The 111,978-nt window shown below is 64.6% G+C and carries 115 protein-coding genes and 3 tRNA genes (2 of these 118 only partly in view); 45 read left to right on the top strand and 73 right to left on the bottom strand.

Going from position 1 to position 111,978, the window contains the following annotated elements; all coding sequences use genetic code 11:
* The 18 genes from rpsE to rpsJ form a co-directional block, all read right to left on the bottom strand.
* On the bottom strand, positions 1–410 hold the 5' portion of the coding sequence (gene rpsE / locus IEX33_RS02595) for a 30S ribosomal protein S5 (RefSeq protein WP_066277854.1). It extends 313 nt beyond the left edge of the window; only the first 410 of its 723 coding nucleotides appear in the window; the start codon lies at positions 408–410; its stop codon lies beyond the left edge, outside the window.
* A complete protein-coding gene (rplR, locus tag IEX33_RS02590; protein ID WP_188727435.1) occupies positions 407–790 on the bottom strand; it encodes a 50S ribosomal protein L18 in 384 nt (127 codons plus the stop codon). The genes rpsE and rplR overlap by 4 nt, the downstream gene beginning before the upstream one ends.
* Positions 791–792: 2 nt before the next feature.
* Positions 793–1,329: a 50S ribosomal protein L6 gene (gene rplF / locus IEX33_RS02585; RefSeq protein ID WP_104184331.1), complete on the bottom strand. Its 537-nt coding sequence runs from the start codon at positions 1,327–1,329 to the stop codon at positions 793–795.
* Between the two features lie 18 nt (positions 1,330–1,347).
* Positions 1,348–1,746 (bottom strand): 30S ribosomal protein S8, encoded by a 399-nt coding sequence (gene rpsH / locus IEX33_RS02580; RefSeq protein WP_041652213.1) that lies wholly within the window; start codon positions 1,744–1,746, stop codon positions 1,348–1,350.
* Between the two features lie 94 nt (positions 1,747–1,840).
* Positions 1,841–2,422, bottom strand: a complete 582-nt coding sequence (gene rplE / locus IEX33_RS02575) for a 50S ribosomal protein L5 (RefSeq protein ID WP_102975105.1) — start codon at positions 2,420–2,422, stop codon at positions 1,841–1,843.
* Positions 2,422–2,784 (bottom strand): 50S ribosomal protein L24, encoded by a 363-nt coding sequence (gene rplX, locus IEX33_RS02570; RefSeq protein WP_102975106.1) that lies wholly within the window; start codon positions 2,782–2,784, stop codon positions 2,422–2,424. Before rplX ends, rplE begins: the two co-directional genes overlap by 1 nt.
* A 3-nt stretch (positions 2,785–2,787) precedes the next feature.
* Positions 2,788–3,156, bottom strand: a complete 369-nt coding sequence (rplN, locus tag IEX33_RS02565; protein ID WP_009358299.1) for a 50S ribosomal protein L14 — start codon at positions 3,154–3,156, stop codon at positions 2,788–2,790.
* Positions 3,157–3,822: 666 nt separating this feature from the next.
* Positions 3,823–4,128, bottom strand: a complete 306-nt coding sequence (gene rpsQ, locus IEX33_RS02560) for a 30S ribosomal protein S17 (RefSeq protein ID WP_013601827.1) — start codon at positions 4,126–4,128, stop codon at positions 3,823–3,825.
* Positions 4,125–4,469, bottom strand: coding sequence for a 50S ribosomal protein L29 (rpmC, locus tag IEX33_RS19465; protein WP_066277868.1), 345 nt, complete (start codon positions 4,467–4,469; stop codon positions 4,125–4,127). The genes rpsQ and rpmC overlap by 4 nt, the downstream gene beginning before the upstream one ends.
* Before the next feature lie 2 nt (positions 4,470–4,471).
* Positions 4,472–4,888, bottom strand: a complete 417-nt coding sequence (gene rplP, locus IEX33_RS02550; protein ID WP_013601829.1) for a 50S ribosomal protein L16 — start codon at positions 4,886–4,888, stop codon at positions 4,472–4,474.
* Positions 4,889–5,725, bottom strand: coding sequence for a 30S ribosomal protein S3 (rpsC, locus tag IEX33_RS02545; protein ID WP_104184333.1), 837 nt, complete (start codon positions 5,723–5,725; stop codon positions 4,889–4,891).
* On the bottom strand, positions 5,726–6,091 hold the full coding sequence (gene rplV / locus IEX33_RS02540) for a 50S ribosomal protein L22 (RefSeq protein ID WP_009358304.1): 366 nt from the start codon (positions 6,089–6,091) through the stop codon (positions 5,726–5,728). It abuts the gene before it with no gap.
* Positions 6,092–6,129: 38 nt separating this feature from the next.
* A complete protein-coding gene (gene rpsS, locus IEX33_RS02535; RefSeq protein WP_003803803.1) occupies positions 6,130–6,411 on the bottom strand; it encodes a 30S ribosomal protein S19 in 282 nt (93 codons plus the stop codon).
* A gap of 12 nt (positions 6,412–6,423) precedes the next feature.
* Positions 6,424–7,263, bottom strand: a complete 840-nt coding sequence (gene rplB / locus IEX33_RS02530; protein WP_066277871.1) for a 50S ribosomal protein L2 — start codon at positions 7,261–7,263, stop codon at positions 6,424–6,426.
* 29 nt (positions 7,264–7,292) lie between these two features.
* Positions 7,293–7,598 carry a 50S ribosomal protein L23 gene (rplW, locus tag IEX33_RS02525; RefSeq protein ID WP_102975110.1) on the bottom strand — a complete coding sequence of 102 codons (306 nt, stop codon included), beginning with the start codon at positions 7,596–7,598 and terminating at the stop codon, positions 7,293–7,295.
* Positions 7,595–8,218: a 50S ribosomal protein L4 gene (gene rplD, locus IEX33_RS02520; protein ID WP_066277873.1), complete on the bottom strand. Its 624-nt coding sequence runs from the start codon at positions 8,216–8,218 to the stop codon at positions 7,595–7,597. The genes rplW and rplD overlap by 4 nt, the downstream gene beginning before the upstream one ends.
* Positions 8,219–8,222: 4 nt before the next feature.
* Positions 8,223–8,873, bottom strand: a complete 651-nt coding sequence (rplC, locus tag IEX33_RS02515) for a 50S ribosomal protein L3 (protein ID WP_013601833.1) — start codon at positions 8,871–8,873, stop codon at positions 8,223–8,225.
* 17 nt (positions 8,874–8,890) lie between these two features.
* Positions 8,891–9,199, bottom strand: a complete 309-nt coding sequence (gene rpsJ / locus IEX33_RS02510; protein WP_003803825.1) for a 30S ribosomal protein S10 — start codon at positions 9,197–9,199, stop codon at positions 8,891–8,893.
* 410 nt (positions 9,200–9,609) lie between these two features.
* Between rpsJ and IEX33_RS02505 the strand changes: the two genes are divergently transcribed.
* Entirely contained in the window at positions 9,610–11,046 is a 1,437-nt protein-coding gene (locus IEX33_RS02505; RefSeq protein WP_188727433.1) for a GH1 family beta-glucosidase, read from the top strand.
* A 30-nt stretch (positions 11,047–11,076) separates the two neighbouring features.
* On the opposite strand, the gene IEX33_RS19425 is transcribed toward IEX33_RS02505, so the two are convergent.
* From IEX33_RS19425 to IEX33_RS02470, 8 genes are all read right to left on the bottom strand, one after another.
* Entirely contained in the window at positions 11,077–11,202 is a 126-nt protein-coding gene (locus tag IEX33_RS19425; protein WP_268238402.1) for a hypothetical protein, read from the bottom strand.
* Between the two features lie 101 nt (positions 11,203–11,303).
* On the bottom strand, positions 11,304–12,494 hold the full coding sequence (gene tuf / locus IEX33_RS02500) for an elongation factor Tu (protein ID WP_056334246.1): 1,191 nt from the start codon (positions 12,492–12,494) through the stop codon (positions 11,304–11,306).
* Between the two features lie 260 nt (positions 12,495–12,754).
* Positions 12,755–14,869: an elongation factor G gene (gene fusA / locus IEX33_RS02495; protein ID WP_104184337.1), complete on the bottom strand. Its 2,115-nt coding sequence runs from the start codon at positions 14,867–14,869 to the stop codon at positions 12,755–12,757.
* Between the two features lie 68 nt (positions 14,870–14,937).
* Positions 14,938–15,408 (bottom strand): 30S ribosomal protein S7, encoded by a 471-nt coding sequence (gene rpsG, locus IEX33_RS02490; protein ID WP_026531948.1) that lies wholly within the window; start codon positions 15,406–15,408, stop codon positions 14,938–14,940.
* Position 15,409: 1 nt separating this feature from the next.
* Positions 15,410–15,784, bottom strand: coding sequence for a 30S ribosomal protein S12 (gene rpsL, locus IEX33_RS02485; RefSeq protein WP_018773658.1), 375 nt, complete (start codon positions 15,782–15,784; stop codon positions 15,410–15,412).
* 385 nt (positions 15,785–16,169) lie between these two features.
* A complete protein-coding gene (locus IEX33_RS02480) occupies positions 16,170–20,069 on the bottom strand; it encodes a DNA-directed RNA polymerase subunit beta' (protein ID WP_104184338.1) in 3,900 nt (1,299 codons plus the stop codon).
* A gap of 117 nt (positions 20,070–20,186) precedes the next feature.
* Positions 20,187–23,696, bottom strand: coding sequence for a DNA-directed RNA polymerase subunit beta (rpoB, locus tag IEX33_RS02475; RefSeq protein WP_079596667.1), 3,510 nt, complete (start codon positions 23,694–23,696; stop codon positions 20,187–20,189).
* A 293-nt stretch (positions 23,697–23,989) separates the two neighbouring features.
* Entirely contained in the window at positions 23,990–24,463 is a 474-nt protein-coding gene (locus tag IEX33_RS02470; RefSeq protein ID WP_188727432.1) for a hypothetical protein, read from the bottom strand.
* A gap of 265 nt (positions 24,464–24,728) precedes the next feature.
* Here IEX33_RS02470 and IEX33_RS02465 point away from each other — a divergent pair, with 265 nt between their 5' ends.
* Both IEX33_RS02465 and IEX33_RS02460 read left to right on the top strand, forming a co-directional pair.
* The gene (locus IEX33_RS02465; RefSeq protein WP_188727431.1) at positions 24,729–25,928 is read left to right on the top strand and encodes an acetyl-CoA C-acetyltransferase; all 1,200 of its coding nucleotides are present in this window, start codon (positions 24,729–24,731) and stop codon (positions 25,926–25,928) included.
* On the top strand, positions 25,928–26,425 hold the full coding sequence (locus tag IEX33_RS02460) for an aminoacyl-tRNA deacylase (protein ID WP_188727429.1): 498 nt from the start codon (positions 25,928–25,930) through the stop codon (positions 26,423–26,425). The genes IEX33_RS02465 and IEX33_RS02460 overlap by 1 nt, the downstream gene beginning before the upstream one ends.
* Positions 26,426–26,501: 76 nt before the next feature.
* Here the strand turns inward: IEX33_RS02460 and rplL are convergent, their stop codons facing one another.
* From rplL to IEX33_RS02415, 9 genes are all read right to left on the bottom strand, one after another.
* Positions 26,502–26,876 carry a 50S ribosomal protein L7/L12 gene (gene rplL, locus IEX33_RS02455; protein WP_066277893.1) on the bottom strand — a complete coding sequence of 125 codons (375 nt, stop codon included), beginning with the start codon at positions 26,874–26,876 and terminating at the stop codon, positions 26,502–26,504.
* Between the two features lie 77 nt (positions 26,877–26,953).
* Positions 26,954–27,538: a 50S ribosomal protein L10 gene (gene rplJ, locus IEX33_RS02450; protein ID WP_104184342.1), complete on the bottom strand. Its 585-nt coding sequence runs from the start codon at positions 27,536–27,538 to the stop codon at positions 26,954–26,956.
* 296 nt (positions 27,539–27,834) lie between these two features.
* Positions 27,835–28,953 carry a GNAT family N-acetyltransferase gene (locus IEX33_RS02445; protein WP_104184343.1) on the bottom strand — a complete coding sequence of 373 codons (1,119 nt, stop codon included), beginning with the start codon at positions 28,951–28,953 and terminating at the stop codon, positions 27,835–27,837.
* A 7-nt stretch (positions 28,954–28,960) separates the two neighbouring features.
* Entirely contained in the window at positions 28,961–30,094 is a 1,134-nt protein-coding gene (locus tag IEX33_RS02440; protein ID WP_308421945.1) for a GNAT family N-acetyltransferase, read from the bottom strand.
* A gap of 128 nt (positions 30,095–30,222) precedes the next feature.
* Positions 30,223–30,930, bottom strand: a complete 708-nt coding sequence (rplA, locus tag IEX33_RS02435; protein ID WP_066277900.1) for a 50S ribosomal protein L1 — start codon at positions 30,928–30,930, stop codon at positions 30,223–30,225.
* A 185-nt stretch (positions 30,931–31,115) separates the two neighbouring features.
* Positions 31,116–31,547: a 50S ribosomal protein L11 gene (gene rplK, locus IEX33_RS02430; protein ID WP_003803853.1), complete on the bottom strand. Its 432-nt coding sequence runs from the start codon at positions 31,545–31,547 to the stop codon at positions 31,116–31,118.
* A 128-nt stretch (positions 31,548–31,675) separates the two neighbouring features.
* Positions 31,676–32,479, bottom strand: coding sequence for a transcription termination/antitermination protein NusG (nusG, locus tag IEX33_RS02425; protein ID WP_104184344.1), 804 nt, complete (start codon positions 32,477–32,479; stop codon positions 31,676–31,678).
* A gap of 113 nt (positions 32,480–32,592) precedes the next feature.
* On the bottom strand, positions 32,593–32,877 hold the full coding sequence (secE, locus tag IEX33_RS02420; protein WP_104184345.1) for a preprotein translocase subunit SecE: 285 nt from the start codon (positions 32,875–32,877) through the stop codon (positions 32,593–32,595).
* Between the two features lie 81 nt (positions 32,878–32,958).
* Positions 32,959–33,031, bottom strand: a tRNA-Trp gene (locus tag IEX33_RS02415).
* 277 nt (positions 33,032–33,308) lie between these two features.
* Here IEX33_RS02415 and IEX33_RS02410 point away from each other — a divergent pair.
* Positions 33,309–34,526 carry a pyridoxal phosphate-dependent aminotransferase gene (locus tag IEX33_RS02410; RefSeq protein WP_188727427.1) on the top strand — a complete coding sequence of 406 codons (1,218 nt, stop codon included), beginning with the start codon at positions 33,309–33,311 and terminating at the stop codon, positions 34,524–34,526.
* 180 nt (positions 34,527–34,706) lie between these two features.
* Here IEX33_RS02410 and IEX33_RS02405 read toward each other — a convergent pair whose 3' ends face one another.
* Together IEX33_RS02405 and IEX33_RS02400 are read right to left on the bottom strand one after the other, a co-directional pair.
* Positions 34,707–35,390 carry a LuxR C-terminal-related transcriptional regulator gene (locus tag IEX33_RS02405; RefSeq protein ID WP_181037973.1) on the bottom strand — a complete coding sequence of 228 codons (684 nt, stop codon included), beginning with the start codon at positions 35,388–35,390 and terminating at the stop codon, positions 34,707–34,709.
* Positions 35,387–36,808, bottom strand: a complete 1,422-nt coding sequence (locus IEX33_RS02400) for an ATP-binding protein (RefSeq protein WP_188727424.1) — start codon at positions 36,806–36,808, stop codon at positions 35,387–35,389. Before IEX33_RS02400 ends, IEX33_RS02405 begins: the two co-directional genes overlap by 4 nt.
* A gap of 124 nt (positions 36,809–36,932) precedes the next feature.
* Between IEX33_RS02400 and IEX33_RS02395 the strand changes: the two genes are divergently transcribed.
* The 5 genes from IEX33_RS02395 (at position 36,933) to IEX33_RS02375 (ending at position 41,075) form a co-directional block, all read left to right on the top strand.
* Positions 36,933–38,561 carry a PspC domain-containing protein gene (locus IEX33_RS02395; RefSeq protein WP_188727422.1) on the top strand — a complete coding sequence of 543 codons (1,629 nt, stop codon included), beginning with the start codon at positions 36,933–36,935 and terminating at the stop codon, positions 38,559–38,561.
* A gap of 1 nt (position 38,562) precedes the next feature.
* The gene (locus tag IEX33_RS02390) at positions 38,563–38,847 is read left to right on the top strand and encodes a hypothetical protein (protein ID WP_229675198.1); all 285 of its coding nucleotides are present in this window, start codon (positions 38,563–38,565) and stop codon (positions 38,845–38,847) included.
* 3 nt (positions 38,848–38,850) lie between these two features.
* Positions 38,851–39,108, top strand: a complete 258-nt coding sequence (locus tag IEX33_RS02385; RefSeq protein WP_104184349.1) for a PspC domain-containing protein — start codon at positions 38,851–38,853, stop codon at positions 39,106–39,108.
* Between the two features lie 146 nt (positions 39,109–39,254).
* Complete coding sequence (locus tag IEX33_RS02380) at positions 39,255–40,280, top strand: ATP-dependent 6-phosphofructokinase (RefSeq protein ID WP_104184350.1); 1,026 nt, start codon at positions 39,255–39,257, stop codon at positions 40,278–40,280.
* Positions 40,281–40,358: 78 nt separating this feature from the next.
* The gene (locus tag IEX33_RS02375) at positions 40,359–41,075 is read left to right on the top strand and encodes a GNAT family N-acetyltransferase (protein WP_188727420.1); all 717 of its coding nucleotides are present in this window, start codon (positions 40,359–40,361) and stop codon (positions 41,073–41,075) included.
* Here the strand turns inward: IEX33_RS02375 and IEX33_RS02370 are convergent.
* From IEX33_RS02370 to IEX33_RS02350, 5 genes are all read right to left on the bottom strand, one after another.
* On the bottom strand, positions 41,037–42,548 hold the full coding sequence (locus IEX33_RS02370) for a DHA2 family efflux MFS transporter permease subunit (RefSeq protein WP_188727418.1): 1,512 nt from the start codon (positions 42,546–42,548) through the stop codon (positions 41,037–41,039). The two genes, IEX33_RS02375 and IEX33_RS02370, sit on opposite strands and share 39 nt — an antisense overlap.
* Positions 42,549–42,607: 59 nt before the next feature.
* Entirely contained in the window at positions 42,608–43,012 is a 405-nt protein-coding gene (locus IEX33_RS02365) for an ankyrin repeat domain-containing protein (RefSeq protein WP_188727417.1), read from the bottom strand.
* Positions 43,009–44,094: a CAF17-like 4Fe-4S cluster assembly/insertion protein YgfZ gene (ygfZ, locus tag IEX33_RS02360; RefSeq protein WP_188727415.1), complete on the bottom strand. Its 1,086-nt coding sequence runs from the start codon at positions 44,092–44,094 to the stop codon at positions 43,009–43,011. The genes IEX33_RS02365 and ygfZ overlap by 4 nt, the downstream gene beginning before the upstream one ends.
* Positions 44,095–44,193: 99 nt before the next feature.
* The gene (locus tag IEX33_RS02355; RefSeq protein WP_104998656.1) at positions 44,194–44,802 is read right to left on the bottom strand and encodes a nitrobindin family protein; all 609 of its coding nucleotides are present in this window, start codon (positions 44,800–44,802) and stop codon (positions 44,194–44,196) included.
* Between the two features lie 173 nt (positions 44,803–44,975).
* Complete coding sequence (locus IEX33_RS02350) at positions 44,976–45,743, bottom strand: permease (RefSeq protein WP_188727414.1); 768 nt, start codon at positions 45,741–45,743, stop codon at positions 44,976–44,978.
* Between the two features lie 338 nt (positions 45,744–46,081).
* On the opposite strand from IEX33_RS02350, the gene IEX33_RS02345 reads away from it, so the two are divergent.
* From IEX33_RS02345 to asd, 13 genes are all read left to right on the top strand, one after another.
* The gene (locus tag IEX33_RS02345) at positions 46,082–46,780 is read left to right on the top strand and encodes a winged helix-turn-helix transcriptional regulator (protein ID WP_066277942.1); all 699 of its coding nucleotides are present in this window, start codon (positions 46,082–46,084) and stop codon (positions 46,778–46,780) included.
* 33 nt (positions 46,781–46,813) lie between these two features.
* The gene (mshD, locus tag IEX33_RS02340; RefSeq protein WP_188727412.1) at positions 46,814–47,785 is read left to right on the top strand and encodes a mycothiol synthase; all 972 of its coding nucleotides are present in this window, start codon (positions 46,814–46,816) and stop codon (positions 47,783–47,785) included.
* Between the two features lie 131 nt (positions 47,786–47,916).
* On the top strand, positions 47,917–50,166 hold the full coding sequence (locus IEX33_RS02335; protein WP_188727410.1) for an RNA degradosome polyphosphate kinase: 2,250 nt from the start codon (positions 47,917–47,919) through the stop codon (positions 50,164–50,166).
* Positions 50,167–50,177: 11 nt separating this feature from the next.
* The gene (locus IEX33_RS02330; RefSeq protein ID WP_188727409.1) at positions 50,178–51,146 is read left to right on the top strand and encodes an NUDIX hydrolase; all 969 of its coding nucleotides are present in this window, start codon (positions 50,178–50,180) and stop codon (positions 51,144–51,146) included.
* A gap of 81 nt (positions 51,147–51,227) precedes the next feature.
* Entirely contained in the window at positions 51,228–52,859 is a 1,632-nt protein-coding gene (locus tag IEX33_RS02325) for a hypothetical protein (RefSeq protein ID WP_229675197.1), read from the top strand.
* Positions 52,856–53,254, top strand: coding sequence for a GntR family transcriptional regulator (locus IEX33_RS02320; RefSeq protein ID WP_188727407.1), 399 nt, complete (start codon positions 52,856–52,858; stop codon positions 53,252–53,254). Before IEX33_RS02325 ends, IEX33_RS02320 begins: the two co-directional genes overlap by 4 nt.
* A gap of 44 nt (positions 53,255–53,298) precedes the next feature.
* On the top strand, positions 53,299–54,102 hold the full coding sequence (locus IEX33_RS02315) for a thymidylate synthase (protein ID WP_188727404.1): 804 nt from the start codon (positions 53,299–53,301) through the stop codon (positions 54,100–54,102).
* Positions 54,099–54,683, top strand: a complete 585-nt coding sequence (locus tag IEX33_RS02310; RefSeq protein ID WP_104184360.1) for a dihydrofolate reductase — start codon at positions 54,099–54,101, stop codon at positions 54,681–54,683. The genes IEX33_RS02315 and IEX33_RS02310 overlap by 4 nt, the downstream gene beginning before the upstream one ends.
* Positions 54,684–54,685: 2 nt before the next feature.
* Positions 54,686–54,904, top strand: coding sequence for an NF038396 family protein (locus tag IEX33_RS02305; RefSeq protein WP_104184361.1), 219 nt, complete (start codon positions 54,686–54,688; stop codon positions 54,902–54,904).
* A 102-nt stretch (positions 54,905–55,006) separates the two neighbouring features.
* Positions 55,007–55,996: a WXG100 family type VII secretion target gene (locus IEX33_RS02300; protein WP_229675196.1), complete on the top strand. Its 990-nt coding sequence runs from the start codon at positions 55,007–55,009 to the stop codon at positions 55,994–55,996.
* 23 nt (positions 55,997–56,019) lie between these two features.
* Positions 56,020–56,661 (top strand): hypothetical protein, encoded by a 642-nt coding sequence (locus IEX33_RS02295; protein ID WP_188727402.1) that lies wholly within the window; start codon positions 56,020–56,022, stop codon positions 56,659–56,661.
* Between the two features lies 1 nt (position 56,662).
* Positions 56,663–57,079: a hypothetical protein gene (locus IEX33_RS02290; RefSeq protein ID WP_188727400.1), complete on the top strand. Its 417-nt coding sequence runs from the start codon at positions 56,663–56,665 to the stop codon at positions 57,077–57,079.
* Positions 57,080–57,174: 95 nt separating this feature from the next.
* A complete protein-coding gene (gene asd, locus IEX33_RS02285) occupies positions 57,175–58,317 on the top strand; it encodes an aspartate-semialdehyde dehydrogenase (RefSeq protein WP_174176795.1) in 1,143 nt (380 codons plus the stop codon).
* An 87-nt stretch (positions 58,318–58,404) separates the two neighbouring features.
* Here asd and IEX33_RS02280 read toward each other — a convergent pair whose 3' ends face one another.
* Entirely contained in the window at positions 58,405–59,367 is a 963-nt protein-coding gene (locus IEX33_RS02280) for a hypothetical protein (protein ID WP_188727397.1), read from the bottom strand.
* 189 nt (positions 59,368–59,556) lie between these two features.
* Here IEX33_RS02280 and IEX33_RS02275 point away from each other — a divergent pair, with 189 nt between their 5' ends.
* Both IEX33_RS02275 and IEX33_RS02270 read left to right on the top strand, forming a co-directional pair.
* The gene (locus IEX33_RS02275) at positions 59,557–60,000 is read left to right on the top strand and encodes a hypothetical protein (protein ID WP_188727395.1); all 444 of its coding nucleotides are present in this window, start codon (positions 59,557–59,559) and stop codon (positions 59,998–60,000) included.
* The gene (locus IEX33_RS02270) at positions 59,964–61,013 is read left to right on the top strand and encodes an IS3 family transposase (RefSeq protein ID WP_188727393.1); all 1,050 of its coding nucleotides are present in this window, start codon (positions 59,964–59,966) and stop codon (positions 61,011–61,013) included. Before IEX33_RS02275 ends, IEX33_RS02270 begins: the two co-directional genes overlap by 37 nt.
* Before the next feature lie 73 nt (positions 61,014–61,086).
* Here the strand turns inward: IEX33_RS02270 and IEX33_RS02265 are convergent, their stop codons facing one another.
* Entirely contained in the window at positions 61,087–62,196 is a 1,110-nt protein-coding gene (locus tag IEX33_RS02265; protein WP_188727391.1) for a winged helix DNA-binding domain-containing protein, read from the bottom strand.
* 107 nt (positions 62,197–62,303) lie between these two features.
* Between IEX33_RS02265 and IEX33_RS02260 the strand changes: the two genes are divergently transcribed.
* Entirely contained in the window at positions 62,304–62,750 is a 447-nt protein-coding gene (locus tag IEX33_RS02260) for a hypothetical protein (protein WP_229675195.1), read from the top strand.
* Here IEX33_RS02260 and IEX33_RS02255 read toward each other — a convergent pair.
* From IEX33_RS02255 to IEX33_RS02245, 3 genes are read right to left on the bottom strand one after another with little or no spacing between them, the layout of a single operon-like run.
* Positions 62,731–63,798, bottom strand: a complete 1,068-nt coding sequence (locus IEX33_RS02255) for a UDP-N-acetylmuramate dehydrogenase (RefSeq protein WP_188727388.1) — start codon at positions 63,796–63,798, stop codon at positions 62,731–62,733. The genes IEX33_RS02260 and IEX33_RS02255 overlap by 20 nt on opposite strands.
* A 39-nt stretch (positions 63,799–63,837) precedes the next feature.
* Positions 63,838–64,275 (bottom strand): MaoC family dehydratase, encoded by a 438-nt coding sequence (locus IEX33_RS02250; protein WP_188727387.1) that lies wholly within the window; start codon positions 64,273–64,275, stop codon positions 63,838–63,840.
* A gap of 2 nt (positions 64,276–64,277) precedes the next feature.
* The gene (locus IEX33_RS02245) at positions 64,278–64,739 is read right to left on the bottom strand and encodes an FAS1-like dehydratase domain-containing protein (protein ID WP_188727385.1); all 462 of its coding nucleotides are present in this window, start codon (positions 64,737–64,739) and stop codon (positions 64,278–64,280) included.
* A gap of 138 nt (positions 64,740–64,877) precedes the next feature.
* On the opposite strand from IEX33_RS02245, the gene IEX33_RS02240 reads away from it, so the two are divergent.
* Together IEX33_RS02240 and IEX33_RS02235 are read left to right on the top strand one after the other, a co-directional pair.
* On the top strand, positions 64,878–65,258 hold the full coding sequence (locus IEX33_RS02240; RefSeq protein ID WP_188727383.1) for an ArsR/SmtB family transcription factor: 381 nt from the start codon (positions 64,878–64,880) through the stop codon (positions 65,256–65,258).
* Positions 65,255–66,928: a SulP family inorganic anion transporter gene (locus IEX33_RS02235; protein WP_188727381.1), complete on the top strand. Its 1,674-nt coding sequence runs from the start codon at positions 65,255–65,257 to the stop codon at positions 66,926–66,928. Before IEX33_RS02240 ends, IEX33_RS02235 begins: the two co-directional genes overlap by 4 nt.
* Here the strand turns inward: IEX33_RS02235 and IEX33_RS02230 are convergent.
* The 9 genes from IEX33_RS02230 to IEX33_RS02190 form a co-directional block, all read right to left on the bottom strand.
* The gene (locus IEX33_RS02230) at positions 66,916–67,140 is read right to left on the bottom strand and encodes a DUF3188 domain-containing protein (protein WP_188727380.1); all 225 of its coding nucleotides are present in this window, start codon (positions 67,138–67,140) and stop codon (positions 66,916–66,918) included. The two genes, IEX33_RS02235 and IEX33_RS02230, sit on opposite strands and share 13 nt — an antisense overlap.
* 47 nt (positions 67,141–67,187) lie before the next feature.
* Positions 67,188–68,132, bottom strand: a complete 945-nt coding sequence (locus tag IEX33_RS02225) for a DUF2797 domain-containing protein (protein WP_188727378.1) — start codon at positions 68,130–68,132, stop codon at positions 67,188–67,190.
* A gap of 28 nt (positions 68,133–68,160) precedes the next feature.
* On the bottom strand, positions 68,161–69,024 hold the full coding sequence (locus IEX33_RS02220) for an HpcH/HpaI aldolase/citrate lyase family protein (RefSeq protein WP_066278004.1): 864 nt from the start codon (positions 69,022–69,024) through the stop codon (positions 68,161–68,163).
* A gap of 167 nt (positions 69,025–69,191) precedes the next feature.
* Positions 69,192–70,133, bottom strand: a complete 942-nt coding sequence (locus IEX33_RS02215; RefSeq protein WP_188727376.1) for an aldo/keto reductase — start codon at positions 70,131–70,133, stop codon at positions 69,192–69,194.
* A 34-nt stretch (positions 70,134–70,167) separates the two neighbouring features.
* A complete protein-coding gene (locus IEX33_RS02210; RefSeq protein ID WP_188727374.1) occupies positions 70,168–71,880 on the bottom strand; it encodes a glycoside hydrolase family 13 protein in 1,713 nt (570 codons plus the stop codon).
* Between the two features lie 101 nt (positions 71,881–71,981).
* Complete coding sequence (locus IEX33_RS02205; RefSeq protein WP_188727372.1) at positions 71,982–73,661, bottom strand: glycoside hydrolase family 13 protein; 1,680 nt, start codon at positions 73,659–73,661, stop codon at positions 71,982–71,984.
* Positions 73,662–73,711: 50 nt separating this feature from the next.
* Positions 73,712–74,623: a carbohydrate ABC transporter permease gene (locus IEX33_RS02200; protein WP_188727370.1), complete on the bottom strand. Its 912-nt coding sequence runs from the start codon at positions 74,621–74,623 to the stop codon at positions 73,712–73,714.
* Positions 74,623–75,534 (bottom strand): carbohydrate ABC transporter permease, encoded by a 912-nt coding sequence (locus IEX33_RS02195; RefSeq protein WP_188727368.1) that lies wholly within the window; start codon positions 75,532–75,534, stop codon positions 74,623–74,625. Before IEX33_RS02195 ends, IEX33_RS02200 begins: the two co-directional genes overlap by 1 nt.
* 23 nt (positions 75,535–75,557) lie before the next feature.
* The gene (locus IEX33_RS02190; RefSeq protein WP_188727366.1) at positions 75,558–76,829 is read right to left on the bottom strand and encodes an ABC transporter substrate-binding protein; all 1,272 of its coding nucleotides are present in this window, start codon (positions 76,827–76,829) and stop codon (positions 75,558–75,560) included.
* A gap of 221 nt (positions 76,830–77,050) precedes the next feature.
* Here IEX33_RS02190 and IEX33_RS02185 point away from each other — a divergent pair, with 221 nt between their 5' ends.
* Positions 77,051–78,277: an ROK family protein gene (locus IEX33_RS02185; RefSeq protein ID WP_188727364.1), complete on the top strand. Its 1,227-nt coding sequence runs from the start codon at positions 77,051–77,053 to the stop codon at positions 78,275–78,277.
* A gap of 12 nt (positions 78,278–78,289) precedes the next feature.
* On the opposite strand, the gene IEX33_RS02180 is transcribed toward IEX33_RS02185, so the two are convergent.
* The 5 genes from IEX33_RS02180 to IEX33_RS02160 all read right to left on the bottom strand — a co-directional run bounded on the left by IEX33_RS02180 (position 78,290) and on the right by IEX33_RS02160 (position 83,372).
* Positions 78,290–78,946, bottom strand: coding sequence for an SDR family oxidoreductase (locus IEX33_RS02180; protein ID WP_188727363.1), 657 nt, complete (start codon positions 78,944–78,946; stop codon positions 78,290–78,292).
* 63 nt (positions 78,947–79,009) lie between these two features.
* Positions 79,010–79,567, bottom strand: a complete 558-nt coding sequence (locus IEX33_RS02175) for a dihydrofolate reductase family protein (protein WP_188727361.1) — start codon at positions 79,565–79,567, stop codon at positions 79,010–79,012.
* Positions 79,568–79,629: 62 nt separating this feature from the next.
* The gene (yidC, locus tag IEX33_RS02170) at positions 79,630–80,436 is read right to left on the bottom strand and encodes a membrane protein insertase YidC (protein WP_188727359.1); all 807 of its coding nucleotides are present in this window, start codon (positions 80,434–80,436) and stop codon (positions 79,630–79,632) included.
* A 128-nt stretch (positions 80,437–80,564) separates the two neighbouring features.
* Positions 80,565–81,887 carry a YjiH family protein gene (locus tag IEX33_RS02165; protein WP_377089754.1) on the bottom strand — a complete coding sequence of 441 codons (1,323 nt, stop codon included), beginning with the start codon at positions 81,885–81,887 and terminating at the stop codon, positions 80,565–80,567.
* Between the two features lie 324 nt (positions 81,888–82,211).
* Positions 82,212–83,372, bottom strand: coding sequence for a tyrosine-type recombinase/integrase (locus tag IEX33_RS02160; protein WP_188727357.1), 1,161 nt, complete (start codon positions 83,370–83,372; stop codon positions 82,212–82,214).
* A 340-nt stretch (positions 83,373–83,712) separates the two neighbouring features.
* Here IEX33_RS02160 and IEX33_RS02155 point away from each other — a divergent pair, with 340 nt between their 5' ends.
* The 4 genes from IEX33_RS02155 to IEX33_RS02140 all read left to right on the top strand — a co-directional run bounded on the left by IEX33_RS02155 (position 83,713) and on the right by IEX33_RS02140 (position 86,609).
* Positions 83,713–83,871, top strand: a complete 159-nt coding sequence (locus IEX33_RS02155; protein ID WP_188727356.1) for a helix-turn-helix transcriptional regulator — start codon at positions 83,713–83,715, stop codon at positions 83,869–83,871.
* Between the two features lie 1,358 nt (positions 83,872–85,229).
* Positions 85,230–85,430: a hypothetical protein gene (locus IEX33_RS02150; RefSeq protein ID WP_188727354.1), complete on the top strand. Its 201-nt coding sequence runs from the start codon at positions 85,230–85,232 to the stop codon at positions 85,428–85,430.
* Positions 85,423–85,878, top strand: coding sequence for a hypothetical protein (locus IEX33_RS02145; RefSeq protein ID WP_188727352.1), 456 nt, complete (start codon positions 85,423–85,425; stop codon positions 85,876–85,878). Before IEX33_RS02150 ends, IEX33_RS02145 begins: the two co-directional genes overlap by 8 nt.
* Positions 85,879–86,018: 140 nt before the next feature.
* Entirely contained in the window at positions 86,019–86,609 is a 591-nt protein-coding gene (locus tag IEX33_RS02140; RefSeq protein ID WP_188727350.1) for a hypothetical protein, read from the top strand.
* Positions 86,610–86,720: 111 nt separating this feature from the next.
* Here IEX33_RS02140 and IEX33_RS02135 read toward each other — a convergent pair whose 3' ends face one another.
* A complete protein-coding gene (locus tag IEX33_RS02135; RefSeq protein ID WP_188727348.1) occupies positions 86,721–86,903 on the bottom strand; it encodes a hypothetical protein in 183 nt (60 codons plus the stop codon).
* 182 nt (positions 86,904–87,085) lie between these two features.
* Between IEX33_RS02135 and IEX33_RS02130 the strand changes: the two genes are divergently transcribed.
* Positions 87,086–87,685, top strand: a complete 600-nt coding sequence (locus tag IEX33_RS02130) for a recombinase family protein (protein ID WP_229675194.1) — start codon at positions 87,086–87,088, stop codon at positions 87,683–87,685.
* 62 nt (positions 87,686–87,747) lie between these two features.
* On the opposite strand, the gene IEX33_RS02125 is transcribed toward IEX33_RS02130, so the two are convergent.
* The 5 genes from IEX33_RS02125 to IEX33_RS02105 form a co-directional block, all read right to left on the bottom strand.
* Positions 87,748–88,707, bottom strand: coding sequence for a hypothetical protein (locus IEX33_RS02125; RefSeq protein ID WP_188727346.1), 960 nt, complete (start codon positions 88,705–88,707; stop codon positions 87,748–87,750).
* A gap of 192 nt (positions 88,708–88,899) precedes the next feature.
* Positions 88,900–88,973: transfer RNA gene (locus IEX33_RS02120), tRNA-Met, on the bottom strand.
* Between the two features lie 61 nt (positions 88,974–89,034).
* Positions 89,035–89,106, bottom strand: a tRNA-Thr gene (locus tag IEX33_RS02115).
* Positions 89,107–89,421: 315 nt separating this feature from the next.
* A complete protein-coding gene (locus IEX33_RS02110; protein ID WP_188727344.1) occupies positions 89,422–91,557 on the bottom strand; it encodes a DEAD/DEAH box helicase in 2,136 nt (711 codons plus the stop codon).
* Positions 91,558–91,961: 404 nt separating this feature from the next.
* Complete coding sequence (locus IEX33_RS02105) at positions 91,962–92,618, bottom strand: MOSC domain-containing protein (protein ID WP_188727343.1); 657 nt, start codon at positions 92,616–92,618, stop codon at positions 91,962–91,964.
* A gap of 181 nt (positions 92,619–92,799) precedes the next feature.
* Here IEX33_RS02105 and IEX33_RS02100 point away from each other — a divergent pair, with 181 nt between their 5' ends.
* The 4 genes from IEX33_RS02100 to IEX33_RS02085 are packed head-to-tail and all read left to right on the top strand — an operon-like array spanning position 92,800 to position 97,301.
* A complete protein-coding gene (locus IEX33_RS02100) occupies positions 92,800–93,396 on the top strand; it encodes a Tat pathway signal protein (RefSeq protein WP_188727341.1) in 597 nt (198 codons plus the stop codon).
* Positions 93,397–93,398: 2 nt separating this feature from the next.
* Positions 93,399–94,610, top strand: coding sequence for a glutathionylspermidine synthase family protein (locus tag IEX33_RS02095; RefSeq protein WP_188727339.1), 1,212 nt, complete (start codon positions 93,399–93,401; stop codon positions 94,608–94,610).
* Between the two features lie 13 nt (positions 94,611–94,623).
* Positions 94,624–96,129, top strand: coding sequence for an APC family permease (locus IEX33_RS02090; protein WP_188727337.1), 1,506 nt, complete (start codon positions 94,624–94,626; stop codon positions 96,127–96,129).
* On the top strand, positions 96,126–97,301 hold the full coding sequence (locus IEX33_RS02085; RefSeq protein WP_188727335.1) for an acyl-CoA dehydrogenase family protein: 1,176 nt from the start codon (positions 96,126–96,128) through the stop codon (positions 97,299–97,301). The genes IEX33_RS02090 and IEX33_RS02085 overlap by 4 nt, the downstream gene beginning before the upstream one ends.
* An 80-nt stretch (positions 97,302–97,381) precedes the next feature.
* On the opposite strand, the gene IEX33_RS02080 is transcribed toward IEX33_RS02085, so the two are convergent.
* Together IEX33_RS02080 and IEX33_RS02075 are read right to left on the bottom strand one after the other, a co-directional pair.
* Entirely contained in the window at positions 97,382–98,149 is a 768-nt protein-coding gene (locus tag IEX33_RS02080) for an SDR family oxidoreductase (RefSeq protein ID WP_188727333.1), read from the bottom strand.
* Positions 98,150–98,153: 4 nt separating this feature from the next.
* On the bottom strand, positions 98,154–98,816 hold the full coding sequence (locus IEX33_RS02075) for a TetR/AcrR family transcriptional regulator (protein WP_188727331.1): 663 nt from the start codon (positions 98,814–98,816) through the stop codon (positions 98,154–98,156).
* Between the two features lie 146 nt (positions 98,817–98,962).
* Between IEX33_RS02075 and IEX33_RS02070 the strand changes: the two genes are divergently transcribed.
* Genes IEX33_RS02070 through IEX33_RS02060 form a run of 3 tightly spaced genes read left to right on the top strand, consistent with a single transcriptional unit; the run spans position 98,963 to position 102,179 of the window.
* Positions 98,963–100,303, top strand: coding sequence for an ABC transporter substrate-binding protein (locus tag IEX33_RS02070; RefSeq protein WP_188727328.1), 1,341 nt, complete (start codon positions 98,963–98,965; stop codon positions 100,301–100,303).
* Positions 100,300–101,265: a carbohydrate ABC transporter permease gene (locus IEX33_RS02065; RefSeq protein WP_188727327.1), complete on the top strand. Its 966-nt coding sequence runs from the start codon at positions 100,300–100,302 to the stop codon at positions 101,263–101,265. The genes IEX33_RS02070 and IEX33_RS02065 overlap by 4 nt, the downstream gene beginning before the upstream one ends.
* Entirely contained in the window at positions 101,262–102,179 is a 918-nt protein-coding gene (locus tag IEX33_RS02060; RefSeq protein ID WP_188727325.1) for a carbohydrate ABC transporter permease, read from the top strand. Before IEX33_RS02065 ends, IEX33_RS02060 begins: the two co-directional genes overlap by 4 nt.
* A gap of 86 nt (positions 102,180–102,265) precedes the next feature.
* On the opposite strand, the gene IEX33_RS02055 is transcribed toward IEX33_RS02060, so the two are convergent.
* Positions 102,266–103,429: a cystathionine gamma-synthase gene (locus IEX33_RS02055; protein ID WP_188727323.1), complete on the bottom strand. Its 1,164-nt coding sequence runs from the start codon at positions 103,427–103,429 to the stop codon at positions 102,266–102,268.
* A gap of 42 nt (positions 103,430–103,471) precedes the next feature.
* Complete coding sequence (locus IEX33_RS02050) at positions 103,472–104,857, bottom strand: cystathionine beta-synthase (protein WP_188727321.1); 1,386 nt, start codon at positions 104,855–104,857, stop codon at positions 103,472–103,474.
* 146 nt (positions 104,858–105,003) lie between these two features.
* Here IEX33_RS02050 and IEX33_RS02045 point away from each other — a divergent pair, with 146 nt between their 5' ends.
* A complete protein-coding gene (locus tag IEX33_RS02045; protein ID WP_188728161.1) occupies positions 105,004–106,170 on the top strand; it encodes an ArsB/NhaD family transporter in 1,167 nt (388 codons plus the stop codon).
* A 2-nt stretch (positions 106,171–106,172) separates the two neighbouring features.
* Here IEX33_RS02045 and IEX33_RS02040 read toward each other — a convergent pair whose 3' ends face one another.
* Positions 106,173–106,580, bottom strand: coding sequence for a VOC family protein (locus IEX33_RS02040; protein ID WP_188728160.1), 408 nt, complete (start codon positions 106,578–106,580; stop codon positions 106,173–106,175).
* Positions 106,581–106,820: 240 nt separating this feature from the next.
* Here IEX33_RS02040 and IEX33_RS02035 point away from each other — a divergent pair, with 240 nt between their 5' ends.
* From IEX33_RS02035 to IEX33_RS02025, 3 genes are all read left to right on the top strand, one after another.
* Entirely contained in the window at positions 106,821–107,804 is a 984-nt protein-coding gene (locus tag IEX33_RS02035; RefSeq protein ID WP_188727319.1) for a DNA-3-methyladenine glycosylase family protein, read from the top strand.
* Positions 107,805–107,934: 130 nt separating this feature from the next.
* The gene (locus IEX33_RS02030) at positions 107,935–108,903 is read left to right on the top strand and encodes an ATP-binding cassette domain-containing protein (protein WP_188727318.1); all 969 of its coding nucleotides are present in this window, start codon (positions 107,935–107,937) and stop codon (positions 108,901–108,903) included.
* On the top strand, positions 108,903–109,712 hold the full coding sequence (locus IEX33_RS02025) for an ABC transporter permease (protein WP_188727316.1): 810 nt from the start codon (positions 108,903–108,905) through the stop codon (positions 109,710–109,712). The genes IEX33_RS02030 and IEX33_RS02025 overlap by 1 nt, the downstream gene beginning before the upstream one ends.
* Here IEX33_RS02025 and IEX33_RS02020 read toward each other — a convergent pair.
* Positions 109,705–111,396, bottom strand: coding sequence for a helix-turn-helix transcriptional regulator (locus IEX33_RS02020; RefSeq protein WP_188727314.1), 1,692 nt, complete (start codon positions 111,394–111,396; stop codon positions 109,705–109,707). The two genes, IEX33_RS02025 and IEX33_RS02020, sit on opposite strands and share 8 nt — an antisense overlap.
* A 194-nt stretch (positions 111,397–111,590) precedes the next feature.
* On the opposite strand from IEX33_RS02020, the gene IEX33_RS02015 reads away from it, so the two are divergent.
* On the top strand, positions 111,591–111,978 hold the 5' portion of the coding sequence (locus tag IEX33_RS02015) for an ester cyclase (RefSeq protein ID WP_188727311.1). Its footprint extends 35 nt past the window's final position; 388 of the gene's 423 nt are visible here — the first part of the coding sequence; it begins with the start codon at positions 111,591–111,593; the stop codon falls past the right edge of the window.

Raw genomic sequence — 111,978 nt, 5'->3', positions numbered from 1 at the left:
ACGCGGGGAACGCGGAAGAAGGACTTCTTAGCTTCTTCAACGCCCTTCGCGATTGCGGCAGGAACTTCCTTAGCCTTGCCGTAGCCAACGCCGACCATACCGTTACCGTCACCGACGACGACCAGGGCGGTGAAGCTGAAGCGACGACCACCCTTGACCACCTTGGAAACGCGGTTGATGGTGACGACGCGCTCTACGAACTGGCTCTTCTCGGCTTCACGGCCGCCGTCGCGGCCGCCACGGCCACCACGGTCGCCGCGGCCCTGGCCACGGTCGCCACGCTCGCCGCGACGAGCGCCGCCACGGCGGTCGTCGGCAGCTGCGGGGGCAGTGGTCTCAGCGGCAGCTGTGGCTTCAGTAGCCTTCTGATCTGCAGACACAGTGTCCTTTTCCTTGTTTGCTTCCGTCACAGTGACAGCCCACCTTCACGTGCACCGTCAGCGACGGCGGCGATCCGGCCGTGGTACTTGTTACCACCGCGGTCGAAGACAACAGCTTCGATACCGGCAGCCTTGGCACGCTCGGCAACCAGTTCGCCAACGCGCTTGGCCTTGGCGGTCTTGTCGCCGTCGAATACACGAAGGTCGGCTTCCAGAGTGGAGGCGCTCGCTACGGTCAGGCCCTTGGTGTCATCGACAACCTGGACGAATACGTGGCGTGCTGAACGGTTGACGACCAGACGCGGACGTACAGCCGTACCGGAGATGCGCTTACGGATACGAAGCTGGCGGCGGCTGCGCGAAGCAGACTTGCTCTTGTTCGTACGCTTCTTGTTAATTGAGATGGCCATGGTTACTTACCAGCCTTTCCGACCTTGCGGCGGATGACTTCGCCGGCGTAACGGATGCCCTTGCCCTTATAGGGGTCCGGCTTCCGCAGCTTGCGAATGTTGGCAGCAACCTCGCCGACCTGCTGCTTGTTGATACCTGAAACAGAGAGCTTGGTCGGGGTCTCAACTGCAAAGGTGATGCCGTCCGGGGCGGTGACGCTGACCGGGTGGCTGTAACCAAGAGCGAACTCCAGGTCGGATCCCTTCGCCTGAACGCGGTAACCGGTACCAACGATTTCAAGCTTCTTCTCGTAGCCCTTGGTAACGCCCTCGATCATGTTGGAGATCAGGGTGCGGGTCAGGCCGTGGAGTGAACGGGAGGCGCGCTCGTCGTTCGGGCGGGCGACAGTCAGGGTGTCTGCATCCAGGGTTACCTCGATCGGGCTGGCCACAGTGTGGTTCAGCTCGCCCTTGGTGCCCTTGACGCTGACGACAGAGCCGTCAACCTTGACCTCAACGCCGGCAGGAACGGTGATGGGGAGACGTCCAATACGTGACATTATTCTCTTCCTTTCCCGTTACCAGACGTACGCGAGGACTTCGCCGCCCACGCCCTTCTTGCCGGCCTGCTTGTCAGTCAGGAGGCCGGAAGAGGTGGACAGGATTGCGACACCCAGGCCACCGAGCACGTGCGGCAGGTTGGTGGACTTTGCGTAAACACGCAGGCCCGGCTTGGAAATACGGCGAACACCAGCGATTGAACGCTCGCGGTTCGGTCCGAACTTGAGCTCGATGGTCAGCTTCTTGCCAACCTCAGCGTCCTCTTCCTTCCAGCCGGCAATGAAGCCTTCAGCCTTGAGGATGTCGGCAACGCGTGCCTTGAGCTTGCTGTACGGCATGGTCACGGTGTCGTGGTATGCCGAGTTTGCATTGCGCAGACGCGTAAGCATGTCTGCGACAGGATCTGTCATTGTCATGGTGGGCTCGTGCCCTTCCTCGTAACGGTTTCCGCGGTGCTGCTTTCCTGACCGGAGTCAGAAGCCATGCCGCCGGACCTTTTACGTAGTTAGATTAGTCTTCGGCCTTGAACGGGAAACCAAGCGCCTTGAGCAGCGCACGGCCTTCGTCATCGGTCTTGGCAGTGGTAACAACCGTGATGTCCATACCGCGGACGCGGTCGATCTTGTCCTGGTCGATTTCGTGGAACATAACCTGCTCGGTCAGACCGAAGGTGTAGTTGCCGTTGCCATCGAACTGCTTGCCGGAGAGTCCGCGGAAGTCGCGGATACGGGGCAGTGCCAGGGTGACAAGACGATCCAGGAATTCCCACATGCGGTCGCCACGCAGGGTAGCGTGTGCACCGATGGGCATGCCTTCGCGCAGCTTGAACTGTGCGATCGACTTGCGGGCCTTGGTTACCTGCGGCTTCTGGCCGGTGATCTGGGTGAGGTCGCGGACAGCGCCGTCGATCAGCTTGGAGTCCTTGGCGGCATCTCCAACACCCATGTTCACAACGACCTTCACGAGGCGGGGAACCTGGTTGACGTTCTGGTACTTGAATTCCTCAATGAGCGTGCTCTTGATGGATTCTGCGTACTTGGTCTTCAGACGAGGAACGATCTTCGTTGCCGGAGTCTCGAGAGTCTCAGTCATTAGATGTCCTTCCCTGAGCTCTTGGCCACGCGGATGCGGACTTCGCGCTGCTTGCCGTTACGCTCAACGGTTTCAGTGCGGAAGCCGACGCGGGTGGGCTTCTTGGTGGACGGGTCAACCAGAGCCACGTTGGAGATGTGGATCGGGGCTTCAACAACCTCGATGCCACCGGTCTTGGTGCCGCGCTGCGACTGACCGACCTTGGTGTGCTTAGTTACGCGGTTGACGCCTTCAACCAACACGCGGTTGGTGTCGGTGAACACGCGCAGGACCTTGCCCTGCTTGCCGCGGTCGCCGCCGCGCTCAGCCTTGGCACCAGTGATGACCTGAACGAGGTCACCCTTCTTGATCTTAGAAGCCATGGACTAGAGCACCTCCGGAGCCAGAGAAACGATCTTCATGAACTTCTTGTCACGGAGTTCACGACCAACCGGTCCGAAGATACGGGTACCGCGGGGGTCACCGTCGCCCTTCAGGATCACAGCTGCGTTCTCGTCAAACTTGATGTAGGAACCATCCGCACGGCGGCGTTCCTTCTTGGTACGGACGATGACTGCCTTGACAACATCGCCCTTCTTTACGTTGCCGCCCGGGATTGCATCCTTGACGGTGGCGACAATGACGTCACCGATGCCTGCGTAGCGACGGCCAGATCCACCGAGAACGCGAATGGTAAGGATTTCCTTAGCACCCGTGTTGTCGGCGACCTTGAGTCGCGACTCCTGCTGAATCACTATTTACTCCTTGCGTCGCGCCGGTTCTCAGACCGAAAATCTTCCTACGGAATGAGCCTTGCGGAACGGTTGATCGGGGTGTCTCTTGACCTGCCTGGATTTTGCCAGACCAGGCCTAAACTCCCGTGCCAGAAGCAGTTGCTCCCATCCGGTCCAGGACTGCTCCTGGGCGCAAGGGGGCACTATGCCGTGGCACGCTTGTTTACGAGGTTGATGACGGCGCACGAAAGGCGCCATACAAACTCAATATCCTAGCACAGTTCGGCCCAGTCCCCATATCACCGGCAGCGCTCCCCCGCAACACCGCCAGGCCTCTCCCACTCCCTGCACCTTTTGGGCAAACCATCTCTCACTCCCGTTTGCCGCTCGTCGTGAAGGTGAGAGAGCGTACGGGAAAAGCCGACGTTAGGTGAGAGAGCGTCCTGAAAAAGCCGACGTTAGGTGAGAGAGCGTCTGGGGGCGGACGACGGCGTCACGCACGGCAGCCTGTCGGCGCCCCAAGGGTGCCTCCCCCGCAAAGAAGCGGCGCCGCCGTCGTGCCTTCTGCACAAGCCTTTCCGGCGTGACGGACCCAGGACGGCACCCCCACGGCGCACTCCCCCGGTTAACGCGGAAACCCCCGCTCCCATTGGGAGCGGGGGTTTCCGGTTACCGAAGCAGCAGGTGCTACTTGGCCTTCTCGAGGATTTCCACGAGCCGCCAGTTCTTGGTGGCGGACAGCGGACGGGTCTCGGCGATGACAACCAGGTCGCCGATGCCGGCGGTGTTGTTCTCATCGTGTGCCTTGACCTTGGAGGTACGGCGGATGACCTTGCCGTACAGGGCGTGCTTCACGCGGTCCTCAACCTGAACAACGATGGTCTTTTCCATCTTGTCAGAGACCACGTAGCCGCGACGCGTCTTGCGGTAACCGCGCTGCTCAGCCGTGGCTGCGGTAGCAGTTTCCGTCACGTTCTCGTCCTTTTCACTCACTTGGCATCCTCCTCGGTCTCAACCGTTTCAGCCTTGGGGGCCTCAGCCTTAGGGGCCTTCTTGGTTGCTGCCTTCTTGGACTTCTTTTCTTCCTTGGCTTCCACAACCGGTGCGGCAACCTCGGCACGAATGCCCAGCTCGCGCTCACGGAGAACGGTGTAGATGCGGGCGATGTCCTTCTTTACCGCGCGCAGACGACCGTGGTTCTCCAGCTGTCCGGTGGCGGACTGGAAACGCAGGTTGAACAGCTCTTCCTTGGCCTTGCGGAGTTCTTCAACGAGACGCTCGTTGTCGAAACCGTCCAGCTGTGCGGGGGCCAGATCCTTGGATCCTACTGCCATTTCTATTCACCACCTTCGCGACGCAGAATGCGTGCCTTCAACGGGAGCTTGTGGATTGCCAGGCGCAGTGCCTCGCGGGCTACCGATTCCTCGACACCGGAGATCTCGAAGAGAACCCGGCCCGGCTTGACGTTTGCGACCCACCATTCCGGTGAACCCTTACCGGAACCCATGCGGGTTTCGGCAGGCTTCTTGGTCAGGGGACGGTCCGGGTAGATGTTGATCCAGACCTTACCGCCACGCTTGATGTGGCGGGTCATCGCGATACGGGCAGACTCGATCTGACGGTTGGTGACGTATGCCGGGCTCAGGGCCTGGATGCCGTACTCACCGAAGGAGACCTTGGTGCCGCCCGTAGCAGCGCCGGAACGACCCGGGTGGTGCTGCTTACGGTGCTTGACTCGACGTGGGATAAGCATTTAAGCCTGTCCTCCTTCTACAGCTGCAGCAGGTGCAGCCTCAGCTGCCGGTGCTTCGGCAGCAGGAGCTGCGTCAGCGGCCGGGCGGTCGTTGCGACGGCGGCGGTCACCACGGTCAGCGCCACCCGGGCGGCCCGGACGGTCGCTGGGACCGCGGCCACGGGACGGGGCGGAAGCGGCCTGCTGGGCCAGTTCCTTGGCGGTGACGTCACCCTTGTAGATCCAGACCTTCACGCCGATGCGGCCGAAGGTGGTCTTGGCTTCGTAGAAGCCGTAGTCGATGTTCGCACGGAGGGTGTGCAGGGGCACACGGCCTTCGCGGTAGAACTCCGAGCGGGACATTTCAGCGCCGCCCAGTCGACCCGAGCAGGCGATACGGATGCCCTTGGCACCTGCACGCTGCGCGGACTGCATGGCCTTCTTCATGGCGCGGCGGAATGCCACACGTGAAGTCAGCTGCTCAGCAACGCCCTGGGCAACAAGCTGTGCTTCCATCTCGGGGTTCTTGACCTCGAGGATGTTCAGCTGGACCTGCTTGCCGGTGAGCTTTTCGAGCTCGCCGCGGATGCGGTCTGCTTCTGCTCCGCGGCGGCCGATGACGATGCCGGGGCGGGCCGTGTGGATGTCCACGCGGACGCGGTCACGGGTGCGCTCGATCTCAACCTTGGCGATACCGGCGCGCTCCATGCCCGTGGACATGAGCTGGCGGATGCGGATGTCTTCGCGAACGAAGTCCTTGTACCGCTGGCCTGCCTTGGTGCTGTCAGCGAACCAGTGCGATACGTGATCGGTGGTGATGCCGAGTCGGAACCCGTGCGGGTTTACTTTCTGTCCCACTTAGCGAGCCTCCTCTTTCTCCGGGGTAGCGACTACCACGGTGATGTGGCTGGTGCGCTTCTTGATCTGAAATGCGCGACCCTGGGCACGCGGCTGGAACCGCTTCATGGTCGGGCCTTCATCAACAAACGCTTCGCTGATGATGAGGTCACCTTCGTCAAACGCAACGCCGTCGCGGTCCGCGAGGACCCGGGCGTTGGAGATTGCCGACTGTACTACCTTGAATACCGGCTCTGAAGCTGCCTGGGGGGCAAACTTCAGAATTGCCAGAGCCTCATTCGCTTGCAATCCACGAACAAGGTTGACGACGCGCCGGGCCTTCATAGGCGTTACGCGGATGTGGCGCGCAATTGCCTTGGCTTCCATTGCTTTCCTTCTCTCGTCTTTGACGTAAGTGCAGGCGCCTAGCGGCGCTTGCCCTTACGGTCGTCCTTGACATGGCCGCGGAATGTCCGCGTGGGAGCGAATTCGCCGAGCTTGTGCCCGACCATCGACTCAGTGACAAACACCGGGATGTGCTTGCGTCCGTCGTGTACGGCGATCGTGTGTCCGAGCATGTCGGGGATGATCATCGAACGGCGGGACCAGGTCTTGATGACGTTCTTGGTGCCCTTTTCGTTTTCCCTGGCTACCTTCACAAAGAGGTGCTGGTCGACGAAAGGACCTTTTTTCAGGCTGCGTGGCATGTGTCCAGGCTCCTATCGCTTGTTCTTGCCAGTACGACGGCGACGAACAATAAGCTTGTCGCTCTCTTTGTTGGGGCGGCGGGTGCGGCCTTCCCGCTGACCGTTGGGGTTGACGGGGTTACGTCCACCGGACGTCTTACCCTCACCACCACCGTGCGGGTGGTCAACCGGGTTCATGGCGACACCACGGACGGTCGGGCGGACGCCCTTCCAGCGCATGCGGCCGGCCTTGCCCCAGTTGATGTTCGACTGCTCGGCGTTGCCGACCTCGCCGACGGTTGCGCGGCAGCGCACGTCAACGTTGCGGATTTCGCCGGAAGGCAGACGCAGCTGGGCGAAACGGCCTTCCTTTGCAACGAGCTGGATCGATGCGCCGGCGGAGCGGCCCATCTTGGCGCCGCCACCCGGACGCAGTTCAACTGCGTGGATAACGGTACCCACGGGGATGTTGCGCAGGGGCAGGTTGTTGCCAGGCTTGATGTCAGCGTTGGCGCCGGCCTCTACGAAGTCACCCTGGGACAGCTTGTTCGGGGCGATGATGTAACGCTTGGTGCCATCAACGTAGTGCAGGAGGGCGATGCGAGCCGTACGGTTCGGATCGTACTCAATTTCAGCAACGCGGGCGTCAACGCCGTCCTTGTCGTGGCGACGGAAGTCGATCAGACGGTACTGGCGCTTGTGTCCGCCACCCTTGTGACGGGTGGTGATCTTACCGGTGTTGTTACGGCCGCCCTTTTTGGGCAGCGGACGTACCAACGACTTTTCCGGCGTCGACCGCGTGATTTCGGTGAAGTCCGCTACGCTCGAGCCACGACGGCCCGGGGTAGTCGGCTTGTATTTACGGATTCCCATAATTTATTTCCTCGTTAAAGTGGTCTCCGCTACGAGAGCGGACCGCCGAAGATGTCGATGGTGCCTTCTTTGAGGGTGACAATCGCACGCTTGGTGTTCTTGCGGGTACCCCATCCGAATTTGGTGCGCTTGCGCTTACCGGCACGGTTGATGGTGTTGATCGAGTCGACCTTGACGGAGAAGATTTTCTCCACGGCCAGCTTGATCTCGGTCTTGTTCGAACGGGGGTCCACCAGGAAGGTGTACTTGCCCTCGTCGATCAGGCCGTAGCTCTTTTCCGACACGACGGGTGCAAGCACAACGTCGCGGGGATCCTTGATGGTGGCTGCACTCACTTGGCATCCTCCTCGTTCTTTGCCACTGCCTTGCCGGCAACGAATGCGTCGTAGGCAGCCTTGGTGAAGACAACGTCATCGGAGACGAGAACGTCGTAGGTGTTCAGCTGGTCTGCGTACAGAACGTGAACACCGGCGAGGTTGCGCACGGACAGTGCGGCAACATCGTTGGCGCGCTCGATGACGACCAGCAGGTTCTTGCGGTCGGAAACACCGCGCAGCGCTGCCAGTGCGGCCTTGGCGGAGGGCTTGGTGCCTTCAACCAGTTCGGCGACAACGTGGATGCGTCCGTTGCGTGCCCGGTCAGACAGTGCGCCGCGCAATGCAGCAGCAATCATCTTCTTGGGGGTGCGCTGGCTGTAGTCACGCGGGGTGGGACCGTGGACAACGCCACCACCGGTCATGTGAGGAGCACGGATGGAACCCTGACGGGCGCGGCCGGTGCCCTTCTGCTTGAACGGCTTGCGTCCTGCACCGGAAACTTCAGCGCGGGTCTTGGTCTTGTGGGTACCCTGGCGAGCAGCAGCGAGCTGGGCAACGACAACCTGGTGCAGCAGCGGCACGTTGGTCTGAACGTCGAAGATCTCTGCAGGCAGGTCAACCTGGACAGTGTTAGCCATTGAACTAGGCTCCCTTCACGGCGGTGCGTACGAGAACGACCTGGCCGCGGGCGCCGGGGACGGCACCCTTGATAAGGAGCAGCGACTTCTCGACGTCAACCGCGTGGACCGTGAGGTTCAGCGTGGTGTGACGAACGGCGCCCATGCGGCCGGCCATTTTCATGCCCTTGAAGACGCGGCTCGGGGTGGATGCGCCACCGATTGAACCGGGCTTACGGTGGTTCTTGTGGGCACCGTGGGAAGCTCCAACGCCGTGGAAGCCGTGACGCTTCATAACACCGGCGAAGCCCTTACCCTTGGTGGTGCCGATGACGTCGATCTTCTGGCCGGCTTCGAAGACCTCTACGGAGAGCTCCTGGCCCAGCTCGTACTCAGCAGCATCTGCGGTACGGAGTTCGACGACGTGGCGGCGAGGCGTGACGCCTGCCTTTTCAAAGTGACCAGCCAGCGGCTTGGTGACCTTGCGGGGATCGATCTGGCCGTAGCCGATCTGAACGGCGACGTAGCCATCAGCTTCTGCGTTGCGCAGCTGGGTGATGACGTTCGAATCTGCCTGGACCACAGTGACGGGGATGAGCTTGTTGTTCTCGTCCCAGACCTGGGTCATGCCGAGCTTCGTGCCCAGCAGGCCCTTTACGTTACGGGTTGCGGTCATAGTTTCTCAGCACCTCCCTACAGCTTGATTTCGATGTTCACGTCAGCCGGCAGGTCGAGACGCATAAGCGAGTCAACAGCCTTCGGCGTGGGATCGATGATGTCGATAAGACGCTTGTGCGTGCGCATTTCAAAGTGCTCGCGGCTGTCCTTGTACTTGTGCGGAGAGCGGATCACGCAGTACACGTTCTTCTCCGTAGGCAGCGGCACGGGGCCCACTACCGTTGCGCCTGCGCGCGTGACCGTCTCAACGATCTTCCGTGCTGAAACGTCAATGACCTCGTGGTCGTATGACTTCAGCCGGATGCGGATTTTTTGTCCCGCCATGTCGCCTGACTCTCTTTCAGTCTGTGCTTCCCCTGGTTAGGGCTGCCCTGTTCATTTCTCGTTGTATGGCTGCCGAAGCATTTGAAGTCGTAACTACCACCCGCCGCACAAACTGAATCCGGATGAATCCGGGTTCCTCACCTTGCCGGCGCAACCGACCCCCGCGGTCGGGCGTGTCGCGCTTTTCACGCATACAAATCCGCTATCCATGGGGAGTGGGTTATGTTTGGTCTTCCACTTGGACCCTGACACCCGGCATTATCCGGATCGGGACACGAAGAAGCGCTTGAACAACTCATCTAGTATGCCGGAATTTATGGCCAGAAGCGAATCGGTCCCTTCTGAAACGTCCTGCCCATTGTCCTGCCAGCACCATTGCCCACGGTCATTTCCGAATGGATGATAGGGGAATGACTCTGGAAAGCACCGAATCGGCGACCGAACTGGCGAACCGCATGCCGCCGTCGTTCACCCTGGGGGTTGCGGCAGCGGCCTTCCAGATTGAAGGAGCACTGACCGACGGCGGCCGCGGCCCCTCTGGCTGGGACGCCTTCGCCGAGAAGCCCGGGACCATCATGGACGGGCACTCCCCCGCCGTGGCGTGCGACCACTACAACAGGTTGCCGGAGGACGTTGCGCTGCTCCAGGACCTCGGCGTGGACTCCTACCGCTTTTCGCTGTCCTGGCCGCGGATCCAGCCCGACGGGCGGGGGGCCTTCAACAAGGAGGGCCTGGACTTCTATGACAGGCTGCTCGATCAGCTCCTCGCGGCCGGGGTCTCCCCCATGGCCACTCTTTACCATTGGGACACGCCGCTGCCGCTGGAACACCGGGGCGGCTGGCTGAACCGGGAGACGGCCGAGCGCTTTGGCGAATACGCCAGTGCCGCGGGCGAGCGTTTCGGGGACCGCGTTGCGCAGTGGGTCACGCTGAATGAACCGGTCTCCGTGACCCTGAACGGCTATGCCCTGGGCGTCCATGCTCCCGGGCATGCGCTGATGTTCGATGCCCTCCCCTCCATCCACCACCAGCTGCTGGCACACGGACTGGGCGCGCAGGCCCTGCGCGCCGCCGGGGTGTCCGGCGGTATCGGCGTCACCAACCTGCATGCCCCCGTCCGGCCGGCAACCCGAAAGATCGGCGACCGGCTGGTGGCGCACCTCTATGACCTGCTCATGAACAGAATCTATGCAGATCCGGTGCTCCTGGGGCGGTACCCTGCCCTCCCCCTGTATGCCAAACCCTGGCTTCGGTCCATCGGGAAAATCTCCGACGCCGACCTGCGCACCATCCACCAGCCCCTGGATTTCTACGGCCTTAACTACTATTTCCCGGTGAAGGTAGCCCTCGGTCGAGGGTCTGCGTCAATTCCCGCGGATGTGCATAAAGCCGTGGCAAGGCTGCCGTTCCATGAGGTGGGCTATCCCGAATACAGCAGCACCGGGTTCGGGTGGCCGGTGGCCCCGGACCATCTGGGCGTCCTGCTGAAGGAACTTCACGACCGCTACGGCCAGGCACTCCCCCCGGTGTACATCACGGAGGGCGGCGCCAGCTTCCCTGAACCGGACACCGTTTCGGGAACCCTGGCGGACGAGGAACGGGTAACCTACCTGGCCACCCATCTGGGCGCTGCCCTTGACGCAACAGCCCCCGGCGGGATTGCCGCCGGCGTTGACCTGCGCGGATACTACGTGTGGACCCTGATGGACAACTTCGAATGGGCAGCCGGCTACTCCCAAAGATTCGGGTTGGTCCATGTCGACTTTCAGACGCAGGAAAGAACCCCAAAAAAGTCTTTCTACTGGTACCAGGCACTCAGCCGGGCGCGGAAAGCCAAGGGCGCGTAGCCCGTGTGTTCCAGCCTGCCCCGGTAGTGGCTACAGGTTCTTGTTTGCCCGGTTGATCCGCTTGGCGCGGTCGATCTCGTTGCGGAAGTGCTTCTTGGCCCAGAACACGCCCGCGGCGACGGCAACTGCGATGATCAGGAAAATAAGCCAGCCCATGATGAACTCCTTTCGGTCCAGCAACAGTATCAGGGACACGTTAACCGAAAAAAACAGCCCCGCTGCAGTAGCAGCGGGGCTGTTCTTCAGTTCAACAAGAATTACTTGATGATCTTGGTAACGCGTCCTGAACCAACGGTGCGGCCGCCTTCGCGGATTGCGAAGCCGAGGCCCTCTTCCATTGCGATCGGCTGGATGAGCGCAACGGTCATCTCAGTGTTGTCGCCAGGCATAACCATTTCCGTGCCCTCGGGCAGGGTGATAACACCGGTTACGTCCGTGGTACGGAAGTAGAACTGCGGGCGGTAGTTGGAGTAGAACGGGTTGTGACGTCCGCCTTCGTCCTTGGAGAGGATGTAGACGTTGGCCTCGAAGTCGGTGTGCGGGGTGATGGAACCCGGCTTGACGACAACCTGGCCACGCTCGACATCGTCGCGCTTCAGACCGCGGAGCAGGAGGCCACAGTTCTCGCCGGCCCATGCTTCGTCGAGCTGCTTGTGGAACATCTCGATACCGGTAACCGTGGTCTTCTGGACCGGGCGGATGCCGACGATCTCGACCTCGGAGTTGATGGCGAGGGTTCCACGCTCGGCGCGGCCCGTAACAACGGTGCCACGGCCGGTGATGGTGAAGACGTCCTCGATCGGCATCAGGAACGGCTTGTCGCGGTCGCGTACGGGGTCCGGAACGGACTCGTCAACAGCGGCCATCAGGTCCTCAACGGACTTGACCCACTCGGGGTCGCCTTCCAGGGCCTTGAGGCCGGAAACGCGAACCACGGGTGCTTCGTCGCCATCGAAGCCCTGCGAGCTCAGGAGCTCACGAACTTCCATTTCAACGAGGTCCAGCAGTTCCTCATCGTCAACCATGTCGGCCTTGTTCAGCGCGACCAGCAGGTAGGGAACACCAACCTGGCGGGCGAGCAGAACGTGCTCGCGGGTCTGAGCCATGGGGCCGTCAGTAGCGGCGACCACGAGGATAGCGCCGTCCATCTGGGCAGCACCGGTGATCATGTTCTTGATGTAGTCAGCGTGACCCGGGGCGTCTACGTGTGCGTAGTGGCGCTTTTCGGTCTGGTACTCCACGTGGGAGATGTTGATGGTAATGCCACGCTGACGCTCTTCGGGAGCAGAGTCGATTGACGCGAAGTCGCGCTTCTCGTTGAGATCCGGGTACTTGTCGTACAGCACCTTGGAAATCGCGGCCGTCAACGTCGTCTTACCGTGGTCAACGTGACCAATGGTGCCGATGTTAACGTGCGGCTTAGTCCGCTCGAACTTTGCCTTTGCCACAGGTTCCTCCTAGAACGTTTTCAAATGACATACCCTTCAGCCGCGCTTGTCGCGGCGGAAACTCAGGTAAGTCTACTTGGGGGGCTTTGGATTGGTGAAATTGCAGATTCAGGAACTAATACTAGTCTCTTGAGCCTGTTCGTGCAGACGGCCAAGCCAGCTTGACCGGATGAATCCGACCGGCCTGGCCACCTGCACCGGCTGTGCTTTCCGGAATCGAAAAGCGCACCCGAGGTTGTTCGCCGCGAACGTCCGAAAGACTATTCGCCGCGGGTCTTCTGGATGATCTCGTCGGCAACTGCCTTCGGGACCTCGGCGTAGCTGTTGAACGTCATGGAGTACACAGCGCGGCCCTGGGTCTTCGAGCGCAGGTCACCGATGTAGCCGAACATGCCGGACAGCGGAACGTGCGCACGGATGACCTTGACGCCCTGTGCATCTTCCATGGACTGCATCTGGCCACGGCGGGAGTTGAGGTCACCGATAACTTCACCCATGTATTCCTCAGGGGTGCGGACCTCGACATCCATCAGCGGTTCGAGCAGAACCGGGTTCGCCTTGCGTGCAGCTTCCTTGAAAGCCATACGGCCGGCGATCTTGAACGCCATTTCCGAGGAGTCAACATCGTGGTACGCGCCGTCTACCAGCGTGGCCTTGATGCCGACGACCGGGTAACCGGCCAGGACGCCGTCGTTCAGCGCGTCCTGGATACCAGCGTCAACCGACGGGATGTACTCGCGGGGAACGCGGCCACCGGTGACCTTGTTCTCGAACTCGTACAGCTCGCCCTCTGCGGTGTCCAGCGGCTCGATGGCAATCTGGATCTTTGCGAACTGGCCCGAACCACCGGTCTGCTTCTTGTGCGTGTAGTCGTGACGCTCTACAGCACGCTTGATGGTCTCGCGGTAGGCAACCTGCGGCTTGCCAACGTTGGCCTCGACCTTGAATTCGCGGCGCATGCGGTCCACCAGGATGTCCAGGTGGAGCTCGCCCATGCCGGCGATGATGGTCTGGCCGGTGTCTTCGTTGAGGGACACCTGGAAGGTGGGGTCCTCAGCGGAGAGCTTCTGGATGGCCGTGGAGAGCTTCTCCTGGTCACCCTTGGTGTTGGGCTCGATGGCAACCGAGATCACGGGCTCGGGGAAGCTCATGGACTCCAGGACGATCTGGTTGGCGGAGTCGCACAGGGTGTCACCCGTTGTGGTGTCCTTCAGACCGATGGCTGCGTAGATGTGGCCGGCGGTAGCGCCCTCAACGGGCATTTCCTTGTTGGCGTGCATCTGGAACAGCTTGCCGATGCGCTCCTTCTTGCCCTTGGTGGAGTTGACCACCTGGGCGCCTGCTTCCACGTGACCGGAGTACACGCGGATGAAGGTGAGCTGGCCGAAGAACGGGTGCGCTGCAATCTTGAACGCGAGGGCCGAGAACGGCTCTTCCGAGGACGGCTTGCGGGTCAGTTCCTTTTCTTCGTCGCGAGGATCGTGACCGATCATCGGCGGGACGTCGAGCGGGTTCGGCAGGTAGTCCACGACCGCGTCGAGCATCGGCTGAACACCACGGTTCTTGAAGGCTGAACCACAGAAGATGGGGTACAGCTCAGAGTTGATCGTCATCTTGCGGATGCCGGCCTTGAGCTCATCGATCGAGATCTCTTCGCCTTCAAGGTACTTGTCCATGAGCTCTTCGGAGGACTCTGCAACGGCCTCAACGAGGGCTGCGCGGTACTCCTCAGCCTTTTCCTGGAGGTCAGCCGGGATCTCACGGATCTCGTACTTCGCACCCATGGTCACGTCACCCTTGGCGTCGCCGGGCCACACGAGGGCACGCATGTAGAGGAGGTCCACTACGCCGATGAAGTCGTTCTCTGCACCAATGGGCAGCTGCATGACCAGCGGTTTGGCGCCCAGGCGGCTGATGATGGTGTCCACGGTGAAGTAGAAGTCAGCGCCCAGCTTGTCCATCTTGTTGACGAAGCAGATACGCGGAACGTTGTACTTGTCAGCCTGGCGCCATACGGTCTCGGACTGAGGCTCGACGCCTTCCTTGCCATCGAAGACGGCGACGGCACCGTCGAGGACGCGCAGTGAGCGCTCAACCTCAACGGTGAAGTCAACGTGGCCGGGGGTGTCGATGATGTTGATCTGGTTGTTTTCCCAGAAGCAGGTCACGGCGGCAGACGTGATGGTGATGCCGCGTTCCTTTTCCTGTTCCATCCAGTCAGTGGTCGAAGCGCCGTCGTGCGTTTCGCCGATCTTGTGGTTCACACCCGTGTAGAACAGGATGCGCTCGGTTGTGGTGGTCTTGCCGGCATCAATGTGGGCCATGATGCCAATGTTGCGGACCTTACTAAGGTCGGTAAGCACGTCCTGTGCCACGGGGTCTCCTTTTGGGATTGACTACGCGTTCGCCGCCGGCTCGGTTGAGCCGGCGGCGCCCGGGAGTATTACCAGCGGTAGTGTGCGAAGGCCTTGTTGGACTCGGCCATCTTGTGGGTGTCTTCGCGACGCTTCACAGCGGCACCGAGACCGTTGGATGCATCCAGGATTTCGTTCTGGAGGCGCTCGGTCATCGTCTTTTCGCGGCGGGCCTTTGAGTAGCCAACCAGCCAGCGCAGTGCGAGGGCGGTGGAGCGGCCCGGCTTGACCTCAACCGGAACCTGGTAGGTGGCGCCACCGACGCGGCGTGAGCGGACCTCGAGGGAAGGCTTGACATTGTCCATGGCCTTCTTGAGGGCTGCTACGGGGTCGCCGCCGGACTTGGCGCGGGCGCCTTCGAGGGCACCGTAGACGATGCGCTCTGCCGTGGACTTCTTGCCGTCAACGAGCACCTTGTTAATGAGCTGGGTGACCAGCGGGGAGCCGTAAACGGGATCTAGTACGAGCGGCCGCTTGGGGGCCGGACCCTTGCGAGGCATATTACTTCTTCTCCATCTTTGCGCCGTAGCGGCTGCGCGCCTGCTTACGGTTCTTGACACCCTGGGTATCGAGGGCGCCACGGACGATCTTGTAGCGGACGCCCGGGAGGTCCTTCACGCGACCACCGCGGACGAGCACAATGGAGTGCTCCTGCAGGTTGTGGCCAACACCGGGGATGTAGGCGGTAACTTCAATGCCACCATTGAGGCGTACACGCGCCACCTTACGGAGAGCCGAGTTCGGCTTCTTCGGGGTGGTGGTGTAAACGCGGGTGCAAACACCGCGGCGCATGGGGCTGCCGTTAAGCGCGGGAGCCTTGGTCTTTTTGACCTTCGGCGTGCGGCCCTTGCGGACCAGCTGGTTAATCGTAGGCACTCTCGTGTTCTCCGTTTTATCCGGAGTGGCCGCTTCCAGCCACTCTCCTTTGCGTTGCCCCGCCGCCTGGGCCTTGAAGAAGATCTCCATGGCAGCGAAGGCGAAGCCTTAATAGTCGGATCGCATACGCAGGGCATGACCTGACTCGCGTCTTCAATGGCCCCTAGGCATGCAAAAATGTGGCATACGTTGCACAAGAACCCTGCAAACCGGAAACGTCGCTCTGGTTCAGCTCTTCAGCCCAACCGGCGCACTCATCCACTGCCACAATAACAATTGGTAACAAGTCTAGCATGGACGGCCCCTACCCCTTAATCGGCGGGGTTAAACGGGGATGGTCCCCCACCTTGCGGTGAAGGACCATCCTTGCGTCAGGCGTTTCCGGCTAGCGGAAGTCGTTGCCCAGATCGTAGTCATCCAGCGGGATGGCGTGGAACTCGGGAGCTCCGTCCCCACCCAGGGTGTCGTACGAGAAGTCACTGAACGCGCTGGGGCCGGTGAACAGGTTGGCCTTTGCTTCCTCAGTGGGCTCGACGGTGACCTCGGTGTAGCGCGGGAGGCCCGTGCCGGCCGGGATCAGCTTACCGATGATGACGTTCTCCTTGAGGCCGAGCAGCGGGTCGCTCTTGCCTTCCATGGCCGCCTGCGTCAGGACGCGGGTGGTCTCCTGGAAGGATGCTGCGGACAGCCAGGACTCGGTTGCCAGGGACGCCTTGGTGATGCCCATGAGCTCGGGACGTCCGGAAGCCGGAGTCTTGCCTTCGGACACAACGCGGCGGTTGGCATCCTCGAAACGGCTGCGCTCGGCGAGCTCGCCGGGCAGCAGGTCCGATTCGCCGGACTCGATGACCGTGACGCGGCGCAGCATCTGGCGGACGATAACCTCGACGTGCTTGTCGTGGATACCGATGCCCTGGCTGCGGTACACGCCCTGGACTTCGTCCACCAGGAACTTCTGTGCCGCACGCGGACCCATGATGCGCAGGACCTGCTTGGGATCCACCGGACCGTTGATCAGCTTCTGGCCGACGGTGACGTGGTCGCCATCCTCGATCAGCAGGCGTGAACGGCGCAGGACCGGGTAGGCGATCTCTTCGGTTCCGTCATCGGGGGTGATGACCAGGCGCATCTGGCGCTCGGACTCTTCGATGGTGATGCGGCCGGCTGCTTCAGCAATCGGTGCGACACCCTTCGGAGTACGGGCTTCGAAGAGCTCCTGGATACGGGGCAGACCCTGGGTGATGTCGTCGCCACCGCTGGCGGAAACAGCACCACCGGTGTGGAACGTACGCATGGTCAGCTGGGTACCGGGCTCACCGATGGACTGTGCGGCGATAATGCCGACGGCCTCGCCGATGTCCACGGTCTTGCCGGTGGCCAGCGAACGGCCGTAGCACAGTGCGCAGGTTCCGACGCTGGACTCACAGGTGAGTACGGAGCGGACCTTGACCTCGGTGATGCCTGCCTTGAACAGCTCATCGATCACCACGTCACCGCAGTCGGTGCCGGCGGCTGCGAGGACCTTGCCCTCGGAGTCCACGACGTCGACGGCGAGCGTACGTGCGTATGCACTGTTCTCGACGTTCTCGTCCAGGACAAGCTCACCGTTGGAATCGGCGACGGCGATGGGCGTGACCAGGCCACGCTCGGTGCCGCAGTCCTCTTCGCGGACGATGACATCCTGGGAGACGTCCACCAGGCGACGCGTCAGGTAACCCGAGTTGGCGGTACGCAGTGCGGTGTCAGCCAGGCCCTTACGGGCACCGTGCGTGGCGATGAAGTATTCCAGAACCGACAGGCCCTCGCGGTAGGAGGACTTGATGGGACGGGGAATAATTTCACCCTTCGGGTTGGCCACCAGGCCACGGATACCCGCGATCTGGCGGACCTGCATCCAGTTACCACGTGCACCGGAGGACACCATGCGGTTGATGGTGTTCATCGGTGACAGGCTGTCGCGCATTGCCTGGGCGATCTCGTTGGTTGCCTTGTTCCAGATCTCGATGAGTTCCTGGCGACGCTCGTCGTCGTCGATCAGGCCCTTGTCGTACTGGCCCTGGATCTTGGCGGCCCGCTCCTCGTAACCGGCGAGGATCGCCGGCTTCGCAGCCGGAACCTCGATGTCCGAGATGGCGACGGTGACGCCTGAACGCGTGGCCCAGTAGAAACCGGCATCCTTCAGGTTGTCCAGCGTTGCCGCGGTGACCACCTTCGGGTAGCGCTCGGCGAGGTCGTTGACGATTCGGGACAGTTCGCCCTTGTCGGCAACGGCTTCCACCCAGGGGTAGTCCTCGGGCAGGGTCTCGTTGAAGAGGACCTGGCCCAGGGAGGTCTGGACGAGTGCGGGCTGACCCTGCTCCCAGCCTTCCGGAGCTTCCCATCCTGCGTAGGGCACGAAGCCTTCAAGGCGGATCTTGACCTGCGAGTTCAGGTGCAGCTCGCGGGCATCGAACGCCATGATGGCTTCCGAAACCGAGCCGAAGATACGGCCTTCGCCAGCCGAACCCTTGCGCTTGGTGGTCAGGTGGTAGAGGCCGATGATCATATCCTGCGAGGGCAGGGTGACCGGACGTCCGTCGGAGGGCTTCAGGATGTTGTTGGAGGACAGCATCAGGATGCGGGCTTCAGCCTGGGCTTCGGGGCTCAGCGGCAGGTGGACTGCCATCTGGTCGCCGTCGAAGTCGGCGTTGAACGCGCCACAAACCAGCGGGTGGAGCTGGATGGCCTTGCCTTCAACAAGCTGCGGCTCGAACGCCTGGATGCCGAGGCGGTGCAGGGTAGGTGCACGGTTGAGCAGCACCGGGTGTTCGGTGATGATTTCTTCCAGCACGTCCCAGACCTGCGGACGGTAGCGCTCGACCATGCGCTTGGCCGACTTGATGTTCTGGGCGTGGTTGAGGTCAACCAGGCGCTTCATCACGAACGGCTTGAAGAGCTCCAGGGCCATCTGCTTGGGCAGGCCGCACTGGTGCAGCTTCAGCTGCGGGCCGACGACGATGACCGAACGGCCGGAGTAGTCCACGCGCTTGCCGAGGAGGTTCTGGCGGAAACGGCCCTGCTTGCCCTTGAGCATGTCGCTCAGGGACTTCAGCGGACGGTTGCCCGGTCCGGTGACCGGACGGCCGCGGCGGCCGTTGTCGAAGAGGCTGTCAACAGCTTCCTGAAGCATGCGCTTCTCGTTGTTGACGATGATCTCCGGAGCACCCAGGTCAAGCAGGCGCTTGAGGCGGTTGTTGCGGTTGATCACGCGGCGGTACAGGTCGTTGAGGTCGGAGGTCGCGAAGCGGCCACCGTCCAGCTGGACCATGGGGCGCAGTTCCGGCGGGATCACCGGGACGGCGTCGAGGACCATGCCAAGCGGGCTGTTGTTGGTGGTCAGGAACGCGTTGACCACCTTCAGGCGCTTGAGGGCACGGGTCTTGCGCTGGCCCTTGCCGTTGGCGATGATGTCGCGCAGCAGGTCGGACTCGGCCTGCATGTCGAAGCTTTCAAGGCGCTTCTTGATGGCTTCGGCGCCCATGGAGCCTTCGAAGTACATGCCGTAGCGGTCGCGCAGCTCGCGGTACAGTCCTTCGTCACCTTCGAGGTCGGCGACCTTAAGGTTCTTGAAGCGGTCCCAGACCTGCTCGAGGCGCTCGATGTCGGCGTCGGCGCGCTTACGCACGTTGGCCATCTGGCGGTCGGCGGAGTCGCGGGCCTTCTTCTTGTCGGCAGCCTTTGCACCTTCACCCTCAAGGCGGGCAATCTCGCCTTCGAGGTCGCGGGCGATCGCCGCGATGTCGGAGTCGCGGTTGTCGATCAGCTGCTTCTTCTCGATGTCGTGCTCAACCTGCAGGTTGGGCAGTTCCTCGTGGCGCGCGGCTTCGTCAACGCTGGTGATCATGTAGGCAGCGAAGTAGATGACCTTTTCGAGGTCCTTCGGTGCCAGGTCAAGGAGGTAGCCCAGGCGTGAGGGAACACCCTTGAAGTACCAGATGTGCGTGACGGGAGCGGCCAGTTCGATGTGGCCCATGCGCTCACGGCGGACCTTTGCGCGGGTGACCTCAACGCCACAACGCTCACAAATGATGCCCTTGAAGCGCACGCGCTTGTACTTGCCGCAGTAGCATTCCCAGTCCCGGGACGGGCCGAAGATCTTCTCGCAGAAGAGTCCGTCCTTCTCGGGCTTGAGCGTGCGGTAGTTGATGGTTTCCGGCTTCTTAACCTCGCCGTAAGACCAGCCGCGGATGTCTTCCGCGGTGGCGAGGCCGATCTGCATGAGGCCGAAGGAGGATTCGCTGGACATATGGTCCCTGTTCTCTCTTGTTCTCTAAATTCTGAAGTCTTGGGTGCGGAATGAGGGAGGGAGCGTACCGGAATAAGACAGCGCGGGTGGCGCCGCTTTTCCCGGTACGCCCGCCTGCTAGACCTCTTCTACGGAACTGGGCTCTGCACGAGACAGATCGATGCCCAGTTCTTCCGCAGCCGTGAAGACTGCGTCATCAGAGTCACGCATTTCAATTGTGGTTCCGTCCGTGGAAAGAACTTCCACGTTCAGGCACAGCGACTGCATTTCCTTGATCAAGACCTTGAAGGACTCGGGAACGCCCGGCTCGGGGATGTTCTCGCCCTTGACGATGGCTTCGTAGACCTTCACGCGGCCATGGATGTCATCAGACTTGATGGTGAGGAGTTCCTGGAGCGTGTAGGCGGCGCCGTAGGCCTCGAGCGCCCACACTTCCATTTCACCGAAGCGCTGGCCACCGAACTGTGCCTTACCACCCAGCGGCTGCTGCGTGATCATGGAGTACGGGCCGGTGGAGCGCGCGTGGATCTTGTCGTCCACCAGGTGGTGGAGCTTCAGGATGTACATGTAGCCGACCGAGATCGGATCCGGGAACGGCTCGCCGGAACGGCCGTCGAACAGGCGGGTCTTGCCGGAGGAGTTGATCAGGCGTTCGCCGTCGCGGGTCACGTTGGTGGAGTCCAGCAGGCCCGTGATTTCCTCTTCGCGGGCACCATCGAACACCGGCGTTGCAACAGTGGTCTGGCCACTTTCGCGCGGCAGGTTCGGCAGCTGCTTGACCCACTCGGGCTCGCCTTCGATCTTCCAGCCGGTCTTGGCAACCCAGCCGAGGTGCGTTTCGAGCACCTGGCCCACGTTCATACGGCCCGGGACACCCAGCGGGTTCAGGACGATATCAACGGGGGTGCCGTCGGCAAGGAAGGGCATGTCCTCAACGGGGAGGATCTTGGAAATAACACCCTTGTTGCCGTGGCGGCCGGCGAGCTTGTCGCCGTCGGTGATCTTGCGCTTGGCAGCGACGTAGACGCGGACCAGCTGGTTCACGCCCGGGGGAAGCTCGTCGTCGTTGTCGCGGTCGAAGACGCGCACGCCGATGACGGTGCCGGACTCGCCGTGGGGAACCTTCAGCGAGGTGTCGCGGACTTCGCGGGACTTCTCACCGAAGATGGCGCGCAGCAGGCGCTCTTCCGGGGTCAGCTCGGTTTCACCCTTCGGGGTGACCTTTCCGACCAGGATGTCCCCTGCTTCAACCTCGGCACCGATGTGGATGATGCCGCGCTCGTCCAGGCCTGCCAGGACTTCCTCGGACACGTTGGGGATGTCACGGGTGATTTCCTCGGCACCAAGCTTGGTGTCGCGGGCATCGATCTCGTGCTCCTCGATGTGGATGGAGGAAAGAACGTCCTCGGCAACAATGCGCTGCGAGAGGATGATGGCGTCCTCGAAGTTGTGGCCTTCCCATGACATGAATGCCACGAGCAGGTTCTTGCCGAGGGCGAGCTCGCCCTGGTCCGTTGCCGGGCCGTCGGCGATGATGCCGCCAACTTCCAGGCGCTGGCCTTCGTTCACCAGGACGCGGTGGTTGTAGCAGTTGCCCTGGTTGGAGCGGGCGAACTTGTTGATGCGGTAGTTGGTCTCCGTGCCGTCGTCGTTGAGCATGATGACGAGCTCGGCTGAAACCTCGGTGACCACACCGGCCTTCTTGGCGATGACAACGTCACCGGCGTCGACGGCTGCGGCGCGCTCCATGCCGGTACCCACGAAGGGGGCCTCGGAACGGACCAGCGGCACGGCCTGGCGCTGCATGTTGGCACCCATGAGTGCGCGGTTTGCGTCGTCGTGCTCCAGGAACGGGATCAGGGCGGTAGCCACGGACACCATCTGGCGCGGGGAAACGTCCATGAACTCGACGTCCTCGGCGGGAACGAGGACGGGCTCGCCTCCACCACCGCGGGCACGGACCAGGACGGTCTCTTCGGCGAACTTCTTGTTCTCGTCCAGCGGCGCGTTGGCCTGGGCGATCAGGACTTCAGCCTCGTCGTCGGCCGTCAGGTACTGGACGTCGTCGGAAACGACGCCGTTCTTGACCAGGCGGTACGGCGTCTCAATGAAGCCGAACGGGTTGATGCGCCCGTAGGATGCCAGCGAACCGATCAGGCCAATGTTCGGGCCTTCAGGGGTTTCGATGGGGCACATACGTCCGTAGTGGGACGGGTGCACGTCACGGACTTCCATGCCGGCGCGGTCACGGGACAGACCACCCGGGCCAAGGGCCGACAGGCGGCGCTTGTGGGTCAAACCCGAGAGCGGGTTGTTCTGGTCCATGAACTGGGACAGCTGGGAGGTTCCGAAGAACTCCTTGATGGCCGCAACCACGGGGCGGATGTTGATCAGGGTCTGCGGCGTGATGGCCTCGACGTCCTGGGTGGTCATACGCTCGCGGACAACGCGCTCCATGCGGGACAGGCCGGTGCGGACCTGGTTCTCGATGAGCTCGCCGACGGCGCGGATGCGGCGGTTGCCGAAGTGGTCGATGTCGTCGATTTCGACGCGCAGGTCCACTTCCTGGCCGTCACGGGTGCCCTTGATGGTCTTCTCGCCGGCGTGCAGCGCAACGAGGAACTTGATCATGGCAACGATGTCTTCAACGTGCAGGACCGAGGCTTCCTTGTCGCCAAGGGAGCGGTCGATGCCAAGCTTGCGGTTGATCTTGTAGCGGCCAACCTTGGCCAGATCGTAGCGCTTGGAGTTGAAGTACAGGTTGTCCAGCAGGGACTGGGCAGCCTCGACGGTGGGCGGCTCGCCCGGTCGCAGCTTCCGGTAGATGTCCAGCAACGCGTCTTCGCGGGTCTCGGTGGCGTCCTTCTCCAGCGTTGCGCGCATGGAGTCGTACTGGCCGAACTCTTCGAGGATCTGGCCTTCGGTCCAGCCGAGGGCCTTCAGCAGGACCGTGACGGACTGCTTGCGCTTGCGGTCGAGGCGAACGCCGACCTGGTCGCGCTTGTCGATTTCGAGCTCGAACCAGGCGCCGCGGGACGGGATGATCTTCGCGGTGAAGATGTCCTTGTCGCTGGTCTTGTCGGCGGCACGCTCAAAGTAGGCGCCCGGGGAACGGACCAGCTGGGAGACGACGACACGCTCCGTGCCGTTGACCACGAAGGTGCCCTTCTCGGTCATCAGCGGGAAGTCGCCCATGAACACGGTCTGCTGCTTGATTTCGCCCGTGTTGTTGTTCATGAACTCGGCCTTGACGTACAGCGGAGCGGAGTACGTAGCGTCCCGGTCCTTGCACTCGGCCATGGTGTACTTGGGGTCAGCGAACTCCGGATCGGAGAAGCTCAGGGACATGGTGCCCTGGAAGTCCTCGATCGGGGAGATCTCTTCGAAGATGTCCGACAGGCCGGACGTGGTGGCGACGCTGAGATCGTTTTCTTCGACAGCCTTCGCTACGCGTGCCTGCCAGCGTTCGTTGCCGACCAGCCAGTCAAAGCTGTCCGTCTGCAGGGCAAGCAGATTCGGAACGTCAAGAGGTTCGTGAATCTTTGCGAATGAGAGCCGGCGAGTGGCACCATCAGTGCTGTCGGCAGTGTTAGCGGTTTCGTTATTAGAGGTGCTCGAGGCGACCAAGAGGGATCCTTCCACAGACCTTCAGGCGTTTTCAGATCTCCCCCGCTGTGCACCCTGCGGAATGCTCCGCAGTGCTACCATCCGGTTCCGCTATATGACCCGGGGCCCGCGCTGACCATGCTGTGACGTGGTTGACGGCACGTTGATTGTCAGCTGCTAGGCAAAGCCCACCGCTATATGAAGGCTGAAGGTAAACAGGGAAGACGCAAATATCTACGATACGGCAAAATAACCTACATGTCTACCCCATGTCCGGCCGGAATGCAAGCACCGGTTTTCGCGCCTCTTCGGGACTACAGCCGCAGCGTGACCCCGGCGTCCGTGCAGGTCCCGGCGTTGGCAAAGACGGCGTCCCGGACAGCGTCTTCCGACTCCTGCGCCGGCCCACTTCCGGATCCGGCGGCACCCGAACGGTCAATAGCCAGCAGGCTCAGTGATGCGAACAGGCCGCGAAGGTCGCCGGACACCGTGCCCTTTGCCTCTTCAGCCTGCAGGTAGATGTCCTCGTAGCCCCTGGAATCTCCGGAAGGAACAGCCGCGTAGCGTTCAAAGAGGGAGTTGAAAAGCTCGCACGCCGCCTTGGTGCCACTTGCAGGGGACGACGACGGCGTCCCGGCACTGCCGCCGACGGCGCCGCTGGTGCGGGTGGGGCCTGGCTCCGGCTGGGATGGGGGCGCGGAGGAGGCTTCCTGGTCGGGCACAGATACGGAACAGGCGGTGAGCGCCGCGAGGGCGGCGGCTGCCGCCGTGGCGAGTAGTCTTTTCACGCTGCTGCTCCAACCGTCCCCGGGGCAGGACCCGGTGTTCCCCCTGCATAACTGTCCGCGCTCCACCCTACGCACGCCGCCGCCGTCGTGCACGTTCAGGGGATGGGGACCTCTCCCCTGCCGGGAAGCCGAAGCGGACTTGTGCCCGCAGCGCGCTGCGCCGGGGCGGAATGCCCATACGGCTCCGGGCGTTTGAATACTTAGGTGACCAGGGTCACGATAGCCTTGGTGGCTTACACCGGAAAACGGATCGGAAGAGATAACCATGGGCAACTCCCGTGACAACACTGACGTTGTCATCCTCGCAGCAGCGCGCACCCCGCAGGGCCGGATCAATGGGCAGCTGGCAAGCTTCACCGCCGTGGAATTGGGTTCCCGCGCCATCAAGGCCGCCCTGGACGCCAGTGGCGTGGATGCCGGCGACGTGGAAGCCGTCATCATGGGCCAGGTGCTGCAGGCCGGTGCCGGCCAGAACCCCGCCCGGCAAAGTTCAATCGGTGCCGGCATCGGCTGGGACGTCCCTGCCGTGACCATCAACAAAGTTTGCCTGTCAGGACTTACTGCGGTGATCGACGCCGCCCGGATGATCCGCGGCGGCGAGGCGGCAGTGGTGGTGGCCGGCGGCCAGGAATCCATGACCCGGGCCCCGCACCTGCTTCCCGGCTCGCGGCAGGGCTGGACCTACGGTTCAATCCAGGCCCTGGACGCCGCCGCGCACGATGGCCTGACGGACGCTTTCGACGGGCAGTCCATGGGCCTGTCCACCGAGACCCGCAACCTGGCCCTGGGCATTGACCGCACATCGCAGGACAAAGTGGCCGCCCAGTCCCACCAGCGGGCTGCCCTGGCCGCCAAGAATGGAACGTTCGACGATGAAATCGTCCCGGTCAGCATCAAGCAGCGCAAGGGCGATCCACTCGTGGTCTCCGTTGACGAGGGCGTCCGCCCCAACACCTCCGTGGATTCGCTCGCCGGGCTGCGCGCAGCTTTCGTGACGGACGGGACCATCACCGCAGGGAACTCCTCTCCCCTCTCGGACGGGGCCGCAGCCCTGGTGCTGGCCTCCCGCGGCTATGCCGAGGAACACGGCCTGGAATATCTGGCCGTCGTCGGAAAACCCGGGCAGGTTGCCGGACCGGACAACTCGTTGCACTCACAGCCGTCCAATGCCATCCGGGATGCCCTGGGACGGGCAGGCTGGACCACAGCCGAACTGGACTTCATTGAGATCAATGAAGCCTTCGGATCCGTGGCCGTCCAGTCGCTCAAGGACCTGGACTACCCGCTCGAGAAGTGCAACATCCACGGCGGCGCCATTGCGCTGGGCCACCCCATCGGCGCCTCGGGCGCACGGCTGGCCGTCCATGCTGCGCATGAGCTAAAGCGCCGCGGAACGGGTAAAGCCGCCGTGTCCCTGTGCGGCGGCGGCGGGCAGGGCGAAGCGCTCCTGCTCTACCGCGACTGATGGCGGGCCCGGTTTTGAGCGGGGCGGACGGCGCCGGGCACGGACGGTTCCTGGCCGACGCCTCCGCCCGCGGGCTGGCGGTGGACATCGTGGAACGGCCGGCCGCCAGGAACCTCGAAGAGGCGGCCGGCATCCTGGGAATCAGCCCTGCGGACATCGTCAAGTCGCTGGTGGTCAAGCACAAGGACGGTACTTTCCTGTTTGCGCTGATCCCCGGCGACCGCCAGATCTCGTGGCCCAAACTGCGAACCCTGGTGGGTGTCAACAAGCTGTCGCTGCCTCCCGCGGACATGGCCCTGGAGGCGACGGGGTATGAGCGCGGCACCATTACGCCGCTGGGCAGCACCACCAGCTGGCCGGTCTACGCGGACGCCACCATCACCGGGCGCCGGATTTCGATGGGCGCGGGCGCCCACGGCTACAGCGCCTTCGTGGACGCGGATGCCCTGACCGCAGCCCTGGACGCTGTTGTAGCGGATATCTCCGATCCCGCTTAAAGCAGGAAGCCCCGCTTTAAAGCAGGAAGCCCCGCCCACAAATGTGGACGGGGCTTCCTGAGGAAAAGGCGCGTTACTACTTGAGGGTAACGGTTGCGCCTGCAGCCTCGAGCTGCTCCTTGGCCTTCTCGGCAGCTTCCTTGGTTGCACCTTCGAGGACAGCCTTGGGAGCGCTGTCAACCAGGTCCTTGGCTTCCTTGAGGCCCAGGGAAGTGATGGCGCGAACTTCCTTGATCACTGCGATCTTCTTGTCGCCGGCAGCTTCGAGGACGACGTCGAAGTCAGTCTTCTCTTCAACCTCTTCAGCAGCAGCGCCGGCGGGGCCAGCAACAGCAACAGCAGCAGCGGTAACTTCGAAGGTCTCTTCGAAGAGCTTGACGAACTCGGAGAGCTCGATGATGGTCAGTTCCTTGAAAGCTTCAATGAGCTCTTCGTTGGTGAGCTTCGCCATGGTAGGCGTCCTTCCTGTTGTGGTGTTCAGCGGCACGCGGCCGTGCTTCACACCGGAGTCTTGTGAGGTAAAGAGAGTTAGTTCTCTTCAGCTGCGGGAGCTTCGGCTGCAGGAGCCTCTGCTTCTGCGGCGGGAGCTTCTTCAGCGGCGGGCGCCTCGGCAGCTGCCGGTGCACCGTTCTCTTCTTCAAGCTTGAGGCGCAGAGCGTCAATGATGCGTGCAGCGGCGGCAGCAGGGGCCTTGAGGACGCCTGCAACCTTGGCGAGCTGCAGCTCGCGGGACTCGAGAGCTGCCAGTGCGGCAACCTCGCTGGCGTTCAGTGCCTTGCCCTCGAAGTAACCGGTCTTGATGACCAGCTGCTTGTTGGTCTTGGCAAAATCCGTCAGGCTCTTGGCAGCGGCAACTGCGTCACCCTTGATGAACGCGATTGCAGTGGGGCCGGCAAGCTGGCCGTCGAATGCTTCGACACCGGCTTCCTTGGCTGCAATGGCGGTCAGGGTGTTCTTGACGACCGTGAACTTGGTGTCCTGGCCGAGAGAAACACGCAGCTGCTTGAGCTGTGCAACGGTGAGCCCACGGTATTCGGTCAGGACAGCGGCGTTCGATTCCTTGAAATCGTTAGTGATCTCAGCTACTGCTGAAACCTTGGTAGGCGTTGCCATAACCCTCCTTCCGGGGATAGTGCCGGTATTCGACGGTCCCCGCTCGGATGAGCTAAAACTAAAAACGCCCCGCGCAGATGCACGGGGCTTGGCTCAACACAGGTATTCCGTGGAGCTTTGCTTCGTTCACCTGCGCCGGCCGCCCTGCGTTGAGGGTCCTTCGTCCGGAAAACCACTTCTATCCCCCGCGCAGAACTGCAGAGTTGAGCCATGCTCAGGGGAGTGGATTTCCAACAACCGACGGTCTTTGGTCATCCCAGTCTAAGGTAGGGCCCGCCGCTCCGCCAAATCGGCAGTCAGCTGTTGCTGGTGCGAAGGTGCGGAAGCTCCTTCTGCCAGATTCCCGTCACGCCCGCGGTCCGGAATCCCAGTTGCTGGTTGACGGTCAGGAGGTATCGGTTCTCCGGCGCATTCCAGGTGTAGATGACCCGGGCATCAGGAAACTGCTCCGTCAGCCGCTCCATGTTTGCCACCTTGATCAGGAGTCCCAGCTTGTTCCCGCGGTGCTCCTGCAGGACGAGGGTATCGTCCTGGAAAACCACGTCCGCGCGGTGGGCCAGCACCGTGATGGTGGTCAGGCCCACCAGTGCCCCGCTGGCGAGGTGCTCGACGGCGGTGACCACCGTACGCCGGCCCTGCGCAATGGCAACGTCTTCGGCCTCCCGGAGGATGGCGCCGTCGAACACCATGTCCTGCTCCACTGGCACCTGCAGCGAGGGATCGACGTCGGCCCCGGCCTGGTTTTCGAGGACGGCGACGGCCTCCAGCCAGCGGTCCGGGCACCGGTCCGTCCAATGATGCAGCCGGTACCGTCCGTTGTTGGCGTCCTCCGCTTCGGCCTGCAGGTCCGCTACCAGCTTCGAGTCCAGCGGCAGCAGGCACGAACTGAACTGCTCAATGTGCTGCAGGGTGTATCCGGTGCGTTGGGCGAACTCCACCTCGCGGCTCTCCAGCGGCACAAAGCCCTGACCCGATCCGGGGACCAGCTGGGCACGTTCGAATTCGTGCAGGGACGCCCCCGGATGGTTGGTGTCCACCAGGATCATGGTGCGGCCTTCATTGCGGGCCAGCTGCTCGGCGGCCTGGAGCAGCCTTCTCCCGACGCCCTGGCGCTGGAACTCGGGCAGGATGTCCAGGGTGAACTCCGCCAGGTCAAGGTTGTCCGTGAGGGGAAGGGCAATGTCAACGGTGCCCACGATCTCCCCGTCCACCTTGGCGACGAGGATCAGCTGCCGCTCATAGGGATCGGCGAACTCAAGGAGCTTTTCCAGGGGGCCGTAGGCGAGGTCGTCGCTGCCCCAGGTCTGCATGCGGACTTTGCGTCCCACTTCGACGGCGGCCAGAAAGTCCGCAGCGTCCGGCGCCTCGAGCGAGTCAGGGATCCAGAGCTGCTCGATCTTCACGTCTTTTGCCATAGGCGAATCATCCCAGCCGTTTCTGCCACTCACCTTCATAACCAGCCGGCCTGAATCCAAGGGCAATATTTATGGCCAGCATATGTTGGTTTTCACTGGCGTTCCACGTCAACACAGAACGCGCCGCCGGCCATCTGCCCTGGGCACGCCGTAGATTTGCCACCTTGATGAGCATGCCCAGGCGGCGGCCGCGGTGTTTCGCCGTGACCAAGGTGTCCTGCTGGGCAATGGAGGCAGGCACACCGGGCCGCCAGTTGAGCACCGTGTAGGCAACCAGCTCCCCCGTGGCGCTGTGCAGTGCGGCAGTCACCGCGGACTGGACGCCGCCGCGGGCCATCGTGTGCTCCTCCTCCCGCACCCTGGCCGCATCCCAGTCCTCGCCCTCCCAGTCCATCCCGGCGATGGGAACATCCGTGCTCATCCGTGCTTTGAGAAGCGCGTAGGCCTGCACCAGGTCGTCGGGGCAGGTGTCGTCCCAGCCCGTGATGCTGTAGCCGCCTGCTCGTGCTGCTGCGTCTGCCTCCAGCCGGTCCAGCAGCTCAGGCGCGACGGGAAGGTCCAGCCGGCTGGACCGTTCCACCTGTTCCAGCTCATAGCCGGAAGCGGCGGCGAACGCCACTGCAGGTTCAGTGACCGGCAGGCCCCCGGCACCGGACTTGGCGGGGAGCAGGGTTTTCCCGTCCGCCGCGGCCAGCGGAACCTCGTGGTACCCGTAGAGGGATGTCCGGCCCCGTGTCGTGGCAATCGACTCTGCGTGTAACAGCAGCGTCGTGCCCAGCCCCCGGCGCCGGTGGGCGGGCGCGATCAGGACATCGACACCGGCGGTGTGGGTGTTCTCGCGGAGCGGCAGTTCCACGGAGCACATACCAACGGTCTCCCCATTCAGCCTTGCCAGGAAGAGCTGCCGCTCCTCGTACTCATTGCCCCGCCAGAACTCGGCAGTTTCCTGGAGTGTGGGGCATCGGTCCAGGTTGCCCCACAGTGCGAGCTCGTGCTCCACCCGCAGGGCGTGGCATTCCCTGAGATCCGCTGTGGGCCCTGCAGAAGCGGCATTGATGCCGGGTTCCGGCATCACCTTAACGGCTTTGATAACGGGAGCAGCGGGGGCCCCTGTGAAGGTATCCGACTCTGGGTCAGCCATTCCTACAGCTTAGGCAAAAGGTGCCGGCGCCGGGATAGTTCCACAGCTTAAACAAAACCGCCCGGCACGGGTGCCGGGCGGTTTTGTTGCGGCGGAGAGGTTCCGCTGCAGGAGTTTCAGACGAGGATTTAGGCCTCGGTCAGAACCTTGGTGACGTTCGGGTCGACGGAGATGCCGGGACCGAAGGTGGTGGCAACCGTGGCCTTCTGGATGTAGCGGCCCTTGGAAGCGGACGGCTTCAGGCGAAGCACCTCTTCCAGTGCTGCTGCGTAGTTCTCGGCCAGCTTGACGGCGTCGAAGGAGACCTTGCCGATGATGAAGTGCAGGTTGGAGTGCTTGTCGACGCGGAAGTCGATCTTTCCACCCTTGATGTCGTTGACGGCCTTGGTGACGTCGGGGGTCACGGTGCCCGTCTTCGGGTTCGGCATCAGGTTACGCGGGCCCAGGACCTTACCGAGGCGGCCAACCTTACCCATGAGGTCAGGGGTGGCGACGGCGGCGTCGAAGTCGGTCCAGCCGGCTGCGATCTTTTCGATCAGGTCATCGGAACCAACGAAGTCGGCGCCGGCTGCGATTGCTGCCTCAGCCTTGTCGCCGGTAGCGAAGACCAGGACGCGGGAAACCTTACCGGTGCCGTGGGGCAGGTTGACGGTGCCGCGGACCATCTGGTCAGCCTTGCGGGGGTCGACGCCGAGGCGGAATGCAACCTCAACGGTGGCGTCGAACTTGGACGGGTTGGTGTCCTTGGCGAGGGTCACTGCCTCGAACGGCGCGTAGAACTTCTCCGCGTCGATCTTGGCGGCTGCTGCCTCATATGCTTTGCTGCGCTTTGCCATGCTGCTTATTTCTCCTTGTGCAGTTGTGGTCTGCGGACCGCGCTGGGCCCTGCCACAGTTGGTGGGCGGGCTCGTTATCCGTGCCCGTTTCCCAACATTTCAGTTTTGGTGGTGCCGGTGTCCCGGCGGTGCCGCCCGTCGTCGTACCCGTATTCCCGGGCACAACTCTAAAGCGGCGGAAGCGGCTAGCCTTCGACGGTGATGCCCATGGAGCGGGCGGTGCCGGCGATGATCTTTGCTGCGCCTTCGAGGCTCGTGGCGTTGAGGTCTTCCATCTTGGTGGAGGCGATCTCGTTGACCTGGGCCTGGGTCAGCTTGGCAACCTTGACGGTGTGCGGGGTTGCTGAACCCTTGGCGACGCCTGCAGCCTTCTTGATGAGCTCTGCAGCCGGCGGGGTCTTGGTGATGAACGTGAAGGAACGGTCCTCGTAGACCGTGATTTCCACGGGGATGACGTTTCCGCGCTGGGCTTCCGTCGCAGCGTTGTACGCCTTGCAGAATTCCATGATGTTGACACCGTGCTGGCCAAGCGCAGGACCGATCGGCGGGGCCGGGTTAGCGGCACCTGCCTGGATCTGCAGCTTGATGAGGCCGGTGACCTTCTTCTTGGGAGCCAATGTAGGGTCCTTCTCTCAATAACGTCCTGGGGCACAGGAGCGTGCCTCAGGTTTGTGGCCGCCATGGCAAGGCGGCCGGCCGTTCCGGTGCTGCTAAGCGGGCAGCCCCGGGACGAAATCTTGGGTGGCTAGATCTTGGTGACCTGGTTGAACGCCAGGGTAACCGGCGTTTCGCGCTCGAAGATGGACACGAGCACCACGAGGGTCTGGGATTCGACCTTGATCTCGGAGATCGTGGCGGGAAGGGTCTCGAACGGGCCTTCCTTGACGATGACGGACTCGCCAACCTCGAAGTCAACGTCCACGGGGGCCTGGTTCTGCTTGTTGACCGGTTTGCCCTTCTCGGCCTGCTCTTCCTCGAAGACGGGAGCAAGCATGGAGAAGACCTCGTCCAGGCGAAGCGGCACGGGGTTGTGGGCGTTGCCCACGAAGCCGGTGACACCCGGGGTGTGGCGGACGGCGCCCCACGAGGCGTCCGTGAGGTCCATGCGGACCAGCACGTAGCCGGGGATGCGGACGCGGTTGATGACCTTGCGCTGAGCATTCTTGATCTCAACGACTTCTTCCATGGGCACCTGGATTTCGAAGATGTAATCTTCCATGTCCAGGGTCTGGATGCGGGTTTCCAGGTTGGCCTTCACGCGGTTTTCGTAACCGGCGTAGGAGTGGATGACGTACCAGTCACCTTCCTGGCGGCGCAGCTTGGCCTTGAACTCCTCGGCGGGGTCAACGTCTGCTTTAGCGGCGGCAGCGGCGAGGGCGTCAGCGGACTCCTCTTCGGAGCCGGCGTCTGCCTCGGCGTCAAAGTCGGAACCGGCATCCTCGGATTCGGGCGCGGAGGAATCAACCTCAGACTCGTCACCGGCTTCTGCCGTGACGTCCGCGGACTCTTCCAGCTCAGTCTCGGTTACCTCGAGCTCCTGCTCAGACACTTGGTCTCCTGCTTCCTCATTGCCTAACATGCCTATTTAAATGGCTCAATTCCGCACACCGGCGTTCCGTCCGGGAATCCCGGAGGAATACGCGGCCTGCGGACCGTGCAGCGTTAGCTGTCCGTGGTGCCGGTCCCGCCGAAGACCCAGCCGACGGCGGTTCCAAAACCGATGTCCAGCAGGCTGACGATGACCATCATGATGCCCACGAACACCAGCACCACGAGCGTGTAATTGATCAGTTCCTTGCGGGTGGGTGCAACAACCTTCTTCAGTTCGCCGATGATCTGGCGGACGAAGAGTGCAATGCGGGCGAAGAAGTTTGCCTTGGCGTCCTTCTTAGCTGGGCGGCCCTTGGAGCTGCTGGCAGCTGTTTCGGTCACCTGGTCCTCGCTCATCTTTGCAATGTTGGATTACCCGGCCCTGAACAGAACCATGGTTGCTGCGCTTGCCCCGGATTTTCGCCCGGGGCGCTTGCGCAGGGCAGACAGGACTCGAACCTGCAACCTGCGGTTTTGGAGACCGCTGCGCTACCAATTGCGCCACTACCCTATGGAGTGAATTCCACTCTCTGACAACGAGCCGCCTGTTTGAACTGGGGCGCACGTCATCATCCGTGTTTCAACACCGGTGAACCAGTCTACGCAACAACTTCGCGTTCGTCGAACCGGCCCATTTCCGGCCCTCACCTGATGGCCTGCCTGACATTTGACCGGGAAACAGTCACAAATCAAAACCGGCAACCCGGAGGGTCCGGTGAACAGCATAGAGTAGAACTCGTCGAATCCCACATTCCAGCCCCAGGCTGCAAGCGAAGAACGGACCTGCCATGTCTGCCGCCCGCGTTTCCCAGCGCATTTCCGCAATTGCCGAATCCGCAACCCTCGCCGTTGACGCCAAGGCGAAGGCGCTGAAGGCAGCGGGCCGGCCGGTTATTGGGTTTGGTGCGGGCGAGCCGGACTTCCCCACGCCGGACTACATCGTCCAGGCGGCCATTGAAGCTGCCGGCCAGCCGAAGTACCACCGCTACTCCCCTGCCGGCGGATTGCCGGAACTGAAGAAGGCCATCGCCGAGAAGACGCTGCGCGATTCCGGCTATGCAGTGGACGCCTCCCAGGTCCTGGTAACTAACGGCGGCAAGCAGGCCGTGTACAACACCTTCGCCACCCTGGTTGATCCGGGCGATGAGGTTATTGTCCCCACCCCGTTCTGGACCACCTACCCGGAGGCCATCCGCCTGGCCGGCGGTGTGCCCGTGGAGGTCTTTGCGGGCCCTGAGCAGGACTACCTGGTGACTGTGGAACAGCTCGAAGCAGCCGTTACGGACAGGACGAAGATCCTGTTGTTCGTGTCGCCGTCCAACCCCACCGGCTCTGTCTACTCGCCGGAGCAGGTGGCGGAGATCGGCAAGTGGGCAGCGTCCAAGGGCCTCTGGGTGGTCACGGACGAGATCTACGAGCACCTGACATACGACGGCGTTCCCTTCACCTCGATCGCCACCGCGGCGCCGGAACTGGGCGACAAAGTGGTCATCCTGAACGGTGTTGCCAAGACCTATGCCATGACGGGCTGGCGGGTGGGCTGGATGATCGGTCCGGCCGACGTCATCAAGGCCGCCACCAACCTTCAGTCTCATGCCACGTCCAACGTCTCCAACATCATGCAGATCGCCGCCCTCGCCGCGGTCTCCGGCCCGCTGACGGCTGTTGATGAGATGAAGGTGGCCTTCGACCGCCGCCGCAAGGCGATCGTTGCGGGCCTGAACGCCATCGACGGCGTGGAATGCCCGACGCCGAAGGGCGCCTTTTACGTCTACGCGGACGTCCGCGCGCTGCTGGGCAAGGAATTCCCGACGGCGTCCGGCACCGCCACTCCGCAGACCTCCGCTGAACTGGCTGCACTGATCCTGGACGAGGTTGAGGTGGCCGTGGTTCCGGGTGAGGCCTTTGGCCCGTCCGGCTACCTGCGCCTTTCCTACGCCCTCGGCGACGAGGACCTGGCGACCGGCGTGCAGCGGCTGCAGGACTTCCTGGGCAACGCCCAGTAGGACGCTCTCTCACCTAACGCAGGAATTCCCTAAACGCTCTATCACTCCCTTCACGGTGAGTGATAGAGCGTTTGGCGTTAAGGCGCATCAAGTGAGAGAGCGTTTGGCGTTAAGGCGCATCAAGTGATAGAGCGTTTGAGTTTAAGGCGCATCAAGTGAGAGAGCGTTTGGGGTGCCGGGTCAGAGGAGGCGGCGTTCGGCGGCCCACTTGGTCAGCTCGTGGCGGCTGGAAAGCTGCAGCTTCCGCAGCACCGCTGATACATGGGTTTCCACCGTCTTGATGCTGATGAACAGCTCCTTGGCCACTTCCTTGTAGCTGTAGCCGCGGGCGATGAGGCGCATGACCTCGAGTTCCCGCGCGGACAGCCTGTCCAGTTCGTCGTCGGCGATGTCCGCGGGGGCGGTACCAAAAGCGTCCAGGACAAAGCCTGCAAGCCGGGGCGAGAAGACCGCGTCCCCGCCGGCAACCCGGTACACGGCGTCCGTGATTTCCGCCCCCGAGATGGTCTTGGTGACGTAGCCGCGTGCTCCCGCCCGGATTACCGCCACAACGTCCTCGGCCGCGTCCGAGACGCTGAGGGCCAGGAACTTGGTGGCAGGGAGCAGGGCTGCGGAACCGGCGATGACCTCACGGCCCCCGCCGCCCAGGCCGCCGGGCAGGTGGACGTCCAGCAGGACCACGTCCGGGCGCTGCTGTGCTATGACGGCGATGGCCTGTTCCACCGTGGCCGCTTCGCCCACCACATGGATACTGGGGTCCAGGTCCGCTTTCAGGCCCGAGCGGAAGATCGCGTGGTCGTCGACAATGACCACCCTGGCGGACCTGGCGGCCGGATCCGAACCCGGTCCCTGCGTTGTGTTCATGGCTTGCCTTCCGTGCTGTCCTGTGGGGCGGCGGGAAAGCCCAGCCGCACCTCCGTGCCTTCGCTGCTGCTGGTGATTGCCGCTGTACCGCCGTGGCGGTTCATGCGGCCGATGATGGATTCCCTGACCCCGAGCCTGTCCTCCGGCACATGCTGCAGGTCGAAGCCGGGGCCGCGGTCCTTGATGAACACCTCGGCACGGCCGCCGGATGCCTCCAGGTAGACCGAAACGGTCCCGCCACCGTGGCGGGAGGCGTTGAGCATGGCTTCCCGGCTGGCCTGGATCAGCGCTTCATGGCCCTCCGTGACGGCAGTGTCCCCCACGCAGACCACCTCGACGGCGTTGCCCAGCAGGTCCTCCACCTCGGCGGCCACGGCCTTGATCCGGTCCGACAGCTGCCCGGCGTCCTTGCCGGGATCCGCGAAAAGCCAGCCCCGCAGCTCCCGTTCCTGGGCGCGGGCCAGCCGGACGACGTCGTGCTCGCTGGCCGCCCGACGCTGGATCAGGGCCAGCGTCTGCAGCACCGAGTCATGGAGGTGGGCGGCAATCTCGGCCCGTTCAGTCTCCCGGATCCTGCCGGCCCGTTCCGCCTCCAGGTCGCGCCAGAACTTCAGCGCCCACGGCAGCAGGACCAGCACCACGCCGCCGAGGACAGCAACCGAGGCCAGCAGCGCCAGCCAGGTCTGCTCCCAGGACCCGGAGCCGGACACCATCACCAGGACACCGGCCACCACCAGCGCCAGGCCCGCAGCAAGCCGGGCCCAGCCCCCTGCCTGGTCCGCCTTGGTTTTGTCCACGAGCCCCGCCCGCCGGGTCTCATCCAGTTGCATCCAGGCAATGGAGGCGCCGCCGAGCACTGCCGCTGCGGGTATCAGTGTCCCCAGTGGCACATCCACGCCCAGCAGTTGGGCGATCAGGATGCCCGCCACGAGCAGCAGCCCGGCCCCGAGCAGGATTTCCTTGCCGTAGCGCATCTCCCGGAACCGGAACCAGGGCGGCCGGACGGGCTCGGACACGGACGCTGCGGCGTCCCCCTGGGCCGGGTATCCAAGGCCGCGTGGCGAGGCAGTATCCGTCCGAAGGCCGCCATAGGGCGCGTTGGGCGAAACGATCCCGCCGCCTGCCGGCGCCACTGTCCAGGGCACGGCGGCCGGCGCAGTCTCCCGGCTGACAGCCGGTGCAATGGGCGACGACGGCCGGCGCGCCTGGCGCCGGGCGCTCTCGTCAGCCGTGGGGACCATGATCCACAACCAGGCATAGAAGACGACGCCGGCCCCGCCGGCCAGCGAGGCAAGGACCATTGCCACCCGCACGTGGACCACGGGCACGCCCAGGTGGGCGGCGAGGCCGGAGCACACGCCTGCGATGAAGCGGTCGCTGCTGCGGACCAGCGGGAGGCGTGTGGGGACGGTTGTCATGGATCAATCCAAGCACGGATCAGGGTTTAACCGCCCGCAATCCGGCCGGATCCGGGGTCCTCTCAGGGGCTGTTCAGGGTGTCCCCCAGTAGAGCCGAGGATCCTCAAGCGGAAGGATTGAAGCATGAACTCGCAAACCCCCACCCCTGACGACGGCCACCCGACGGAGCCCCTCCCCAAACGGGAAAACGAAAACCCCACCAAGCCCCTCCCGCCGGCTGACTCCCCATCGGCGCCTTCCCCCTCACCTGCTCCCCCGTCGGCGTCGGACCGGAATCCGGAGCACGAAGACGAGGACGGCCCCGCTCCCGGATCCATGCGGGATGACGCGGCGTACGACGGCGCCGGCTCGGCTCATGCCGGGCAGCCGGCCGGAGCGTACCCGGGCCAGGGCAGCCCCGGCCCGGGCAGCGCAAGCCAGGGGGCAGGCAGCTACCCCTATGCCGGAGCACCCAACCAGCAGACCGACTTCTTCGGCTGGGTGCGCAGCCATGGGATCACCCGCGGCCAGGACCGCTGGATCGGCGGCGTCTCCAGCGGCATTGCCCGGCGCCTGGGCATCGACCCGCTGATCGTCCGCGGCGTCTTCATCGTGATGACCCTTTTCGCCGGCATAGGTGTACTTTTCTACGGTCTGGCATGGGCCTTCCTGCCAGAGCCCGATGGAAGGATCCATGTCCAGGAAGCCGGCGCAGGCCGGTGGACCAGCGGCATGACCGGTTCCCTGATCGCCGTCATCCTGGGCTTCAGCGGACTGGGCGGCGACTTCTGGGGCTGGAGCAACCACGGTTTCGGCGCCTTCCTCTGGACCCTCTTCTGGGTTGGCGGCGCCATCTACCTGGTCTACTACCTCGCGCAGCGTAACAAAGCAGCGGTGGGCACGCCGGCGGGTGCAGCCGCACCCGGCGCCACCTCCTACCCGGGCAACCCATACCCCGGCACCACCATGCACTCTGGCGCAGCCTCCACGGCAACGGCGCCCCCGTACTCGGACGTTGCAGGGACCGGCCCATTTACCGGCAGCCCCTACGGCGCCGGCGGCTCCGGCAGCGGCGGCTGGGACAACAAAGGCGCCGGCAGCACCTGGCAGCCGCAGGGTCCTCCGCCGGCACCCAAGGTGCGCCCCTCAGGTCCCGGTGCCCCCGCCGTCGCGATCGCTGCCGGCAGCGCACTGATTGTCGGCGCGGGTTTGAAAGCCCTGGACGTCACCAACATCATCGACCTCGGTGACTCCACGAACGCCATCGCCTGGGCCAGCGCGGCGGCGGTCCTGGGCCTCGCAATCCTCATTCTGGGCTTCCGCGGCCGCACCTCGGGCATCCTGTCGTTCTTTGCGGTGGCAGCCCTCATCACGGGAGGAATCTTCAACGTGGTGGGCAACAACGGCGAGCGCGTCCGATTCCAGGAAGTTGACTGGGCACCCACGAGCATCCAGCAGGCAAGCGAGGGGCTGAACATCACGGCGGGACGCGGAACCGTTGACCTCACCGGGCTCGCCCTGGACGCCCCCCTCGAGTCCGAGGTGCTTGTCCCCCTCGATTTCACCGCCAGCAACGTCACGGTGGTGATCCCCGACTCCGTGCCCGTGGACATCCGCGCCGATATGACCCTGGGCAACCTCACGGAAGGCGGAAGCCAGCGCGGCGGGACAACCACACGCGAAAGCAGCTACAACACCGACAAGCCCGGCAGCCCACTGATCATCGAGATCGACGGCACCGTCAGCAACGTCACCATCAAGGAAGGTAACTGACATGAGCAGCCAGACACCGGCGCCGGACCCGTACATCCCCGGGAGCTCCGCGGCGGCACGCACCGACACCGTCCCTCCCTCCGGGGCGCGGGTGGGAACCATCGTATGGGGCCTGCTCGTGCTCGCCCTGGCAGCCCTGATCATCATCGCCCAGCTCGGAATCGTCACCCTCAACGGGACCTACGTCCTGATCGGACTCATGATCGGGGCGGGAGCGGCCCTGGTGGTCGGAGGTCTCCTCTCCGCCAGGAAAAGTGACAACGACACCACAACACGGAAGTCTTGAACCATGGATAAATTCTTCAGCATCGTCAGGGGCCTGGGCCTGAAACGCGGACCCCAGCGCATCCTGGGAGGCGTCCTGGGAGGGATCGCGGCAAAACTGAACGTGGACGTGGCCTACGTCCGCATTGCCTTCCTCCTCTTTGCCCTCCTTCCCGGCCCCGCCTTCGTTTTCTACCTCGTGGCCTGGGTAATCCTGCCGGACCAGCGGAACGTCATCCCGCTGCAGTCGTTCCTCGACAGGCGTTCACTGAACCGCCCATGAGAAACGGCCACACCGGGCCCCGCTCCCTCGGAGCGGGGCCCTTCGTGTAACCAGTTTGTGTCGTACCGCACACACCACACTAGACTCTATGTGAGCTCAGCGTGGCGCTCTGCCTGTAAACCCTCTCCCCAGGATTTGAGCGAGACATGAAAATTGGAATCCTTACCAGCGGTGGCGACTGCCCCGGACTGAATGCGGTGATCCGCGGAGCAGTCCTCAAGGGAATTGCCATCCACGGCCACGAGTTCGTCGGTTTCCTCGACGGCTGGCGCGGCGTTGTTGAGGGCGACATCATCGACATCCCCCGGACCATGGTCCGCGGCATTGCCAAGCAGGGCGGCACCATCCTGGGTACCTCCCGCACCAACCCGTTCGAAAACGGCGGCGGCCCCGAGGTCATCAAGGCCCACATGGAGCGCCTGGGCATCGATGCCATCATCGCGATCGGCGGTGAGGGCACGCTGGCGGCAGCCAAGCGGCTTACCGACGCCGGGCTGAAGATCGTCGGTGTCCCCAAGACCGTTGACAACGACCTCGACGCCACCGACTACACCTTCGGTTTCGACACCGCCGTGCAGATCGCCACCGAGGCCATCGACCGGCTCCGGACTACCGGAGAATCGCACCACCGCTGCATGATCGCCGAAGTCATGGGCCGGCACGTCGGCTGGATCGCCCTGCACGCCGGTATGGCTGCAGGTGCCCACGCCATCCTCATTCCGGAACAGAAAGTCAGCATCGAGCAGATCACCGAGTGGGTAAACGAGGCCCATGCCCGTGGCCGTGCGCCGCTGGTGGTCGTGGCTGAGGGGTTCGTTCCCGAGCACATGGAAACCCCGCATTCCGAGCGCGGCCTGGACACCTTCGGCCGGCCCCGCCTGGGCGGCATCGCAGACCAGCTGGCCCCTGAACTGGAAGCCCGGACCGGCATTGAAACCCGGGCCACCATCCTGGGCCACATCCAGCGCGGCGGCGTGCCGTCCGCCTTCGACCGTGTCCTGGCCACCCGGCTGGGCATGGCGGCCATCGACTCGGTGGTTGAGGGCTACTGGGGCACCATGGTGGCGCTCAAGGGAACGGACATTGAGCACGTGGGCTTTCAGGAAGCGCTGGGCAAGCTGAAGACCGTCCCGCAGAACCGCTACGACGAAGCTGCCGTCCTGTTCGGCTGAGCCGACCTACACCCCTGAAGTGCCGGCGGCCGATGTGTCCTGTCCAACGGGACCGGTTGCCCGTCCTAGGCTGGGAGCATGACACTCGACCCCGGTTCGGCCGCCATCATCCAGCTTGCGTGGGCCCGGCGCCTGGGGCTGGATGATGACGCCTTCAGCTCCGCCCTGGCCTCCGGGGAACGCATAGTCCGTGCAGACGAGTCGGCGCGGACCGTCGAGTTCGTCCGGCTGTTCGGCAGCTCGGCGCTGGTGGGACCGCAATGGGTCATTGATGCCGCGGCCGCCCTCCCGGACGAGGAAATGGCGCAGCACGTCACCCTGCTGACCCTCACCAGGTCGCACGGCGGGCACGGTCTGGGGGCAGCCGCACTTTTTTTTGCGGACGACCTGCCCCTGAGGCAGCCGCCGGAGGAAATGACCGTCTCGCACGGCAACGCCGAAGCGATCGAGCTTGAGGGCCGGTGCCCGCCCGACGACGTCAACGAAGTGGGCCTTTCAGACCTGGAGAACCGCTACACCATCGTCCATGAACTGGAGGGGCGCCGGGTGCCCCTGGCCTGCGGGGCATACACGGAGTGGGAAGGTCTACTGGCGCATCTTGGCGTCCTGGTGGACCCTGAGTGGCGCCGGCGCGGACTGGGCTCCCTGGCAGCCTCGATCGCCGCCCACGAGGCCCTTGCGGCGGGGCTGACCCTCCAGTGGCGGACGGACGTCAGCAATACCGGTTCCCTGGCGCTGGCCCGGAAGCTGGGCTTGTCAGCCGGCGGAATCCAGACCAGCGTCCAACTTGGCTGACCCCGGCACGCCCCAGCCCTGAACCGGCTGCGGCTTGGCGAAGAACAGCGCCACCGCCGCGCCTGCCAGGATGACCCCGGCAGGCAGGAGCATGGACTGGCCCATCGCCGTCGAAAAACCGCCGTGGAGGGCCTCAGGCAGGCCTCCGGACAGGGCCAGGCCCTCGGCCGCTGCCCCGCCGGGGCCACCGGCCGGAAGCTCCACGGCCAGCCGCGCCTGGATCAGCACCGCAATGGCTGCGCTGCCCAGCACGGCGCCGATCTGCCGCGTGGTGTTGTAGACGCCGGACCCGGCCCCGGCCTGCCGCGGGGGAAGGTTGCGGGTGGCGGTGGTGCTCAGCGGAGCCCAGATGCCTGCGTTGGCGAATCCCATGATGGCGCTGGGCAGGAGGAACAGCAGGATGGGGGTGTCCGGCTGCATCAGGGCCGAGTTCCAGAGCAGGGCCACGGCCATCAGCACCAGGCCGGCGGCGGCGATGAACTTCGGGTTGACCCTGTCGATGATCTTCCCCACCACCGGCGCCAGGCCGCCCGAGATCAGTGCCATAGGCACCATCATCAGCGCCGACTGGGTGGGCGTGAGGCCGCGGACCAGCTGGTAGTAGAAGATGAGCGGCAGGCTGAACGCGGTCACGGTGAAGCCAACGGTGGTGATTCCGATGTTGGCCAGTGAGAAGTTGCGGTCCCGGAAGAGCGCCAGCGGCAGCAGCGGCTCGCCTTTGTTGAACCGTTGCCAGACCACAAAAAGCCCCAGCACGGCAAGGCCCGCGATGATCAGGCCCCACACCGTGACAGGCCCGGCGATGGTGCCCCAGTTGTAGCTTTCGCCCTCCTGGATGCCGAACACCAGAAGGAAAAGTCCGACGGCGCTCAGCACCACGCCGGGAATGTCGAACCGGTGCGGGTGGGTGCTCAGGGCCGGTACGTTGCGCAGGGCGAGGATAAAGCCGGCGATTCCGATGGGGACGTTGATGAAGAAGATCCATTCCCAGCCGAGTCCGTCCACCAGGACGCCGCCCAGGATGGGGCCCACGAGGGTGGCCAGGCCGGCGGTGGCACCCCAGATCGCCATGGCCGCGCCCCGCCTGTCCGGCGGAAAAATGCGGGTGATGACTGCCATGGTCTGCGGCGTCATCATGGCGGCGCCGAGCCCCTGCAGCACCCGGGCCGCGATGAGTGTCTCCACGTCGCCGGACAGCCCGCACCACAGCGATGCCATGGTGAAGACCACCAGGCCTGAGAGGTACAGCTTCTTGGGGCCGAAGCGGTCGCCCAGCCTGCCGGTGATGAGCAGGGGGACCGCATAGGCCAGGAGGTAGGCGCTGGTGACCCAGATGACCGAGTTGATGTCCGCGTCAAGGCCCTCCATAATCCGCGGGTTCGCCACGGACACAATGGTGGTGTCGACCAGGATCATAAAGAACCCGATCACCAGGGACCACAGGGCCGGCCAGGGTTTTGCGACGTTTTCCACGGTCATCCTTCGTCAGGTGGTTGCTGCCGGGCGGGACCGGGTGAACGGCTGGGTCCCGCCTAGGCCAGAAGGTCCAGGATCTCCTGGCGGGCGAACATCTGGGCAGCGGCTCGGGCCGACGGCGCGCCGGCGTCCGGGTCGGCGCCGGCATCCAGCAGGACCCGGGCCACATCGGTGTAGCCCTTGAACGCCGCTCCCGCGAGCGGAGTCTGGCCGCGGTCATTGGCGGTGCCGGGCTCGGCGCCGCGTTCCAGGATGAGCTGCACGGTCTCCGCGTGCCCGTGGTAGGCGGCCAGCATGAGGAGGGAATCCCCTGCCGAATTGGTCAGGGTGGCGGGAGCGCCGGCGTCCAGGTAGGCACGGAGCAGCGCCGTGTCCCCCTCCCGGGCAGCTTGGAAGAGCGTGTGCGCCAAAGCAAGCGCGTCGTCGTCGGGCACTGGATCAGGCTGTACGTTGTCCGTCATGGTCGTGGCCCCCTGAGGAATCCGGTCTGGCGCCCCACCACCTGGCCGGCGTCGGGGGCAACGATGAGTTCCTGCACGGCAGGGTATGGCTCGTCGCCGTCCAGGACCGTCAGTATTTCATCCGGGGCGACCGAACGTTTTATGACTGCCAGTGCAACCGGGCCCATCTCGAAATGCTGGACCACGGACGTCACCGCCCCCACTTTGCGTTCCCCCGCCAGGACCGGGCTGCCGGCCTCGGGCAGGGTGTGCTGGGATCCGTCCAGCTGGAGGAACACGAGGCGGCGGGGCGGGTGGCCGAGGTTGTGCACCCGCGCTATGGTTTCCTGGCCCTTGTAGCAGCCCTTGGCCAGGTGCACCGCGGTCCGGAGCAGGTCAAGTTCGTGCGGGATGGTCTTGTCGTCCGTTTCCGCCCCGATCCGGGGGCGCCAGGCTGCCACGCGCAGCGCTTCGGCGGCAAGGACGCCCGCAAGGGGACGCCCCGCAACCGTCTCCTCCAGGTCGTCGGCCGGAACGAGGTATTCGAACCACGGGCGGTCAAGCCCGGGGTGGTTGGCCTCAGGGACGGTCGCATAAGAGTAGCCGCCTGCTCCCACGTGCGGCCACGGGTCCTGCCAAGCCAGCAGGCTGGACCACTCCGGGACAGCTTTGGTGCTGCCAACAACGGCCCAGTCCGCGGAAACATCGGCGATCTCCACCCGCAGCATGAACTTCATCCTGTTAAGGAACTCCGCGAGGGGTGCGGCCTCGGCAGCTTCGACGATCAGCCACGTGGTGGCGCCGTCGTCAATGACCCGCGCGTCGAAATCAATCCTGCCCTGCACGCTCAGGAGGAGGAGTTCACTGGATTCATTCGGCTGCAGGCCGGCGACCTGCTGCGAGGAAAGGGTGTTGAGCCAGCCCAGGCGGTCCGGACCGGTCACGGAGACAACGCCGCGGTGGGAGAGGTCGACGACGGCGGTTCCGGCCGCGAGGGCGCGCTGCTCGCGCAGGGGCTCACCGTAGTGGGCGGCAACGCCGGCGTCCGCGCCGGCCGCCTCAACGGCGCCAGGGCGCGACAGCAGGGGGCTGGGAGTAGTCATATGTAGTAGAAGTCCTTGGGGCTCGGCGGTATTCCGGATTTTCATGGCCGGAGTGGATCCGGGCCGCCTGCGTCTTTCATGCCGAAGGACCGGGAGGAGTCAGGAAACCTTTTTCAGGAAGGCCGAGGCATGCGCTTCCAGGCCTTTGCCTTCCTTGCCGCCAACAGCAACATCCCAGCGCCACAGGAGGTTGCCGTCCACCAGGCCGAAGATGCGGGTGGCGGCGCTGTAGTCCTTGGAATGGCTGCCGCGCATCACCATATCCGTGGTGAGCTGGATCTGCGGGCCCTTGATCTGCCCGTAGTACAGCTCGGAAATGCCCCCGGGGTGGGAGATGGACACCGAGATGTCGAACCCGCCCTCGCTGTTGCGCAGGGCCTCTACCTCGTCCGCGCTCTTCAGCGCCGGAACGATGTCCGCGGGGATCAGGCCGGGGCCGCCGTCGGCATCAAGCTGTTTACGCTCCAGCGCCCAAAAGCCTGTCTCGACAGTGAGCGGCCGCAGGCGCGTGCCGTCGTCGTCCGTCAGCCAGCTTTCCGCACGGTACTGAAGGTACGGCAGCCCGTTGTGCGTGAAGGACACATGCTGCAGGAAGTGCTCCGAGTCCTCGTCACCGCTGCCGAGGCGGCCGCGGCCCTCCCACTCACCAATGAGCCAGGAAAGCGGGACGAGTTCTGGAGTCAGGTCTGTAGGAATCTCAATGGGCACAGCGACTACCTCTGGACATCGGCTAGCTCCGGAAAAAGGCGTCTACTTCTGGCCCTTGAAGAGGCGGTAGACCACGAATCCGGCAAACCAGGCCATGGCGAGGCTGGCGATGCCGAGCAGGACAAGGAAGAAGATTTCAAAAGCAAGTACGGACATGATGCCATCCTAACGCGTTAGTAGATGAGGAGTTTGTCTATGAAGTAGGCAAGGGAACCCACCGCCGAGACAGGGGCAAGGCCCATGCTAAGCGCAGCGGGGATGTTCAGGGGCGCACCCCGCAGGGTGGCCAGTCGCCGGAAGCTCGCCAGCACCGCGCCCACCACCACGCCGAAGATGGCTGCCGGCAGGACGGCGATATCCGAGAGCACCAGCCCGGCGAGCGGTCCCGCAAGGCCTGCCATCACAATGCCCAGGGGCGCCACGACGCTGTCCGGCCAGCGGATCAGCCCGGCCAGCAGCGCAACTGCGGCGCTGATGGCCGCCACCAGGAGCATCTCCCGGACGCCGTTGAACCGTGCCCCGGCTATCCAGCCGGAACCCAGGCAGGCGAGCAGCACACCCGCGCAGCAGCCCAGGGTGGATTCCAGTCGCTGGGCCTGCCCTGTTCCGCGGAGCAGCTGCACGATGAACACGGCCATCATGCCCAGGGCAATGAACGCCGGGGTCCAGTCCAGGTAGCCGGGGGCAGGGGCCAGGCCGGCAGCAACCGCTGCCCCGGCCCCTGGCACGGCAATCACGGCGGCCAGGGTCTTCTTGGCGGGAATCCGAAGGAAGTGCGGCCACCCGATGCCGACGGCGGCGGCCATGGCAACAGCAACGGCCACGAGGACTTCACGGGAGGTGTAGACGCCGGCGATGATCGCAGCGAGGCCGGCCATCCCCACGACGCCGATAGTCCATGAGCCCAACGACCGCGCCGGTGCCTGCAGCTCCGCGGTCATGCGGAGCCCGGCCTGGATTTAGTTTCTGCACTCACTGCGCTGCAATCCCATCCTGGCGTCGACCTGGAAGGGCGGGGCCGCCCTTCGCGGAGGGCGTCGGGGCCCTGGCTCAATCCTGCCTTATGTGAACGGGATATGTCGCAAAACGTCCCTTTATCCGGGCCGGATCCGTGGCTCCGGAGAGGCCTGCGGGTATACTCAAAGCTCAGCTAAGCTCACTGCTGAGGTGGCAGGCCGGCTCTTTTCCGCTGGCCCAACGCCGGAGCAGGAAGCCAGTACCGGCCGGTGAAAACCCGGTTCAGTCGCCCAATGATGCGCGGACGGCCCATGGAGGAACAATGTCGCACATCCTGCTCTTGACGAACAGCACTGGCTCTTCGGTGGACATCCTGCCTGCCCTGGAATTGCTGAACCACCGGGTCCACATCCTTCCCGCCGAGCCCACTGCCCTGCTGGAGACCGATCCGTGCGACATTGTGCTGCTGGATGCCCGGAAAGACCTGGTGGGCGCCCGTTCGCTCACCCAGCTGCTCAAAGCCACCGGCCTCAGCGCGCCCCTGGTCCTGATCCTGACCGAGGGCGGCATGGCGGCCGTTTCCTCCGCATGGGCCGTGGATGACATCGTGCTCGACTCGGCAGGCCCGGCCGAGGTGGAGGCCCGCATCAGGCTGTCCGTTGCCCGGGCCGTCCCGGACCATGAGGACGCGCCGACGGAGATCCGCGCTGCCGGCGTCGTCATCGACGAGGCAAGCTACACCGCCCGCGTGAACGGTGCACCGCTGAACCTGACCTTCAAGGAATTCGAGCTGCTCAAGTACCTGGCGCAGCACCCCGGCCGCGTTTTCACCCGGCAGCAGCTGCTCACCGAGGTGTGGGGCTATGACTACTACGGAGGCACCCGCACCGTGGACGTCCACGTCAGGCGCCTGCGGGCGAAGCTCGGTGCCGACCATGAGAACCTCATCAGCACCGTGCGCAACGTTGGCTACCGCCTTACCCTGGTCCGCCAGCAGGAAGACGAGCTCACCGAGGCCTGAGCACCCTTGCGGCTTCCCGTATAGCCTTGCCTCATGACTCCAGCGCATCCTGAGAAGTGGCCCGTCCATACAGAACGGGGCGCTGTTGACCAGCAGCTCCTGAGGGACTGCCGGAACCTCCTGGCAGCGGCAGAAGAATCTGACGGCAACCCCTCCATTTCTGAACAGACCCTGGTGACCATGCGCACCGGCGGATCGGCCGGGCAGTCACCGCTGACCCTGGCGCTGTATGCCCCGGACGAGGACTCCGACCCGGCCACCGGCCAGGACCTGGCCGGATTCGCTGTGGTGGTGGAGGAACCCGACGGCACCGGCGTGCTTGAGATCGCTGTCCATCCCAGCTACCGGAACCAGGGTGTGGCGGACCGCCTGGTGGGTGCGCTCAATGGCAGCCGCGGGCTGGAGGGGCTGAAGGCGTGGTCCCACGGCAACCATGAGGCCGCAGCAGACCTGGCCGCCCGGTATGGGTTCGGCCCGGTCCGTGAACTGTGGAAGATGAGGATGACGACGGCGGGGGCGGACCTTCCCGAGGCCGCCCTTCCGGAGGGCGTGTCCCTCCGGACCTTCGTGCCCGGCCAGGATGAGGACGCGTGGCTGGCGGCGAACCGGGCCGCTTTTGCGCACCATCCTGAACAGGGCAGCCTCACCCGGGCCGATCTCGAGGCGCGGATGGCCGAGGACTGGTTCGACCCCTCGGGTTTCCTCCTGGCCGAGGACGGGCAGGGCCGGCTGTTGGGCTTCCATTGGACCAAAGTCCATCCGAAGCACGGCCCGCACCCGGCCATCGGCGAGGTCTACGCGGTGGGCGTGGCGCCGGAAGCCCAGGGCATGGGACTGGGCAAGGCCCTCACGGTTGCCGGTATCCGGCACCTCCAGGAGCTGGGGCTGCACGCCGTCATGCTGTACACCGACGCCGACAACGCAGCTGCTGTGTCGCTGTACCGGAGCCTGGGCTTCACCCGCTGGGACATGGACGTCATGTACGGACAGGTGGCTGCTGTTTAGTCCAGCAGGCTGACATACGGTCTCCCGTGCGGGAAATGCACGGCCTTCGGCGTACTGATTGCTTGTAAGGTTGAAGCAGAACCCGCGCAGGCCGGAAGCGCCAGCATCAACCGCCAGGTAAAGGAGATGCCATGAACCCGGAACCTTCCGGAGCAGTCACGTCCCAGGACGTCGCAGTGCCGGTCCGCGCCCGCTTCGGCTCCTCGGAAGTCCCCGCCTCGCGCGCCACCCAGGACCGTATCGATATCCCGGAGTTTGCGCCAAACCTGCAGCCGGAGGGCGACATCCGCCCGGACCGGTTCCTGGACCGTGAACTGAGCTGGCTCAGCTTCAACTCCCGCGTCCTGGAACTGGCGGAGGACCCCACACTCCACTTGCTTGAGCGCGTCAGCTTCCTGTCGATCTTTGCTTCCAACCTGGACGAGTTCTTCATGGTCCGGGTGGCTGGCCTGAAACGGCGCATCGCCACCGGCCTCGCAGTTCCCTCCCCCGCGGGCCTGAGCCCTGTTGAGGTGCTGGAGAGGATCAGCGGCGAAGCACACCGGCTCCAGCAGCGGCACGCGCAGGTCTGGGCCGAGCAGATCCGTCCGGCGCTGGCCTACGAACACATCCACCTCATGCACTGGGACGAGCTGGACGACGCGGCGCAGGAACAGCTGAGCGTGATCTTCCGCGAGAAGGTGTTCCCCATCCTCACGCCCCTGGCGGTGGACCCGGCGCACCCCTTCCCCTACATTTCCGGCCTCTCGCTGAACCTTGCCGTGGTGGTACGCAACCCTGTGAGCGACAAGGAACTCTTCGCCCGCGTCAAGGTGCCGGACCAGCTGCCGCGCCTGATGTCCATCGACGGTCCGCGCGCCGGCGCCGTGGCCGGACGGGTGGCGCGCTTCATTGCGCTTGAGGAAGTCATCGCCGTCCATCTGGACAAGCTGTTCCCCGGGATGGAGGTCCTGGAGCACCACAGCTTCCGCGTCACCCGGAACGAGGACGTGGAGGTGGAAGAGGACGACGCCGAAAACCTCCTCCAGGCCCTCGAGAAGGAGCTCCTGCGCCGCCGGTTCGGCCCGCCCGTCCGGCTGGAGGTCACCAACGACATCAACCCGAACATCCGCGCGCTGCTGATCCGCGAGCTCGGCGTCGAGGAATCCGAGGTCTATTCCGTCCCGGCCCCCCTGGACCTCCGGGGACTCTCCGTGATCGCCGGCATTGACCGCGCCGACCTTCACTACCCGAAGCACGTTCCGCATACGTCGCGGTACCTGAACGAGTCTGAGACGTCCAAGGCCGCCAACGTGTTCGCCGCCATGCGCCGCCGGGACATCCTGCTCCACCACCCCTATGACTCGTTTTCCACCTCTGTGCAGGCGTTCCTGGAACAGGCCGCCGCCGACCCCAAGGTCCAGGCCATCAAGCAGACCCTGTACCGCACGTCCGGCGACTCCCCCATCGTCGACGCCCTGATCGACGCAGCCGAGGCCGGAAAGCAGGTCCTGGCCCTGGTGGAGATCAAGGCCCGGTTCGATGAGCAGGCGAACATCTCCTGGGCCCGGAAGCTGGAACAGGCCGGCGTGCACGTGGTGTACGGCATTGTTGGCCTCAAGACGCACTGCAAGCTCTCGCTCGTGGTGCGCCAGGAGGTTGACGGGCTGCGGCGCTACTGCCACATCGGCACAGGCAACTACCACCCCCGCACCGCCCGCTACTACGAGGACCTGGGCCTCCTGACCGCCAACGAGCAGGTGGGCGAGGACCTGTCCAAGCTCTTCAACCAGCTCTCCGGCTACGCGCCCAAGTCCACGTTCAAGAGACTGCTGGTGGCGCCGCGTTCCGTCCGTTCAGGGCTGATCGACCGGATTGAGACCGAAATCCGCAATGCCCGCGCGGGAATCCCCGGCCTTGTGCAGATCAAGGTCAACTCCATGGTGGACGAGGCCATCATCGATTCCCTCTACCGCGCCTCGCAGGCGGGAGTAAAGGTTGACGTGGTGGTCCGCGGTATCTGCTCGCTCCGCCCCGGGGTGCCCGGGCTCAGCGACAACATCACCGTCCGGTCCATCCTGGGCAGGTTCTTGGAGCACTCCCGGGTGTTCGCCTTCGCCAACGGCGGGGATCCCGTGGTGTACATCGGCTCGGCGGACATGATGCACCGCAACCTTGACCGCAGGGTGGAGGCCCTGGTCCAGCTGTCCAGCATCGACGACATCAACTACGTCCTTGACCTGCTGCGGCGCTACATGGCCCCCGAAGCCTCCAGCTGGCACCTGGACAAGGAAGGCGTCTGGACCCGGCACCACCTCTCCGACGACGGCAAGCCCCTTGAGGATGTCCAGTCCTGGCTGCTGGCGTCCCGCCCCCGGCAGCGCAGCCTGAGCCGGCGTTAAGGGCTCCTGTTTTGTCGAGCGATGCACTCGTAGCAGACCAGACAGACCACCCGGGGGAACCAGTAGCCGTTACGGCTGCCGGCGCCGTGCCGTGGCGCGTGGTCAAGGACAAGCTTGAAGTCCTGCTGATCCACCGGCCGCGCTACGACGACTGGTCCTGGCCCAAGGGCAAGATCGACGACGGCGAAACCATCCCCGAGTGCGCGGTCAGGGAGGTCCAGGAGGAAATCGGGCTCACCGCCCAACTGGGCATTCCGCTGCCGCCCATCCACTACCACGTGGCCTCCGGCCTCAAAGTGGTCTATTACTGGGCCGTCAAGGCTAACGGGGCAAGGCTCCTTCCCGACGGCAAGGAGGTGGACAGCATCATGTGGTGCGCCCCCGAAAAGGCCGCTTCGCTGCTGTCCAACCCCTCCGACGTCGTGCCGCTGCAGTACCTGCAGGAAGCCCACGGGCGCGGGCACCTGGACACGTGGCCGCTCCTGGTGCTCCGCCATGCCAAGGCAAAACCGCGCTCCTCCTGGAGCAAGGCCGAAGGCGAGCGGCCCCTGGCCGCCACGGGGACACGGCAGGCGCAGGCGGTAAGCCGGCTCCTGCACGCCTGGAAACCGCTTCGGGTGGTGACCAGCCCCTGGCTGCGGTGCGCCGCAACCGTCGCACCGTACGCCAAGGTGGTTGGTGCCAAGGTGAAGCTCGCCGAGGCGCTGACCGAGCACCGGCACGCCCGCAGCCCGAAGAAGACGGCCGCCGTCATTGAAGCCCTTTTCGACAAGCAGCGCGCGGTGGCTGTCTGCACGCACCGCCCGGCACTGCCCACCGTGTTCGGGCAGCTCGCGGAGCACATGCCGCAGCACCTGAGGGCACTCCTGCCGGGGAAGGAGCCCTACCTGTCCCCCGGCGAGCTGGTGGTGTGCCATGTGGCTCCCGGCGGTAAGCGGCGGATCGTGGCGGTGGAGCAGTTCAAGCCTTTTGACGACTAGGAACGGCCCTGCCGTTGCGCTTGACCCCCGGCGCTTTGTATCAAAGACTTAGTACATTGATGCACAATTCTGGGGGATGACGTGCCGTTTACCGATGCAGCTCTTTTCAGCAATGTTCCGCCCATGGCCGTGGTGTGGCCCTTTCTGCTGGCGGCCGGCAGCTACCTCCTGCTTCGGTGGGTCATCTGGGGACCGGGCAGCGGGTCCGCTGCCACTGCCTCCCAGCACGCATTCTGGGTGGGGATCATGGGGTGGCTGGCCAGCTCCCTCCAACCGGCCGGAAACGCCGGCATCCTTCACGTCAATCCGGTCTCGCAGCCGCTTATCAGCACCGCAGCCATCGTGCCCGCCCTAGCCTGGCCGGTACTCGGGTGCCTGGCCGTGCACGCCATCGGCCAGCTGAGTTATCCCGGCCCCCGGCTCCGCCGGCGCCAGGCGGACCTGGAAGTGCGGCGGGTCCGGGACTTCCTGCCCCGGCCACTCGCCTGGACCGTCCTTGCGGTGTTTGCAGGGACCGCCCTGCAGATCGGCTGGATGGCCACGCTTCCCGGCTACGATCCGGTCCCCTACCGCTCCCTCCCCGACCCCGTCCACACCTATGTGACGTCTGGCGGCGACGGCCGGGTCCCCGGCATCGAACTGGCTTCCTACCTCGGCCCTGCCCTCCTTGTCCTGGCAGTGGGAACCTGGCTGGTGCTGGTGCTGATCACGCGGCGCCGCCGGCTTGAGGCGCTGGACACCGAGGAGAACAACCTCCTCAGGACCATTGCCATGAACAGGTTGCTCCGGACCGTGGCCACCATAGCCTCGGGCCTGGCGGCCATCGCGGGCAACCACGCAGCACGGCCCGATCCTTCCCTTGTTGCCGGCGGATGGATCAACGCGGCCGGGGCGGTAAACCTCGCAATCCTGCTGGCCATGTGGTGGTGGGCGCCGCCCAAGCTCCCCGCGGTCCAGGCAGACGGCGGCGGGCCGGAACCCCGTGAACCGGCAGCGGCCTCCCACCCCGCCGCCCGGCTCTGCATGTCCCTGGGCGCAGCCCTGGGGCTTGCCGCTTTTGTCCCCGTCCTGGTGGCGGTGATCATTCCGGGGGCCGTGACGGGGCATCCCGCCCTGGTGGTGGCCATGGCCGCCGCGCCCGTCCTGCTGGTCACGGCCGCAGGGGAACTGCTGATCCAGCGCAACTACGGAACCCACGAAGCGCCGCGGGAGTGGCCGCGGCAGCCCGTCAGCCCGGCCCTGCTCACCACCGGCATCGCAGCCCTCACCATACTGGCCGCAGCCGTCGTCGTGACTGCCTCCGTCCAACCGGACCTTGGCATCCTGCCGACGTGGGCTCCAACCCTGTGGGCGTGCGCTGCCGTGGCGCTCCTCGCAGGCGTCCCCCTGGCTGCCGCGAAAAGCCGGGAAGGCATTCCGACGACGGTCCCCGGGCTGGACGCCGCGCTTCGCGCCATCACCGTGCACAGGGTGGTCCGGACGCTTGCGGCCTGTTTCATGGTGCAGGCCGGGGTGCTGCTGCTGTCAGCGGGGCCGGACATACAGCGGGCACTGGACCTGGAACCTGCCTCCTGGGCTTGGGCCTGGGATGCGGCCCCCTTCACCGGTGTGCTGTTGTGCACTGCGGGGATCGTCATTGCCGTGATTCCCGTGCGCAGCTTCGCCCGCACCACAGCCTCAGGCCGCACTTCTGCGAAGGAACCGGCCACTTGAGTGCCGGGATTACCGTGGACCTGCGCTCCCCAACACCTCCCTACGAACAAATACGCTCGCAAATCAGCTCCCTGATCGCGTTGGGTGCACTCGCCCCAGGGAGCCGCCTGCCTACTGTCCGCAGCCTCGCGGCCGACCTTGGCATCGCAGCGGGCACCGTTGCCCGGGCCTACAAGGAGCTGGAGGCTGCCGGGCTCGTGGATTCCCGGCGGCGGGGCGGGACAGTCGTTGCCGCACCAGCCGCCGGAAGGCCGGGCAGCCGCGGGACGGTGCCCGTCCCTGCATCGGTGCAGGCCGCCGTCGACCATTACATCGCAGCCGGCCGGGCAGCCCACCTGAGCGACGAAGTTCTGCTGGATGTGTTGCGCGGCAAGCTGGGAAGGGACGCAACGTAATGCAAACACGCAGCCGCCCGGTGATGTCCCAGTAGACTTGAGCCGTGAGCATCCCAACGCCTTATGAAGACCTCCTGCGCGATGTCCTGGCCTCCGGCACGCACAAATCGGACCGCACGGGCACCGGAACCACCAGCGTTTTCGGACGCCAGATCCGCTTTGACCTGGCCAAGGGTTTCCCGCTGATCACCACCAAGCGGGTCCACTTCAAGTCCGTGGCCGTGGAGCTCCTGTGGTTCCTGCGCGGTGAGACCAACGTGAAATGGATGCAGGACCAGGGCGTCACCATCTGGAACGAATGGGCCGATGCCGACGGCGACCTCGGGCCGGTCTACGGCGTCCAGTGGCGCAGCTGGCCCACCCCGGATGGCGGCCACATCGACCAGATCGCGGAGCTGATCGAGAACCTCAAGTCCAACCCGGACTCACGCCGGCACGTGGTGTCCGCCTGGAATGTCTCCGAACTGCAGGACATGGCGCTGCCCCCGTGCCACGCCTTCTTCCAGTTCTACGTGGCGGACGGCAAGCTGTCCTGCCAGCTGTACCAGCGCTCCGCGGACATGTTCCTGGGCGTGCCGTTCAACATTGCCTCCTACGCACTGCTCACCTGCATGGTGGCCCAGCAGGTGGGGCTGGAGCCCGGTGAGTTCATCTGGACCGGCGGAGACGTCCACATCTACGAAAACCACATGGACCAGGTCCTCAAGCAGCTGGAGCGCGAGCCCTACGAGTACCCGCAGCTGAAAATCACGCGGAAACCCGACTCGATCTTCGACTACACGCTGGAAGACTTCGACGTGGTGGGTTACAAGCACCACCCCACCATCAAGGCGCCGATCGCCGTATGAGCACCGAAAACTCCACGGATCCACAGTCTTTCACCGAAGAACTTGCCGCCTCGATCACCGGCGTGGGCCTCATTTGGGCGCAGACCCCGGACGGCGTCATCGGCAAGGACGGGGACATGCCCTGGCACCTTCCCGAAGACCTCAGGCACTTCACCCGGCTGACCACCGGGCACCCGGTCATCATGGGCCGGAAGACGTGGCTGTCCTTCCCGGACAAATACCGTCCTCTCCCCGGGCGCACCAATATCGTCATCACCCGCCAGAAAAGCTGGGCCGATACACCTGAGGCGGAGGGCGCCGTCGTGGTTCCTTCCCTGGACGACGCCCTGCTGGAATCGCAGTTCGTGGACGGCGGCGACACTGTCTGGATCCTCGGCGGCGGCGAGATTTTCCGCCAGTCAACGGAGCTGGCCAACGTCGCGGTGGTCACCACCATCGACGTGGAGGCCGACGGCGACACATTCGCCCCCGAGCTTGGCACCAGTTGGGAGGCGGCTGCGTCCGTCCCTCCGGACGGCTGGCTGACGGCAGGGAACGGCACGCGCTACAGATTCACCAAATGGTCAAGGACTGAGGGCTAGGAATGTTGAAGAAACCGGAAACCCTCTTTGTGCTGGGCTACATGCTGCTCCCGCTCCTGGCCCTCCTGTCCGCAATTGTTGGGCTCACCATGATTCTGGGCGGCAACAAGATCGCAGGAGCCATCGTGCTGGTGGTGGTTACGCAGGTCTTCGCGTTCGGCGCCTTCTTCGCGCTGCGTGCACGCAAGGCCGCCGTGCTGGAGGACTCCGACCGCAGGTAGCGCCTGCGATGGGGAGACCACCCCATCGCGCCCGTCCCGGGTTGTTACTAGGCTGGGCCTGCAGCGTCAGGGACCGCTGTAAAAAAGATTGGGGGATGCCTGGTGGCAGGAAATTTGTGGGGCGCCGATGTTGACCAGCTGCGCACATTGGCACGGCAGTTCAGCAAGACCGCTGACCTGCTGCTGCAGCAGTCCACGCAGCTGAGCGGTCAGATCAACAACACCCCGGCCTGGAAGGGCCAGGACGCCGAGCACTTCCGTTCAGACTGGAACGGCAGCCACCGGGCACTCCTGCAGAAGACTGCGGCGCGCCTGAAGCAGGAATCAAAGCTCCTGCTCACCAACGCCGAGGAACAGGACAAGGCGAGCAGCGCCGCCGGGCCTGGCGGGACCGGCGTGCCGGGACCGGGCGGACCCGCCACGGGTGTGCCGGGCAGCGTCGGCAGCCAGGGCACAGGCCGCCCAGGGGGGGCTAATCCGTGGGGACCGGACTGGCTCGCGGACCCGGATTCCGCGTTCCGCGACGGCTGGGACATCTACAACCTGACCAAGGCCTTCCCCAACCTGCGTGCCGGCCTGTTCGATCTTGGCGCTTTTATCGGCAAAGCGGACTCTGTCGCCGAATTCTTCTCCAAGGACTTCCGCGAGGTCGCCAGGGCATTCCAGGATTCGAACCTCCTGAGCCAGTACTTCAACACGTCCTCGGAATTGTTTGACGGCAGGTGGGACACGGCCCTGAACCTTGTCGACGGCGGCAAGGCCGCCACGTTCTTCGAGGTGGGCGGAAAAGTCCTCGGAGGAGTCGGTGTTGGCCTTGACCTGCTGGACACGGTCAACAACATCAGCGAAGGGGACGCCGGAGGGGCCGTTTACTCGGGCATCAAGGCAGGACTGGGCGTGGCAAGTTTCGCTCCGCCACCGGTGGGAACGGCAGCCATGGTGGCCTCCGGCGCCCTCGCCATTTATGACAACGTTCCGGTCGTCAAGGAAACAGTGAACGCCATCGGAGGATCCATCGCCGACGGCGCCGAGGCAGCCTGGGAAGGCGCCGGAGACGCGGCCGACAAGGTTGGTGACTTCTTTGGGTTCTGAGTACACAACGAGAGGCATTGACGATGACTGAAACCCCAACGGAACCAACAGCCGTACCGGACGCGCTCGGTTTTGGTTTTGCTGAGATCGCCACCCTGGCCAGCCTCCGCCGCGGGGAAGCCTCCGTGTTGAGTGCTGAGGCGCTGCGGGTGGACAGCTATCTGGACAATACCGACATGATCAGCGCCGGTGCCTCGTCGCTGGTGGCCCGTGGCCTTGCTACAGCCGAGACGGATGGGAAGCTCGCCGTAGCAGGTCCCACCGCAGCCGTCGCCACGGCGCTCTCTTCCGCTACGCGCCGGATGGAGATCTCGTTGCTCACCGCGGAAGGCGGTGACAGCGTCATCGGAGTGGAAAGCCCGGACATCCAGCTGCTCTTCCAGCCTCGCGCTTACTTCACGTGGTGGGCCATGGCACAGCGCCCTGATGTTAGCGCCGCCGAAGCCAACCTGATGGTCATCAAGCAGCACCTGCGCGAGAACCCCCAGGGCGGCGCCACGGTGCGCCGCCGCGAGGACGCCACCGGCCAAACCCTCTATGTAAAGAAGGGGGACGGCTCGTGGACCGTCGGCACCTCCAACCGCGGGCAGGAAGACATCTCCGAAACCACGGGGCTCGATGACGCCGCGCTCCTTGCCCAGATCCGCACCATCCGTCAGGACTGATATGACATTCGACCGTGACCGCGAACGCCGCAACGACGACGTATATGCCGAACACAAGGCAGCCATCGCCCGGGGCGAAAAACGCGTCCTGCGAAAGACGGATACCGGTGAGCTGCACAGTTACCCCAGCGATGAAATCGGCTTTTCGCCTGGCCGCGGACAGGTCCAGGTGAGGTCCTGGTGGGGCATGGGAATCCTTACAGCCGTTCTGGGGCTTTTGTTCCTTGCCTCCTGGGTAATACTGCTCATGCCCTTGGCGCAGGGTGAGCCGCCGTTTTGGGCGGCACTTATCCTTTCTGCCTTGGCGGGGCTGGGCGGCTGGTACACCTTTGGGCTGGCCCGTGACGAGCACCGTGCCGCCCAGGTGCGTCAACAGCGGGGCGCCCCCGAACCGGGTGCAGGCCACGTGTCCCAATGACCACGGGCCAGTAGCCAAAGGTGCGGAGAAGGTACTCCAGCCGGCAGTGACGTAACCGACTGCGCGCTGCCGGAACGGAAGTCTAAACTGGACGAATGACTACAGCAGCTACCCCTTCCGTCGGCCTGGTCGGATGGCGCGGCATGGTCGGTTCCGTCCTCATGCAGCGCATGCAGGATGAGGGCGACTTCGCCAACATCAACCCGGTGTTCTTCTCCACTTCCAACGCGGGAGGTGCCGCGCCGTCTTTCGCTGGAACAGCAGGAGGCAGCGCCGGCAAGCTCGAGGACGCGTTCGACGTCGATACCCTGGCGAAGCTGCCCATCATCGTCACCGCCCAGGGCGGGGACTACACCAAGCGCGTGCACACCGAGCTCCGCAGCCGCGGCTGGGACGGCCTCTGGATCGATGCCGCCTCCACCCTGCGCATGAATGACGATTCCATCATCGTGCTGGACCCGATCAACCGCGATGTCATCGATAAGGGCCTGGTCAACGGGACCAAGGACTTCATCGGCGGCAACTGCACCGTCTCCTGCATGCTCATGGGCCTCGGCGGCCTGTTCAAGAACAACCTCGTGGAGTGGGGCACCTCCATGACCTACCAGGCGGCCTCCGGCGGCGGGGCACGGCACATGCGCGAGCTGCTCAGCCAGTTCGGCACGCTCAACGCCGAGGTCAGCACGGAACTGGACGATCCGGCGTCGGCCATCCTGGACATCGACCGCAAGGTCCTGGCCCACCAGCGCACCGACATCGACGCCACCCAGTTCGGCGTTCCGCTGGCCGGATCGCTGATCCCCTGGATCGACGCGGACCTGGGCAACGGGCAGTCCAAGGAGGAATGGAAGGCCGGGGTCGAAACCAACAAGATCCTGGGCACCTCCGAGGACAACCACGTGGTCATGGACGGGTTGTGCGTGCGCATCGGTGCCATGCGGTCCCACTCCCAGGCTCTGACGCTCAAGCTGCGCGAGGACCTCCCGGTCGCCGAGATCGAGAAGCTCCTCGCCGAGGACAACCAGTGGGCCAAGGTGGTTCCCAATACCAAGGAAGCCTCCATGGCGGACCTGACCCCGGTGGCGGCCTCCGGCACGCTGGACATCCCCGTGGGCCGCATCCGCAAGATGGAGATGGGTCCGGAGTACATCAGCGCCTTCACCGTGGGCGACCAGCTCCTTTGGGGCGCTGCCGAGCCGCTGCGCCGCATGCTCAACATCGCCACCGGGAACCTGTAACCCGTCTCAGCAGCGCTCACGAACGGCCCTGCCCCGCATGAACGGTCCTGCCCAGCACCGTTCGTGCGGGGCAGGGCCGTTCTGCTGTCAGGTTGACATTCTCCGGGAGCGCTCCGCCATGGCCATGATGCGGCGGTTGAGCTCCACGGGCCGGTCAAGGTGCTTCCATCCGAGCCGAAGGACCAACCAGCCCCCTTCGATCAGCGCATTTTCCCGCTGGCGTTCGGCGATGAGGGCCTCATCTGTGGGCCGGTAGTCCGTGTACTTCCCGATGCCGTCGAACTCGACGACGATCCTCGATCCAGGGTCAGCAAAATCAGCGCGGAAGAGCCCTGTGGGTGTTGGAATCTCGACTTGGGGCGTGAAGTTTCGTTGACCCAGGGAATACAGCAGAAGCCTGGTTCGTGTCTCACCTGCCGACTCTGAGCGTCCGTCAAGCGAGTCGAGGAGGAGACGCGCCCGCCGGCTCCCCCGTTTTTCCAGCCCTTCCTCAAGCAACCGGCGCAGCCCAGCCGCATCAACCCCTTTCCGGAGAGCGTGATCACCTATGACGGCAGCCTGCTCAAGCGGCAGGATACGGGCACAATCCAGCACGGTCCTCGCCAGGCTGGTCGCCAGCATCTCCCTTCCGTCACTGGCCAGGAACGAGGTGCAGTCCCTTTCATCCAGGTGTGCCCGATGTGTCCTGACGTCCTCCCCGGCGCTTCTTCGCGAGTTGGCGTAGTCCGTAGTGACGTGTATCCGTGGTCCTGCGCCCCAGGCCTGGCATTCATGGAGCCTGGCTGCGCTTATGTGGCTGTACCGTGCTGCCCCGCCTGTGGACAGGTGGTGGGCATGCACTAACAGGCCATCCCGCACCCACGGTTTCAGGCCGTGCCAGTAGGAGCTCCGGGCGTACGCGCCCCGCCGCAGTCTGATGACCAGACCTATGCGCACTGCCGCCGTCAAGACCCTGTCCCCGAGACCCTCGTGCGCCAGCTGCAGGGTTGATGCCACCGGGAAGTCGGGCCAGCGCTCGTCCAACATGTCGCGGATCGTGTCAGGCTTCATCACTACAGGGTGGCCTGCCGCAGGGCGCTCCCGGAAGCGTCTCGGACCTGGATGTGGACAGCCAGGATTCAAAAACGCAACAGCGGCCCTGCCCCGCACGAACGGTGCTGGGCCCCTGTGTGTCAGGCTCTTATGTGACAGGTTTTCCTGTTGATGCGAGCCCGTCGCACGGGACGGGGAAGGTCCATCATGGATTTTGTTATCCCAGTCCGGCAGTCGAATCGGCACTTTACCGTCAGGGAAAAGAACGCAATTCTGGACGAGCATGAGAAGTGTCTGGAGCTAGGCTCCAAGGCCGCCCTGGCAAGGGCAGTCGGCGTCAAGGCCGAGACTATACGACATTGGGCCAGCGCCCGGGAGTCGGGCCAACTGCCCCTTGAAGAGGATGCGCAGAAGGAGGACCAGCGATTGAATGCAGGCGATAAACGACAACTCAAAAGGGCTTTGAAAGAAAACGAGATCCTCAAAGCCAAACTGGCACGGTCCGAAGCTGCGGTGGACATTTTGGGAAAAGCTTCCGCGCTCTTGGACGCGATGGCCAAGAGCGCGGCAGCGACCGACCCGCAATTGGAAGAACCGGAGCCGGGCCAGCCCGAGTGGTTGATGCCAAAACCTGGAAAAACATCGCCCTGACCTTCACCGGGAAACTGGTGGCGGCCGGCTGGTCAGCGGTCAAGGCCTGCGCTTTGGTGGGGCTGCACCGCACCGCGTGGTACCGGCATCTGAGCCCCTCCGTTCCGGCCGGGATCCGCGTGCACCACGCCGACAGGGATTACCCGAACCGAATCACCGGGGCCGAAGCAGACGAGTTCATGGGACTGCTCAATGCTGAGGAATACGCCAACCTTTCGGTCACGCAGGCGTACTACCGGATGCTCGACGCGGGGCACTGCAATTTCTCGATCGCGGCCGCCCACCGGATCGTGAAACGGCACGGGCAAAACGGCGACCGCCGGACCCAACGCCCGGCGGGCAGCGGCCCCAAGAGAGCCAAACCCGTCCTGCACGCCAACGCCTCGAATCAGCTCTGGAGCTGGGACATCACAATGCTTCACGGCCCTGGCAAACACACTTACCGGCTCTACACCGTCATGGACGTGTTCTCCCGCAAAGTCGTCGGTCACCGCGTCGAATACACCGAAACAGCCGCTCACGCCGCTGCACTAATCCGCAGCGCCGTAGCCGACAACCACCACAGCCCGGCCGTGCTCCATGCCGACAACGGCGCACCTATGCGGGCGGGAACCACACTGGAACTGGCACACTCCTTGGGCATCACCCTGTCCTACTCCCGGCCACGGGTCTCGGACGACAACCCGTACTCAGAGTCGCTCTTCAAGACCGTCAAATACGACCTGGACTTTCCCCACCGGTTCCAGGACCTGCAGCACGCCCGGACCCACATGGCGGCGTTCTTCTCGAACTACAACACTCACCACCGGCACAGCGGATTGAACTACTACACCCCCAACACCGTCCACCACGGACTGACGCATCACGCACGCCTGCAGCGCCAAGTAACCCTCGATGCCTGCTACGCCCGGAACCCACACAGGTACCGCCGCAGACCGGTCGCACCAACTGCCCCGCTCACGGCCGGAATAAACAACAACAACGAAACCACCCCGCTGTCACAAACAGCTTGATAAATACCGGGGCAGCACCGTTCGTGCGGGGCAGGGCCGTTCCTGTTTGATCCGGACGCGGCGCGGGGTGCCGTCAGCTATCCAGGAAGCTGAGGTAGCGCTTGGCTGCCCGGGCGAAGGCGGCCTGCGCGGCGGGGCCAAGGCGCCTGGTGTGGTCGAAGGGTTCGGGCACGACGGCGGCATCCCGGCTGGTGCCGTCCCGGGCCCAGGTGCCGATCACTTCGCCCCCGGCCACGAGGGTCTTCTTGAAAACGCCGTTCCCGCCGGGCACGATCCTGTCAAAGTGCTCCGGGGGAAGGACGGCTGTCCGGTCCTTGTATCCCAGCAGGAACTCATCAAATCCGGGCAGCAGCAGGACGGACCGTGCTCCAGGGACCCCAGCATCCAGCAGGGCGGCGGTCCCGGCTGACATCCAGTGCACGGCGTCCCCGAACCTGCGTTCCACAAGGAGCCCGCGGACTGGTTCGAACGCGGCCCGCACTTCCGTCAGCGGGAGCTGGGTCCACCACGCGAAATCCACCAGGGTTGCCGGTCCGTGGCTGCGGAAGTACCGCAGCGCGAACTCCGCCAAGGCCTCCTGGCGCTCCATGTTCCGCGACACCGGGATCCAGTCATCGAAGGCCACCAGCAGCTGTTGGTTTTTGGCCAGCGGCCCCTGCACCAGCCACGCGTGCCGGCACAGTGTCCCCAATAGGTGGATGCCCCGCTGTCCCTGCGTGGGCTGCCCGGCGGCGTCGAACACCTGGAACAGTCCGGCACGGCTGGCGGGACCGCCGGCGGCGATGTGCTCCAGCGCAATATCCCGGCACTTCTCAACGTCTGCCCATGTGATGCCCAGCTCCCGGTGGCGGGCCGCGATGCTTTTGGTGAGCCGTTCAGCCGTGAGGTCCAGCATCCAGCGCAGGTCCTCCGGGGCTACGAGATGCAGCGTGCCACGCATGGGCCACGACCGGACCACGGCACCGGTGTCCAGGGCGGACCGGACGTCGCTGAGGCCGCATCCCGGCACCCGCACGCCCACGGCCCACATCGCGGCCTGCAGGTCCTGGGCCTGCATCGCCGTCATCCAGCGCACAGTGTCCGCAACCGATCCGACGCCGTCCGTTCCAGCCGCGAGCCTTTGGGAGGCAAGCCTCAGCCTGCCTACGATCCTGCCGTCGGGACGGCCCATGCCAGCAGCCATGGCCCTATCTTAAGGCGCGCCACTGCCCGCCGGTCATAGACCGCTAGGGTAGAACCATGACTTTGGGGAGTTTGTGGCAGTTGCTCGCGCTTAAAACGAGGTGGTGGATGGCCGGCGGCACGGCCTGCGTCCTGGCAGGATCCGGCCTGGGGCTGCTCCAGTTCTCCACCTTCCTCGGAGATGGCCGGTCCGATCCCCTGCTGCTGCTCCCCTCGCTCGTGCTGAGCCTCGGCGGCGGCTATGCGGTGCTTTTCCCGGGCATCAGCGTCAGCCGGCAGGGAGTGAAGCTGTACCGGGACTGGCGGCACCACCCGCCCGCGGCAAAGGTCCTCTGGGTCCTGTCCCTCGCCGTCGCCCTCGGCGGACTCGTGGCCTGCATCCTGTCAGGCCTCGCAAACCCGCTGTTGCCGGGCCAGCTGGTATGGCTTTTCACGGGAATCTACCTGGTGCTCGCCGGCTGGTCGTCCGCCCTGCTGGGCCAGGCGGCGGTGGTCCGCGCCAATGCCCCGGGCGTGGCGGGCGATCCTGCCGGTGCTACAGCTCCAGGCCGATAAGCAGCGGTTCCGGGTGCAGTTGAATGCCAAAGCGCTGTTCGACGCCGGCACGCACCTCGCGTGCCACCGCCACCACGTCCTGGGCGGTGGCTGAGCCGCGGTTGGTAATGGCAAGTGTGTGCTTGGTGGACAGGGAGGCCCGTCCGCCGCTGACGCTGCCGGGTTCCAGCCCGAAACCCTTGGCAAAGCCGGCCTGGTCGATCAGCCACGCGGCGGACAGCTTCACCAGCCCGTCCTGACCGGCAGGGTACCGGGGTGCGCCGTCCGGCAGGGCCGCAGCCACCTCGGCCGGAACGATGGGGTTGGTGAAGAAGGAGCCCGTGGAGTACGTGTCCCGGTCCTGGGGGTCCCACACCATGCCCTTGGAGGCACGCAGCCGGAGCACCTCGCGGCGCACATCGTTCGAGTACGCGCGCTTGCCCACCTCGACGCCAAGGGCACGGGCAAGTTCCGCGTAACGGATCGGCGCGCTCATCCGGCCCAGGGGCAGCTGGAACTCCACGGTCAGCACCACGTACCGGGGTGAGCCGTTGACGGTGGTCTGCTTGAGGATGGAGTCCCGGTAGCCGAACTGCAGCTCCGAGTTCGTGAAGGTCTTTACCGCGTTCCGCTCCCGGTCCCACGTGCGCACTGCCGCGATGGTCTGGGACACGTCGGCACCGTAGGCACCCACGTTCTGCACCGGCGTCGCACCCGTTGACCCGGGAATGCCGGCCAGGGCCTCCACCCCGGACCAGGCATGGCGGACCGCGTGCTCCACCAGCTTGTCCCAGTTGTGCCCGGCCTGCACCACCACGGCCACGCCGCCGCAGGAGTCCTCCGCGTTGACGGTGAACCCCTGCGAGGCGACCTGGACCACGGTTCCGGGGAACCCGTTGTCGGAAATCAGCAGGTTTGAGCCGCCGGCGATGATCAGCAGCTGCTCCCCCGCGGCGTCCGCGGCACGGACGGCGTCGATGATCTCAGCTTCGGTTCCGGCCTTGATGAACTTGTGGGCGGGGCCCCCGACGGCGGCCGTGGTCAGCTGGGAAAGCAGGGTGGAAGTCACCTGTCCACCCTATCGGGAAAGTGTTCCCACCTTTCCGGGCTATGCCAGTTTGACGACTGCCTGGGCCTTCATCAGGACCTTCTGGCCGGCGGCCATGACGGTGAGGTCCACCCGCGCGGTGTTCGCCTCGGCGTCGAGCTTTCCAATGATGCCGCTGACCTCAATGGTGGCGCCGGCGTCGGACGTGCCCGTGGTGTCGGTGACCAGGACGGGCTTGGTGAACCTGGTCTGGAAGTCGACGACGGCGGCCGGGTCACCCGCCCAGTCGGTCACCAGCTGGACGGCGGAGCCCATGGTGAACATGCCGTGGGCGATGACGCCGGGCAGTTCCACACTGGTGGCAAAAGCCTCGTTCCAGTGGATGGGGTTGAAGTCACCGGAGGCACCGGCGTACTTGACCAAATCGGTGCGCGTGACCTCGATGGTGCGGCTTCCGATCTCCTGGCCGGCGCTGAGTTCGTGGATGCTGAGGCTCATGGTTACTGTCCCCCTCCGCGGACCAGGATGGACGACGACGTGGTGGTGACGGGTTCGCGGGAATCATCCGCGCCGAGAGCGAAGATTTCCGACCGGGTGGTGATCATCGCACCACCGCCCATGGCCCGGACACCGTCCACGTGGAGCTCCGCGACGAGGCGGTCCCCCGCGAAAATCGGCCGGTGGTGGATGAAGCGCTGGTCTGCATGCACCACGCGGGAGAAGTCGATGCCGGCTTCCGGATCCTCGATGAGCTGGGCGTCGGCACGCTGGGCGACGATGATGGCGAAGGTCGGTGGAGCCACCAGGTCGCCGTGGCCCAGGGCGTGGGCGGCGTCGACGTCGAAGTGCGCGGGATGTGTGGCCTTCACGGCGCGGGCGAACTCGCGGATCTTCTCACGGCCAACGTCGTACACCTCTGCGGCAGGGTAGCTTCGGCCCTGCAGGTCCGGATTGATAGTCATGGACTCAAGCCTATCGTTGCCGCACCTGGCAGGGGGTTGCATGACGTTGATATGATGAATCCATCAATCCATCAATCCACAGTGCTTTGATTCACCCTGACTAAGTCCACACGTCACTGTCACGTTGAGGAGCTTCCCATGCTGCCTTCCGCCCAGGCTCCGCTGTACGAAATCAAGGCCAACCTCTTCAAGGGGCTGGCGCACCCTGCAAGGATCCGCATCCTTGAGCTGCTGGCAGCGGCGCCACAGGAAACCGCAGCAGTGAGCTACCTCCTGGCGGAGACCGGGCTGGAAGCCTCGCACCTCTCCCAGCACCTGGCCACGTTGCGAAAGCACAAGGTGGTGACCTCTGTGCGCACTGCCAATGCCGTGACCTACCGGCTGGCGCACCCCGGGATTTCCCAACTGCTTGCCATCGCGCGGACGTTCCTCCTGGACACCCTTGCCGATTCGAACGAACAGCTCCGGCTGGCGCAGCAGCTGCCCGCAGATCACCTGGCTGGCGGGGCCGCCTCGTGAACGCGGGCGTCAGCACCGCCAGGCGGCGCCCCAACCGGTTCCTGCCCTCGACACTGGATTACGCGGGACTGGGAACATCGTGGCGGACCGACCTGCTGGCCGGCATCACGGTGGGCATTGTGGCCCTGCCGCTGGCCCTCGCGTTCGGCGTCAGCTCGGGTGTGGGTGCGGAGGCCGGGCTCATCACCGCGATCGTCGCCGGCCTGGTGGCAGCCGTGATGGGCGGATCACCCGTCCAGGTCTCCGGCCCCACCGGTGCCATGGTTGTGGTGCTGGCGCCGGTGGTGGCAGTCCACGGCGCCGGCAGCGTGGCCCCGTTGTCACTGATGGCGGGGCTGCTGGTCTGTGTCCTGGGATTCAGCGGCCTGGGCCGGGCGGTCGCCTTCATCCCATGGCCCGTGGTGGAAGGCTTCACCCTGGGGATCGCCGCCATTATCTTCCTCCAGCAGGTTCCGCCCGCCGTCGGAACATCCGGCATCCCGGGCCACAACACCCTCATCGCTGCAGTGGAAGCCGCGTCCGCCGCAACCGTCCCGACGGCCTTGCTGACCCTTGCAGTCGTGGCGGGAGTCGCCGTCGTGATGGTCCTGGTGCAGAAGCTGCTCAGGGCATTGCCGGCCAGCCTGATCGCGGTGCTCCTCGCCACGGCGGCCGCCGAGCTGTTCCGGCTGGACATCCCCAGGATCGGCCCCCTGCCGCATTCCCTGCCCGCTCCGGCGGTTCCCGCCTTTGACCTGGATCTGCTGGGCAGCCTGGCCATGCCCGCGGTGGCCATCGCCTGCCTTGCGGCCATCGAGTCGTTGCTGTCCGCCCGGGTTGCGGCAGGAATGACCGGGCCGGACGGCAGACCGAGTGGACCGTACAGCCCGGACCGGGAGCTGACGGGCCAGGGCCTTGCGTCAATCGCCGCGGGCCTCTTCGGCGGCATGCCCGCCACGGGGGGCCTCGCGCGGACGGCCGTGAACGTCCGGTCCGGTGCAAAAACCCGCCTGGCTGCCGCTGTCCACGCCGTGGTGCTGCTGGCGATCGTTTACCTCGCCTCGGGCATGGTCAGCCGGATTCCGCTGGCAGCCCTCGGCGGGGTCCTGATGGTCACTGCGGCGCGGATGGTGTCCCGGCGGACCGTCGCGGCGATCCTCCGCTCCACCAGGTCCGACGCCGCCGTTTTCATCCTGACGGCGATCATCACGGTGGCGTTCGACCTGATCATTGCCATCCAAATAGGGCTCGCGGCGGCGGCCCTCTTTGCCCTGCGCACGTTCGCGTCGCTGAGCAGCGTGCAGCGGGAGGAGATCCCCGGCCCGCGCGCCGAGGGTGACGAGCACATAGCCGTCCTCCGGCTTGACGGGGCCATGTTCTTCGGCGCGGCCGAACGGATCCTGCAGGAGATCAGCCAGGTTAAGGATATCCAGGTGGCCATCATCAGGCTTTCCCAGCTGCGGATGCTCGACGCCACGGGCGCGCATGCACTGGTGGACGTGGTCTCCGCGCTTGAGCTCCGGGGCATCACCGTATTACTCAAGGGTGTCCGGCCGGACCACCTGCAGCTGGTGACGAACGTGGGAGTGATCCGGTCCCTGCGGCACCACAAGCACCTCTTCGAGCACCTCGGGGATGCCGTGGAACACGCCCGCAGCCACGTCCGCCGAAACGCCGCCTACCGCTTGTAGCCCTTCCGGATCGCCTGGCCGCGGACCACAATCCCTGCGATGTGCAGGACCAGGCCCAGGCCGATCACCGGAAGGGACACGGTGGCGAGGCCGGAGTTGCCGCTGGTTTTACCTACCAGGTTGAGGATAATTCCGACGGCGATCAGTCCCATCGCACTGAAAACCAGGACTTTATAGCGGGTTGGCGCGGTGGCCCAGAATTCGTTCAGCACCCGGACAGTCTACCGGGGGCCGCGCCGCTGGTTGCAGAAGCGCAGGCTCAGAACAGCGCCTCCTGGACGGCCGGCACCTCGGAACTGTACTGCCCCAGTTCGATGTTCCGGCCCTTGAGCCGGCCGAGATCCACCACGAATTCCAGCTCGGTCCCATCAATGGCTGCCAGGGCGAAGCTGCCGCACAGTGAAGTAATGGTGAAGCCGTGGGAGCCTGCCGCGAGGGTGTGCGGATAGGGGTGCCGGCGGCTCACGGAGCACAGCGGGCCGGCCAGCTCCGGCCTGCTCCAGGACTCCTCCACCACTTCGAAGCCCTCCGCGCCTGACCGGGAAACCACGCCGCGGGCGGAAGCGGCGACGGCCGCGTTATGGCCGCTGAGCCAACCAGCCGGGGCCGGGGAAGCCAGTGCGGCAGCCTTGGCTGCCGACCGGACCTGCTGCGGAAGCCCGGCCTCGCGCGTGACAAGGTCCTCGAGGATCCGCACCACGCGTCCATCGGCGGCGTGGGCAACGAAGCTGGCCGCCACGGCTCCCTGCTCCGCGAGGCGTTGCCACTTTCGGAGCTCCGCAGCCGTGCCCACCTTGCTGGCGCCGTTGGCGAAGGTGGCAACGTAGAGCCAGTGTGGCTGCATCAGGTAGCTGCGCAGCCCGGGCGGGACCCGGCCGCCCCGGTGGAAGTCGTGGATGAGCCGGGAGTCGTCCACCACGAAACACCGCTCGCACTGGTGTCCGCGGACTGCGGGGGCCCGCCTGGCGCAGAGGACGTGGTCCCGGTGGGCGGGGCCGTGCACCACATGGTGGCCGAGGCAATGCTTCCCCTCGGCGGCGAGCCGGAAGCCCAGGTGCGTCCCGGCGTCGAGCGTTACCTCGCGGAAGGTGCCGTCCGGCGCCTGGAGGCGGAGGTACGGGCTCGGACCAACACCTCCGCCCGCTGCCGCCTCCGGAGGCGGAGGCCAAAAGACCCCGTGGACCAGATAACGGGTACCGGTCACGGGGTCTCCTGCAGCGAAGGCTGTGGGGCTAGAGCGCGGGCTGCACGCCGAAGGCCACTGCGAGCTTCATGATCTTCTCGGCGCGGCCCAGGCGGGGCAGGTCGGAGCCGTCACGGATGACGCGGCCGTTAGCCTCGAAGTCCGCCATGAAGTCCGTGGCCCAGGCGACATCCGAGGGCGTGGGGCTGATGACCTCGTTGATGACGGGGGTCTGGTCGATGGCCAGGCAGAGCTTGCCGGTCATGCCCATCATCACGGTGATGCCGGTCTGCTCGCGCAGGATGGGGTGGTTGGTGCCCACGGTGGGGCCGTCGATGGGGCCGGGAAGGTTGCCCACGCGGCTGGCGACGACGAGCTTGGCGCGGGGGTAGGCCATGGCTTCGGGCGTGGCTGCCATGCCCGTGTCGCGGCGGAAGTCGCCGGAACCGAACGCCAGGCGGAAGGCGCCCTGTGCCTTGGCGATGTTGTTCGCTTCCTCGATGCCCAGCGCGGACTCCACCAGCGGGATGACCGGCGTCTTGCCGTCCATGCGGTGGAAGCTCTCCGTCACCTGGTCTGCTGACTCGGTCTTGGCCAGCATGACGCCCAGGAGCCCCGGCGTGCCGCGGAGGCCCGCCAGGTCATCAGCCCAGAAGCGGCTGGTGGCATCATTAATGCGGACCCAGGCCTTGCCGCCGGCGGTCAGCCAGTCCACAACGTTGTTCCGTGCGTGGTCCTTCTGCGACGGGTCCACGGCATCTTCAATATCCAGGATGATCGAGTCAGCACGCGAGACGGCGGACTGGTCGAACAGCTCTGTCTTCATGGCATTGACCAGAAGCCAGGAACGGGCGATTTCTGCTGGGATATTGCGTTCCGGCCTTACGGTCTCGGTGGCGATGGTAGACGTCATGTATCTACCGTATCCGCCCCGCAACCCCGACGCCGAAGAAAATGGCCTCCTTGTGGGGATCAATACGAACTAAACCCCAAATGACCGGACGTTGCCGGAAAGCAGGTAGCAGCAGGTGTCGTTTTGAGCCCTCAAATCGACACCTGCTGCCACCTAGTTGGGGTGGGTCAGGGGATGTTGCTGCCCCGCGCCGTCACCCAGAGCCCGTACCAGTCAGCCCGGGTCATCTCCCGGGCCACGCGGGCAGCGTCGGCACACGCACGGATCCGTTCCGGGTTGACGGTCCCGATCACCGGCGCGATGCCCGCCGGATGCTTCATCAGCCACCCGAGCAGGACGGCTTCGCCGGTGCTGCCGTACTCCCCCGCCAGCCGGGCCACGAGCTCAGCGGTGGCGGCATCTGCTGACGCGGGACTTTCCGGTTCCGCCCCGGTGTACAGGCCGCGCGCCAGCGAACCGTAGGCCTGCAGCGTGATGGAGTTGCGCATGCAGTACTCAAGGGTGCCGTGCGGGAAGCTGTAGTCCAGGTGCTCGGCGTGGTTGACCAGCACCTGGCTCTCCAGCCAGGCCCGCTTGAGCAGGCTCATCTCCAGCTGGTTCGCCACCACCGGGGTTTCCAACCGGTCCTGCAGCGCCTCGATCTGCGCCCCGGACATGTTGGACACGCCCAGCTGCCGGACCTTGCCCTCCGCCATCAGCTGCCCGACGGCGGCAGCCACCTCCGCCGGGTCCGCCAACGGGTCCGGCCGGTGGAGCAGGAGGATGTCCACATAGTCCGTCCGCAGCCGCTGCAAGCTTCCGTTGACCCGCTCCAGGATGGCATCCCGGCTGAGGTCGTAGTGTGTCTGCAGCCCGCGCTCGTTCAGCCGGATACCGCATTTGGTCTGCAGCCTGATGCGGCCGCGGAGCCCCGGCTCAGCGGCCAGGACTTCACCAAACACGGCCTCCGACTTGCCGCTGCGGTAGATGTCCGCATGGTCGAACAAGGTGATCCCGGCATCCAGCGCGGCCTCGACGGCGGCGGCGGCCTGGTCCACATGTTCAGCCCCATGCGGCTCGCCGGACCAGCTGCCGCCCAGGCCCATGCAGCCATAAATGAGTTCCTGCATCAGGCAGGCCGCCCTTCCGGGACAGGCACAGGCATCAGCGCAGCCATGCGGTGGTGTTGCCGGGCAGCTTGCCGTCTTCCAGCGGTGCGCTGCTGACAAGCACGGTCCCCTCGGGGAGGTCGACGGCGGTGTCCCCGAAGTTGGTCACGGACTGCCAGCCGCCCGGGCGGCGGAAGTGCAGGATCTCAGGGTTGGCGTTCTCCACCCATTCCAGGTCCTCATCCGCCTGGAGCTCATGGCGCAGCCTCAGGGCGGTGCGGTACAGCTCGAGGGTGGAGCCCTCGGTGCCGTCCTGCGCCTCCACGGCGTACTTGCTGAACCAGTCCGGCTGCGGCAGGTGCGCGCCGCCGTCGCCAAAGCCGAAGGAGGTGCCTTCCACCTTCCAGGGCAGGGGCACACGGCAGCCGTCCCGGCCGATCTCCACTCCCCTGTTCCGGAAGAAGGAGGGATCCTGGCGTTCGGATTCGGGGATCTCCGCCACTTCCTGCAGGCCCAGTTCCTCACCCTGGTACAGGTAGGCGGAGCCCGGCACCGCCAGCATCAGGAGGGTTGCGGCGCGGGCACGGCGTTCACCGAGCTCCACGTCCAGCTGTTCCTTGGGGCCGCCGGCAAGCAGCCACTCCTTGCCGTCTTGGCCCTTGGCGCCCGCCTCGCTCTTGGAGACCTGCGGCAGGCCGTAGCGGGTGGCGTGCCGGACAACGTCGTGGTTGGAGAACACCCAGGTGGAGGAGGCACCGGTTGCGGCGGCCTCGGCCAGGTTGCGGGTGATGATCTCGCGGAATTCGTCGGCGTCGAAATCGGCCTGCAGGAGGTCGAAGTTGAAGGCCTGGCCGAGCCCCTGCGGGCTTGCGTAGCGGGCGCGGCGGGTGGCGTGCACCCAGGCCTCGGCCACGGCGGTGCGCGGCGGGTTGTACTCGTTGAAGACCTCACGCCACTCGGCGTACACCTCGTGGACCTCGTCGCGGTCCCAGAAGGGGTGCGTGCCGTCGTCGAAACCGTCCACGCCGGTGTTGGCGGCGCTCAGTTCAAGCTTGGACAGCAGCGGCTCGGTGAGGTCCTTGGTGAGGGCGTGCGCCACGTCCACACGGAAGCCGTCCACTCCGCGGTCGGACCAGAAGCGCAGGGTCTTGAGGAAGTCGTCGCGGACCTCGCGGTTGGACCAGTTCAGGTCCGGCTGCTCCTTGGCGAAAATGTGCATGTACCACTGCCCGGGGGTGCCGTCCGGTTCGGTAATGCGCTCCCAGGCGGGGCCGCCGAACACCGAGTCCCAGTCCGACGGCGGGAACTCGCCGTTGGGGCCCTTGCCGTCACGGAAGATGTACCGCTCCCGGGCCGGCGAGCCCTTGGGCGAGGCCAACGCTTCCTTGAACCACTCGTGGCGGTTCGAGGAGTGGTTGGGAACGATGTCCGCGATGAGCTTGATGCCGGCCCCGTGCAGCGCCTTGGCCATCTCGTCGAAATCCTCGAGGGTGCCGAGCTTGGGATCGACGTCGCGGTAGTCATCCACGTCGTAGCCGCCGTCTGCGAGCGCCGAGGGGTAGAACGGGCTCAGCCACACGGCGTCGATCCCCAGGGACTTCAGGTACGGGACCTTGGAGGTGATGCCCCTGAGGTCGCCAATGCCATCGCCGTTGGAGTCGGCAAAACTGCGGGGGTAGATCTGGTAGACAGCAGCCTGGCGCCACCAGTTCGGATCGGACAGGGGGCCGGAATCGGACAGGGTTGCCAGGGTGGCGGTGGTGCTCACAACACTCCTTTTATTTAGTATCTAAATTTTCTAGTGACAAGTATGTGCCGACCGGGCGGGCATGGTCAACAGCTCGCTGCCTGCCCCCTCCGGACGCCGCTTTAGGCCCTGAGCCAGGCGGTTGATTCTCCTGGGAGCATGCCGCCTTTGATCCCGCCGCTGGAGATCAGGACCTCGCCGTCAGGAAGTTCGACGGCGGCCGTACCGAAGTTCGCCACAACGTGCCAGCCGCCCGGGCGCACGAAGTGCAGCACCTGCCCGTCTCCGCTGTGGTGCCATTCCAGGGTCTCCGCACCTTGGAGTTCGTGGCGCAGCGCCAATGCCTGGCGGTAGAACTGCAGGGTTGAGGGGTTGTCGGTTTCCTGGGTGCTGGCTGCGTAGCCGGCGAACCAGTCCGGCTGGGGCAGGTGGGCGCCGTTTGTGCCGAAGCCGAAGGATGGTCCCGAGGGTTCCCAGGGCAAAGGCACGCGGCAGCCGTCCCGGCCCAGGCCGTCGTACTCCGCTCCCCGGAAGAATGACGGGTCCTGGCGCCGGTCAGCGGGGATGTCCGCCACCTCGTGCAGGCCCAGTTCCTCCCCCTGGTAGAGGTACGCGGAGCCGGGAAGGGCGAGCATCAGCAGCGTAGCGGCCTTGGCGCGGCGGAGGCCCCCTTCCACGTCCAGCGCTTCGCGGGGACCGCCCGCTTTGACCCAGTCCACCCCCGGCTTCCCAGGCCGCCCGTTGAGCGGTTCGAGACCGTAACGGGTGGCATGGCGGGTGACGTCGTGGTTCGAAAATACCCAGGTGGTCGTGGACCCGGTGAGGCGCGCCTGTGCGAGGTTGTCCGTGATGATGGTGCGGAACTGGGCGGCGTTGAAGTCGGCCAGGAGCAGGTCGAAGCTGAAAGCCTGGCCCAGCCCTTCAGGGGAGGCGTATTTGGCGCGCCGCTCGGCGGTTTCCACCCATGCCTCCGCCACGGCAAACCGCGGCGGATCATACTCGTTGAAGACCTTGCGCCATTCCGCATAGATCTCATGGACTTCGTCGCGGTCCATGAGCGGATGCGTCCCCACGGTACGGTCCATCGCGTCCAGTTCCTGCTTGCTGGGAAGCTCGGCGGGGAGGTCCTTGACCAGAAGGTTGGCCACGTCCACGCGGAACCCGTCAACGCCCCGGTCAGCCCAGAAGCGCAACGTCCTGAGGAAGTCCGCACGGACCTCGGGGTTGTCCCAGTTCCAGTCCGGCTGTTCGGGGGTGAAGGTGTGCAGGTACCATTGGCCGTCGTCCACCCGGGACCAGGCCGGGCCGCCGAAAGCGGCTGTCCAGTCCGACGGCGGCAGTTCGCCGTGCTCGCCCTTCCCGTCCCTGAAGTGGTACCGCTGCCGGGCCGCTGAACCCTTGCTGGCGGCCAGGGCTTCCAGGAACCAGGCGTGCCGGTTGGAGGAGTGGTTCGGGACGATGTCCACGATCACTTTGATACCGGCGGCGTGCAGGGCCGCGGCCATTGCATCGAAATCTGCCAGGCTGCCGATCTTGGGATCGACGTCGCGGTAATCATCAACGTCGTAACCGCCGTCAGCCAGGGCCGAGGGATAAAACGGGCTCAGCCAGACGGCGTCGATCCCCAGGCTCTTCAAATACGGCACCTTCGAAGTAATGCCCTTGAGGTCCCCAATCCCGTCACCGTTCGAGTCGGCGAAACTGCGCGGATAGATCTGGTACACCGCGGCCTGGCGCCACCAGGTGGTGGCGGCCTCGGGTCCCTTGTCGGCATGGTGCGTCTGGCTGGCGAGGATGGACAAGCGTTTTCCCCTTTCCGGGGGTTTAGTGGTGGCTTACAGTCTGGCTGTACTTAGCCCTTGACGGCACCCTGTGTGACGCCGGCCATGACCCACCGCTGGGTAAAGAGGTAAGCCACGATGGCCGGCGCCATGGCCATCAGATAAGACGCAAAGGACACGTGATAGTTGTTGCTGAACTGGGTCTGGAACAGGTTCTGCCGCACTGGAAGGGTTTGCAGCGCCGGGTCGGAGATGATCAGCGAAGGCATCATGAAGTCATTCCAGGCGTAAAGGAAGGCAAAAATTCCGACTGTGGCGCTCATCGGCGCCAGCAGGGGAAAGATCAGTTGCCAGAAGGTCTGCCAGGTGGTGGCACCGTCAATGCGGGCGCTCTCTTCCAGTTCGAGCGGGATGGACCGCAGGAACGCCGTGAACAGCAGCACACTGAAGCTCAGCTGGAACATTGTGGCGAGCAGGATAACGCCCAGCGGGTTGTCCAGGCCCAGGCGGCCGGTCATCTGGATCTGCGGCAGGGCTACGACCGGAAACGGGATGAACATCGCTGCGAGCAGGTAGTAGAAGGAGTACCGGAACAGCCTGCGTTCCCAGTTGCGCACAATCGCATACGAGGCGAATGCGGCCAGCACGATCGTCGCTACGACGGTCCCGGCCGTGACCAGCAGCGACATTGCTGCGCCGACGGGGAAGTTCGTCAACGTCCACGCCTGGACGAAGCCGTCGATGCTGAACGGCGCGGGGAATGAGAACGCATTGCCGTCCACAGCCTGCGCCTGGGTTTTGAAAGCCATGGACACGGTCACGTAAAGCGGGAGCAGAACCGTGACGGCGCAGAGGACAAGGATGGTGGTACCCGGCCAGTTCACCCGCTCGACCTTCAGGCCCGGGCGTCGCCGTCCGTTCCCGGCCGGGGTTGCTTCGGTGTGGTGGAGTTCCTGGGCGGTGAGGGTTGATGGTGTGGTCATTAGAGTGTGTTCCGTCCGCGAGTCAGCGACAGCTGCAGGAGAGAGATGAGGACAGCGACGACGAAGAAGATCGTGGCGTTGGCCATCTGGTAGGCATAGTCGCCGCCGTTGAAGCCGGCGATGACGGTCATCGCGATGCTTCTTGTTGAGGTTCCCGGGCCGCCGTTCGTGAGTCCGACGATGATGTCGTACGCATTAAGGAAGCCCTTGAAGCCGAGGATGATGTTGATCACCACATAGCCGGCCACGAGCGGAGCGGTGATCTTCAGGAGCTGCTGGAACTTGCTGGCGCCGTCGATCTCCGCGGCCTCGTACACGTCCCCCGGGATTGAGACGAGACCGGCGATATAGATCAGCAGCGCCCCGGGCACGGCCTGCCAGGCGGTTACCACCACAATGGCGGTCCAGGCAAGGTCCGGGTTTGCCAGGAGGCTCGTCTCCAGCCAGGAGATGCCTGCCGCCGCACCTGCAGCGGGCAGCGAGTTGGAGAACAGGAAATTGAAAACGTAGGCGATGATGATGCCGGAGACCACCATGGGGATAACAAAGATGGTTCGCAGCGCTGTCTTCATGCGGATCTGCGAAGTGAGCCCCACGGCGAGGAGGAAGGCGATCACGTTCACCACCAGCACGGTGACGATTGAGAAGCCGAAGGTGAACAGATAGCTCTGCAGGATGGCGGGATCGCTGAAAATTGCTATGTAGTTGGTCAGGCCTGCGAACTCCCAGTCACCGATTCCGATGGAGTCCGTGAAGCTGAAGAAGATGCCAACGAGGCCTGGAACCGTGATCGCCAGCGTAAAGAGTACAAGGCTTGGCAGGAGGAAAAGGTAGAAGATCGGTTCGACCCTCCGCCGGCTGCGGCTTTCGGGGCGTCCCTGCCCGCGTCTGGTTGCTGTGGTGGTGGACATGTGTCTGGCTCCCTTGTTCTGGGCTACTGGCGAAACGCCAGGCGCGCCCAGTCTGCGTCGAGTGTGCGGAACGTGGCTGCAGGATCTGCGCCCAACACGAGCGCCTGGGTGTAGTTCATGATGGGGATGGTGCGCGGCACGAGCACCGATGGTCCCTGGTAGACAGAGCCCTTGTCGTAGTACTCGACCATCCCCTCGATACGCGGGTCCGGGGCCGCGTCCGCATCGATGGTGGGCGTGAAGCCCAGCTGCGACTTGTTGTACGCCTCAATGATTTCCGGCCGGTAGAGATACTCCAGGAAGTCGCGCGCCGCCTCCTTGTGCTTGGATTCCTCCGGAATCCACGCCGCGAGATCGACGTTGACCCGCACACGCAGGTCATCGGGGTTCTCCGTCATCGGCAGTGGAAAGGTTCCGAGCTGGAGATCGGGCGCAGTCTTGGCGATCTCGCTGAACGCCCACGGGCCCTGCAGGTACATGGCTGCCTTGCCCTGGGAAAACGCGAGGTTCCCGTCGCCGTAGCCGCGGCTCGCGGCGTCCTTGTTCACGTAGGTGCCCGCCAGTTTCAGCATCTTCTCGACAGGCTGTTGAAAGTCCTTTTGAAAGGACGCCGGCGAGTCAGGTCCGACGTCCGTGCCGGCTTCGGCAAGCTTGTCAAAGAAGTCGAGGGTGTCCAGCTGGCCGCCCACAGAGTAGTCAAACCATCCCTGGGCCACCGTCCAGTCGTCCTTCCACGTGGCGTAGAACGGCGTCACACCCGCGGCTTTCAACGCGTCGCACGCTGCGAGCAGCTCACTCCAGGTCCTGGGCACCTCAATGCCGTGGGCGGCGAAGATCTCCTTGTTGTAAATCACGGAGGACGCCATGACCGAGTACGGCAGGGCGCTGGTCCGGTCCGGGTACGAACCGTACTGGTCCATCAGTGGCTGCAGGTCCTTCCGGACCCGGGTGGCGGCCTGGGTTCCGGACAGGTCACTCAGCGCACCGCGCTGCACGAACCTGGCCGTTTCCATGTTGTAGTTCGCGAGCGCGATGTCCGGCGGGTTGCCCCGGACAAAGCTCGCTGAAACGACGTCGACCCCGGAAGTATCCAGGATGACCTCCGTGCTGTCCTGCGAGGCGTTGTAGTCGGCGACCAGCTTGGTCATGAAGCCGATCGCCTCCCGCTTGCTGAACGTGAACCGGATGGTCTCCTTGCCGGAGTCTCCCGTGCAGCCTGAGAGGAGGCCGGCGAGCAGTGCCAGGCACAGGCCCAGCACTGCGGTAGGTAGTGTGCGCGTCAATTTCAAAGACACCCTCGTCCTTTCGTGGTGCGGCAGAACGCCGCATGGCGGCGGGGACGGCTGTTAATTCGCCGCAGAGTTTATATAGGGCGTAAATTTAGCTCCTATCGTTAGTATGCGGTGACGCCGGGCACACCGTCAAGCACTGGGGCGAATGTTTCCTCGGCTATATTTATGACCTAAATTTAGAATCGCCTTTACGTCCTGTGAGCAGGCCAGAATGGGAGCGCCCAATGAGGACTGAGACTGCACCGTCAACGCAGCTGGTGCGGAGGGTCAATGCCAGTGCGATGCTCAAGGCAATGCGCGGGGCCGGCATCATGACAGGCACGGACCTCATGGCTGCCACCGGGCTTTCCCGGGCCACGGTGATCTCGATTTGTGATGAGCTGGTCCGGCTCGGTTGGCTCCGGGAAATGGAAACCCAACGCGGCGCCGAGGGATATACCAAAGGCAGGCCGGCGCGCAGGTTCGTTTTCGACGACCGTGCGGCCAGCGTCCTGGGCATCGATATTGGGGCCAACAAGATCACCACCATCGTCGCCGACATGGGGGGAAACGCCCTCGCCAGGGTAACCACGCCCTTCCGGGCCTTCAACGTACGCGCTGACGAGCGCGCCGATGTGCTGGACCGGATCGCCGCGGAGGCCTTGGAGAAGGCGGCAGTGTCCGCGGACTCTGTCCTGGCTGTAACTGTGGGAGTCGCCGCCCCGGTGAGTCGCGATGGCGAAGTCCTCACGGTGCAGGAATTCTGGAAGTCGTTCGATGTCCGCCGGCTTGTCTCCGAGCGGCACGGCTGGCACGTGCTCCTGGAGAACGATGCCAATCTGGCTGCACTGGCTGAACGCTGGCGGGGCACGGCCCAGGGCGTCGACAACCTCGTCGTTATGCTCACCGGGGACCGTCTTGGCGCCGGCATCCTGGAGTCCGGCCGCCTGCTGCACGGGCAGCTTGGCGGCTTTGGCGAGCTGGGATACCTGGACAATGTCGAAGGTGTCGGCGACACCCTCGGCATCGCGCACTATGTAGCGCTTTTGGGCCAGGAGGCGCTCGCCTCAAGCGCCGACACGCAGCTGCATGAGCTGTGCGGCAACGCTCCGTCCGGCCTCACGGCCGAGATGGTGTTTGCCGCAGCCGGGGGCGGCGACCACGTCGCTCAGGACGTCCTCAACCGGGTGGCACAGCGCATGGCCCGTGTGATTGGCTCCGTGAGCACGCTGGTAAACCCGGAGCTCGTCGTCCTCGCGGGAGGCGTTGCAGCCTCAGCGCACGCGCTCATTCCCGTCATCGAGGAGCAACTGCCGAAGTTCACATTCACTCCGCCCCGGGTGGAGGCCTCCTCCCTTGGCGACGGCATCGTTTCCATCGGAGCCATCCGCCTTGCCCTGGATTACGTCGAAGAGCACGCACTGGACCTTTACCCTGCTTCGTTCCCGAAGCCTGCCCAACCCGTTTCCTAGACGAGGTCCACGCTACGCGGGCGGCTGCAGTGCGGCGGCGATAGGCAGGCTGCCGTCACAGAACTCGATGGTCCTGCCCGCGGTCTCCGGCATTTCCAGGACTGCCACGGCGACGCTTGCGGTGTTGCTGCGGGAGGTTTCGCGGCTGCCCTCCGGGGAGGGGGCGACGTCGATCAGGCCGCTCCCAGGCTTGTCCGTCAGGGCTCCGGGGCCCAGGATGGTCCATGTGAGGCCTGTTGAGCGCAGGTAATCGTCGGCAGCGGCCTTCGCTTCGGCATAGGCAAAGAAGCTGTTGCTTTCCGGCACGCCGTGGTTCTTGCCGGCTCCGAGGTAGGAAACCATTACGTAGCGTCCCGCGCCGGCCTCCGCTGCGGCATCCATCGACCGGATGGCGGCGTCCCGGTCCACCGCATAGGTGCGCGCCGGGTCCCCGCCGCCTGCGCCTGCGGACCAGACCACGGCGTCGTGGCCTTTCAGCGCAACGGCGATCTCCGCCGTCGTCGCATTCTCCACGTCAAGTACCGACGGCGTTGCGCCGGACTCCGCAACGTCGCCGGCATGGTCCGGGTTGCGGATGAACGAGGTGACGCTGTGCCCCTCGTCTGTGAGGAGGCTGGACAGGTGCAGGGCCACTTTGCCGTGGCCGCCGATGATTGCGATTCGGGTCATGGCCCTATTCTGCTCCCCCGGCCCGCCGATGCCACGCCACCGGCGCGTCGTCGTCAGCCGGTATCAGCCGCGGATGCGGTAGCGCAGGTACATAACGCCGTTTCCGAACCGCCGCTCGTCCAGGAGTTCGAGCCGGAGGTTCAGGTTGTCCGGCAGGAAACGCAGGCCGCCGCCCACGGCGACCGGGTTGAGGAAGATCCGGCATTCGTCCACCAGCCCGGCCCGGAGCGCAGCGGCGGCAAGGGTCGCGCCACCCACGCCGATACTGCCGCTGGCCTCCGCTTTCAAATCCCTGACCAGGGCGGGATCAAAGGAGCGCCGGACTGTCGTCCGCGGAGCGGGTGGTTCCTCCAGGGTTTCCGAGAAGACAATCTTCTCGGCCGCCCGCCAGATCCGTCCGTAGTCCTGGATCACAGGCGGATCGTCCGGCCCTCCCAGCGTTTCCCACACGGACATGACGTCGTACATGCGCCTCCCGAGAAGGTAGGTCCCGGCGTCGCGCTCCAGGTCGTTGACGAAGGCGTGGACTTCCTCATCGGGCGCACTCCAGTCGAAGTTGCCGTCGCTGTCCGCCAGGTAGCCGTCCAAGGATGCGATTCCGGTGTAGATCAGGTCAGCCATTGGCCCATTCTGCCTGCGCCTGCGGCATTGCGTAAGAGCTGCCACGCTGGATCCGGGCGGGGCTAGGCAGTGCCGGATGTCCGCCGGTCACGGACGAGGAGCTGCTGGGCCATTGTCCAGAGGTTGGTGACCGTCCAATAGACGAGCACCCCGATTGGAAAAAGGATGCCGCCCAGGCCAAACACAACCGGCAGGATGTACAGGATCAGCTTTTGCTGCCTCATAAACGGGCTTTCCGGGGCGCCGGCGGCAGCGCTTCTGGCCATAGTCCTCTTTTGCGCGATGAACTGGGCCGCGATCATCACCAGGATCATCAGGAGGGTCAGGACAGCCACGGCAGTCTGGTTGCCATCGCTTCCGTGCAGCACCGACGCGGACAGGGGTGCGTCGAAGATCCTGGACTGATCGAACTGCAGCACCTGGGCGTGGGACATCGCGCCGATCCCCTGCTCCTGCCGGGCGCTCGTGCTGATACCGGAGAGGACCTGGAACAGGGCCAGGAAGAACGGCACCTGGATCAGCACTGGAAGGCAGGCCGAGAGCGGGTTGGTGCCGTGCTTCCCGTACAACGCCATCTGCTCCTCGGCCATGGCCTGGCGGGATAACGCGTCAGTTTTACCCTTGTACTTTTCCTGAAGGTCCTTCAGGTCCGGCTGCAGTAGCCGCAACCGGCGCTGGGCATCGAGCTGTTTCAGGAACACCGGGATCATGGCCGCCCGGATCACCAGCACCAGCCCAATAATGGACATCGTCCAGGTCCAGCCGTCCGCTGGGGGCATTCCGATGGCACCCAGGGCATCGTGGAAGCCAACCATAACCACGGACACGAGCCATCTGAACGGAACCATGATTTCGTCAAGAATGTCCACGCACTTTCCCCCAACCTCCGTTGCCGCAAAGCTACGGCGAAACGGGGAAGTTGTCACGCACGTGAGGGCGGGGCCGGCCAAGGCCGCCGGCCCCGCTCAGGACCTTCAGCTGATTCCAGCCCCGTGCTCTAGGACGGAAACAACAGGAACGCTATGGGCGTCACAAGGATCAGCGTCAAGACAACCCGCTGGAACCAGATGACCACCAGCTTCCAGACCGGAATCGGGATGTCCGTGGCCATGATGCACGGGACCAGCGCGGAGAAGAAAATGATCCCTGATACCGAAACAACACCCACAACAAACTTGACCACCGGGACCGCTTCCGCCGCGAGGAGCGCGGGAAGGAACATCTCGGCAACACCCACGGCGCTGGCTTTGGCCACCAGCATGGGTTCCGGCAGCTGCAGCGCCCAGGTGAAGGGATAGAAGAGGAAGCCCAGCCAGTCGAACACGGGAGTGTAGGTGGCAAGGACCAGTCCCAGCAGGCCGATGGAAAGGATTGAGGGGAGAATGGCCATGGCCATCAGCACGCCGTCCCGGACGTTGGTCCATACGTTGACAGCAAGTGACGGCGCTGCTTCCACAGTTTGCCGGGCCTCACGCCAGGCGACCGACAGCCGGCGCCCGGTAACGTCCTCCTCCGGCTGCGGCACGGCCTCCGGGTGGTACTCGTCGGGGATGCTGTTCAGCGGCCAGATCCTGACGGTGATGGCGGTGACAACGAACGTGACCAGGAACGTGATCCAGAAGTAGGCGGTCCACTGGCCCATCAGGTCCAGCGTCTTGGCCACGATCACCATGAACGTGGCGGACACGGTGGAGAACCCGGTGGCAATGATGGCAGACTCGCGGGCGGTGTATTTGCCTTCCTTGTAGACCCTGTTGGTGATGAGCAAGCCCAGGGAGTAGCTGCCCACAAAGGAGGCGACGGCGTCGATGGCGGACCGCCCGGGGGTTCGCCAGATGGGGCGCATCACGCGCTGGACCATGACACCGATGAATTCCAGCAGGCCATAGCTGACCAGGAGCGCCAGGAACACCGCGCCGATGGGGACAAGCAGCCCTACGGGAATGACGAGCTTTTCAAACAGGAACGGCCCCATGCCCGGTTCAAACAACCATGCGGGCCCAACCTTGAAGACCATCATGAAGCCCACCACCATCCCCACCACTTTCAGCAGTGAGAAGGCCACCTCAACCGCGGACCTTTTCCAGGTTCCTGCGATGAAGGGGTATGCGGCGCCGGCGATAATCACGGCCAGCGCGTAGTAGGGCAGGACAGGGGCGATGCCCGCCTGGAGGAACGAGACGATGTGGTCCAGCATGATGGTGTTTTTTCCAGCGATTGTCACCGGCACAAAGAACATGAATGCGCCGATGCCGCTGTAAACAAACAGCTTCCACATGTGCCGCGAGGCTGTGCGCGGGGCTTCCGAGGTGATGGCCAACGGTCTATCTCCTGACTACGTGGCGGCCCCCCCGAGCCGGCATTTTTGTGTATAGAACCATGGCACCGTGGATCCCGGGCAGGAACAATGGAATGCACGGCAAAGCAGTCTTGGATAAGAGACTCGGCTCAAGGAGGCCTTGGTTAAACCAAAAAAGGCCCCCGGATTCTTAACGAATCCGGGGGCTTGACCTGTAGCGGTGGGGAGGCTCGATCTCCCGACCTCACGATTATGAGTCGTAAAGTATTCCGCTACTGCTGCAGGCGTTTGCCCCATCTAGTAGCCATTTTGTAGCCATGATTACTCTCGTAGCCAGCAGCTTGACTACGTACCCTTTCCGTTCAACAACGCATCAACAGCCCTAGCGGAGGACTGCGCGTCATGGGCGAAGAGCTGCGCGTACACGTCAAGGGTGGTAACAGCCGAGCTATGTCCCGCGATCTGCTGGACCAGCTTCACATTGGCACCGGCGCTGATAGCCAATGTAACTGCGGTGCGCCGTAGATCATGAAAAACGATCTCAGGAAAAGTCGAGTCCGTTTCACGACACCGCTCAACCGCCGGGTGGAATACTCGGCGCGCGAAGTTTGATGACCGCAGCTCTGTCCCGGACGGGGACGTAAACACCAACTCGCTGGAAGCCAGTCCCTTTGCGTGCACCTCAAGCTCCTCTGCAACCGAGCCCGGAATTGGCACGATCCGGGGTTTGCGCCCCTTGGTTGTCTCCCGAAACTCCAGGCGGCCATCTACGGGCACAAGGGTAGACCGGACGACAACTTGGGGGCGGTCGCCGAAGGTGAGGGCACCCGCCTTGAGGCCCGAGACTTCCGACCATCTCAACCCGGTGGTTCCCGCAAACAAGATCAGGAGCCTGTACGCCTCGTGAGATTTTCCCGCATACCGCCCGCCCTCCGCCGACTGCTCCGCCAGCGCCATCAGTTGCGCAGCAGTAAGAGCAGCAGGCTCGCGAACGGGAGCAGGAGTCGGCACGTTATTGATGGTCGCGTTACGTGCGGGATTTGCGGCCAAGTAGCCGCTATCAACCGCATACTGCAACATCCGGCCCAACTGGCGGTACGCACGGCGTCGTGCATCGTCTGTGGAAAAGGTAACCAGCCACTCGTTGATAACAGTGAGTGTCACACCCGCCAAGGTGCGGTTTTCAAAGTGCTTCTGCATGTGTTGCGCGTAGACACGACGGTATCCGGCCACTGTCACTGGGGAAGCGGGCCGTTGGCCTTTTGCACCCACCCGCTCAATACGGTCGAGCCACTCCAGATACAGATCGTGGAACCTGATCTTGCCACCCTTCCGGGTGTCAATCAGCGTACCGCCAGACTTCGCGGTGTTGATCTGCAACTCATGCGCCAAAGCCTCAGCTTTGGTCCTGAACTGCTTGTATCGACGAATCCCGCCCACGCGGTAGTCGTGGCGCCACTTCCCGTTGTCCAGCTTGTTGATGGCCATGACTACAACAATAGCCATCCAGTCGTACATTCGCGATAGGCACAGAACAGGAAACGACGCGTCAACAAGAATTGCGCAGTTGCACGCAAGCGCAAGTATTCGGGTTTTGTGCCTATGAAAAAAACTTGCATTGCCGAACACAATTAAGTCAAGGCAATGCTCTGGTGTTCTCGGTGATACACCGGCCAACTTCCTGGCTCCCTGCCTTGCAACGAGACGACGACATCAAAGGGTAAGCACCGGGGCATGTGCACACCCACAACTACCCACCGAGGAGATACCCCTGCATAAAAATCATGATGACCGCGCTGGCGATTCCACTGTCCGGACTGCCCAGGGACTCTCGAATTCTGTGTACATGAACCGCCGGGAAACGGCGGCATTCATGGGCGTCAGTGAAAAGTTTCTTGCCACTCACCTACTGGACGGCCCGAAGCGCCTGAAGGTCGGCACGAAGGTCCTGTACCGCCTCTCCGATGTGGAGGACTGGATGAAACACCAGGAAGTCTCGCGTTAGCGCGCTCGGAACCGGACAAATCAGCTTCACCTTTTGGTCCGGGAACCGGAGTCGCCTGGATCGATACCTGGAATCAAGAAAGGAATGCAAGCATCCCCCATCAGCCCGAATCACTCAGCCAGGCTGTTGAGTTCAACAAGACAAGAAATCACTACCTCCGTTGCGGCCTCTGTTCCGTTTGCGCAGCACAGGCTGGATGGGGGCACCAGAACGGCTTTTCCAGCATCAGTGCCCCCTGCCTTAGTTGCGCCGAAATCATTGCGACCTTTCCCACCGAACAGCCGGGGCCTTGGCGGAGCCTCAGTCGGCGCCATGGCCGCAGCTTCTCCTGGCACCTGCCCAGCAGCCCTACGCGCTGATTCCAGGGTGGAGGGAAAGGTGGCTGATCCAATTGGGCTACTGCCGCCAGGACCACCCTCAAAACGGCTCTGAACCCCTTTGTGAGCCTGAACCGAAGCTACACAGGGGGTCGGGGAACCGATGACAGGGCCACCTCTAAGGAGAGGCCCTGAGTCAGGAGCTGTCGTCGTGCCGAGGCGCATGAAGGAAACCAACAGTAATGACTACCGGCTGGCCGAGCTGATTCAGACGCTGCCTGTCCCTGCAGCCAGTAGGGAGACGGGACGTTTCCGCCGATCCACTGATGCACCAAAAACACCTCACCGATGAAAGGAGTTCGATACTGCCGCTTACGCGAACCCGGTCCTGCAACGCAGTATCTTGCACGCGATCTGCCTACGCCTTCCGCCACTGCAAAATGCATTACGAACAGGAGCGGCGCCGCCGCACTCCTTGCGCCGAACCGGGGTGCCCAACAAAAGCCGAGAAGTTGTCCTATTGCCGCCGACACGAGCGCCGGGCGCTCGAAAAAATCGACAAAGGCACCATGGGCAGTCCCGTGATGGACTCCGAGTTGGATCGCTTAGCGCGGTTTCTTCTTGTGGACGAAGTCACGGGATGCTGGATTTGGAATGGCCCCCGGAACGGAGATTATGCCTCGGTGATTGTGGGCGACCGGGAATGGCTTGGCCACAGATTGATGTACGTGTGGTTTGTCGGCGGGCACGCTCCGCGACGAGAACTGGACCACGTTTGCAATACGACCCTTTGCATGCGGCCGAATCACCTGCAGCCAGTGACACACAGGGTCAACGCGGCCCGTCGCGCACGCAGGTCGAAGAGCCCCGATGCCTTTTTTTGGACTGACGACTACCTCTGCAAAACAACAATTCCCCTGCTCCTATGGGCTGGGAAGCACGGGCTTCCCGCAGCTCCGAGCCACTGGGACTCACCGGAGCGGAGCAACAGGCAGTCCACAAATGACAGCCCAAACACATGACCAAACGAAAGGAATAACAGTGCCCAAAAGGACGATCACCGCCATGCCATACAGCCAGGAGATTTTGGAGCCTTGGCCGGGAGTGTGGCAGTTCGACTGGAAGCTGTACTACTCGCTCGACGCAGCTTGCTTGGCTCGGGCTGAAGCCAACAGGACCAACAACATTTACAACCATGAAGATGCCATCTACAACTATGAGGAAGCTAACAACGATGACTGACCATAACTACGACCACTTCGGTTACCGCAAGTCTGTGGCTGAGCACCTCGCCGATGCCGAAGCCGCAGTCGGCGATGCCGCGCCGCCGCCCGACCCAACTGCCCTCAACTTCAACCCGGTGGAGGTGAGCCCGGGTATGTGGCAGCTCCCCAACGAAACCAACCCCAACCGCTTCTTCCGCACGGAAGTGGAAGCCCGGCGGGAAGGCATCACAGCTGCGGCAAACGCGCAGCGCAAGTATGCCAACTACATGAACGCGCTTCCGACTGAGACCAAATCAGTCGGGCAGGAGGTCAACGCGACTTACGAGGCCGGACGGGCCGCAGCCATGAGCGAAGGCATCACGCCGGAAGCTTGGGCCGTCTCAGCCGAGATCAGGGCAGCATACCTGCCTGAAACCAAGACGGGTGCCGAACTCTGGCAGGAGCATAAGCGCAACCGCCACTAACTAAGTACGGGAGCGGGTGGGCCTCATAACCCACCCGCTCCCAGCTACTAAACCCGTACGCGACCTCGGGCGCTATGACAGCCGGGCAGTATGCCGCATGTGTTGTGGGTCCTCCCCCCACCCTCAACTACGCTCACGATATGACCAATGAACCATCGCCTGGTGAACTGCTCCTGATGTTCGAATCCTTGGCAATCGAGTACGAAGCTTTCGATGACATGCTGCCGGAATCCGCGCAGTTCGAGTTCGGCGCCAGCAGGGACCCCGCAACGTTCCGGAGTAACCAGCTTCGCGCAATGCTGCTGCGTAAATTCATCACAAAGAAGGACGCGGTCTACCTGCCCAAGGTTTACGACGCAATGGTGAGTTCTGCTGCGCCGGAATTTCTCGAGAACTGCAAGCTGAACGTTGCAACCCGCAAAGCTGACTTCAAGAGGGCCGGGCAGAGCATGACGGAATTCGGCGTAGGCCATGGCGACGAGCAAACGATCCATGGCGAGCACGACATCTACTACGACCTCAACTATGGGCGCCTTCTCCACGCCGACTTTGACAGGTGGGGGCGGCTTGAGCGAATGCCCGACCTATACCTTGAGCTTGCGGTTTGGGAGGTTCATAGCAACTACGCCTGGCTCGTCAAAGAGGCTCGAATAGTTGTGACTGAAGGACGATCAACTGGACGTCTCAACGTGCCAGAGCGTTCGCATGCTCCACAGTTCCCAGTCGACTAAGTTGTTCCAAACGCGAGCCGAACAACCACACGCCGGACCCATTGGCCCACCATGCCTGAATTCTCAAAAACGATCGTTGGATGAGTGCCAGTCGTGAGTTTGTACCGCTTTCTAGTCCAGCCACGCGTACATGAAGAACGAGGCAATGCCAACCAGACATAGTGCGATAAAGAGTGAGTACTGCCCGCGAGAGAGGGACTTCTTCTCCCGTGCGAGTTGTCGAAGGCCAACGCCGAGGACGGCCATGGCACAGAGGGCCAATGCAATTCCCAGGTACAGAAACAAAGTGGCCATCGTTCTCCTCTTGCGGTGGGCGTTGTCGCCAACGCTACAGTCCGATTCTTAAAAACGATCGTTTGCTGAGACTAGCAATAACAGCCGCCGGGACCGGCTGTCCTCAGTGATTGCAAGGGAGTTGTATTCTCATAACCCATTCGCATATTCTAATTCCCATTACCGCTTTATTGCATGAGTAAGTGAGAACGGAGCAGAGCGTGGCACTGATCGGCTACATGAGGGTTAGCACGGCGGAGCAGAAGACAGACGGACAGAGGGACGCCCTGCTGGCGGCAGGCGTCAAGGATGATGCGCGGCACCTGTTCAAGGACCAGGGCGTGAGCGGTGCCAAGGCCAGCCGCCCTGGCTTTGATAAGTGCCTTGCGGCGCTGCGGGATGGGGACACGTTGGTGGTGGCCAAGCTGGATCGCTTGGGGCGGTCCTTGGGGAACCTGATTCATTTGTTCCAAGAGCTGGCAGAGCGGGGCGTGAGTGTGCGGGTACTGGATAACCCCATGCTCAGCACCGACGGCAACAAAGCCCAGGCAAAGCTCATGCTGGGCATCTTCGGAACGCTGGCTGAGTATGAGCGGGACTTGCTCAGGGAGCGGACCAACGTAGGGCTGGCGGCGGCACGCGCACGCGGCCGCAATGGTGGCAGGCCTGCCTTGCTGGACAGCCCCAAGATCAGCAGGGCAAAGGAGCTGCACGCCGCTGGCGTGCTGAGTCCAAAGGAGATTGCTGATGCCGTAGGAGTATCCGTTGCGACGCTGTATCGCTACCTAGCGAAAACTCCCTGAGTGGGAGGATTGCCCCCGCCAAGACACGGGGGCATTCCTGCGCCCGGACTGCGTACCGGCCATTACGTGGACTGTTGGTGATCGAGGTGGAGAACTTCAGGTAGACCGCACTCAAGTATCTGCTCGTACCCGTCCAAGACGAGTCCGCAGACATGGCACTGAAACGCCCACACGTCCATGTCTGCCCCCGTCATCGCCTCAAGGCTTCCCGGCTCCAAGGCTCGGTCAACGCGGCTAAACCCGATAGCCCAACCTGAATAGGCACAGACAGGGCAAGGGAGGCGTCCGGCGAGTTCAGCCAACAGCGATGGCTCCTCTTCTGCTTTGGAGCTCAAGATGGCGTCCTGAAGGTCAGCGGACAGGCCCTCCTCCCGATGTCGCGCAAGAACCTGTCGAGCTGTGCTGAACTTACCAGCAACAAGCAAGGCTAAACGCTTCTCCGCACCCGCCAACATCTTGGTGGCAATGTCGATGTTCGCCACCCCCCACCACGCTATTTCGCCCTTGCCGAAGTACTCACGGGCCTTGTCACAGAACCCCACCATTGCCACCACCGCGACTTGGACCATCTCCGGGCTAACGAGACCCATGTGTGTTGCTGCGTTCCGAACATCGAAAACCACGTCGTCAGTCTTATCCCACTTAACGAGTCCTAGGTCGGTAAGCCTGTTGACTGCCTTTGTTGCGGATATGGACTTGACCGTGAGCGGGTTTGGGTTGATGCCCTTGGGATGCGCGGCCTCGCCGGAAAGAAGCATCAAAGACTTCCTGTCCTCTTGTCGATCTAACAGTAGGACCGGATCCACATCAGACAGAATTGCCTTAGCCAGCAACTCCACAGCCGACCCGATTGCCACTGCGGCGTCGAGCAATTGAAGGTCATCCCAGGCGGAGTACTGCTCCAAGGCTCTATGAGCGTAGTGGAGGCCTGTGTCGCGCAAATGCCCTGGGAGCATATCCAACGTCATGTTTCCTAAACCAGTGGGCCACACATACGATTCGTCGTCGTCAGATGCACTCATGGACCGAGGTTACAGCCAGGAGGCCTTGTATCTACGTCCCCATGGCTGGCCGCCACGTAGCCATTTTGTAGCCACCCCTCAGAGAGATGGCGACCAATTGAAGGAATGCAGGAGATTGGACATTTGTCAAGGGTTAATTCTCATTAACCAGAAAACCCCCGGAATCCTAAGGAAACCGGGGGTCTTTCTATGTAGCGGTGGGGAGGCTCGATCTCCCGACCTCACGATTATGAGTCGTGCGCTCTAACCAACTGAGCTACACCGCCACGAATGAGAAAAACCTGCGTCAAGCCGGTCAAAACCGCCTTGACACAGGCCCTCATCCAGAGCCCCCCACCGGAATCGATCCGGTGACCTCGTTCTTACCAAGAACGCGCTCTACCACTGAGCTAGGGGGGCAACGAGTAAATACTCTACCGGAAGATTTACCCACCAACAAATCGGCGTTCGGTCAGGCGGAGCGAGACTGGAACAGGTGTCCAATGAACGCCCTGTCAGCCGAAAAACGCCGGAAAATCAGGGAAACAGGACCCCTGCAACCAGCGCAGGCCGGCCGGGCCGGAGCCTTTTCCCAGAGGCCCGCACCAAGAATGTGTCGATCCCCACACTCCCCCGCCGCTGTCCGCCGTCGGACATTCACTACTGCACGCCTTAAACGCCTGTGGGCCGGCTCGAAAGCCGGCCCACAGGCGCCTTGTCAGCTAGCTGACGGATTTACCACTTGCCCTTGCGGTTGAAGTCCCGCTGGCCGCCCTCGTTGCCGTGGCGAGGCTTGCGGGAGCCGTCACCGTGGCCGCCGAAGCGGGAGTCGCTGGCCTGGCCGCGGTTGGCACCGCTGTCGGCGCTGTAAGAACGCTCGCTGTACGAACGGCCACCACGGTCAGCCGAGGAACGCTCGCCGTCGGACTTCCGGAATTCCTTCTTGAACCCGCCGTTGCCCTTGAAGTTGCCTCCCCGGTCACCGCCACGGTTGCCCTGGTAGGCGCCGCGCTCGCCGGAGGGCTTGCGGCCGTTGTCCAGCTCAAGGTTGATCAGCTCGCCGCCGATCCGGGTGCGGGACAGGGCACGCAACTGCTCGGGGCTCAGGTCTGCCGGAAGCTCCACGAGGGAGTGGTCCGAGCGGATGTCGATGCCGCCGATTTGGGCTGAGGAGATGCCGCCTTCGTTGGCGATGGCGCCCACAATGGAACCCGGCATGACGCGCTGGCGGCGTCCCACGGCGATCCGGTAGGTGGCGTTGCCCTCGGTGAGCGTACGGGTCGGTCCACGCGAGCCGAAACCGTCCTTGGAGCGCTCGCGCTTCTGGAACTCGGGAGCTGCAGGCAGTTCCTTCACCAGCAGCGGCTGGCCGCCCTGTGCCATGACGGCAAGGGCAGCAGCGATTTCCGCAGCCGGAACGTTGTGCTCTTCCTCGTAGGACGCGATGAGGTCGCGGAACGCCGAGACGTCCTCTGACGCCAGCGTTTCGGTGATCTTCTCGGCGAACTTGCCCAGGCGCAGCGTGTTCACGGTCTCGGCCGTGGGCAGGTGCATCTGCTCCACCGGCTGCCGGGTGGCCTTCTCGATGGAACGCAGCAGGTACTTCTCGCGCGGCGTCATGAACAGGATCGCGTCGCCCGAGCGGCCTGCACGCCCGGTGCGGCCGATGCGGTGGACGTAGGACTCGGTGTCGTGCGGGATGTCGTAGTTGATGACGTGGCTGATGCGCTCCACGTCAAGGCCACGGGCCGCGACGTCGGTGGCCACGAGGATGTCGATGCGGCCTTCCTTCAGTGCGTCCACAGTGCGCTCGCGCTGCTGCTGCGGAATGTCGCCGTTGATGGCGGCGGCCTGGAAACCGCGGGACTTCAGCTTGTCAGCCAGGTCCTCGGTAGCCATCTTGGTCCGCACGAAGGCGATGACGCCGTCGAACTCTTCGACCTCAAGGATGCGGGTCAGAGCATCGAGCTTGTGCGGGCCCATGACCTGCAGGTACCGCTGGCGGGTGTTGGCACCGGTGGTGGTCTTGGACTTCACGGAGATCTCGGCCGGGTTGTTCAGGTACTGCTTGGACATGCGGCGGATCTGGCTCGGCATGGTGGCCGAGAACAGGGCCACCTGGCGGTCCGACGGGGTCTGCTGGAAGATCTGCTCCACGTCTTCGGCGAAGCCCATGCGCAGCATCTCGTCGGCCTCGTCCAGCACCAGGTACTGGAGCTCGGACAGGTCCAGGGAACCCTTGGAGATGTGGTCGATCACACGGCCGGGAGTACCGACAACAACCTGGGCACCGCGGCGCAGGCCGGCGAGCTGGGGGCCGTAAGCGGAGCCGCCGTAAACCGGGAGGACCGTGAAGTCATCGATGTGCTTGGCGTACGAGGTGAAGGCCTCGGCAACCTGGAGGGCCAACTCGCGGGTCGGGGCGAGCACCAGGGCCTGGGTCTTGCGGGAGGGGCCATTGAGGTCGTGGAGCTCGGCCAGGCGGGACAGTGCCGGTACTGCGAATGCTGCAGTCTTACCGGTGCCGGTCTGGGCGAGGCCCACGACGTCGCGGCCTTCGAGCAGCAGCGGGATGGTTGCTGCCTGGATGGGGGAAGGCTTTTCGTAGCCAACATCCTGCAGGGCAGCGAGGACGCGGCCGTCGATGCCGAGGTCGGCGAACTTGATGCCTTCTTCTTCGTCTTCCTCAGCCTTGGCGGCGGGAGCTTCCACAGAGGGAGCGGCCGGAGCTTCCTCAGCCTTGGCGGCGGGGGCTTCTTCGGGGGCTTCGGCGGGTGCCGGTGCGGCCTCGGCTGCGTGGGCAGCGGGCTCAGTGAATTCGATGCTGGCAGTCGCTGCTTCAGCGGTGGCGTCGTTGTGATTTTCGGGCATAGGGAAGTATTCCTCATCCATAGGGGGCCAGGCGGCACTACCCGAGGTGAGCGGAGCCGCAGTACGTGTGCCGTGGATGCCGGGCAAACATTGACCGGCCGGTCACAGAAGTCCGGCGCTTTCGCAATCCCGTGGCAGGACTTCCCGCTGCATCTCTTGGCTGCTATCCCAGCAGTCTGTACAGCGTTTTCTTTAGCCGGCTCTCCCTATGAAAATGCCCGCATCGCTTGCGCGGGCCCCAACACTTGCCAGTCCTGCCTCAAAAATTGGGCAGGAATAAGGGATTTCCGGAGTGGGGGATGTTTCAAGTGTAAGGTACGCACCTGCCGCAGCGGAAATTGAACGTACGACGACGGCGGTGAGCTTGCGCACACCCCTCCCCTTCCAGCCGCTGCAGCCTGTGGCTACCGCCCCAGCTGCCGTTCCAGCGCCTCGAACTTTTTCGTGAACTCCGGCTGCTGCAGGCGGATCTCGCCGTCGGCGTCGGCGTCGCGCAACGCTTCCATCGACTCCGCGTCCGGTTCGCTGAACCACCTGCCCACGGTAATGCCGTGCTTCGGAACATACAGCCGGTGGATATGGTCCCCGGCCTGGATGGTGCCGGTCCTGATGACGCGCAGGTAGGTGCCCACGCGGCCCTCCTCGGTGAACCTCTTGACGAAGTGCGGCTCCCGCATCCGGCGCTGGAAGGTGGCGCAGGGCGTTCGCGGCGAGGTGACTTCGACTTCGAGGCTGAGGCCGATCTTCCACCGTTCGCCAATCACCGCTCCCGTGGCGTCGATGCCCGCTACCCGGAGGTTCTCGCCAAAGATTCCAGGCGGGAGGTCCCGCTGCAACTCCCCGGCCCAGTAGTCCGCGTCCTGCTGCGAATAGGCATACAGGGCCTGGTCCGGACCGCCGTGGTGTACCCGGTTCGCCTGGATGTCGCCCTGGAGGCCCAGGCGGTGAACCTTGACCGGCCCCTCGGCCGGACGCTTGTCGATGGCCGTCACGCCCACGTTGGATGTATCCGGCAGGAGCTGGTGGACACGGCAGACGGCAACTACGGAGGCGGTTTCCATGGCACCAGTGTAGGGTCCGCGACCCCCTGCAGGCCTCAGCTGCCGGCATGGGGACTTCTCCCCCATCCGCTATCCGCTGCGCTGCTCGCAGCCGGCACCGGCAGGGACTACGCTGAGTTCAGGATTGCAATTGGGGGTGCAGCGCTGTGCCCAATTCACGTGGACTACTGAAGGGGACGCCATGGACCCGAACAAAAACCCGGAGCGCGGGCGGGCAAGCGGCAACCAGCCTGACGGTGACGGCCGGGCAGGCGCGAAGCCTCCGCCCTGGCAGGTACCCAAACCGGAGCTCCGCCCTGAACTGCTCAACGAGCCTGTTACTCCCGTGGACCCGTTTGCCCGCGACCGGGAGAGGCAGCTCAACGAGGCGGCGGCCAGGAAGAAACGCTCGCAGCGGCGCACCGTGGTGGTGGGCCTGGGCGTGACGGCGCTGCTCGCCGGCACCATCACGGCTGTGGTGGCCAGCAACCAGGATGATCCCGAGTACGCCCAGGTGTGTTTCAACGACGAAACCGGCGAGCGCGTGGAGGACACCAACTGCAACAGCTCTGCCGGCCGAAGCGGCGGCATCTACGCCTGGTATTTCTTCTCCCGCGGGGCGTTCGTTCCCGCCGTCGGGCAGAACCGCTCAACCGCCCCCACCTACACCAGAACCGTTCCCAGCGGCGCAAAAGCCTCCACCGGGTACAGCACGCAGGGCGGCACGGTCAGCCGCGGCGGCTTCGGTACCACCGCCAAGAGCGGTACCAGCGGCGGCAGCAGCAAAGTGGGGGGCTGAGCGTGAAGCGGCTGGTGTCTGTGCCCAGGCCCGACTGGAAGCAGAAGATCCAGGAACAGGGCCTGGTCTTTTCCACCACCACCATGGAGGACGGGCGGCGGATCGAGTACTGGAACGAGTCCGCGTACTACGAATTCACCACGGACGAGGTGGAGGAGCTAGAGCTGGCGGCCGAGGACATGCACAGGATGTGCGTGGAAGCGGCCAAGTTCCTGGCCACCGGCGCCATGGGCGATATCGGCATCGGCCCGCAGGCTTTGGAACTGGCTGCAGAGTCCCTGCAGGCCGGGGACGTGGACGTCTACGGCCGCTTCGACTTCATCTATGACGGCCAGGGCGGGCCCGCCAAGATGCTCGAATACAACGCGGACACCCCCACCGGGCTCATCGAGGCGGCAGTGGCGCAGTGGTTCTGGCTGCAGGACGTCTTCCCGGAAAAGGACCAGTGGAACGGGATCCACGAGGCCCTGATCCGGCAGTGGAAAAAGGTCCAGTACCGCACCGGCATGAGCACCCTGCACGTTGCCCACTCGGAGGTGGAGGAATCCGGCGAGGACTGGATGACGGCTGCCTACATGCGGGACGTGGCCAGCCAGGCAGGCTGGACCACCATCGGCATCAACATGTCGGACATCGGCTGGGACCCCAACCTGAACCGGTTCGTGGACCTGGACAATTTCATGATCAGCACCATCTTCAAGCTCTACCCCTGGGAGCTGATGATGAAGGAACCCTTCGGGCACCGTCTTCTGGAACGGGCCCACAACCCGCGCTGGGTTGAACCGGCCTGGAAAATGCTCCTCTCCAACAAGGCGCTCCTGGCCGCCCTCTGGCACCTGTACCCGCAGCACCCCAACCTGCTTCCGGCCTACCTTAACGAGCCGGGCCCCCTTAAGGAATGGGTGGCCAAGCCCCTGCACGGCCGCGAAGGGGACAACATCAAGATCCACGCCCGGGGCATCAGCCTTGAGCAACCCGGCGGCTACGGCCGCGAGGGCTGGTGCTACCAGCAGTACCAGGAACTGCCCGACTTCGACGGCAACCATCCCGTCCTGGGCCTGTGGGTGGTGGACGGCGAGTCCGTAGGCTGCGGCATCCGGGAATCGGATGGGCCGGTCACTGACTACTTCTGCCGTTTTGTGCCCAACACCATTGACGCGCCGGCGCCGCTCTCGGCCGAGGCCTCCTCCAACAAAGCAGGTATCGCACTATGAACCCGGTGACAGCATGAGCACAGGAACCACGACGACGGGCGGCCCGGGCGGCGCGCCGGGCGCCACCGTCCCGGCCAAGGGGCTCCGCGCCGGGATCCTCGACCTCGGCGACTCCGTGATGCTGGGGCTGGCCTCCACGGCACCGGTCTACTCGCTGGCCGCAACACTGGGCCTCATCGTGGCCGTAAACGGCAACTACACTCCCCTGATCCTGCTGCTCGGCTTCATCCCCGTGCTCTTCATCGCGTATGCGTTCCGCGAACTGAACAGCGCCATTCCGGACTGCGGCACCACCTTCACCTGGTCCAGGCGTGCGTTCGGCCCCTGGGCGGGCTGGCTGGGCGGCTGGGGCGTGGCGCTCGCCGGCATCGTGGTCCTGGCCAACCTGGCGCAGGTGGCGGGCCAGTACCTGTGGCTCCTGGTGGGTGACGGCTCCCTGGCGGACAACAAGGCAGTGGTGACTGCAACGGGCGTCCTGTTCATCGCCGTAATGACGCTGGTCAACTACTGGGGCATCCGACTGGGCGAACACGTCCAGCGGGTGCTGACCTATGTGCAATACATCTCCCTGGGGATCTTTTCCCTGGCCATCGTGGTGCGGATCGTTGCGGGTTCCGCCGCGGGAGACACCTCTATCCAGGCCTTCGACCTTGAATGGTTCAACCCGGTGGGTGCCTTTGCGGATCCCGGGGCCGTGGTGCACGGCGCGCTCCTGGCGCTCTTCATCTATTGGGGCTGGGACACCTGCCTCGCGGTCAATGAGGAAACAGAGAACCCTTCAACCACCCCCGGCCGCGGCGCGGTGATCTCCGCCTTCATCCTCGTGGCCATCTATGTCTCCGTGGCGCTCCTGGTGATGATGTACGCCACGGTGGGCACGGAGGGCATTGGCCTGGGCAACGAGGCCAACCAGGACGACGTCTTCCTGGCCATGCGGGACGTGGTGCTGGGCCCCTGGGGATGGCTGATCGTCGTCGCCGTCCTTGCCTCCGTCCTGTCCTCCACCCAGACCACCATCCTCCCCACGGCACGCGGCACCCTGTCCATGGGCGTCCACGGCGCCCTGCCGGCCAGGTTCGGCCAGGTGCACCCGAAGAACCAGACTCCAGGGTTCTCCACCCAGGTCATGGGGGCGGCCGCCATCGCCTATTACGTGGCCATGAGTTTCATGAGCGAGAACCTGCTCTCCGATTCCATCAGCGCCATCAGCCTGTTCATCGCCTTCTACTACGCGCTCACCGGTTTCGCGTGCTTCTGGTACTTCCGCGGCACCCTCCGGCATTCGGCGCGCAACCTGTGGTTCCGGGGCATCCTGCCGCTCGTGGGTGCGCTCCTGCTGACGGCCGCCTTCTTCATCTCGGCTGTCCAGATGTGGGACCCGGCCTACGGCGACACCCAGATCTTCGGGGTCGGCGGGGCCTTCGTCAGCGGCGTGCTGCTGCTGGCCCTGGGCGTGGTGCTGGCTGTGGCGTGCCGGTTCCTGCCCGCCACCCGCGGTTACTTCCTGGCGAAGCCGTGAACCCGGACCCCTCGGACGTCCTTGCCCTGGATGCCCTGCTGACCCCCGGCGAGCAGGAAATCCAGCAGAAAGTCCGGGACTTCACGGCCCAGCGGATCAGGCCAAACATCGCCCGGTGGTACGAGGACGCCGTCTTTCCCCTGGAGCTCGCGCCGGAACTGGGCGAACTCGGGGTGCTGGGAATGCACCTGGAGGGCTACGGCTGCCCGGGCCGCTCCGCCGTCGAATACGGCCTGGCCGCAATGGAACTCGAGGCCGGCGATTCCGGGATCCGCACCTTTGTCTCGGTGCAGGGCTCATTGGCCATGACCGCCATCCACACGTGGGGCTCCGAGGACCAGAAACAGGAGTGGCTCCCCCGGATGGCCGCCGGGGAAGTGATCGGGTGCTTTGCGCTGACCGAGCCTTCAGCCGGCTCCGATCCTTCCTCCATGGCCACGTTCGCCCGGCGGGACGGTGCCGGGGACAACGCCGGCTGGGTGCTGAACGGCGCCAAACGCTGGATCGGCCTCGCTTCGGTGGCCGGGGTGATGGTGGTCTGGGCCATGACCGACGACGGCGTGCACGGCTTCCTGGTGCCGGCGGGGACCCCCGGCGTCGCCGCCGTCCCCATCACGCAGAAACTGTCGATGCGCGCGTCCATCCAGTGCGATGTGGTGTTCGACGACGTCAGGCTGGGTCCGGAGGCGCTGTTGCCGGCGGCGCGTGGCCTGCGCGGCCCGTTTACCTGCCTGAACGAGGCCCGGTACGGCATCGCCTGGGGCGCCATGGGTGCCGCCCGGGATTCCTACCAGTCAGCACTGGCCTACTCGCAGGAGCGGCTGCAGTTCGGCAAGCCGCTGGCCGCCTACCAGCTGACCCAGGAGAAGCTGGTCAACATGCTGGTGGAGATCCAGAAGGGGACCCTGCTGGCGCTGCACCTGGGACGGCTCAAGGACGCCGGCGTCCTGCGGCCCGAGCAAATCTCACTGGGCAAGCTCAACAACGTCAGGGAAGCCCTCACGGTGGCCAGGGAGGCACGCTCCATCCTCGGCGGAAACGGCATCACCCTGGACTACTCCCCACTGCGCCATGCGGCCAACCTGGAATCGGTGCGCACCTATGAAGGCACCGACGAAGTCCACACCCTGGTCCTTGGCCAGCACATCACCGGCATCAACGCGTTCCGCTGACCCTGGTTTTCCGGCGCAACCAGGTAGCAGGTGATGTCGTTTTGGCGGCTCATAACAGCATCTGCTGCTACCTGGTTGGGCTACGCCGAGAAGCCGCCGTCAGACTTGATGAGCTGGCCGGAGACCCAGCGGCCGGCGGGTGAGAGCAGGAACCCCACGGTTCCTGCGACGTCGGCGGGTGTTCCCAGCCGTCCGGTGGGCTGTTGGGCCGTCAGCGCTGCCCGGACCTCGTCGTCCATCCAGCCGGTATCCACTGGGCCCGGGTTCAGCACGTTCGCCGAAATGCCCTGCGGTCCAAGCTCCCGCGCGGCGGCAATGACGATCCTGTCCAGCGCGCCCTTCGAGGCACCGTAGGGAAGGTTGAACGCTGTGTGGTCACTGGTCAGCGCAACGATTGCGCCGCCGTCGTCCGTTGCCTGCCGCGCGAACGCGGCAATCAGCTGCCAGCTGGCCCGGGTATTCACGGCAAAATGCCGCTCAAACGATTCCACGCTGGTGTCCAGGATCCCCGAGTCCACGGACTCGGCATGGCTCAGGACCATGCCCTGCAGCGGGCCCGCCAGCTGCACGGACTCCGCCACCAGCTGGTCGGGCACGGCGGGGTCCTGGAGGTCCGCGGACAGCACGTGGACCTGGGCGCCGATGGCTTCGAGCTCGGCAGTCAAACGCACGACGTCGTCCGGCTCAGTCCCCCACGGCATCCGGGCGTCGTAGTCCTGCCAGTAGGCCAGCACCAGGTCCCAGCCTTCGGCGGCGAGGTGCCGGGCGATGCCGGCGCCGATGCCCGCGAGCCGGCCCGCCCCGGTGATGAGGGCGGCGGGGCGGACGGCTGCGGGGGAAGAATCCATGGGATCAGCCTAGCGGCGCCAATGGAAGTGCCCCGGCTGAAGCACGCTCCGGGTCCTCCTCAGGCAGCAGGACCAGGTCCAGGTAAGCGCGGAGACAGCCGGCCATGTCCACACTCCCGGGCGCCAGGAGCCACTGCGTCTGGATGCCGTCCCACAGAGCGATCAATGAGGCAGCGGCAGTGTCCGGATCCACACCAGGGCGCAGCCGGCCTTCCCCGGCCAGCTGCGCAAGCTGGCGCGCGTAGCTCCGCCGCAGCCGCTCAAAGCGCTGCGTAAAGTAGTCCCGCCCGGGATGCCCCTCCGTGACCGCTTCTCCGCACAGGACGGTGTAGAGCTCAAGGACTCCCGGGACATCTTCATTGAAGCGCGCCTGCCGGAGGACGGCATCAGAAAGTGATTCCTCCGGGTCCGGCGGCGCGGTACCGTCTCCCGTGATGGAATCCCGCCAATTGAGTACTGCCAGGAGCAGATCGCTTTTGGAGGGGAAGTAGTGGAGGAGGCTCGTCTGGCTCATGCCCGCGTGGTTGGCCACGTCCTGCAGCGAGCTGCCGCGATACCCGTGGGCGGCGAAGACGGCGTGGGCTGCGGTCAGGATGGCCCGGCGCCGCTCCGCCGACTTCGCGTAGGGTCCCCGGCGGGACGTTTGAGGGCCCTCCTTGGTGCTCATGGCAAGCCAGTGTACCCGCCGTAACTCCCGCTAAACCAAAACTCGAGCGACCACTCGAGTTTTCGTGTTAGCCTTTCTCGAACCGAACAAAAAGTGCCATGCTTCACACTTTTAGGCACATATCCGACACAATGAGGTGAAGGCAAATGTCCCAATTCACGCGAAGACAACTCCTGAGTGCGGGCCTGGGCACCGCAGCGGTGGGGCTCCTGTCCGGCTGTGCCACGCCAGGCATACGCTCCGTCAACACAGCACCGGTGCTCGCTCCCGCCGCCAGCGGGGAAAAGATCACCCTGACGTACTGGTGCTGGCTCAAGGACGCCCAAAAAGTGGCCGATATCTGGAACGCCTCCCATCCGCAAGTCCAGGTGGAGGTCGTGTGGATTCCCGGCGGCAACGCCGGCGGGTACCAAAAGCTCTATTCGGCCCTGGCTGCCGGCGGCGGACCCGACCTTGCCCAGGTGGAGATGCGGTCCCTCCCCGAATTCATGCTGGTCAACGGCCTGGTGGACGTTGCCCGGTACGGCGCCCAGGACTACGCGCACCTGTACGACCAGACCCTGTGGGGCCAGGTCAGCTTCTCCGGCGGCGTGTACGGCATCCCCCAGGACTCCGGCCCCATGGCCATGTTCTACCAGCCGGCAGTCCTGAACCAGGTGGGCGGCACAAACCCCGGCACGTGGGACGAATGGGCAGCCCTGGCACGCGAACTGCGCCAAAAGGATGTCTACCTGGACTGCTTCCCGCTGGGTGACGCCTCCGTGTTCACAGCCTTCGCGGCCCAGGCCGGTGCCAGCTGGCTCCGGCCTGAGGAGGACGGCTGGGTCATTAACATGACCGACGACGCCACCATGAAGGTTGCCCGCTTCTTCGACCAGGCCATCGATGAGGACCTTGTGCAGACGGCGTTCGGCGCCTATTCCCCCGGCTGGTTCGCTGCAGCCGCCAAGGGAACCATCGCCTCCGTGGTGTCCGGCAGCTGGGGAGACGCCCTCATTGAAGGCGTCAGCGGCGGCAGCGGCAAATGGCGGGTGGCACCCATGCCCACCTGGGGCGGGAGCGGATTCGGGTCAAGCTACCTTGGCGGTTCCACCGCAGCGGTCCTGGCCAACAGCAAACACCCCCGCGAAGCACTCGAGTTCGCGGTCTGGATGACCACGTCCAGGGAAGGCATCGACGCCGAAATCACCAACAGCGGCATTGGCTGGTCGCCGTCGCCGGACTTCATCGGCACTCCGCGGCAGGCGCCGTCGGAGTTCTTTGGCGGCCAAAGCTACCACCAGGAAATCTTCGTGCCGGCGGCCCAGCAGCAGAACAAGGACTGGTCCTGGTGGCCCGTCACGCAGCAGTCCTTCAACATCCTGAGCGACGGCTTCCGGAAGAAGGCGTCAGGAACCAGCCTGGTGGATTCGGTGGCGACGGCCGAACAGCAGATCATGACCGTCTTCAGGAACAAGGGCCTCAGCATTCGAAAGGAAGCGTCATGACAGCGACATCACCCACCGCGCGGACGGGGCAGGTTCCATCCGCGCAGCCTTCCGCCCGGCCGGGCAAACGCGGCGACCGGACAGGCGCTGCGTCCCGCGCGCCCTGGCTCCTGCTGGCGCCCTTCCTGGCGTTGTTCATCCTGACGTTTATCCTTCCGATCTTCGTTGCCGTTGGCTCGAGCTTTACCAAAGTGACCCGGAGCGGGCTCTTTGGGGAGGCAGGGGTCACCAGTGAATTCGCCGGGTTCAGCAACTACGCCCAGGCCCTGGCTGACGGCAGCTTCGTGGCGTCGATCGGACGCATGCTCCTCTTCGGCGTGGTGCAGGTACCGGTGATGATCGTCCTCTGCACGGTGCTTGCCCTCATGCTCGAATCAGCGTCCGCCAAGTGGCCGGGCTTCTTCCGTGCCGCGTACTTCCTCCCCTACGGCGTTCCGGGGGTCATTGCCACCATCCTCTGGTCGTTCCTCTACGTCCCCGGGCTGAGTCCGCTGTTCGACGTCGCGGCCCTGGTGGGACTGACTCCGGATTTCCTGGGTGCCAACACCGTTCTATGGTCGATTGCGAACATCGTCACCTGGAGCTACACCGGCTACAACATGCTGATCATCGTGGCCCAGCTGAAGGCCATACCCGGGGAGCTGTATGAGGCCGCGAAGGTGGACGGCGCCTCCACCTGGCGGGTGGCCCTCAGCATCCAGCTTCCGCTGATCCGGCCCGCCCTCGTCCTGACAACTGTCTTCTCCATTATCGGCACCCTGCAGCTCTTCGCCGAGGCGCAGGTCCTGAAGACCGTGGCCCCCGCCATCGACAGCCAGTACACGCCCAACCTCAGCGCCTACACCACCGCGTTCGCCTACAACGACTACAACGTGGCCGCTGCGCAGGCCGTGCTGATAGCCGTGGCCGCCTTCGTCCTGTCCTTCGCCTTCCTCAAATTCACGAACAGGAAGTCCTCATGACCGCTACCGTGACCCCGACGTCGACATCGGCTTCCCCGGCCCGCCCATCCGCGGCAGGGACCAGGCGTTCCGGAAGCAAGGGCCGTCCGTCCACCATCATCGTCACAGCGGTGCTCGTGGTGGTTGCCCTGTACTTCCTCATTCCCGTCTACTGGGTGGTGGTCGCTGCCACCAAGTCCACGGAGGACCTGTTCTCCACCAACGGGTTCTGGTTCGCCCCCACCGTTGCGCTGTGGGACAACCTTGCGCAGGTGCTCAGCTATGACAACGGCATCTTCATCCGGTGGTTCCTGAACTCAGTGCTGTACGCCGGCATCGGCGCCCTCCTGGCCACCTACTTCGCGGCGGCGGGCGGTTACGCGCTGGCGAAGTACGAGTTCCGCGGGCGGAACCTGGTCTTTGGAACCATCCTGGGCGGAGTACTGGTACCCGGCACGGCCACAGCCCTGCCGCTCTTCCTGCTTTTCAGCCAGCTGGGCCTGGCCAACACGTACTGGAGCGTGCTGCTGCCGTCCCTCGTCTCGCCGTTTGGACTGTTCCTGTGCCGGATCTATTCGCAGGCCACGGTGGACACCTCACTCATCGAGGCGGCCAGGCTGGACGGCGCGGGCGAACTGAGGATCTTCCACACCATCGGGCTGCGTGTGCTCACCCCCGCCCTGGTCACCGTGTTCCTCTTCCAGCTGGTGGGAATCTGGAACAACTACTTCCTGCCGCTCGTGATGCTGTCCGACTCCGGGCTGTACCCGATCACGCTCGGCCTGAACAACTGGCTGAGCCAGGTGGACCGGCTGCCTGAGTTCTACGAGCTGACCACCGGCGGCGTGCTGCTCTCGATCATCCCGCTCAGCATCGCCATGGTGGTCCTACAGCGCTTCTGGCGCGGCGGGCTCACCGAGGGTTCCGTAAAGTAGGAAATTTCCCACCGCGGGACGGCACGTCGCAGCAACCCCCACCCCGGGAACTGCCGCGACGTGCCGTCCCGGTTTAACCGGCGGGTCTAGGGGATGGCGGCGAACGCCTGGTCCAGGTCCGCGAGCAGGTCCTCCACGTCCTCAATGCCGCAGGACAGGCGGAGGAGGTTCACCGGAACCGCCAGCTCGGTGCCTTTGACCGAGGCGTGCGTCATCTCGGACGGGTAGTTCATCAGCGATTCGATGCCGCCCAGGGACTCGGCCAGGGTGAACACCGACGTCGATTCCGCCACCTTCCGGGCAGCAGTCTCGCCGCCCTTGAACTGTACCGAAACCATGCCCCCAAAGCTCCGCATCTGCTTCCTGGCGAGCTCGTGGCCCGGGTGGGACGGCAGGCCCGGATACAGGACGGCCTCCACCTCGGGCCGCTCGAGCAGCCACTCGGCCACGGCCTGGCCGTTGAGGCTGTGCCGGTCCATGCGGACCCCCAGGGTCTTCAGCCCGCGCGTGGTGAGGAACGCGTCCATGGGTCCGGAGACGGCGCCCACGGCGAACTGGACGAAGCCGATCTTCTCCGCGAGCTCCGCATCCTTGACTACCACGGCGCCGCCCACAACGTCCGAATGCCCACCGATGTACTTCGTGGTGGAGTGGACCACGACGTCGGCACCCAAGGCGAGCGGGTTCTGCAGGTAGGGGGAAGCGAAGGTGTTGTCCACCACGAGGAGGGCACCGGCGTCGTGCGCTATTGCTGCGAGCGCCGCGATGTCGGTGATCTTCATCAGCGGGTTGGACGGCGTCTCCACCCAGACGAACCGGGTCTTGCTGGCGGCGACTGCCGCCCGGACGGCGTCGAGGTCTGCCATGTCCACCGGGGTGTTGCCGATCCCCCAGCCGCCCAGTACCCGGCTGATGAGGCGGTAGGTGCCGCCGTAGGCGTCGTTGCCCAGCACAATGTGGTCGCCGGGGCGGGTCAGGGCGCGGATGAGCGAATCCTCGGCGGCCAGCCCGGAGCTGAAGCTGTAGGCGTGGGTGCCGCCTTCCAGCGCCGCGAGCTGTTCCTGCAGGGCGTCCCTGGTGGGGTTGCCGCCGCGGCCGTACTCGTAGCCCTCGCGGAGCCCGCCGATGCCGTCCTGGGCGTACGTGGAACTGAAGTGCAGGGGCGGAACCACAGCGCCGGTGCGGGGCTCGAAGGCCTGGCCGGCGTGGACGGCGCGGGTGTTGAAACCTTGGTTTCCGGGAACGGACATGATGCTCCTTGTCTGGGTGAAGCAGTATCAGGGTGAAGCAGTTTAGTTGCTGAGGTAGGCCAGGAGGTCGTGCCGGGTGAGGATGCCCACCGGCGCGCCGACGAACGTGACCATCACGGTGTCCACGTCCGAGAGCAGTTCCCTGGCTGCGGAAATGGTTTCCAGCGATCCGATGACGGGCAGCTTGGGGCCCATGTGCTCGGAAATCTTGTCCGTCAGTTTGGCTTCGCCGCGGAACAGCTTAGCGGTCAGGGTGCGTTCGTCCACGGCACCGAGCACCTCGCCCATGACCACCGGCGGCTCCTGGGACAGAACCGGGATGTGGCTGACGCCGAACTCGTTCATGATGTTGATGACGTCGCGCACGGACTCGTTGGGATGGATGTGCACCAGGTCCGGCAGTTCGCCGTTCTTGGAGCTGATGACCTCCCCCACGGAGGTTTCCTCGCCGCCGGAGAGGAAACCGTAGGAGCGCATCCACTGATCGTTGAAGATCTTCGCCAGGTACCCCCGGCCGGAATCCGGCAGGATCACGACGACGACGGCGGACTCGGGCAGGTCCCGCGCCGCCTTCAGCGCAGCCACCACGGCCATGCCCGAGGATCCGCCCACCAGGAGGCCCTCCTCACGGGCGAGGCGCCTGGTCATGGCGAAGGAATCGGCATCGCTGACCGCGATCACCTGGTCCGGGACGGACTTGTCGTAGTTCGCCGGCCACATGTCCTCGCCCACCCCTTCGACGAAGTACGGGCGTCCAGTGCCGCCGGAGTACACCGAGCCTTCCGGGTCAGCGGCGATGATCCGGACCACGCCGCCATCGGACGCCGGCCGGCCCGCCGATGCTTCCTTCAGGTAGCGGCCGGTGCCGGTGATGGTTCCGCCGGTTCCTGCGCCGATGACGCAGTGGGTGATCTTGCCCTCCGTATCGCGCCAGATCTCCGGGCCGGTGGTCTGGTAGTGGCTTCCGGGCGCTGCGGGGTTGGAGAACTGATCCGGCTTGTACGCACCGGGGGTCTCCCGGACAATCCTGTCCGAGACGCCGTAGTAGCTTTGGGGGCTGTCCGGCGGCACGGCAGTGGGCGTCACCACGACCTCAGCGCCGTACGCCTGCAGGACGGCGCGCTTGTCCTCACCCACCTTGTCCGGCACCACAAAGACGCACTTGTAGCCTTTTTGCTGGGCCACCAGGGCCAGGCCCACCCCGGTGTTGCCGGACGTGGGCTCAACAATGGTCCCGCCGGGCTGCAGTTTGCCGTCCCGCTCGGCGTCCTCGATCATCTTCACCGCAATGCGGTCCTTGATGGACCCGCCCGGGTTCAGGTACTCCAGTTTGACCAGGACGGTGGCTTTGATGCCCTCCGTCACGTGGTTGAGTTTGATGAGCGGGGTATTGCCGATGAGGTCCAGGATGGACTGGGCGTACTTCATGGATACAAAGCTACCGCTTCCCTGCCGCGTGCACCTTCCGCGCCCTGTGCCCCCCCGACGGCACACCACGCGGGTTCAGCCGTTTCCAACAGGTTCCACGCAGGCACGGGTGGGATCATGGGCCAGTGCAGCAGTTCGCCTGGTTGATGAAAGTCCGGAGCTACCTCCTTCCCGGAGCGATGCTCCTGGCCGGTGTTGCATCCCTCGTCTCCGGGGCACTGCCCCTGCCCGCTTTCGACGCACTGGCGGGCCGCACCGTTCCCATCCTCGCGTTTGTGCTCGCGATGTCCCTGCTGACTGAACTGCTGGACGAAGCTGGGCTCTTCAAGGTTGTTACAGACCGGCTCGCAGGGCTGGGCCGGGGCCGCGTGTTCCTGTTGTGGCTCCTTGTCGTGGCGCTGGCCACGGTTACAACTGTTTTCCTGTCGCTCGACACCACTGCCGTGCTGGTGACACCGGTGGTGGTCCTCCTTGCAGTCCATGCCGGCATCCAGCCGCTCCCCTTCGCTTTGACCACCATCTGGCTCGCCAACACCGCCTCCCTCCTGCTGCCTGTGTCAAACCTGACGAACCTGCTGGCCCAGGACGCGCTGGGGCTCAGCCCCCTGGGCTTTGCAGGGACCGTCTGGGCACCCGCACTGGTGGGGGTTGTTGTTCCGCTGGCCCTGTTGTGGCTGGCGTTCCGCAAGGACCTGCGGGGACGGTACCGGCCGCAACGGTCCCCCGCCGTGCGGGACCGCCCGCTGCTGGTCATTGCAGCGGCCACCCTGCTGGTCCTGCTGCCCGCCCTGGTGTCCGGCGTACCCGTGCAGTATCCGGCCATCGTGGCGGCGGCCTTCCTGCTGATGGTCTTCCTCTGGCGGCGGCCCTCCGTGCTGCGGTGGTCCATGGTTCCGTGGCGTCCGCTGATGCTCACGGTTGGACTGTTCATGGTCGTTGAAGCACTGCATGCCAACGGGTTGACGGCGCTCCTGGCCGGCACAGCCGGCCAGGGCGAGAGCCTGCCCGCCCTCCTTCACCTGGCCGCGCTGGGAGCCGGTGCGGCCAACGCAGCCAACAACCTGCCCGCCTATCTGGCCCTTGAGCCGGTGGCCGGGTCTCCGGCCCGGGTGGCCGCCCTGCTGATCGGTGTCAACCTGGGCCCGCTGGTCACCCCGTGGGCGTCCCTGGCCACCCTTCTCTGGCATGAGCGGTTGCGGGCGCTGAACGTCCGGATCAAGTGGAGCGGCTTTGCCCTGGCCGGGCTGGTGGTCGCAGCCCTGACGGTCCCGCTTGCGGTGGTGGCCCTCTGGGTGGCGTCCGGGATGCCCTGACGCTACCCGGCGGACTGCGACTGCTGGTCGGAGGGCAGGTTCTCCCACAGGCCCATGACGTTGTCCTCAGGATCCTTGAAGTAGGCGAAATAGCCCATCCCGGGGATCTCGTTCTTGGGCATAACAACAGAACCGCCCAGCTCCTCGACCGTTTTCAGCGTGGCATCGATATCCGGCACGTCCACCGTGATGACGGGGTTGGCGATCTTTTCCTCCCGGGCCATCATGCCGCCGTTGATCGCACCCGCGGTTGTCGGCTGCCCGGTTGCCTCGTCCATGGGGGTGGTGATCACCATGTTGTAGTCCATTCCAGGGACGGGTTCTATCCGCCAGCCCAGGGCCTGCTGGTAAAACTTCTTGGCCCGCTCCTGATCGTCCGCGGGGATTTCGAAATGCACTACTCCACCCATTGCGCTCACCTGGAATCTCTGGAATCTCGAAGGGACGGGCGCGGACGCCCCGCGCCACACCTGGGATTCTAGTCCTCCATCCGCTCCCCGATAAGGGCCGGGAACAAGCCGGGGTTCTGTCCACATATGCAGGCTTCCGGGCCGCGCAACCCGGCATGCTTGCACAAAAACTCCGGCCCCGGAACCGGCACGGCGGAGCTGGCGGGGCAAACTGTCGGGGCACCGTGGGACGATGGTTCAATGACGATCGCAGAGGTTCCTGCACGGCTGGCGGCCGCCGCGGACGCCTCCCTCCGGTGGTATCCGGGCGGCCCCTACGACCTGGCGCGGACCCTCCGCCCGCTCCTGCGCGGCACCAGTGATCCCTCCTTCGCGGTGGACGGCGGCGTCATCTGGAACGCCTTCACTACAGCCGAGGGCCCCGCTACCATCCGGCTCAGCCCGGCAGGCAGCGCGGAGACGGAGCACCGGGTGGACGTCCAGGCCTGGGGTCCGGGCGCCGCGGCGGCGGCAGCGGCAGTGCCGCGCCTCCTGGGTGCGCACGACGATTGGTCGGCATTCGACGAACCGGTGTTCCATGCCACGCTCCCCCGCATGGTCAGGGAAGCGCGGCGGAGAAGCCTGGCCGTCCGGCTTCCCTCCAGCGGCCGCATGGTGGACCAGCTCGTGCCCATCATCCTGGAACAGAAAGTCACGGTCATCGAGGCCCGCCGCGGCTACCGGTACCTCCTTCACCGCTACGGGTCCCCCGCGCCGATGGCTGGATCGCTGGCTCCCGCCGGCCTGGTGCTGGCACCCACGGCGGCGCAGTGGCTGCAGGTCCCCAGCTGGGAGTGGCACAAGGCCGGGGTGGGCCCGCAGCGCTCCGCAACGGTGATGCGGGCGCTGCGCTCCGCCGTCGCGCTTGAACGGCTGGCGGAGCTGCCGGCGCTGGAGGCGGCCGCAAAAATGCAGACCATCCCCGGCATCGGCATCTGGACGGCCGCGGAAGTGGTGCAGCGAACGCACGGCTGCCCTGACTCCATCTCGGTGGGCGACTACCACCTGGCCGCGTACGTCGGGGCTGCGCTGACCGGACGGCGGACTGATGACGCCGGCATGCTCCGGCTCCTGGAACCCTGGACGGGACACCGCCAGCGGGTGGTGCGGATGATCCAAAGCAGCGGTTTCCGCAAACCCACGTTCGGCCCGCGGATGACCATCCAGGACCACCGCCGGCACTGACGCCCGCCGGGCACACGGCCCCCAACGCACGAGCACGATTTTTCCGTGGACTCGTGCCGGGTATAGGTATAGCGTGGCGCCAGGGAGCCCGTTCCAGAGCCCCGGCACGCCGCATCCTCTGGAGTCACGCATGATCCACACGGACAAACTGGCAAAGACGTTCACGGTCAAGAAAGAAACAGTGGAAGCCGTCAAGGGCGTCGACATCGACGTCGCGCCGGGCGAGCTCGTGGCCTTCCTTGGCCCGAACGGGGCAGGCAAGTCCACCACCTTGCGCATGCTCACCACGCTGCTGACGCCCACCTCGGGGACGGCCAGGGTTGCCGGCGTGGACGTCACCGCGGATCCGGCGGGAGTGCGGGCAAAGATTGGCTACATCGGCCAGGGCAACGGCGGCGGCCACAGTTTCCGGGTGATCGATGAGCTGGTGATGCAGGGCCGCTTCTACGGCATGAACTCCGCGGACGCCCTTGACCGGGCCCGGGAGCTCCTGCAATCCCTGGACCTCGCGGACCTCGCCAAGCGGACAGTCATCAAGCTCTCCGGCGGGCAGCGGCGAAGGATGGACGTGGCGCTGGGGCTGATGCACTCGCCGCGGCTGCTCTTCCTGGACGAGCCGTCCACCGGGATGGACCCGCAAAACCGTGCCAACCTGTGGGAGCACATCATGCGGATGCGCGAGGAACACGGCACCACCATTGTGCTGACCACGCACTACATGGACGAGGCCGACTCCATGTCCGAGCGGGTCATCATCATCGACCACGGCAGGATCATCGCCGATGACACCGCCGCGCGGCTGAAGGCAAACCTCGCCGGCGACCTGCTGGCCGTCGAAGTGGCGGCGGCCTCCGCGGCCGGGGTGCGGGGTCTGCTGGGGCGCGCCGCGGCGGGCGGAGAGGTCAGCGAGAATTCGTACGACGGCGTTGTCCGCTTCCGCCTCCGGCTTCCCGAAGGTGCCCGGCTGGCGCCTGCGCTGCTGCTGGAGATGCACGACGCCGGTGCTCCCGCCCAGTCCCTGGAGCTGAAGCCGCCCACCCTGGACGATGTGTTCCTGGAGCTGACCGGGCGCAACCTGCGGGAAGGGGCGAACCGCTGATGGCCACGCACGGCACCACCGCCGGCGCCCGGGAAAGGCCCGGGCTGGGCAGGGTCCTGCATGACACCAGGTACGTGTTCTGGCGGGAAATGCTGCTGCCGCTCAGGGACCCGTTCTCGCTGGTGTTCTCGCTGCTCCAGCCGCTGGTCTTCCTGGGACTGTTCGGCCCGCTGCTGGGGGCGGCCGTGGGCGCGCCGGCGTTCGGCGGACAATCCACGCTCCAGTGGTTCCTCCCGGGTGTGGTGGTGATGATCGCCCTCTTCGGAACGTCCATGACCGGTTCAAACCTGCAGTACGAGCTCATGACGGGCTCCTATGAGCGCATCCTGGCAACGCCGCTGTCCCGGTCCTCGCTGATGATCGGGCGGGCATTGAAGGAGTGGGCGCCGCTGGTGGTCCAAGGGCTCCTCATCGCTCTGGTCTGCATCCCCTTCGGCTTCGTCTTCTACCCGCTGCACGTGCTGGCCGGGCTGGTCATCCTGGGGATCTTCGGCATAGGACTCGGAGCCCTGTCGTATGCGCTGGCTCTCGTCTCCCAAAACAAGGAGTGGATCTTCTGGGGAGTCCAGCAGACACTGCTGTTCCCACTGATGATCCTCTCGGGCATCATGCTTCCCATCGAGGCGGGACCCGGCTGGATGAGGACGGCCAGCTTGTTCAACCCCCTTACCTACCTGGTGAACGCCGAGCGCGAACTCTTCGCGGGAAGTGTCGGGACGGACACTCTCCTGGGCCTGCTTGCAGCCTCGGTGACAGCCGCCGTCGGCCTGGCCGTGGGTGTGAAAGCCATCAGCCGCAACATCAACTAAGAGAGCCGAGGCGCGCGCCGTAGGCGGCAGCTTCTGCGCGGTTGCGCAAGCCCAGCTTATCCAGGAGGCTGCTGACGTGGTGTGCCGCCGTTTTGCGGCTGATGAACAGATGCCCGGCGATCTCCTGGTTTGAATACCCCCGGACCAGGAGCCCCAGTATTTCCTGCTCACGCCTCGTGAGCACCCCGGGCCCCCGGGGAACGGAGCGCCCGCCCGCACCCCAGGACCTCAACAGCGCTGCCGCAACATCGGCATCGTGCGTTGCCCCCAAACGGTCCAGTGCTGTGAGGGCCGCACGTGCTTCGGATACGGCGAGCACCGGCTGGTCCGCGGCCAGGACGCGCGCCAGCTCCAACCGCGCGCGCCCGGCCTCCAGCGAAAGATCAAGGCGCCCAAACAGGGTCAGGGCGTCTTCAAAACATGCCGCCGCAGCTTCAGCCACACCCTGGGCAGCCGAAATCCGGCCTCCGGCCAGGACCGCATAGGCGGACAGCAACGCTGCGCCGCCGGGGCCCCCGGCGCGTTCCCCAAGGGAAACGGCTACTCGTTGGGCACCGTCAAGATCTCCGGCTGCCAGCCGCGCTTCCACCAGCAGGCTCAGTGCCGCCGCCGTTTCAAGGGAGCTCCGCTGCCCGCCTGCGTGCAGCGGAGGCACGAGGCTGCCGCTGCCGCTGCCGTCCTGTTCCGAGCGAAGCCACCGTTCCGCCAGGGCTACTGCTGTCAGCGGTTCATGACTGACAAGAGCCAGGGCTGCCGCCACCAGGCTGCTTTCCACCGGTGCGCCGATACCCTCAATCACGGCCCGCGCCTCGTCGAAGCGCCCTTGGCGGACGCGGAGGTCCGCGAGGCTGGTGATGGCCCGGTGGTACATGCCGGGGAATACTCCCTTAGTGCTTTCAGCTGCGCGCCCCAACTCGTCTTCGGCTTCCGCCCAATGGCCGGTGAGCAACAGCACCCGGCCATGGACCAAGCGGCACTGGGCGTACAGATAGGGACAGCCGTAGACCTTCATCCAATCGCCTGCAGCCTGGGTCCACTGGGCGGCGCGTCCGAGGTCGCCCAGCAGGTCGCAGACCGTCAGCATGGAACATCCCGCCATCACCACTGTGTAAGAAGATGTTCCGTCACCGCCCAGGGCGCTTGCCATGGCCTCGTCTACACAGCGAAGCCCGGCCTGGACGTCCCCGTCCTTAACCAGGACAACGCCCCGTTCGGCAAGGGCACACACGGCAAGGTCGGGGTCGCCCATTTCCTGGGACGTTGCCAGCGCCCGCTCAATCAGGGTGCGGCAGCGGCGCGCATCCGTGGCAAGGAGCGCCGCGCAGAAGTCAACCCAGGCAAGGGACAGACCGTCGTCGGGCGCGGCCATGCTCTCTGCCCTTGCCAGCCACCCTTTCGCGGCAGCCTGGTTGCCGAGGGACATGCCGTACACAAGGCAAAGCCAGACCGCCGAATCAACCGCTTCGGCAACGTTGCCTGCCCGGCGGCTCGCGGCGTAGGCCCGCTCCCGGCAGCGGACACTTTCCCCGATTTCCCCCAGGAAGAAGAGGGCGTCGCTGAGGCCTGCGAGTGCTGCGGGCGAACGGGTGGCAGCAAGGAGTTCCCGGAAAGCGTCGCGGGCTTCTGCCCACTGCCCCGCTTCCATGGCCGCGGTGCCTCGCGCTGTCAGTTCCTCCAGCGTCACGGTTCAATTACATCACTTTCGTGGCGGTGTCCACAGAGCCACCACAACCGCACGCCGGCCGTCAGTCACCTTGCCAGCCGAAACGTGAAACGCGCCGCGGAATGGGTCAGTTGACCCATCCGCCCAAGGATCGATGGGGGGGAGTCTGGTGTTGTCCCGTGACGGGATAAACAGGACCGTTTGAGGAGAGAACGATGAGCGCAAGCAATTTTGCCAAGGCAGTGGAGGCCGTGAATGCCCATGACCCAAAGGGCTTCGCTGCAACGTATGCCGCGGATGCGGTGGTCCATGATCCCCTTTACCCGCAACCGCTCAAGGGGCGGGACGCCGTGGAGCAGGACATGGTGGAACTCCTGAGGGCATTCCCGGATGCCCGTTTCAGCCTGGGGCCGCTGCTTCAGGACGGTGCGATGTTCGCGGCAGAGTTCACGCTGCGCGGTACTCACCAAGGGCCGCTGGCGTCGCAGGAGGGCGAGATTCCGGCCACCGGCAGGACCATAGAGAACAATGGGGCTGTCTTCTCCAAGTTTAATGCCGACGGGGAAGTCGCCGAGGAACACCGCTACTACGATGTGGCCGGCC

Source organism: Pseudarthrobacter scleromae, assembly GCF_014644515.1.
Classification (GTDB): Bacteria; Actinomycetota; Actinomycetes; order Actinomycetales; family Micrococcaceae; genus Arthrobacter; species Arthrobacter scleromae.
The sequence above is the reverse complement of the archived record's forward strand: the minus strand, read 5'-3'. Positions and strand labels throughout refer to the sequence as shown.

What these genes read in the sequence shown, in the direction of transcription:
- rplR (WP_188727435.1), bottom strand. Translation starts at nt 790, where the DNA reads ATGGCCATCTCAATTAACAAGAAGCGTACGAACAAGAGCAAGTCTGCT.
- rplF (WP_104184331.1), bottom strand. Translation starts at nt 1,329, where the DNA reads ATGTCACGTATTGGACGTCTCCCCATCACCGTTCCTGCCGGCGTTGAG.
- rpsH (WP_041652213.1), bottom strand. Translation starts at nt 1,746, where the DNA reads ATGACAATGACAGATCCTGTCGCAGACATGCTTACGCGTCTGCGCAAT.
- rplE (WP_102975105.1), bottom strand. Translation starts at nt 2,422, where the DNA reads ATGACTGAGACTCTCGAGACTCCGGCAACGAAGATCGTTCCTCGTCTG.
- rplX (WP_102975106.1), bottom strand. Translation starts at nt 2,784, where the DNA reads ATGGCTTCTAAGATCAAGAAGGGTGACCTCGTTCAGGTCATCACTGGT.
- rpmC (WP_066277868.1), bottom strand. Translation starts at nt 4,469, where the DNA reads ATGGCAGTAGGATCCAAGGATCTGGCCCCCGCACAGCTGGACGGTTTC.
- rplP (WP_013601829.1), bottom strand. Translation starts at nt 4,888, where the DNA reads ATGCTTATCCCACGTCGAGTCAAGCACCGTAAGCAGCACCACCCGGGT.
- rplV (WP_009358304.1), bottom strand. Translation starts at nt 6,091, where the DNA reads ATGGAAGCCAAGGCAATTGCGCGCCACATCCGCGTAACGCCTATGAAG.
- rpsS (WP_003803803.1), bottom strand. Translation starts at nt 6,411, where the DNA reads ATGCCACGCAGCCTGAAAAAAGGTCCTTTCGTCGACCAGCACCTCTTT.
- rplB (WP_066277871.1), bottom strand. Translation starts at nt 7,263, where the DNA reads ATGGGAATCCGTAAATACAAGCCGACTACCCCGGGCCGTCGTGGCTCG.
- rplD (WP_066277873.1), bottom strand. Translation starts at nt 8,218, where the DNA reads ATGGCTAACACTGTCCAGGTTGACCTGCCTGCAGAGATCTTCGACGTT.
- rplC (WP_013601833.1), bottom strand. Translation starts at nt 8,873, where the DNA reads ATGACCGCAACCCGTAACGTAAAGGGCCTGCTGGGCACGAAGCTCGGC.
- rpsJ (WP_003803825.1), bottom strand. Translation starts at nt 9,199, where the DNA reads ATGGCGGGACAAAAAATCCGCATCCGGCTGAAGTCATACGACCACGAG.
- IEX33_RS02505 (WP_188727433.1), top strand. Translation starts at nt 9,610, where the DNA reads ATGACTCTGGAAAGCACCGAATCGGCGACCGAACTGGCGAACCGCATG.
- IEX33_RS19425 (WP_268238402.1), bottom strand. Translation starts at nt 11,202, where the DNA reads ATGGGCTGGCTTATTTTCCTGATCATCGCAGTTGCCGTCGCCGCGGGC.
- rpsG (WP_026531948.1), bottom strand. Translation starts at nt 15,408, where the DNA reads ATGCCTCGCAAGGGTCCGGCCCCCAAGCGGCCGCTCGTACTAGATCCC.
- IEX33_RS02480 (WP_104184338.1), bottom strand. Translation starts at nt 20,069, where the DNA reads ATGTCCAGCGAATCCTCCTTCGGCCTCATGCAGATCGGCCTCGCCACC.
- IEX33_RS02465 (WP_188727431.1), top strand. Translation starts at nt 24,729, where the DNA reads ATGGGCAACTCCCGTGACAACACTGACGTTGTCATCCTCGCAGCAGCG.
- IEX33_RS02460 (WP_188727429.1), top strand. Translation starts at nt 25,928, where the DNA reads ATGGCGGGCCCGGTTTTGAGCGGGGCGGACGGCGCCGGGCACGGACGG.
- rplL (WP_066277893.1), bottom strand. Translation starts at nt 26,876, where the DNA reads ATGGCGAAGCTCACCAACGAAGAGCTCATTGAAGCTTTCAAGGAACTG.
- rplJ (WP_104184342.1), bottom strand. Translation starts at nt 27,538, where the DNA reads ATGGCAACGCCTACCAAGGTTTCAGCAGTAGCTGAGATCACTAACGAT.
- IEX33_RS02445 (WP_104184343.1), bottom strand. Translation starts at nt 28,953, where the DNA reads ATGGCAAAAGACGTGAAGATCGAGCAGCTCTGGATCCCTGACTCGCTC.
- IEX33_RS02440 (WP_308421945.1), bottom strand. Translation starts at nt 30,094, where the DNA reads ATGGCTGACCCAGAGTCGGATACCTTCACAGGGGCCCCCGCTGCTCCC.
- rplA (WP_066277900.1), bottom strand. Translation starts at nt 30,930, where the DNA reads ATGGCAAAGCGCAGCAAAGCATATGAGGCAGCAGCCGCCAAGATCGAC.
- secE (WP_104184345.1), bottom strand. Translation starts at nt 32,877, where the DNA reads ATGAGCGAGGACCAGGTGACCGAAACAGCTGCCAGCAGCTCCAAGGGC.
- IEX33_RS02410 (WP_188727427.1), top strand. Translation starts at nt 33,309, where the DNA reads ATGTCTGCCGCCCGCGTTTCCCAGCGCATTTCCGCAATTGCCGAATCC.
- IEX33_RS02405 (WP_181037973.1), bottom strand. Translation starts at nt 35,390, where the DNA reads ATGAACACAACGCAGGGACCGGGTTCGGATCCGGCCGCCAGGTCCGCC.
- IEX33_RS02400 (WP_188727424.1), bottom strand. Translation starts at nt 36,808, where the DNA reads ATGACAACCGTCCCCACACGCCTCCCGCTGGTCCGCAGCAGCGACCGC.
- IEX33_RS02395 (WP_188727422.1), top strand. Translation starts at nt 36,933, where the DNA reads ATGAACTCGCAAACCCCCACCCCTGACGACGGCCACCCGACGGAGCCC.
- IEX33_RS02390 (WP_229675198.1), top strand. Translation starts at nt 38,563, where the DNA reads ATGAGCAGCCAGACACCGGCGCCGGACCCGTACATCCCCGGGAGCTCC.
- IEX33_RS02385 (WP_104184349.1), top strand. Translation starts at nt 38,851, where the DNA reads ATGGATAAATTCTTCAGCATCGTCAGGGGCCTGGGCCTGAAACGCGGA.
- IEX33_RS02380 (WP_104184350.1), top strand. Translation starts at nt 39,255, where the DNA reads ATGAAAATTGGAATCCTTACCAGCGGTGGCGACTGCCCCGGACTGAAT.
- IEX33_RS02375 (WP_188727420.1), top strand. Translation starts at nt 40,359, where the DNA reads ATGACACTCGACCCCGGTTCGGCCGCCATCATCCAGCTTGCGTGGGCC.
- IEX33_RS02365 (WP_188727417.1), bottom strand. Translation starts at nt 43,012, where the DNA reads ATGACGGACAACGTACAGCCTGATCCAGTGCCCGACGACGACGCGCTT.
- ygfZ (WP_188727415.1), bottom strand. Translation starts at nt 44,094, where the DNA reads ATGACTACTCCCAGCCCCCTGCTGTCGCGCCCTGGCGCCGTTGAGGCG.
- IEX33_RS02350 (WP_188727414.1), bottom strand. Translation starts at nt 45,743, where the DNA reads ATGACCGCGGAGCTGCAGGCACCGGCGCGGTCGTTGGGCTCATGGACT.
- IEX33_RS02345 (WP_066277942.1), top strand. Translation starts at nt 46,082, where the DNA reads ATGTCGCACATCCTGCTCTTGACGAACAGCACTGGCTCTTCGGTGGAC.
- mshD (WP_188727412.1), top strand. Translation starts at nt 46,814, where the DNA reads ATGACTCCAGCGCATCCTGAGAAGTGGCCCGTCCATACAGAACGGGGC.
- IEX33_RS02335 (WP_188727410.1), top strand. Translation starts at nt 47,917, where the DNA reads ATGAACCCGGAACCTTCCGGAGCAGTCACGTCCCAGGACGTCGCAGTG.
- IEX33_RS02310 (WP_104184360.1), top strand. Translation starts at nt 54,099, where the DNA reads ATGAGCACCGAAAACTCCACGGATCCACAGTCTTTCACCGAAGAACTT.
- IEX33_RS02305 (WP_104184361.1), top strand. Translation starts at nt 54,686, where the DNA reads ATGTTGAAGAAACCGGAAACCCTCTTTGTGCTGGGCTACATGCTGCTC.
- IEX33_RS02295 (WP_188727402.1), top strand. Translation starts at nt 56,020, where the DNA reads ATGACTGAAACCCCAACGGAACCAACAGCCGTACCGGACGCGCTCGGT.
- IEX33_RS02290 (WP_188727400.1), top strand. Translation starts at nt 56,663, where the DNA reads ATGACATTCGACCGTGACCGCGAACGCCGCAACGACGACGTATATGCC.
- asd (WP_174176795.1), top strand. Translation starts at nt 57,175, where the DNA reads ATGACTACAGCAGCTACCCCTTCCGTCGGCCTGGTCGGATGGCGCGGC.
- IEX33_RS02280 (WP_188727397.1), bottom strand. Translation starts at nt 59,367, where the DNA reads ATGAAGCCTGACACGATCCGCGACATGTTGGACGAGCGCTGGCCCGAC.
- IEX33_RS02275 (WP_188727395.1), top strand. Translation starts at nt 59,557, where the DNA reads ATGGATTTTGTTATCCCAGTCCGGCAGTCGAATCGGCACTTTACCGTC.
- IEX33_RS02265 (WP_188727391.1), bottom strand. Translation starts at nt 62,196, where the DNA reads ATGGCTGCTGGCATGGGCCGTCCCGACGGCAGGATCGTAGGCAGGCTG.
- IEX33_RS02260 (WP_229675195.1), top strand. Translation starts at nt 62,304, where the DNA reads ATGGCCGGCGGCACGGCCTGCGTCCTGGCAGGATCCGGCCTGGGGCTG.
- IEX33_RS02250 (WP_188727387.1), bottom strand. Translation starts at nt 64,275, where the DNA reads ATGAGCCTCAGCATCCACGAACTCAGCGCCGGCCAGGAGATCGGAAGC.
- IEX33_RS02245 (WP_188727385.1), bottom strand. Translation starts at nt 64,739, where the DNA reads ATGACTATCAATCCGGACCTGCAGGGCCGAAGCTACCCTGCCGCAGAG.
- IEX33_RS02240 (WP_188727383.1), top strand. Translation starts at nt 64,878, where the DNA reads ATGCTGCCTTCCGCCCAGGCTCCGCTGTACGAAATCAAGGCCAACCTC.
- IEX33_RS02220 (WP_066278004.1), bottom strand. Translation starts at nt 69,024, where the DNA reads ATGACGTCTACCATCGCCACCGAGACCGTAAGGCCGGAACGCAATATC.
- IEX33_RS02215 (WP_188727376.1), bottom strand. Translation starts at nt 70,133, where the DNA reads ATGCAGGAACTCATTTATGGCTGCATGGGCCTGGGCGGCAGCTGGTCC.
- IEX33_RS02200 (WP_188727370.1), bottom strand. Translation starts at nt 74,623, where the DNA reads ATGACCACACCATCAACCCTCACCGCCCAGGAACTCCACCACACCGAA.
- IEX33_RS02195 (WP_188727368.1), bottom strand. Translation starts at nt 75,534, where the DNA reads ATGTCCACCACCACAGCAACCAGACGCGGGCAGGGACGCCCCGAAAGC.
- IEX33_RS02185 (WP_188727364.1), top strand. Translation starts at nt 77,051, where the DNA reads ATGAGGACTGAGACTGCACCGTCAACGCAGCTGGTGCGGAGGGTCAAT.
- IEX33_RS02180 (WP_188727363.1), bottom strand. Translation starts at nt 78,946, where the DNA reads ATGACCCGAATCGCAATCATCGGCGGCCACGGCAAAGTGGCCCTGCAC.
- IEX33_RS02175 (WP_188727361.1), bottom strand. Translation starts at nt 79,567, where the DNA reads ATGGCTGACCTGATCTACACCGGAATCGCATCCTTGGACGGCTACCTG.
- IEX33_RS02160 (WP_188727357.1), bottom strand. Translation starts at nt 83,372, where the DNA reads ATGGCTATTGTTGTAGTCATGGCCATCAACAAGCTGGACAACGGGAAG.
- IEX33_RS02155 (WP_188727356.1), top strand. Translation starts at nt 83,713, where the DNA reads ATGAACCGCCGGGAAACGGCGGCATTCATGGGCGTCAGTGAAAAGTTT.
- IEX33_RS02145 (WP_188727352.1), top strand. Translation starts at nt 85,423, where the DNA reads ATGACTGACCATAACTACGACCACTTCGGTTACCGCAAGTCTGTGGCT.
- IEX33_RS02140 (WP_188727350.1), top strand. Translation starts at nt 86,019, where the DNA reads ATGACCAATGAACCATCGCCTGGTGAACTGCTCCTGATGTTCGAATCC.
- IEX33_RS02135 (WP_188727348.1), bottom strand. Translation starts at nt 86,903, where the DNA reads ATGGCCACTTTGTTTCTGTACCTGGGAATTGCATTGGCCCTCTGTGCC.
- IEX33_RS02125 (WP_188727346.1), bottom strand. Translation starts at nt 88,707, where the DNA reads ATGAGTGCATCTGACGACGACGAATCGTATGTGTGGCCCACTGGTTTA.
- IEX33_RS02110 (WP_188727344.1), bottom strand. Translation starts at nt 91,557, where the DNA reads ATGCCCGAAAATCACAACGACGCCACCGCTGAAGCAGCGACTGCCAGC.
- IEX33_RS02105 (WP_188727343.1), bottom strand. Translation starts at nt 92,618, where the DNA reads ATGGAAACCGCCTCCGTAGTTGCCGTCTGCCGTGTCCACCAGCTCCTG.
- IEX33_RS02100 (WP_188727341.1), top strand. Translation starts at nt 92,800, where the DNA reads ATGGACCCGAACAAAAACCCGGAGCGCGGGCGGGCAAGCGGCAACCAG.
- IEX33_RS02090 (WP_188727337.1), top strand. Translation starts at nt 94,624, where the DNA reads ATGAGCACAGGAACCACGACGACGGGCGGCCCGGGCGGCGCGCCGGGC.
- IEX33_RS02080 (WP_188727333.1), bottom strand. Translation starts at nt 98,149, where the DNA reads ATGGATTCTTCCCCCGCAGCCGTCCGCCCCGCCGCCCTCATCACCGGG.
- IEX33_RS02075 (WP_188727331.1), bottom strand. Translation starts at nt 98,816, where the DNA reads ATGAGCACCAAGGAGGGCCCTCAAACGTCCCGCCGGGGACCCTACGCG.
- IEX33_RS02070 (WP_188727328.1), top strand. Translation starts at nt 98,963, where the DNA reads ATGTCCCAATTCACGCGAAGACAACTCCTGAGTGCGGGCCTGGGCACC.
- IEX33_RS02065 (WP_188727327.1), top strand. Translation starts at nt 100,300, where the DNA reads ATGACAGCGACATCACCCACCGCGCGGACGGGGCAGGTTCCATCCGCG.
- IEX33_RS02060 (WP_188727325.1), top strand. Translation starts at nt 101,262, where the DNA reads ATGACCGCTACCGTGACCCCGACGTCGACATCGGCTTCCCCGGCCCGC.
- IEX33_RS02055 (WP_188727323.1), bottom strand. Translation starts at nt 103,429, where the DNA reads ATGTCCGTTCCCGGAAACCAAGGTTTCAACACCCGCGCCGTCCACGCC.
- IEX33_RS02050 (WP_188727321.1), bottom strand. Translation starts at nt 104,857, where the DNA reads ATGAAGTACGCCCAGTCCATCCTGGACCTCATCGGCAATACCCCGCTC.
- IEX33_RS02045 (WP_188728161.1), top strand. Translation starts at nt 105,004, where the DNA reads ATGAAAGTCCGGAGCTACCTCCTTCCCGGAGCGATGCTCCTGGCCGGT.
- IEX33_RS02040 (WP_188728160.1), bottom strand. Translation starts at nt 106,580, where the DNA reads ATGGGTGGAGTAGTGCATTTCGAAATCCCCGCGGACGATCAGGAGCGG.
- IEX33_RS02035 (WP_188727319.1), top strand. Translation starts at nt 106,821, where the DNA reads ATGACGATCGCAGAGGTTCCTGCACGGCTGGCGGCCGCCGCGGACGCC.
- IEX33_RS02030 (WP_188727318.1), top strand. Translation starts at nt 107,935, where the DNA reads ATGATCCACACGGACAAACTGGCAAAGACGTTCACGGTCAAGAAAGAA.
- IEX33_RS02025 (WP_188727316.1), top strand. Translation starts at nt 108,903, where the DNA reads ATGGCCACGCACGGCACCACCGCCGGCGCCCGGGAAAGGCCCGGGCTG.